Source organism: Paenibacillus tyrphae (assembly GCF_027925525.1).
Taxonomy (GTDB): Bacteria; Bacillota; Bacilli; order Paenibacillales; family NBRC-103111; genus Paenibacillus_G; species Paenibacillus_G tyrfis_B.
Window position 1 is genome coordinate 115,021 of sequence record NZ_BSDJ01000004.1, and the last position, 113,075, is coordinate 228,095.

Annotated in this window: 115 protein-coding genes, 1 tRNA gene, 1 pseudogene, 3 riboswitches and 1 other annotated feature (2 of these 121 only partly in view); of the genes and pseudogenes, 84 read left to right on the top strand and 33 right to left on the bottom strand. The window is 52.9% G+C overall.

What is annotated here, in order from left to right; all coding sequences use genetic code 11:
• Positions 1-883, bottom strand: partial view of a methyl-accepting chemotaxis protein gene (locus QMG93_RS05880; RefSeq protein WP_281934408.1) — the 5' end (the start) only. The gene continues 1,052 nt to the left of window position 1, outside the view; only the first 883 of its 1,935 coding nucleotides appear in the window; the start codon lies at positions 881-883; its stop codon lies off the left edge, out of view.
• Positions 884-1,094: 211 nt separating this feature from the next.
• Between QMG93_RS05880 and QMG93_RS05885 the strand changes: the two genes are divergently transcribed.
• From QMG93_RS05885 to QMG93_RS05940, 12 genes are all read left to right on the top strand, one after another.
• On the top strand, positions 1,095-2,024 hold the full coding sequence (locus tag QMG93_RS05885) for a phosphate ABC transporter substrate-binding protein (protein ID WP_281934409.1): 930 nt from the start codon (positions 1,095-1,097) through the stop codon (positions 2,022-2,024).
• Between the two features lie 194 nt (positions 2,025-2,218).
• Positions 2,219-3,157, top strand: a complete 939-nt coding sequence (gene pstC, locus QMG93_RS05890) for a phosphate ABC transporter permease subunit PstC (protein WP_281934411.1) — start codon at positions 2,219-2,221, stop codon at positions 3,155-3,157.
• Positions 3,154-4,011 (top strand): phosphate ABC transporter permease PstA, encoded by an 858-nt coding sequence (gene pstA / locus QMG93_RS05895; protein WP_281934413.1) that lies wholly within the window; start codon positions 3,154-3,156, stop codon positions 4,009-4,011. The genes pstC and pstA overlap by 4 nt, the downstream gene beginning before the upstream one ends.
• A gap of 2 nt (positions 4,012-4,013) precedes the next feature.
• Positions 4,014-4,802, top strand: coding sequence for a phosphate ABC transporter ATP-binding protein PstB (gene pstB / locus QMG93_RS05900; RefSeq protein ID WP_081890320.1), 789 nt, complete (start codon positions 4,014-4,016; stop codon positions 4,800-4,802).
• Between the two features lie 35 nt (positions 4,803-4,837).
• Positions 4,838-5,497, top strand: coding sequence for a phosphate signaling complex protein PhoU (gene phoU, locus QMG93_RS05905; protein WP_281934418.1), 660 nt, complete (start codon positions 4,838-4,840; stop codon positions 5,495-5,497).
• A 168-nt stretch (positions 5,498-5,665) separates the two neighbouring features.
• The gene (locus QMG93_RS05910; protein ID WP_281934420.1) at positions 5,666-6,622 is read left to right on the top strand and encodes an ABC transporter permease; all 957 of its coding nucleotides are present in this window, start codon (positions 5,666-5,668) and stop codon (positions 6,620-6,622) included.
• 15 nt (positions 6,623-6,637) lie between these two features.
• Entirely contained in the window at positions 6,638-7,507 is an 870-nt protein-coding gene (locus QMG93_RS05915; protein ID WP_281934422.1) for a carbohydrate ABC transporter permease, read from the top strand.
• Positions 7,508-7,652: 145 nt separating this feature from the next.
• Complete coding sequence (locus tag QMG93_RS05920; RefSeq protein ID WP_281934424.1) at positions 7,653-9,206, top strand: extracellular solute-binding protein; 1,554 nt, start codon at positions 7,653-7,655, stop codon at positions 9,204-9,206.
• 167 nt (positions 9,207-9,373) lie between these two features.
• Complete coding sequence (locus tag QMG93_RS05925) at positions 9,374-10,399, top strand: response regulator (protein WP_281934426.1); 1,026 nt, start codon at positions 9,374-9,376, stop codon at positions 10,397-10,399.
• Positions 10,396-12,222 (top strand): sensor histidine kinase, encoded by a 1,827-nt coding sequence (locus tag QMG93_RS05930; protein ID WP_281934428.1) that lies wholly within the window; start codon positions 10,396-10,398, stop codon positions 12,220-12,222. Before QMG93_RS05925 ends, QMG93_RS05930 begins: the two co-directional genes overlap by 4 nt.
• Before the next feature lie 44 nt (positions 12,223-12,266).
• Positions 12,267-13,289, top strand: coding sequence for a response regulator transcription factor (locus tag QMG93_RS05935; protein ID WP_281934430.1), 1,023 nt, complete (start codon positions 12,267-12,269; stop codon positions 13,287-13,289).
• 113 nt (positions 13,290-13,402) lie between these two features.
• Positions 13,403-15,211 carry a GGDEF domain-containing protein gene (locus tag QMG93_RS05940; protein ID WP_281934431.1) on the top strand — a complete coding sequence of 603 codons (1,809 nt, stop codon included), beginning with the start codon at positions 13,403-13,405 and terminating at the stop codon, positions 15,209-15,211.
• Here the strand turns inward: QMG93_RS05940 and QMG93_RS05945 are convergent.
• Positions 15,208-15,978 (bottom strand): HAD family hydrolase, encoded by a 771-nt coding sequence (locus QMG93_RS05945; protein WP_281934432.1) that lies wholly within the window; start codon positions 15,976-15,978, stop codon positions 15,208-15,210. The genes QMG93_RS05940 and QMG93_RS05945 overlap by 4 nt on opposite strands.
• Before the next feature lie 183 nt (positions 15,979-16,161).
• On the opposite strand from QMG93_RS05945, the gene polA reads away from it, so the two are divergent.
• From polA to QMG93_RS05970, 5 genes are all read left to right on the top strand, one after another.
• Positions 16,162-18,843, top strand: coding sequence for a DNA polymerase I (gene polA / locus QMG93_RS05950; protein ID WP_281934433.1), 2,682 nt, complete (start codon positions 16,162-16,164; stop codon positions 18,841-18,843).
• 44 nt (positions 18,844-18,887) lie between these two features.
• Positions 18,888-19,751, top strand: coding sequence for a DNA-formamidopyrimidine glycosylase (gene mutM, locus QMG93_RS05955; protein ID WP_281934435.1), 864 nt, complete (start codon positions 18,888-18,890; stop codon positions 19,749-19,751).
• An 86-nt stretch (positions 19,752-19,837) separates the two neighbouring features.
• The gene (gene ytaF, locus QMG93_RS05960; protein WP_281934437.1) at positions 19,838-20,521 is read left to right on the top strand and encodes a sporulation membrane protein YtaF; all 684 of its coding nucleotides are present in this window, start codon (positions 19,838-19,840) and stop codon (positions 20,519-20,521) included.
• A 41-nt stretch (positions 20,522-20,562) separates the two neighbouring features.
• Positions 20,563-21,159, top strand: coding sequence for a dephospho-CoA kinase (coaE, locus tag QMG93_RS05965; RefSeq protein ID WP_281934439.1), 597 nt, complete (start codon positions 20,563-20,565; stop codon positions 21,157-21,159).
• The gene (locus tag QMG93_RS05970; RefSeq protein ID WP_281934441.1) at positions 21,156-21,737 is read left to right on the top strand and encodes a lytic transglycosylase domain-containing protein; all 582 of its coding nucleotides are present in this window, start codon (positions 21,156-21,158) and stop codon (positions 21,735-21,737) included. Before coaE ends, QMG93_RS05970 begins: the two co-directional genes overlap by 4 nt.
• Positions 21,738-21,823: 86 nt before the next feature.
• Here the strand turns inward: QMG93_RS05970 and QMG93_RS05975 are convergent, their stop codons facing one another.
• Complete coding sequence (locus QMG93_RS05975; RefSeq protein WP_010496076.1) at positions 21,824-22,048, bottom strand: alpha/beta-type small acid-soluble spore protein; 225 nt, start codon at positions 22,046-22,048, stop codon at positions 21,824-21,826.
• A gap of 99 nt (positions 22,049-22,147) precedes the next feature.
• On the opposite strand from QMG93_RS05975, the gene nrdR reads away from it, so the two are divergent.
• On the top strand, positions 22,148-22,630 hold the full coding sequence (nrdR, locus tag QMG93_RS05980; RefSeq protein ID WP_063182171.1) for a transcriptional regulator NrdR: 483 nt from the start codon (positions 22,148-22,150) through the stop codon (positions 22,628-22,630).
• An 83-nt stretch (positions 22,631-22,713) separates the two neighbouring features.
• On the opposite strand, the gene QMG93_RS05985 is transcribed toward nrdR, so the two are convergent.
• A complete protein-coding gene (locus QMG93_RS05985; RefSeq protein WP_281934446.1) occupies positions 22,714-23,124 on the bottom strand; it encodes a hypothetical protein in 411 nt (136 codons plus the stop codon).
• 36 nt (positions 23,125-23,160) lie between these two features.
• On the bottom strand, positions 23,161-23,379 hold the full coding sequence (locus QMG93_RS05990) for a hypothetical protein (RefSeq protein WP_281934447.1): 219 nt from the start codon (positions 23,377-23,379) through the stop codon (positions 23,161-23,163).
• 323 nt (positions 23,380-23,702) lie between these two features.
• On the opposite strand from QMG93_RS05990, the gene QMG93_RS05995 reads away from it, so the two are divergent.
• Together QMG93_RS05995 and QMG93_RS06000 are read left to right on the top strand one after the other, a co-directional pair.
• A tRNA-Ala gene (locus QMG93_RS05995) sits at positions 23,703-23,775 on the top strand.
• Positions 23,776-24,053: 278 nt separating this feature from the next.
• The gene (locus QMG93_RS06000; protein WP_281934448.1) at positions 24,054-24,677 is read left to right on the top strand and encodes a cupin domain-containing protein; all 624 of its coding nucleotides are present in this window, start codon (positions 24,054-24,056) and stop codon (positions 24,675-24,677) included.
• A 91-nt stretch (positions 24,678-24,768) separates the two neighbouring features.
• On the opposite strand, the gene QMG93_RS06005 is transcribed toward QMG93_RS06000, so the two are convergent.
• Positions 24,769-25,392 (bottom strand): flavin reductase family protein, encoded by a 624-nt coding sequence (locus tag QMG93_RS06005; RefSeq protein WP_281934450.1) that lies wholly within the window; start codon positions 25,390-25,392, stop codon positions 24,769-24,771.
• A 189-nt stretch (positions 25,393-25,581) separates the two neighbouring features.
• Here QMG93_RS06005 and QMG93_RS06010 point away from each other — a divergent pair, with 189 nt between their 5' ends.
• Positions 25,582-26,235 carry a TetR/AcrR family transcriptional regulator gene (locus QMG93_RS06010; protein ID WP_281934852.1) on the top strand — a complete coding sequence of 218 codons (654 nt, stop codon included), beginning with the start codon at positions 25,582-25,584 and terminating at the stop codon, positions 26,233-26,235.
• A 54-nt stretch (positions 26,236-26,289) separates the two neighbouring features.
• Positions 26,290-26,934, top strand: coding sequence for a formylglycine-generating enzyme family protein (locus QMG93_RS06015; RefSeq protein ID WP_281934854.1), 645 nt, complete (start codon positions 26,290-26,292; stop codon positions 26,932-26,934).
• A gap of 117 nt (positions 26,935-27,051) precedes the next feature.
• On the opposite strand, the gene QMG93_RS06020 is transcribed toward QMG93_RS06015, so the two are convergent.
• Entirely contained in the window at positions 27,052-27,516 is a 465-nt protein-coding gene (locus QMG93_RS06020) for a DinB family protein (protein ID WP_281934452.1), read from the bottom strand.
• Positions 27,517-27,697: 181 nt separating this feature from the next.
• Between QMG93_RS06020 and QMG93_RS06025 the strand changes: the two genes are divergently transcribed.
• Together QMG93_RS06025 and QMG93_RS06030 are read left to right on the top strand one after the other, a co-directional pair.
• Entirely contained in the window at positions 27,698-28,609 is a 912-nt protein-coding gene (locus QMG93_RS06025) for a LysR family transcriptional regulator (protein ID WP_281934454.1), read from the top strand.
• A gap of 35 nt (positions 28,610-28,644) precedes the next feature.
• A complete protein-coding gene (locus QMG93_RS06030; RefSeq protein WP_281934456.1) occupies positions 28,645-29,634 on the top strand; it encodes a hypothetical protein in 990 nt (329 codons plus the stop codon).
• A gap of 146 nt (positions 29,635-29,780) precedes the next feature.
• Here the strand turns inward: QMG93_RS06030 and QMG93_RS06035 are convergent, their stop codons facing one another.
• The gene (locus QMG93_RS06035; RefSeq protein WP_281934458.1) at positions 29,781-30,656 is read right to left on the bottom strand and encodes a LysR family transcriptional regulator; all 876 of its coding nucleotides are present in this window, start codon (positions 30,654-30,656) and stop codon (positions 29,781-29,783) included.
• Positions 30,657-30,759: 103 nt separating this feature from the next.
• Here QMG93_RS06035 and QMG93_RS06040 point away from each other — a divergent pair, with 103 nt between their 5' ends.
• Positions 30,760-31,350: a DJ-1/PfpI family protein gene (locus QMG93_RS06040; protein ID WP_281934460.1), complete on the top strand. Its 591-nt coding sequence runs from the start codon at positions 30,760-30,762 to the stop codon at positions 31,348-31,350.
• Positions 31,351-31,414: 64 nt separating this feature from the next.
• Here QMG93_RS06040 and QMG93_RS06045 read toward each other — a convergent pair whose 3' ends face one another.
• Complete coding sequence (locus QMG93_RS06045; RefSeq protein WP_281934462.1) at positions 31,415-32,302, bottom strand: fructose bisphosphate aldolase; 888 nt, start codon at positions 32,300-32,302, stop codon at positions 31,415-31,417.
• A gap of 193 nt (positions 32,303-32,495) precedes the next feature.
• Here QMG93_RS06045 and QMG93_RS06050 point away from each other — a divergent pair, with 193 nt between their 5' ends.
• The 6 genes from QMG93_RS06050 to QMG93_RS06075 all read left to right on the top strand — a co-directional run bounded on the left by QMG93_RS06050 (position 32,496) and on the right by QMG93_RS06075 (position 40,372).
• Positions 32,496-35,165, top strand: coding sequence for a LuxR C-terminal-related transcriptional regulator (locus tag QMG93_RS06050; protein ID WP_281934856.1), 2,670 nt, complete (start codon positions 32,496-32,498; stop codon positions 35,163-35,165).
• Positions 35,166-35,319: 154 nt separating this feature from the next.
• Positions 35,320-35,913, top strand: coding sequence for a hypothetical protein (locus QMG93_RS06055; RefSeq protein ID WP_281934464.1), 594 nt, complete (start codon positions 35,320-35,322; stop codon positions 35,911-35,913).
• Between the two features lie 260 nt (positions 35,914-36,173).
• Positions 36,174-36,842: a FusB/FusC family EF-G-binding protein gene (locus QMG93_RS06060; RefSeq protein WP_281934466.1), complete on the top strand. Its 669-nt coding sequence runs from the start codon at positions 36,174-36,176 to the stop codon at positions 36,840-36,842.
• Positions 36,832-38,232, top strand: a complete 1,401-nt coding sequence (locus QMG93_RS06065) for an MDR family MFS transporter (RefSeq protein ID WP_281934468.1) — start codon at positions 36,832-36,834, stop codon at positions 38,230-38,232. Before QMG93_RS06060 ends, QMG93_RS06065 begins: the two co-directional genes overlap by 11 nt.
• Before the next feature lie 161 nt (positions 38,233-38,393).
• Complete coding sequence (locus tag QMG93_RS06070) at positions 38,394-38,819, top strand: MarR family winged helix-turn-helix transcriptional regulator (protein ID WP_281934470.1); 426 nt, start codon at positions 38,394-38,396, stop codon at positions 38,817-38,819.
• 176 nt (positions 38,820-38,995) lie between these two features.
• Entirely contained in the window at positions 38,996-40,372 is a 1,377-nt protein-coding gene (locus QMG93_RS06075; protein WP_281934472.1) for an MFS transporter, read from the top strand.
• Here the strand turns inward: QMG93_RS06075 and QMG93_RS06080 are convergent.
• Positions 40,369-41,400: a serine hydrolase domain-containing protein gene (locus tag QMG93_RS06080; RefSeq protein WP_281934858.1), complete on the bottom strand. Its 1,032-nt coding sequence runs from the start codon at positions 41,398-41,400 to the stop codon at positions 40,369-40,371. The genes QMG93_RS06075 and QMG93_RS06080 overlap by 4 nt on opposite strands.
• A gap of 496 nt (positions 41,401-41,896) precedes the next feature.
• On the opposite strand from QMG93_RS06080, the gene QMG93_RS06085 reads away from it, so the two are divergent.
• The 4 genes from QMG93_RS06085 to QMG93_RS06100 all read left to right on the top strand — a co-directional run bounded on the left by QMG93_RS06085 (position 41,897) and on the right by QMG93_RS06100 (position 45,314).
• Entirely contained in the window at positions 41,897-42,187 is a 291-nt protein-coding gene (locus tag QMG93_RS06085) for an ArsR/SmtB family transcription factor (protein ID WP_127458932.1), read from the top strand.
• A 79-nt stretch (positions 42,188-42,266) separates the two neighbouring features.
• On the top strand, positions 42,267-43,448 hold the full coding sequence (locus QMG93_RS06090) for an MFS transporter (protein WP_281934476.1): 1,182 nt from the start codon (positions 42,267-42,269) through the stop codon (positions 43,446-43,448).
• Between the two features lie 18 nt (positions 43,449-43,466).
• On the top strand, positions 43,467-44,702 hold the full coding sequence (locus QMG93_RS06095) for an ISL3 family transposase (RefSeq protein WP_281934477.1): 1,236 nt from the start codon (positions 43,467-43,469) through the stop codon (positions 44,700-44,702).
• Between the two features lie 75 nt (positions 44,703-44,777).
• Positions 44,778-45,314, top strand: a complete 537-nt coding sequence (locus tag QMG93_RS06100) for a DUF5991 domain-containing protein (RefSeq protein ID WP_281934479.1) — start codon at positions 44,778-44,780, stop codon at positions 45,312-45,314.
• 7 nt (positions 45,315-45,321) lie between these two features.
• On the opposite strand, the gene QMG93_RS06105 is transcribed toward QMG93_RS06100, so the two are convergent.
• Positions 45,322-46,224, bottom strand: coding sequence for a LysR family transcriptional regulator (locus QMG93_RS06105; protein WP_088834055.1), 903 nt, complete (start codon positions 46,222-46,224; stop codon positions 45,322-45,324).
• A 124-nt stretch (positions 46,225-46,348) separates the two neighbouring features.
• Here QMG93_RS06105 and QMG93_RS06110 point away from each other — a divergent pair.
• A pseudogene (locus tag QMG93_RS06110) lies at positions 46,349-47,097 on the top strand (O-methyltransferase).
• 132 nt (positions 47,098-47,229) lie between these two features.
• Positions 47,230-47,709 (top strand): VOC family protein, encoded by a 480-nt coding sequence (locus QMG93_RS06115; RefSeq protein ID WP_281934483.1) that lies wholly within the window; start codon positions 47,230-47,232, stop codon positions 47,707-47,709.
• 63 nt (positions 47,710-47,772) lie between these two features.
• Here the strand turns inward: QMG93_RS06115 and QMG93_RS06120 are convergent, their stop codons facing one another.
• A complete protein-coding gene (locus tag QMG93_RS06120) occupies positions 47,773-48,939 on the bottom strand; it encodes an MFS transporter (RefSeq protein ID WP_281934485.1) in 1,167 nt (388 codons plus the stop codon).
• Positions 48,940-49,135: 196 nt separating this feature from the next.
• Between QMG93_RS06120 and QMG93_RS06125 the strand changes: the two genes are divergently transcribed.
• Complete coding sequence (locus QMG93_RS06125) at positions 49,136-49,486, top strand: winged helix-turn-helix transcriptional regulator (RefSeq protein ID WP_281934487.1); 351 nt, start codon at positions 49,136-49,138, stop codon at positions 49,484-49,486.
• A 76-nt stretch (positions 49,487-49,562) separates the two neighbouring features.
• Here the strand turns inward: QMG93_RS06125 and QMG93_RS06130 are convergent, their stop codons facing one another.
• Positions 49,563-50,441, bottom strand: a complete 879-nt coding sequence (locus QMG93_RS06130; protein WP_281934489.1) for a LysR family transcriptional regulator — start codon at positions 50,439-50,441, stop codon at positions 49,563-49,565.
• Positions 50,442-50,537: 96 nt separating this feature from the next.
• Between QMG93_RS06130 and QMG93_RS06135 the strand changes: the two genes are divergently transcribed.
• From QMG93_RS06135 to htpG, 7 genes are all read left to right on the top strand, one after another.
• Positions 50,538-51,443: a DMT family transporter gene (locus QMG93_RS06135; protein ID WP_281934491.1), complete on the top strand. Its 906-nt coding sequence runs from the start codon at positions 50,538-50,540 to the stop codon at positions 51,441-51,443.
• Positions 51,444-51,582: 139 nt separating this feature from the next.
• Positions 51,583-51,984, top strand: a complete 402-nt coding sequence (locus QMG93_RS06140) for an Rrf2 family transcriptional regulator (RefSeq protein ID WP_216794746.1) — start codon at positions 51,583-51,585, stop codon at positions 51,982-51,984.
• An 82-nt stretch (positions 51,985-52,066) separates the two neighbouring features.
• A complete protein-coding gene (locus QMG93_RS06145; protein ID WP_281934494.1) occupies positions 52,067-53,179 on the top strand; it encodes an AbrB family transcriptional regulator in 1,113 nt (370 codons plus the stop codon).
• Positions 53,176-53,745 carry an isochorismatase family protein gene (locus QMG93_RS06150; RefSeq protein WP_281934496.1) on the top strand — a complete coding sequence of 190 codons (570 nt, stop codon included), beginning with the start codon at positions 53,176-53,178 and terminating at the stop codon, positions 53,743-53,745. The genes QMG93_RS06145 and QMG93_RS06150 overlap by 4 nt, the downstream gene beginning before the upstream one ends.
• A 48-nt stretch (positions 53,746-53,793) precedes the next feature.
• Positions 53,794-54,023, top strand: a binding site (T-box leader).
• 96 nt (positions 54,024-54,119) lie between these two features.
• The gene (locus QMG93_RS06155) at positions 54,120-55,658 is read left to right on the top strand and encodes a 2-isopropylmalate synthase (protein ID WP_281934498.1); all 1,539 of its coding nucleotides are present in this window, start codon (positions 54,120-54,122) and stop codon (positions 55,656-55,658) included.
• A gap of 38 nt (positions 55,659-55,696) precedes the next feature.
• The gene (locus QMG93_RS06160) at positions 55,697-56,182 is read left to right on the top strand and encodes a YbaK/EbsC family protein (RefSeq protein WP_281934500.1); all 486 of its coding nucleotides are present in this window, start codon (positions 55,697-55,699) and stop codon (positions 56,180-56,182) included.
• A 164-nt stretch (positions 56,183-56,346) separates the two neighbouring features.
• On the top strand, positions 56,347-58,227 hold the full coding sequence (gene htpG, locus QMG93_RS06165; RefSeq protein ID WP_281934502.1) for a molecular chaperone HtpG: 1,881 nt from the start codon (positions 56,347-56,349) through the stop codon (positions 58,225-58,227).
• Positions 58,228-58,538: 311 nt separating this feature from the next.
• Here the strand turns inward: htpG and QMG93_RS06170 are convergent, their stop codons facing one another.
• Positions 58,539-58,880: a hypothetical protein gene (locus QMG93_RS06170; RefSeq protein WP_281934503.1), complete on the bottom strand. Its 342-nt coding sequence runs from the start codon at positions 58,878-58,880 to the stop codon at positions 58,539-58,541.
• 469 nt (positions 58,881-59,349) lie between these two features.
• On the bottom strand, positions 59,350-59,544 hold the full coding sequence (locus QMG93_RS06175; protein WP_281934504.1) for a tautomerase family protein: 195 nt from the start codon (positions 59,542-59,544) through the stop codon (positions 59,350-59,352).
• A gap of 157 nt (positions 59,545-59,701) precedes the next feature.
• On the opposite strand from QMG93_RS06175, the gene QMG93_RS06180 reads away from it, so the two are divergent.
• From QMG93_RS06180 to QMG93_RS06200, 5 genes are all read left to right on the top strand, one after another.
• Positions 59,702-60,124 carry a hypothetical protein gene (locus QMG93_RS06180; RefSeq protein WP_281934507.1) on the top strand — a complete coding sequence of 141 codons (423 nt, stop codon included), beginning with the start codon at positions 59,702-59,704 and terminating at the stop codon, positions 60,122-60,124.
• The gene (locus QMG93_RS06185; protein ID WP_281934509.1) at positions 60,015-60,764 is read left to right on the top strand and encodes a transposase; all 750 of its coding nucleotides are present in this window, start codon (positions 60,015-60,017) and stop codon (positions 60,762-60,764) included. Before QMG93_RS06180 ends, QMG93_RS06185 begins: the two co-directional genes overlap by 110 nt.
• A gap of 811 nt (positions 60,765-61,575) precedes the next feature.
• Positions 61,576-61,878 (top strand): ArsR/SmtB family transcription factor, encoded by a 303-nt coding sequence (locus QMG93_RS06190; protein ID WP_281934511.1) that lies wholly within the window; start codon positions 61,576-61,578, stop codon positions 61,876-61,878.
• A gap of 85 nt (positions 61,879-61,963) precedes the next feature.
• Positions 61,964-62,434: an SRPBCC family protein gene (locus tag QMG93_RS06195; protein WP_281934513.1), complete on the top strand. Its 471-nt coding sequence runs from the start codon at positions 61,964-61,966 to the stop codon at positions 62,432-62,434.
• A 46-nt stretch (positions 62,435-62,480) separates the two neighbouring features.
• Positions 62,481-62,873 carry a DoxX family protein gene (locus QMG93_RS06200; RefSeq protein WP_281934515.1) on the top strand — a complete coding sequence of 131 codons (393 nt, stop codon included), beginning with the start codon at positions 62,481-62,483 and terminating at the stop codon, positions 62,871-62,873.
• Between the two features lie 41 nt (positions 62,874-62,914).
• Here QMG93_RS06200 and QMG93_RS06205 read toward each other — a convergent pair whose 3' ends face one another.
• A complete protein-coding gene (locus QMG93_RS06205; RefSeq protein ID WP_281934517.1) occupies positions 62,915-63,772 on the bottom strand; it encodes an NAD-dependent epimerase/dehydratase family protein in 858 nt (285 codons plus the stop codon).
• Positions 63,773-63,867: 95 nt separating this feature from the next.
• Positions 63,868-64,074 (bottom strand): helix-turn-helix domain-containing protein, encoded by a 207-nt coding sequence (locus QMG93_RS06210; protein WP_281934518.1) that lies wholly within the window; start codon positions 64,072-64,074, stop codon positions 63,868-63,870.
• Positions 64,075-64,316: 242 nt separating this feature from the next.
• Here QMG93_RS06210 and QMG93_RS06215 point away from each other — a divergent pair, with 242 nt between their 5' ends.
• Positions 64,317-64,508, top strand: a complete 192-nt coding sequence (locus QMG93_RS06215; RefSeq protein ID WP_281934520.1) for a hypothetical protein — start codon at positions 64,317-64,319, stop codon at positions 64,506-64,508.
• Positions 64,509-64,851: 343 nt separating this feature from the next.
• Here QMG93_RS06215 and QMG93_RS06220 read toward each other — a convergent pair whose 3' ends face one another.
• The 3 genes from QMG93_RS06220 to QMG93_RS06230 all read right to left on the bottom strand — a co-directional run bounded on the left by QMG93_RS06220 (position 64,852) and on the right by QMG93_RS06230 (position 66,705).
• On the bottom strand, positions 64,852-65,028 hold the full coding sequence (locus QMG93_RS06220) for a hypothetical protein (RefSeq protein WP_281934522.1): 177 nt from the start codon (positions 65,026-65,028) through the stop codon (positions 64,852-64,854).
• Between the two features lie 68 nt (positions 65,029-65,096).
• Positions 65,097-65,179: riboswitch (cyclic di-GMP riboswitch) on the bottom strand.
• A gap of 146 nt (positions 65,180-65,325) precedes the next feature.
• On the bottom strand, positions 65,326-66,093 hold the full coding sequence (locus tag QMG93_RS06225) for a CAP domain-containing protein (RefSeq protein WP_281934524.1): 768 nt from the start codon (positions 66,091-66,093) through the stop codon (positions 65,326-65,328).
• Positions 66,094-66,098: 5 nt separating this feature from the next.
• A riboswitch (cyclic di-AMP (ydaO/yuaA leader) is annotated at positions 66,099-66,233 on the bottom strand.
• Positions 66,234-66,357: 124 nt separating this feature from the next.
• A complete protein-coding gene (locus tag QMG93_RS06230) occupies positions 66,358-66,705 on the bottom strand; it encodes a hypothetical protein (RefSeq protein WP_281934526.1) in 348 nt (115 codons plus the stop codon).
• A 225-nt stretch (positions 66,706-66,930) separates the two neighbouring features.
• Here QMG93_RS06230 and QMG93_RS06235 point away from each other — a divergent pair, with 225 nt between their 5' ends.
• The 10 genes from QMG93_RS06235 to QMG93_RS06280 all read left to right on the top strand — a co-directional run bounded on the left by QMG93_RS06235 (position 66,931) and on the right by QMG93_RS06280 (position 75,879).
• Complete coding sequence (locus tag QMG93_RS06235; protein ID WP_281934528.1) at positions 66,931-67,980, top strand: FecCD family ABC transporter permease; 1,050 nt, start codon at positions 66,931-66,933, stop codon at positions 67,978-67,980.
• On the top strand, positions 67,977-68,777 hold the full coding sequence (locus QMG93_RS06240) for an ABC transporter ATP-binding protein (RefSeq protein WP_281934530.1): 801 nt from the start codon (positions 67,977-67,979) through the stop codon (positions 68,775-68,777). The genes QMG93_RS06235 and QMG93_RS06240 overlap by 4 nt, the downstream gene beginning before the upstream one ends.
• A 41-nt stretch (positions 68,778-68,818) precedes the next feature.
• Entirely contained in the window at positions 68,819-69,871 is a 1,053-nt protein-coding gene (locus QMG93_RS06245) for an ABC transporter substrate-binding protein (protein ID WP_281934533.1), read from the top strand.
• Entirely contained in the window at positions 69,868-70,821 is a 954-nt protein-coding gene (locus QMG93_RS06250) for a ferrochelatase (RefSeq protein WP_281934534.1), read from the top strand. Before QMG93_RS06245 ends, QMG93_RS06250 begins: the two co-directional genes overlap by 4 nt.
• Before the next feature lie 221 nt (positions 70,822-71,042).
• Positions 71,043-72,251 carry a GTP-binding protein gene (locus QMG93_RS06255; protein WP_413789269.1) on the top strand — a complete coding sequence of 403 codons (1,209 nt, stop codon included), beginning with the start codon at positions 71,043-71,045 and terminating at the stop codon, positions 72,249-72,251.
• Between the two features lie 32 nt (positions 72,252-72,283).
• Entirely contained in the window at positions 72,284-72,433 is a 150-nt protein-coding gene (gene rpmG / locus QMG93_RS06260) for a 50S ribosomal protein L33 (protein ID WP_010491717.1), read from the top strand.
• A 71-nt stretch (positions 72,434-72,504) separates the two neighbouring features.
• A riboswitch (cobalamin riboswitch) is annotated at positions 72,505-72,706 on the top strand.
• A 177-nt stretch (positions 72,707-72,883) separates the two neighbouring features.
• Entirely contained in the window at positions 72,884-73,261 is a 378-nt protein-coding gene (locus QMG93_RS06265; protein WP_281934538.1) for a (2Fe-2S) ferredoxin domain-containing protein, read from the top strand.
• 186 nt (positions 73,262-73,447) lie between these two features.
• Complete coding sequence (locus QMG93_RS06270) at positions 73,448-74,335, top strand: cation diffusion facilitator family transporter (RefSeq protein WP_281934862.1); 888 nt, start codon at positions 73,448-73,450, stop codon at positions 74,333-74,335.
• Between the two features lie 27 nt (positions 74,336-74,362).
• Entirely contained in the window at positions 74,363-75,145 is a 783-nt protein-coding gene (locus QMG93_RS06275; RefSeq protein ID WP_281934540.1) for an ATP-binding cassette domain-containing protein, read from the top strand.
• Positions 75,127-75,879 carry an ABC transporter permease gene (locus QMG93_RS06280; RefSeq protein WP_281934542.1) on the top strand — a complete coding sequence of 251 codons (753 nt, stop codon included), beginning with the start codon at positions 75,127-75,129 and terminating at the stop codon, positions 75,877-75,879. Before QMG93_RS06275 ends, QMG93_RS06280 begins: the two co-directional genes overlap by 19 nt.
• 61 nt (positions 75,880-75,940) lie before the next feature.
• On the opposite strand, the gene QMG93_RS06285 is transcribed toward QMG93_RS06280, so the two are convergent.
• Entirely contained in the window at positions 75,941-76,708 is a 768-nt protein-coding gene (locus QMG93_RS06285) for a hypothetical protein (RefSeq protein WP_281934544.1), read from the bottom strand.
• A gap of 246 nt (positions 76,709-76,954) precedes the next feature.
• On the opposite strand from QMG93_RS06285, the gene QMG93_RS06290 reads away from it, so the two are divergent.
• The 4 genes from QMG93_RS06290 (at position 76,955) to QMG93_RS06305 (ending at position 80,585) form a co-directional block, all read left to right on the top strand.
• On the top strand, positions 76,955-77,920 hold the full coding sequence (locus QMG93_RS06290) for a Gfo/Idh/MocA family protein (RefSeq protein WP_281934546.1): 966 nt from the start codon (positions 76,955-76,957) through the stop codon (positions 77,918-77,920).
• Positions 77,921-77,984: 64 nt separating this feature from the next.
• The gene (locus QMG93_RS06295) at positions 77,985-78,842 is read left to right on the top strand and encodes an amidohydrolase family protein (RefSeq protein ID WP_281934548.1); all 858 of its coding nucleotides are present in this window, start codon (positions 77,985-77,987) and stop codon (positions 78,840-78,842) included.
• A gap of 164 nt (positions 78,843-79,006) precedes the next feature.
• Positions 79,007-79,801, top strand: a complete 795-nt coding sequence (locus QMG93_RS06300; protein WP_281934550.1) for a sugar phosphate isomerase/epimerase family protein — start codon at positions 79,007-79,009, stop codon at positions 79,799-79,801.
• 121 nt (positions 79,802-79,922) lie between these two features.
• Entirely contained in the window at positions 79,923-80,585 is a 663-nt protein-coding gene (locus QMG93_RS06305) for a hypothetical protein (protein ID WP_281934553.1), read from the top strand.
• Positions 80,586-80,645: 60 nt separating this feature from the next.
• On the opposite strand, the gene QMG93_RS06310 is transcribed toward QMG93_RS06305, so the two are convergent.
• From QMG93_RS06310 to QMG93_RS06320, 3 genes are read right to left on the bottom strand one after another with little or no spacing between them, the layout of a single operon-like run.
• Positions 80,646-81,785, bottom strand: coding sequence for a glycoside hydrolase family 18 protein (locus QMG93_RS06310; protein WP_281934555.1), 1,140 nt, complete (start codon positions 81,783-81,785; stop codon positions 80,646-80,648).
• A 5-nt stretch (positions 81,786-81,790) separates the two neighbouring features.
• On the bottom strand, positions 81,791-82,891 hold the full coding sequence (locus QMG93_RS06315; protein WP_281934557.1) for an acyltransferase: 1,101 nt from the start codon (positions 82,889-82,891) through the stop codon (positions 81,791-81,793).
• A gap of 42 nt (positions 82,892-82,933) precedes the next feature.
• Positions 82,934-84,259: a glycosyltransferase family 2 protein gene (locus tag QMG93_RS06320; protein WP_281934559.1), complete on the bottom strand. Its 1,326-nt coding sequence runs from the start codon at positions 84,257-84,259 to the stop codon at positions 82,934-82,936.
• Between the two features lie 551 nt (positions 84,260-84,810).
• Between QMG93_RS06320 and QMG93_RS06325 the strand changes: the two genes are divergently transcribed.
• The gene (locus tag QMG93_RS06325) at positions 84,811-85,287 is read left to right on the top strand and encodes a hypothetical protein (RefSeq protein WP_281934561.1); all 477 of its coding nucleotides are present in this window, start codon (positions 84,811-84,813) and stop codon (positions 85,285-85,287) included.
• On the opposite strand, the gene QMG93_RS06330 is transcribed toward QMG93_RS06325, so the two are convergent.
• Positions 85,282-86,232, bottom strand: coding sequence for an SPL family radical SAM protein (locus QMG93_RS06330; protein WP_281934563.1), 951 nt, complete (start codon positions 86,230-86,232; stop codon positions 85,282-85,284). The two genes, QMG93_RS06325 and QMG93_RS06330, sit on opposite strands and share 6 nt — an antisense overlap.
• Positions 86,233-86,342: 110 nt before the next feature.
• On the opposite strand from QMG93_RS06330, the gene QMG93_RS06335 reads away from it, so the two are divergent.
• From QMG93_RS06335 to pflA, 6 genes are all read left to right on the top strand, one after another.
• Positions 86,343-86,621, top strand: a complete 279-nt coding sequence (locus QMG93_RS06335) for an alpha/beta-type small acid-soluble spore protein (protein ID WP_281934565.1) — start codon at positions 86,343-86,345, stop codon at positions 86,619-86,621.
• Positions 86,622-86,987: 366 nt separating this feature from the next.
• The gene (locus tag QMG93_RS06340; protein ID WP_281934566.1) at positions 86,988-87,518 is read left to right on the top strand and encodes a hemerythrin domain-containing protein; all 531 of its coding nucleotides are present in this window, start codon (positions 86,988-86,990) and stop codon (positions 87,516-87,518) included.
• A gap of 41 nt (positions 87,519-87,559) precedes the next feature.
• Entirely contained in the window at positions 87,560-87,694 is a 135-nt protein-coding gene (locus QMG93_RS06345) for a hypothetical protein (protein WP_281934882.1), read from the top strand.
• A 14-nt stretch (positions 87,695-87,708) separates the two neighbouring features.
• The gene (adhE, locus tag QMG93_RS06350; protein ID WP_281934864.1) at positions 87,709-90,333 is read left to right on the top strand and encodes a bifunctional acetaldehyde-CoA/alcohol dehydrogenase; all 2,625 of its coding nucleotides are present in this window, start codon (positions 87,709-87,711) and stop codon (positions 90,331-90,333) included.
• A gap of 33 nt (positions 90,334-90,366) precedes the next feature.
• Positions 90,367-92,640: a formate C-acetyltransferase gene (gene pflB / locus QMG93_RS06355; RefSeq protein WP_281934568.1), complete on the top strand. Its 2,274-nt coding sequence runs from the start codon at positions 90,367-90,369 to the stop codon at positions 92,638-92,640.
• Positions 92,637-93,362 (top strand): pyruvate formate-lyase-activating protein, encoded by a 726-nt coding sequence (gene pflA / locus QMG93_RS06360; protein ID WP_063179877.1) that lies wholly within the window; start codon positions 92,637-92,639, stop codon positions 93,360-93,362. The genes pflB and pflA overlap by 4 nt, the downstream gene beginning before the upstream one ends.
• 45 nt (positions 93,363-93,407) lie before the next feature.
• On the opposite strand, the gene QMG93_RS06365 is transcribed toward pflA, so the two are convergent.
• On the bottom strand, positions 93,408-93,536 hold the full coding sequence (locus QMG93_RS06365) for a DUF6254 family protein (protein WP_220389012.1): 129 nt from the start codon (positions 93,534-93,536) through the stop codon (positions 93,408-93,410).
• 199 nt (positions 93,537-93,735) lie between these two features.
• On the opposite strand from QMG93_RS06365, the gene QMG93_RS06370 reads away from it, so the two are divergent.
• Positions 93,736-95,322 carry a basic secretory protein-like protein gene (locus QMG93_RS06370; RefSeq protein WP_281934574.1) on the top strand — a complete coding sequence of 529 codons (1,587 nt, stop codon included), beginning with the start codon at positions 93,736-93,738 and terminating at the stop codon, positions 95,320-95,322.
• 162 nt (positions 95,323-95,484) lie between these two features.
• The gene (locus QMG93_RS06375) at positions 95,485-96,522 is read left to right on the top strand and encodes an HD-GYP domain-containing protein (protein WP_281934576.1); all 1,038 of its coding nucleotides are present in this window, start codon (positions 95,485-95,487) and stop codon (positions 96,520-96,522) included.
• 141 nt (positions 96,523-96,663) lie between these two features.
• Here QMG93_RS06375 and QMG93_RS06380 read toward each other — a convergent pair whose 3' ends face one another.
• The 4 genes from QMG93_RS06380 to QMG93_RS06395 all read right to left on the bottom strand — a co-directional run bounded on the left by QMG93_RS06380 (position 96,664) and on the right by QMG93_RS06395 (position 99,529).
• On the bottom strand, positions 96,664-97,920 hold the full coding sequence (locus tag QMG93_RS06380) for a CynX/NimT family MFS transporter (RefSeq protein WP_281934578.1): 1,257 nt from the start codon (positions 97,918-97,920) through the stop codon (positions 96,664-96,666).
• Complete coding sequence (locus QMG93_RS06385) at positions 97,917-98,621, bottom strand: FadR/GntR family transcriptional regulator (RefSeq protein ID WP_281934580.1); 705 nt, start codon at positions 98,619-98,621, stop codon at positions 97,917-97,919. The genes QMG93_RS06380 and QMG93_RS06385 overlap by 4 nt, the downstream gene beginning before the upstream one ends.
• Positions 98,622-98,803: 182 nt before the next feature.
• Positions 98,804-98,986, bottom strand: coding sequence for a hypothetical protein (locus QMG93_RS06390; protein ID WP_281934582.1), 183 nt, complete (start codon positions 98,984-98,986; stop codon positions 98,804-98,806).
• Between the two features lie 105 nt (positions 98,987-99,091).
• Positions 99,092-99,529, bottom strand: a complete 438-nt coding sequence (locus QMG93_RS06395; protein ID WP_216794707.1) for a MarR family winged helix-turn-helix transcriptional regulator — start codon at positions 99,527-99,529, stop codon at positions 99,092-99,094.
• Positions 99,530-99,744: 215 nt separating this feature from the next.
• Here QMG93_RS06395 and QMG93_RS06400 point away from each other — a divergent pair, with 215 nt between their 5' ends.
• The 10 genes from QMG93_RS06400 (at position 99,745) to QMG93_RS06445 (ending at position 109,743) form a co-directional block, all read left to right on the top strand.
• Positions 99,745-100,167, top strand: coding sequence for a MarR family winged helix-turn-helix transcriptional regulator (locus tag QMG93_RS06400; protein ID WP_281934584.1), 423 nt, complete (start codon positions 99,745-99,747; stop codon positions 100,165-100,167).
• A 48-nt stretch (positions 100,168-100,215) separates the two neighbouring features.
• The gene (locus QMG93_RS06405) at positions 100,216-100,869 is read left to right on the top strand and encodes an efflux RND transporter periplasmic adaptor subunit (RefSeq protein WP_281934586.1); all 654 of its coding nucleotides are present in this window, start codon (positions 100,216-100,218) and stop codon (positions 100,867-100,869) included.
• 33 nt (positions 100,870-100,902) lie between these two features.
• Positions 100,903-102,477, top strand: a complete 1,575-nt coding sequence (locus tag QMG93_RS06410) for a DHA2 family efflux MFS transporter permease subunit (RefSeq protein WP_281934588.1) — start codon at positions 100,903-100,905, stop codon at positions 102,475-102,477.
• 58 nt (positions 102,478-102,535) lie between these two features.
• Positions 102,536-103,774 carry an efflux RND transporter periplasmic adaptor subunit gene (locus QMG93_RS06415; protein ID WP_281934590.1) on the top strand — a complete coding sequence of 413 codons (1,239 nt, stop codon included), beginning with the start codon at positions 102,536-102,538 and terminating at the stop codon, positions 103,772-103,774.
• Positions 103,775-103,823: 49 nt separating this feature from the next.
• Positions 103,824-105,563 (top strand): hypothetical protein, encoded by a 1,740-nt coding sequence (locus QMG93_RS06420; RefSeq protein ID WP_281934592.1) that lies wholly within the window; start codon positions 103,824-103,826, stop codon positions 105,561-105,563.
• 218 nt (positions 105,564-105,781) lie between these two features.
• The gene (locus QMG93_RS06425; RefSeq protein WP_281934594.1) at positions 105,782-106,744 is read left to right on the top strand and encodes a D-2-hydroxyacid dehydrogenase; all 963 of its coding nucleotides are present in this window, start codon (positions 105,782-105,784) and stop codon (positions 106,742-106,744) included.
• A 39-nt stretch (positions 106,745-106,783) separates the two neighbouring features.
• Positions 106,784-107,044: a YciI family protein gene (locus QMG93_RS06430; RefSeq protein WP_281934596.1), complete on the top strand. Its 261-nt coding sequence runs from the start codon at positions 106,784-106,786 to the stop codon at positions 107,042-107,044.
• Positions 107,045-107,210: 166 nt separating this feature from the next.
• On the top strand, positions 107,211-108,020 hold the full coding sequence (locus QMG93_RS06435; protein WP_281934598.1) for a DeoR/GlpR family DNA-binding transcription regulator: 810 nt from the start codon (positions 107,211-107,213) through the stop codon (positions 108,018-108,020).
• A gap of 45 nt (positions 108,021-108,065) precedes the next feature.
• Positions 108,066-109,037 carry an ROK family protein gene (locus QMG93_RS06440; RefSeq protein ID WP_281934600.1) on the top strand — a complete coding sequence of 324 codons (972 nt, stop codon included), beginning with the start codon at positions 108,066-108,068 and terminating at the stop codon, positions 109,035-109,037.
• Positions 109,038-109,422: 385 nt separating this feature from the next.
• Positions 109,423-109,743 carry a hypothetical protein gene (locus tag QMG93_RS06445; protein ID WP_281934602.1) on the top strand — a complete coding sequence of 107 codons (321 nt, stop codon included), beginning with the start codon at positions 109,423-109,425 and terminating at the stop codon, positions 109,741-109,743.
• Between the two features lie 153 nt (positions 109,744-109,896).
• On the opposite strand, the gene QMG93_RS06450 is transcribed toward QMG93_RS06445, so the two are convergent.
• The 3 genes in view from QMG93_RS06450 to QMG93_RS06460 are tightly spaced (at most 47 nt apart) and all read right to left on the bottom strand, a layout consistent with a single transcriptional unit that may run on beyond the window.
• Complete coding sequence (locus QMG93_RS06450; protein WP_281934603.1) at positions 109,897-111,270, bottom strand: polysaccharide deacetylase family protein; 1,374 nt, start codon at positions 111,268-111,270, stop codon at positions 109,897-109,899.
• Positions 111,263-112,432: an MFS transporter gene (locus tag QMG93_RS06455; protein ID WP_309299654.1), complete on the bottom strand. Its 1,170-nt coding sequence runs from the start codon at positions 112,430-112,432 to the stop codon at positions 111,263-111,265. The genes QMG93_RS06450 and QMG93_RS06455 overlap by 8 nt, the downstream gene beginning before the upstream one ends.
• A gap of 47 nt (positions 112,433-112,479) precedes the next feature.
• Positions 112,480-113,075: the 3' portion of an MGDG synthase family glycosyltransferase gene (locus tag QMG93_RS06460; protein WP_281934605.1), read on the bottom strand. Its footprint extends 544 nt past the window's final position; 596 of the gene's 1,140 nt are visible here — the last part of the coding sequence; its start codon lies off the right edge, out of view; it ends in the stop codon at positions 112,480-112,482.

Consider the following 113,075-nt stretch of genomic DNA (forward strand, 5'->3'; position numbering starts at 1 on the left):
TGTCTTGATTGGCGGCCGCCGTCGACCCCGAAAATTCCCGGAACGAAAGCGAATGCCCGGCTAACGAAGAAGCGATCTGCTTCGTGCTGTGCAGCATGCCCCGCACTTGATCGACCATATGATCGAAGCTTTGGCTGAGCTGCCCGAGCTCGTCCCGGGAACGGCTTCCGATTTTGTGCCGCAGGTCTCCGTCCGCAATTCGCCCTACGGCATGCTGCAGCCGGCGAATCTGTCCGGTGAACGAGCGGATGACAAGGACGCCGACAGCGGTCACACATACCGCAACCAGGGCGAATGCGGTGATCATGACGGTAACGGTTCGGTCCAACCCGTCCTGCGTCGCCGTTACCGCAGCGGCGGCATCGCTCGCATACGAGACGTAGAAATGATCGACATACGTGAAAATTTCGCCCATAATCCGCTGCGACTCGTTATACAGGTACTCCATATTTTTTTCGACGTCCGTTTTCGTCAACGACTTGTCCTGTATGACCTTGGCCGCCACGTCGAACGTATTCGTATATTCGCCGGTGAGCAGAATCAGCTTGCTCCGCCAGACGGATTTCTCATCCGTATCGGCCGTTTCGCCGATTCGCCGGACCATTTGATCGTACAGCTTTCTTTTTTCATTATATCTGGGGATATAGTCCGGATTCTTCGAGATCTCCAAACCGGAGGCGATGATGTTGAGCTCCTGGACCATTTCCTTCAATTCAAGCGCCATCAGCTTGAGCTCCATCTTCTCGTTTTGAACGCCCAATTGGCTTTTGATCCGATGCATCTGGTTTACGTTAAACAACGCAACGCCCATAAACAAGACCACCATAGCCGACAAACCGGCGATCAGCTTCTGTCTAAGCGTCATAGCGCCTGCTAGTTTCATAGAAACCCTCCACTCATTCTTTCTAATTAATCCCGATTCTGATGCCAGTGTAGGACTAAAGTATTAATAGAAGAACGGAAGTTTGTAAAACGATTGTTAACTTTTAGCAGCTTTAAACTTTTACATTCCGTTTACGTTCCGATGGTTTTCACTTAACAATTGGTTGGTACGATGTCCTAGTAAACAAAAAACAAAGGGAGGACATGCTGAAATGTTGAAGCAGCTGTCAAAAAAAGGTTTAAGCGTGGCCATGGTTTCGATCTTAATGTTGGGGGTTCTTTCCGCTTGCGGTACGAAGACAGATCCGGCACCGAATAATTCGGCAGCAGGTGGAGACAAAACGGCAACAACGGGAGACAAAAAACCGGCGGACCAACCGGCTAAAACAGAAGAGATCACCGGTACGGTAACGGCTTCCGGCTCCAGCGCCCTGCTCCCGCTCGTTAAAGCGGCTGCGGACGAGTTCATGAAGAAAAACCCGAAAGTCACGATCAACCCGACCGCCGGCGGTTCCGGTACAGGTCTTAAAAACGTTGCGGACGGCACGTCCGATATCGGCAACTCCGACATCGAAGCCGGTCCGGAATATAAAGACAAAGGTCTTGTCGACCACATCGTAGCGATTGCGCCTTTTGCCATCATCGTGAACAAAGACGTTACGATCGACAACTTGACGAAAGCTCAAGCAGCGGACATTTTCTCCGGCAAAATCACGAACTGGAAAGAAGTTGGCGGCAAAGACCAAAAAATTACGATCGTTCACCGTCCGGACAGCTCCGGTTCCCGTGCGCTCGTGAAGAAAATCGTTCTGGACGGCAAAGACTTCACGAAAGACGGCGTAACGCAAGAATCCAGCGGCGCTATGGCTACAACCGTTGGTCAAACGACCGGCGCGATCGGTTATGTAGACACGCCTTATGTTAACGATAATTTGAAAGCTCTGAAATTCGAAGGCGTAGCTTTCAGCAAAGACGCGATCAAAGACGGCAAATACCCGCTCTACGGCATCGAGCATATGTACACGAAAGGCGAAGCTAAAGGCGCAGCCAAAGCATTCATCGACTACATCATGAGCCCGGAATTCCAAGACAAAAAAGTCGAGGAGCTCAAATTCCTTCCGGCCAACCTGTTGAAAAAATAATCGTCTAGTCATCCACGAGAGCAGCGGCATAAAGTCGCTGCTCTTTTTATGTCCTCATTTGCCGATTTGTCGAATCCCGCGCAATTTTTACATTACCTTAACAATTCTCATGTTCTGTTATTACATTCGTACTCTATGATGGTCTTGAGCTAAGGAATACGTGTGGAACTATTCGAACCAGGGGGTAATAGCTGATGAATTCATTTGCCGATCAGCTGACGGAAAGTGTGAAGGAAGAGCGGAAGGAGCATCGGATGAACCGCTGGACGAGAGCGCAGAACAGAAACGATCAAGTGATGAGATGGATATTTATAGGAAGCGCATCGCTCGTGGCATTCATCATCTTTTCCGTCATCGTCTTCGTCGGTTGGCAAGGAGTCAAAACGTTTTCGGGTGTGACGCCGGTCGAATTCTTTTTCTCGACCGAGTGGACCCCGTCGGAAAATAAATTCGGTGCGTTCTCGTTTCTGTACAGCACGCTGCTGCTGACCTTTTTGTCGGTGCTGCTGTCAGTGCCTCTCGCGCTGTCAGGTGCGGTCTTTATGGCCAAAATCGCGCCAAAGTGGGTGCGCGAAGTTCTTCGTCCGGCAACCGACCTGTTCGTCGGGATTCCGTCGGTCGTCTACGGCTTGATCGGACTTACGGTGATCGTTCCGTTTCTCGGCAAGTTCAATGAGGGCTTCGGGTACGGGATATTGCCGGCCGCCATCATCCTGGCGATCATGATTCTGCCAACGATTCTATCCATCTCCGAGGACGCGATCCGCGCGCTGCCAGGACGGTTGGAAGAAGCTTCGCTCGCGCTCGGCGCGACGCGATGGCAGACGATTTGGCGCGTGCTTATTCCTGCGGCCCGGCCCGGTATTCTGACCGGGATCATTCTCGGGATGGGACGAGCGATCGGAGAAACGATGGCCGTGTTCATGGTCATCGGCAACTCGCCGCAAATGCCGGATTCGCTGCTCAGCTCGGCTACGGTGCTGACGACGGCGATCGTCAAGGACATGGGGAACACCCATTACGGCAGCACGTGGAACAACGCTTTGTTCCTGATGGCACTTGTGCTGCTTCTGATCTCGCTGGCCATGATCCTGATCATCCGCATTGTCGCAAAGAGGAGTGAAGTGAAATGACAAGCAAAACGACCGACCGGATCGCCACTCTTTATTTTTGGGCAACGGGAGCTGTTATTATTCTAATTCTGGCCTGGTTTTTATTCCGGATCTTGGGCGACGGACTGCCGATGCTGAACTGGAATTTCATCACTGGCAAGCCTTCGGAGATTATGGCCGGCGGCGGCGTAGGCCCGCAGTTGTTCAACTCCTTCTATATTTTGTTCCTGTCATTGCTGTTCTCGTTGCCGATCGGTATCGGCGCTGGGGTATATCTGGCGATTTATGCGAAGAAGAACCGGTTTACGGACATCGTGCGCGTTTCGGTCGAAGCTTTGTCTTCCGTGCCGTCGATCGTCTTCGGCTTGTTCGGCTTCCTGTTGTTCGTCAACTGGATGGGGCTGAAATTTTCCATCATCGGCGGGGCGATCACTTTGTCGCTGCTCAATCTGCCCGTGCTTGTGCGGGTAACGGAAGAAGCGATCAAATCCGTTCCGGAATCGTATTGGGAAGCGTCGCTTGCGCTCGGCTCGACGCGCTGGCAGGCGATCCGCAAGGTGCTGCTCCCGGCTTCGCTGCCAAGCTTAATCACGGGGATTACGCTCGTTGCGGGCCGCGCCCTCGGGGAATCGGCCATTCTGATCTATACCGCGGGGCTGTCGGTATCGCGCTTCTTCCCGGACCTCAATCCGCTCAGCATGGGCGAGACGCTGTCCGTTCATCTGTGGTACGTCCAATCCGAAGCGATCGTGCCGGACGCCAAGGACATTGCCAAAGGCTCCGCCGCGCTGCTGTTGATCGTCGTGCTGATCTTTAACCTGTTAATCGGTATTCCAAGCCGTATGCTGCAGAAAAAATTGTCCGGAGGGAAATGACTATGGCGACAGCGAGTGCAATCGCGAACCCAAAGGTTGCGAATAAAATTAAAGTGGAGCAATTAAATTTATATTACGGTGAAAATCATGCGCTGCATAACATCGGGCTGACGATCGAGCAAAATTCCATCGTCGCGTTGATCGGCCCTTCCGGCTGCGGGAAATCGACTTTTCTGCGCACCCTGAACCGGATGAACGATCTGATCGACAACGTGCGCATCACCGGAGACATCTATGTAGACGGCCAAAATATTTACGGTCCGGAAACGGACGTCGTGTCCCTGCGCAAGAAGGTCGGCATGGTATTCCAGCGTCCGAACCCGTTCCCGATGAGCATTTACGACAATATCGCTTACGGCCCGCGGATTCACGGCACGAAGAAAAAAGCCGTGCTTGACGAAATCGTCGAACGCAGCTTGGTGCAGGCCGCGCTGTGGGACGAGGTCAAGGACCGCTTGAACAAGTCGGCGCTCGGTCTCTCCGGCGGTCAGCAGCAGCGCTTGTGCATTGCGCGTCTGCTTGCCGTCGAGCCGGATGTGCTGCTGATGGATGAGCCGACGTCCGCGCTCGACCCGATCTCGACGCTGAAGGTCGAAGAGCTGACGCAGGTATTGAAGGAGAAATATACGATCATCATCGTTACGCATAACATGCAGCAAGCGGCCCGGATTTCCGACTACACCTCGTTCTTCCTGAACGGCGTGCTTGTCGAGTCGGACAAAACGGACAAAATCTTTACCACGCCTTCCGACCAACGGACGGAAGATTACATTACCGGACGGTTCGGATAAGTTCCCGGCCGTTAGGACAAAGGAGCGCTTTATTCGTGGATAACCGGTTCAATTTCCATCAATCGCTGGATCTGCTTCAAAAAGACCTGCTTGACATGGGCAACAATGTGGCAAGGCTCATCCGCCAAGCCGTCGAATCGCTTGCGCGGTTGGATGAGAGCTTGGCCCGGCAAACGATCGAAGCGGACGATCAGATCGACGAGATGACAGCCAGAATCGAAGAAGATTCGCTGCGGCTCATCGCGCTGCAGCAGCCGATGGCCAGCGATCTGCGGATTATCAGCATGGCGCTGAAGATCGCCACCGATCTGGAACGCATTGCGGATCATGCCGTCGATATCGCCAAAATTTGCATCCGGTTGAACGGCCAAGAGCTGGTGAAGCCGCTCGAAGACATTCCGCGCATGGCGGAGCTGACCCAAAATATGCTGCAGGAGAGCCTCCTGGCATATACCGAACGCGACGTTCACCGGGCGGCGGCACTGGCCGAGAAGGACGACGAAGTCGACAAGCTGTACAGCGTCATCGTGAACGATATCATCATGTTGATGGGCACTGATTTTGCTAAAAACAGGCAATTATCCCAGCTCATGCTGGCCGCCCATTTCCTCGAACGCGTGGCCGACCATTCGACGAATATCGGAGAAGGCGTAATCTTTATGGTCACAGGCAAACGCAAAGATTTGAACGTATAGCGGATACCGAACGGCTCCGGCCGAAAGTCCCGTCGCGCGCTTACACCAAGGCGCAGGCGGGACTTTTTGCTTTTTGCCATCGTAAAAAAACACAGCTTCCGTGCAACTTTCTCCATTTGAAACGAATCCCCCTCATAGTAAGATCGAACCATAAAGGAGGAATGCAGCATGGAAGCCAAGCTGGAGAGGGCGGTACGTTCCGCAGTTAAACCGTCGCAGGCCCGGGAAACATGGAGGCTGATGAAGAAGTACAAGGCCATTTATTTCCTTTCGCTGCCCAGCATTTTATATTTCGTCGTATTCAAATACGTTCCCTTGATGGGCTCGGTCATGGCGTTTCAAAACTACAACATTTTTAAAGGCATTGCAGGGAGTCCGTGGATTGGGCTTGAAAATTTTCAGCGGATGTTCGCTTATGACGAATTTTTGCGTATTTTAAAAAACACGATTCTGATCGGATTTTACGATTTGATCTTCGCTTTTCCGTTTCCGATCGTGCTGGCGCTGCTTTTGAACGAAATGCGGCTGCTGATGTACAAGCGGATTATTCAGACGGTGGTTTACATGCCGCACTTCCTGTCGTGGGTCATCGTCGGCGGGATTGCGATCGGCATTTTGTCTCCGACGACGGGGGTCGTCAATCATGTGCTGGGCATGTTCGGGATCGAGCCGATTTATTTCCTGGGCGAAGATTCGTACATCCGCAGCATCCTGGTCGGCTCGGGCATGTGGAAGGATAGTGGCTGGGGAACCATCGTCTATTTGGCGGCACTGGCCGGGGTTAATCCGGAAATGTACGAGGCGGCCGTCATGGACGGCGCGAGCCGCTGGCGGCAGACGATATCGATCACGATTCCGACGATTATGCCGACCATCGTCATCTTGTTCCTGCTGCATATCGGCCATTTCCTCGACTTCGGGTTCGAGCGGGTCTACGTGTTCCTTAACTCGCTGAACGAAGGGTCGGGGGATATTATGGATACTTACATTTACCGTGTCGGCCTGGTGGGGCGACAATACAGCTTCACGACCGCGATCGGGCTGTTCAAGTCGGTCGTCGGGCTGGCGCTGATCATGCTCGGCAATGCGCTGAGCCGCAAAGCGACCGGACAAGGACTATATTAGGGCGGGTGAACGCAGATGAATCATATAACTCCGGCGGGCCGGGTATTCTCGGTATTGAACTATGTTGTGCTTACGATTCTTGCGGCGACGATGATCCTGCCGCTGCTTCACGTGGTTGCCCAGTCGCTCAGCGCCGACGCGGCGATCAACAGCGGGCAGGTGACGCTGTGGCCGGTACAATTTACGCTGGAAAATTACCAGCTGATCTTAAAAGACGCCTCCGTCTGGCGCTCCTTCTCGGTCAGCCTGTTCATTACCGTCGTCGGAACGGTCATCAATCTGATCGCTACCGCGGCGCTAGCTTATCCGTTGTCACGCCCTGAATATGCGGGCCGCACGTACGTGCTGCTTATGGTGCTGGTCACGTTGATTTTCCAGGCGCCGCTGATTCCGAACTATTTGCTGGTCAAAAACCTGTACCTGCTGGATACGGTATGGGCGTTAATTATCCCGAGCGCCATCAGCGCTTACAATTTGTTCGTCATGCGCTCCTTCTTCGTCAACCTGCCGAACGAGTTGATCGATTGCGGCCGGATGGACGGCTGCGGCGAAATGCGGATTGTGTGGAGCATCGTGCTTCCGTTGTCCAAGCCGGCGATGGCGACCATGGGCCTGTTTTATGCGGTATCGCACTGGAATACGTACTCCAATGCCTTGTATTATATTAATAACCGGGCGCTTTATCCGCTGCAGGTCCGCTTGCGCGAAATCGTCATTACCGACTTCTTCGGCTCGTCCGATCAGCTGTCGCAGTTTACGAATACGTCCCCCGAGGGTATCAAAATGGCGATTATTACGGTGGCGACGATTCCGATCATGATGATCTATCCGTTTCTTCAGCGCTATTTTGTCAAAGGGATGCTGATCGGCTCGATCAAATCGTGACCTTTCTTTCGGGCGGCAGAACTCGTCCCATCGTAAAAAAACACATCGTCATAATAAGTTAGCCAATTCTATGTTCGCTTTGAAATCGCTATCATTCGACTTAGGCAACATACACATACTTTTTAAGCGAAAGAAGGGGTTCGACTTGAAAAAGCTCATCAGCACGGTGCTTGTCGGTTCGCTGGCGGTCACGGCAGCCGGATGCGGAGGCGGCAAGAATGAAGGCGAAGCGCCGGGCGCCGACGGGAAGCAAGGGCCGACGAAGTTTACGATTTCGTTGAATACGAGCGGAAATGCGTATGCGGAAAGCTCGCCGAATATTAATGAAGACAAATGGGTGAAAAAGCTGGAGAAGCTGGGGAATGTGGACATGGATATCCGCTTCCTCCCGCTCAAGGAATTCGACCAGAAAATGGCCGTCATGTTCGCCGGCAACGACATCCCCGACGTGGTTCAAGGCAGCAGCGTCAACAGCAAGGCGATGTCCGGCTCGGTGGAGGCCGGGCTGTTCATGCCGCTGGACGATCTGCTGAAAGAGTATGCGCCGAATCTGATGAAGCAGGTGCCGAAGCAGGCTTGGGACGAGGTCAGCTACCAGGGTAAAATTTACGCCGTTCCGGCGTGGCTGTCCAACCCGTCGCGGCGCGCGCTGTTCATCCGCACGGACCTGCTGGAGAAAACGGGCCTGCCCGCGCCGAAGACGGTCGAGGACATGCTGAACGTGATGCGCGCGATGAAAAAGCTCGGCGTCGAGAATCCGTACCAGATCCGGGAAAAATTCAAGTATGCCGATACGATTTTCGGCTCCTACGACGTCATCGGTTCCCAATTCGAGCTGCAGGATGGACAGGTCGTTCCGAAATTTTTTGACGTAGAGAATATGACGAAGGCGCTTCAGGCCTACAAAACGATGTTCGACGAGGGCTTGATTCCGAAAGATTTTGCGACGGTGACGTCGACCGACTACGGTAAAAATATCGAGGCCGGCAAAGTTGGCATGTGGTCCGCCAACGCGGAAGGGATGGCCAACTACCGGACCAAGGTGAAGAAGGTCGTGCCCGAGGCCAAAATCGATATTATTCCGTCGCCGAAAGGCCCGGAAGGATACGGCGGTCATCTTCTGTACGGCTCCTTATCCACCGCTTTGTATATCAACAATAACGTAAAAAAGGAAACGGCGATCGGCATCATCAAATTTTTGGATTGGATGCAGACCGACGAAGCGGAGAAGTTTTTCAGCATCGGGGTGGAAGGCGAGAATTACACCGTCGAGAACGGGCAGATCAAGTACAAATCCCCGCAAACGAAAGAAGAAGTAGACGAAGAGGGCTTCCGCAGCAATCTGTGGTGGGCGCATGACATTACCATCAACAAGCTGCGTGCTTCCTTGTCCCAGGACGGCAAGGACTTGGCGAAGGCGTTCGATACGGTGCTGGCCAAAGAAGGACTCGGCACGATCGAATTTACGCCGACACTGAATGCGTTCGCCAAATACCCCGATCTGATGCCGACGACCGATACGGCGCCGAAGCTGATCATTGACCATATGGTCAAAATGATCTACGGCAAAGAGCCGATCTCCGATTGGCCGAAGGTCATCGAAGAATACAAAGCCAAAGGCGGCAACGAAGTCATTAAGGAAGCGACGGACCGCTACAACAAGAAGGAAGGCGTCATCGTCCGCAATAATGTGAAGTAACGGTGTGCGACCGGTTCGCCACCGTGTGTCCAAGCCAACTTCTCTCATTGCCGTGTGTCCCGAAAGCATAGTAAAATCATCATACAGATCACGGTAAAGTATCCGTTTCCGGCATGGTCCGGAGCGGATACTTTTCCCTTAGGCGGACCTAACAGGAGGGGTGTTCCATGCATTTGCTCATCGTGGACGACGAGCCGGTCATCCGCAGAGGCTTGGTCAAAATGGCGGAGCAGTACAGTCCCGCGTTCGCCGTCATCACTACCGCAGAGAACGGGATGAAGGCATTGGAGTTGATCCGTGCGCACGAGCCCGACATCGTGCTGACCGATATCCGGATGCCCAAGATGGACGGACTGGAGCTGTGCCGCAGCATTCACGAAGAATTCCCCGATATTCAAACGGTCGTCATTTCCGGGTTCAACGATTTCGAGTATGCGCAAAAATGTCTGGCTTACGGCGTGAAGCAATATTTGCTGAAGCCCGTGACGAAGCCCGAGCTGCATGAAGCGCTGGATACGGTGCTCAAGCGGAAAATGAAAGGCTACGTGCCGGTATCCAAATACGTCGAATGGGTAGGGAAGCTGGAGCAGTGCATTTGGGCCAACCAATCGGACGAGCTAACCCGGTACTTGGAGCAGTGGCGGGGCTACTGTCTCGACTCCGGCTTGTCCGCCGCGAAGCTTCGGGAACTGCTTGGCGATTGTATCCGCTTGCTTGTGCAGCGGCTGCAGGAGCGGAACGCTTTTTCGGTGTCCCCGGAGACGAAGGAGACGATTGCCGGTCATACGAAGGCCGAACTGCTGGACGATTTCGAGCAGACGCTGCTGGCGATATACCGGAGGCTGATCTCGGCGCGCCGCGGGCAATTCAAGGACCCGATGGAAGAAGCGAAGGCTTACATCGATCAGCGCTTGTCCGAGGAAGTCACCCTGGAGGAAGTGGCTGAGCTTGTCGGGCTGACCCCGACTTATTTCAGCGCGTTGTTCAAAAAAATGACCTCCGAAACGTTCGTCCAATACCGGATCAAGCGCCGGATGGAGAAAGCGCTTCAATTGATGGCCCAATCCCATATTCGCATTGTAGACGTGGCTTTGGAGGTCGGGTATGACGACTATCCGCATTTTACGAAAACGTTTAAAAAGATCGTCGGCATTTCGCCTTCGGAATACCGCAGCCAACTGGGGATCAAATGAAGAGGGCGAGCCTGTACCAGAAGCTGTTCCTTTACTTCTTGACCGTGATTATCGTCTCGCTGACGACGGTCGGCATCGTTACGTATTACGCCTCGTCTCAGGAGCTGGACCGAATGGTAGAGGGCCAGCTGTCCCAGATGGTCGGCAATGCGGCTTACCATACGGATCTGTATCTGAAATCGTATGAGCGATCCATGGTTTCACTGCTGACCAACAAGGAGGTCAAACGTTTTATCGACCTGCCGGCAGGGCTGGAGGGATACGAGTTTTATGAGATCCAAAAGCAGATCAAGGAATTCGTGATCGACCCGATCTTTATACGGAATCCCGAGATTACGGCCGTGTACTCGATCAGCTTCAATGGGAACGCCGTGTATTACTATAACGAAGTCACGGGATCGTCGTTTACGCCGGAGCAAATCAAGGAGCAGTTGACCTTCTTCAAGACGAATACGTCGGCCTACGGGAACCTCAGCGTGTTGAACCGCAGCATTATCGAAAGCCAGAATAACCGGACGATCACGCTCGTGCGCCAAATTCGCGGCTTAACGTCTTCAGAGCCGCAAGGCATCCTCGCGATCGAGCTACGTTCGGCCGAGCTTTCGGAGCTGTGGAAAGGCATCGAGCTCACGAGCACCGGCTTCTTCTTCATCGTCGACGAGCGGGGGCGGATCGTGTATCACCCCCAAAGGGAGCGGATTGGGGAAACCGTACAGCCTGAGCTGAAGCGCAGCATCGTCGAATCGGGCCTGCAGTCCTTCGTGGCGGAGGAAAACGGAGAGCGGCGCTTGTACCGGAGCCAGAAGTCTGCCTATTCGGGCTGGCATCTCGTCGTGTCCATGCCGATGGCCGAGCTGCGGAAGCCGGTGGATACGATTCGCGTCACTTCGATCGTCGTCGGTTTGTTTACGCTCGTGTTCGCGTTATGGCTGGCCTTCCGTTTCGGCAAGTCGATTACCGGGCCGATCCGGGCGCTGAAGGAAGGGATGCGGGAGACCGAGAAGGGCAACTGGGCGACCATTCCGCTTCCCGAGCAGCGGCAGCGAGACGAAATCGTAGAGCTGATGATCCGCTACAATCTGATGGTCAACCGATTGTCGGAGCTCGTGGACAAGGTGTATCAGGCGGAGCTGAAAAACCATGAAATCCAGATGGAGCGGCAAAAGGCGGAGTTCCAATCGCTGCAGCTTCAGATCAATCCGCACTTTTTATACAATACGCTGGAGACGATCGTGTGCTATGCCTTCGTTGAGGATTCGGACGAAATTTCGGAGATCGTGCGCGCGCTGGCTTACATGCTGCGTTATTCCGTGCAGACGAATCTGGAGAAAATTACGGTAGCCAACGAGCTGAAGCACGTGCTTAACTTTATGATCGTGCTGAAACACCGGGTCGGGCGGGAGTTTGAGATCGACGTCGCCGTGAAGCCGGAGCTGCTGCTTCACAAGATGGTCCGGCTGACGCTGCAGCCGCTTGTCGAAAACGTATTTCAGCACGCGTTCGAAGGCGGCGTGGAGGATTATCACTGCATCCGGATCGATGCGGGCGAAGGAGAAGGCACGTTCTGGGTCAGCGTCGAGGATAACGGGAACGGCATGCCGGAGGACCGTCTGGCTGAATTGCGGGAGAAGCTGGAAGCGAACCGTCTTGTCGACGGAGGGGACGATGCGGCTGGAAAGAAGGGCGGAATTGGCATTGTTAACGTGCACAGGCGCATTCAGATGGTGTTCGGCGAGCAATACGGCTTGCACATCGAGAGCCGACTTGACGAGGGAACAAAAGTCACGATGGTCATGCCTTCCACGGGCAGGCCGTCAGGCTGAAGGGTTACGGTTTGTGCTGATGCGGAGCGAAGGGAGGGATAAGGATGCATGTTGTCGTTGTCGAAGACGAGCCGATGATCCGGCTCGGGCTTGCCCGGATGGTCGAGCGGTATGGGGCGGGAAGGATTCGCGTTACCGCTTTGGCCAATGGCGAGGAGGCCGCCGCTTTGGTTCGGGAGACCCTGCCCGATCTGGTGCTCACGGATATTCGGATGCCTCGCATGGATGGGCTTGAGCTGTGCAGAATCGTCTCGGAAACCCGGCCCTCCGTCAAGACTGTCGTCATCTCCGGTTACGGGGAATTTGCATATGCGCAAAAATGTCTGACATACGGGGTCAAGGAATACTTGCTCAAGCCGGTGACACCTGGCGAGCTGTATTCGGTGCTGGACCGCGTTCTGAAACCGGCTCGGGCCGACGCGCCGTCCATTTCGGAATACGAGCATTGGCTCGATTCGCTGGAGGAAGCGGTCTGGAGTGCTGACCCGGACGCGGCTGCCGCCTGCTGGACGGAAGGGAAAGACCGGTATTTCGAGGAGCAAGCGTCTCCCGAGCGGTTGAGCGCAGCCGTGAACGACGTGCTCCGCTTGCTGGTGAAGCGGCTGAACGCCAGAGACATCTTCCTCTTTCCCGAGCCTCCCGAGCGGCGAAGTTTTTCTGCCCGTCCGGAAGCGCTTGCCTTTCTGGAAGAAGAGATTTTCAAGCTGTCCGGACTGCTGCAAACCTACCGCGGCGGCAACCTGAAGAACGTCTGGGAGGAAGCCAAAGCGTATATCGACGAGCATCTTGCGACGGATATCAGCCTGGAGGAGGTCGCCGGAAAAGTCGGGCTCGCGCCAACTTACTTCAGCCATCTGTTCAAAAAAACGGCGAATGAGACGTTCGTGCAGTACCGTATTCGTAAACGGATGGAGATGGCGAAGCGGCTGCTGGAAATTCCCCATTACAAAGTCATCGACATCTCCTTGGCCGTCGGCTATCAGAGCTACCCGCACTTCTCCATCCTGTTTAAAAAGGCGGTCGGCTGTTCCCCTTCCGAATACCGCCAATCGATTGGCATCAAGTAAGAGACAGCCGTCCCGAAAATATTTACAATCGTTTAACAAATTGGGACGTTCCGTGTTAACACTGGGATAAAATTCCCATGGTATAGTAGATCCAAAGACACGGAAAGTCAGGGATGGTCATGACGATAGAACGAATGACGGAGCCGCCGATCGACGGTTCGACGCTTCATAGCGAGCTGGAGCACATTTTACATCAACAAGCCGTAACTTCCGTTTATCAGCCGATTATTTCGCTGAAGGACGGCACCGTTTTCGGCTACGAGGCGTTGACCCGGGGACCGGAGGGCAGCCCGCTGCATTCTCCGCTCAGGCTGTTTGCGGCGGCGGAGTCCGAGGGATTGCTGTATCCGCTGGACCGGCTTGCAAGGGCCAAGGCGATTCAGGGCGCGTTGAGCCGGACGGAGGAGGAGATGCTGTTTCTGAACCTGTCCGCCGAAATTTTGAACGATCCGCAGTTCGAGCCGGGCCGGACGCTGGAGCTGCTGGAGCAGCGGGGGCTGACGCCGGGGAATGTCGTGTTCGAGATAACGGAACGCAGCTCGATCGAAGATTTCGATGCGGCCAAGACGATTCTGGACCATTATCGCCAGCAAGGTTACCGGATTGCGATCGACGATGCCGGAGCGGGGTATTCCTCGCTGCAAGCCATTGCCGAGCTGCAGCCCGATTTTATCAAAATCGATCGTTCGCTCATCAAGGACATTCACCGCCACAAAACGAAGGAATACATCCTTGAGACGATGCTGTCGTTCGCCGAGAAGCTGGGCATCCACCTGATTGCCGAGGGCATCGAATCGGCCGAGGAGCTGATGAAGCTTACACGCATGGGCGTCCATTTCGGCCAAGGTTTTTTGCTTGGCCGTCCCGGAACGGAGCAGGCCGCGCTGAAGCCGGAGCTGAAAAATCATATTTTGCTGCACCGTAAAATTGTCGAAACTGCGGGTAGCGTCTGGACGATCGGCGATCTGTCGATCCCGTATCAGTCCTTTGAAAACTCGACCCCCATCTCGGCGGTCGCCGGGTATTTCAAGAAAAATGCGAACGCGCTTGGCGCGGCGGTTGTTTCCGGCGGAGTGCCCATCGGCCTCATAATGCGGGACCGCTTGTTCCAGCAGCTTGCGGGACAGTACGGGTACTCGCTGTTCTGGAACCGTCCGATCGATCAGGTGATGGACCCGTCGCCTCTGATCGTGGACGAGCAGATGCCGGTCGAGGAGGTGTCCCAGCTCGCGACCTCGCGGGACATTCAAAATTTGTACGATCTCGTGATCATCACCTCCAAAGGGCGGATGTTGGGGATGTCTTCCATTAGGTCCATTCTCGAGTGCATTACGAATGCCCGCATGGAAAGCGCCAAGGTAGCCAATCCGCTCACGGGACTGCCGGGCAATCTGCAAATCTATCGGGAGCTGAGCAAGCGGCTGACAGATAAGAAGCCGTTCTCGGTTATCTATGCCGATCTCGATTATTTCAAATGGTTTAACGACCGGTACGGCTTTCAAAAAGGCGATCAGCTCATTCAATTTACCGCCGATTGCATTCAGCAGGCGATGGGCGTGTTGGGGCTGTCGTTCGATTTCGTCGGCCATATCGGCGGGGACGATTTTATTGCGATTACGGCGAGCGAGGAGCCGGAGAAGCTGTGCGGCGAAATTTTGCGGCGGTTCGATGCAGGGGTCAAAATGTTCTACGACGAGGATGACTGGACATATGTCGAGGATCGGCAGGGCACCCGGATCGATAGCGACGGCGTCACGCTGTCGCTGTCGCTTGTGATCTGCAAGGCGGCCGCCGCCGTAACGCCGGAGCAAATTTCCGAAACGGCGGCCAAGCTGAAGAAGCAGTCGAAAGCGCACCGCGGGAGCGTCTTCAGCAGCGATGCCGTTGGCGTTCCGGAGGACGGCGGACCGATTGAAATTTAACCGAAAAGCTGGTGAAGCTGATCCAACTGCTTGATCAGATACACCTTGCGTTTTCCCAGCCGCTGCTGGGAAATTTTTTTGTCTCCCGACTCGGCGGACGGACCGGCTGCTCCGGGATGAAGCCATACGGCATCCAGGCCGGCCTTGACGGCGCCGCATACGTCATGCTTCCACGAGTTTCCTACCATGAGCGCCTGCCTGGGCGCAAGCTGCATCGTTTGGAGCGCCGTTTTGAAGAGGTAAGGGGCAGGCTTCTTGTCCGCCGGTTTCTGCGCCGTAAAGACGCGTTCTTCTGGAAAATACGATTCCAGCCCGAACCGCTGCAGCATCATCAGCACTTCGCTGCGGGGGCTGTTGCTGATGATGGCGAGGCGGTATGTATGGGACAGCATCTCCAGCGTTTTTGCCGCCTGCGGCGCCATGGACTTAGCCGATACCTGCAAGCGGCGGATATCCTGCATGAAGCTTCGCAGGACGCCGGAGGAAGCGGGAATCCTCAGCGCCTCGAAGGCTTCCCGCAGACATTGCTGCTGCAGCTCGTCGAGCTGCTTGAACGTCGTCCGGCCTTTTTTGCGCTGCTGCCAACGGGTAATATACTGCTCCCAGAGCGAATCCGCCTTCGGGCGGTCCTCCGCCGCCCATCTGGCGGAATAATCGTTCCACACCTCCACGAAGCATTGCTCGAAGCTGAGTCCCTGCTGTACCAGCGTCTGATTAACATCGAAAAAAATCGCGCGTTTTCCGTTCAAACGAACCGTCTCTTTCATGAACCCAGCCTCCGATCTCCTTTCCGCTCGAAAGGCACCGTCAAGGATCAAAAGTTAGTTCATTTTATGCGGCAAAAACGGCGCACACCCCTTTTTCGAGAAAGCTTTCCAAAGGTTTTTTTCTTACGCTGTCCTATGCTATCATGTATAGAGTAGGAAGACTGCCTGAATGGGGTGTATCCATTGTCCAAGCTTATACTGATCGACGGGAACAGCATTGCTTACCGCGCTTTTTTTGCACTGCCGCTGCTGAGCAATTCCAAGGGACTGCACACGAACGCCGTCTACGGGTTCACCACCATGCTGCTCAAGCTGCTGGAGGAGCAGAAGCCGACGCACTTTCTGGTTGCATTCGACGCAGGGAAAGCGACGTTTCGACATAAAGATTACGCAGATTACAAAGGCGGCCGCGAAAAAACGCCGCCGGAGCTGTCCGAGCAGTTTCCGCTGCTCCGGGATCTGCTCGGCTCGTTCGGCATCCGCCAGTTCGAGCTGGACGGCTACGAGGCCGACGACATCATCGGCACGCTGACGCGCGTTGCGGACGAGAAAGGCGGCGTCGAGGTCGTCGTCGTCACCGGGGACAAGGACATGCTGCAGCTCGCGAGCGGGCAGGTGACCATTGCGCTGACGCGCAAGGGCATCAGCGAGGTCGAGCTGTTCGATCCGGCTCACATCGAAGAAACGTACGGCCTGAAGCCGCATCAGATCATCGATCTGAAAGGGCTGATGGGCGATACGTCCGACAACATTCCGGGCATCCCGGGAGTTGGGGAGAAGACGGCGCTTAAGCTGCTGCACGAATACGGCTCGGTCGAGAGCGTAGTGGAGAACGCCTCGCAGATTAAAGGCAAGCTGGGAGAGAAGGTCGCGGAGAACGCCGATAGCGCCCGGATGAGCAAGGAGCTTGCGACGATTTTCCGGGAGGTGCCGGTCGATTTTTCGTGGGACGAGCTGGCCTACCGCGGATATGAAGAATCGGAGCTTGCCGAGATGTTCCGCAAGCTGGAATTTAAATCGTTAATGGAGCGGCTGCAACTGCCCGCTCCCGGCGCTGGGGCGGCCGGGGCGGCGGAGGAAGCCGGTACGGAGCCGCCGGCGGTGCTGGTTACGGACGACAAGCTGGCCGAGCTGATCGCGGCGCTGCCGCATGTCCGCGCGCTTCATGTGGAAGCGGCGGGCGACAACCCGCATAACGCCGTGGTGATCGGCGTGTCCTTCTACAGTGAAGAAGCGGGCGCGGAGCCCGTATGCTTCTATGTGCCGGTGGAGCGGCTTGAGCAGGAAAACGCCGCTGCAGTACGGGAGTGGCTCGCTTCGGAAGACAAGCAGGAGGTATCCGTCTACGATCTGCACCGTGCCGTCATCGTGCTGTCTTGGCGCGGGATCGGGCTGGGCGGCATCGGCTTCGATGCGCTGCTCGCCGGCTATTTGCTCGATCCGACGGAATCGTCGCTGACGCTGGATGGCCTGACGTCCCGCTACGGACTGCGTCCGCTTCCGGCCGACGAGGAAGTATTCGGCAAGGGCGCGAAGTTCAAGGTGCCCGAGGAAGACGTGCTGACCGCCTATTTGTGCCGCAAAGCCGCCGCGGTCCATCGACTGACACCGAAGCTGAAGGAAGCGCTCGAAACGAGCGAAATGCATCAATTGTTTTACGAGCTGGAGCTTCCGCTGGCGCTCGTGCTGGCTTCGATGGAGCGCAAAGGGATCAAGGTGGACGCGGAGGAGCTCAAAGCCTACGGCGCGGAGCTTGGGAATCAGCTTGAAGGCATCATGCAATCGATCTACGATGCGGCTGGAATCGAGTTTAACATCAACTCGCCGAAGCAGCTGGGGGAAATTTTGTTCGAGAAGCTCGGTCTGCCGGTGATCAAGAAAACGAAAACCGGGTATTCGACCGACGCCGAAGTGCTGGAGAAGCTGGAGCCGTACCATCCGATGGTCGGTCATATTCTTCATTACCGGACGCTGGCGAAGCTGCAGTCGACTTACGTGGAAGGCCTGCTTAAGGAAGTGCGTCCTTCTACCGGGAAGGTGCATACGTACTACAAGCAGACGATCGCGGCGACCGGACGGCTCAGCAGCCAGTATCCGAACCTGCAGAACATTCCGATCCGGCTGGAGGAAGGCCGCAAAATCCGCAAGGTATTTTTCCCTTCCGAGCCCGGTTGGAAAATTCTGACCGCCGACTACTCGCAGATCGAGCTGCGCGTTCTGGCGCACATTTCGCAGGACGAGAAGCTGATTGAAGCGTTCCGCGAAAATATGGACGTCCATACGAAAACGGCCATGGACGTGTTCGGCGTATCCGAAGCGGAAGTCGATTCGAATATGCGACGTCAGGCCAAAGCGGTCAACTTCGGCATCGTATACGGCATCAGCGATTACGGATTGTCGCAGAACTTGAACATTACCCGTAAGGACGCGGCGAAGTTTATCGAGCAATATTTTGCCGTGTTCCAAGGGGTTCGCCAATACATGGACGATATCGTTAAAAAAGCCCGTCAGGACGGCTATGTCACGACGCTGCTGCAGCGCCGCCGCTACCTGCCGGAAATTACAGCCTCGAACTTCAACCTGCGTTCGTTCGCCGAGCGCACCGCGATGAATACGCCGATTCAAGGCACGGCCGCGGATATTATCAAGTTGGCAATGGTCCAATTGGACAAGCGGATGAAGGAAGAGGGCGTGCGCAGCCGCATGCTGCTGCAGGTACATGACGAACTGGTGTTCGAGGTTCCGGAGGACGAGATTGACTTGATGAAACGAATGGTCGCCGAAGTAATGGAATCGGCCCTGAAGCTCGACGTGCCGCTGAAGGTCGACGTCGATGCCGGGGACAACTGGTACGAGGCGAAGTAATCCGCCGGGCATCGTCCGGGCGGAATAGAGGAGGGGAAGACATCATGCCGGAATTGCCGGAGGTCGAAACGGTACGCCGTACGCTCAATCAATTGGTTATCGGCAAGAAGATCGAGCGCGTGTCCGTCCTGCTGCCCCGCATTATTCAGCATCCGGACGACATACAGGCGTTTGCGGTGATGCTTGAGGGAGAAACGATCTGCTCCGTCGAGCGGCGGGGGAAGTTTTTACGGTTTATGCTCGACCGGTATACGCTCGTCTCGCATCTGCGGATGGAGGGACGCTATGGGGTATACCGCTCGGACGAACCGACGGAGAAGCACACGCATGTCGTGTTTCATTTTACGGACGGCACGGAGCTGAGGTATAAGGACGTGCGGCAGTTCGGAACGATGCACGTTTATCCGAAGGATCGGGATTTACTGGAGGCGCCGCTCAAGAAGCTCGGTCTCGAGCCGCTGGACGAGGCGTTTACGGCGGAAGCTTTCCACGGGAAGATCGGAAAGCGCAAGACGAAGATCAAGCCGCTGCTGCTGAATCAGGAATACATTGTCGGCATCGGGAATATTTATGTGGATGAAGCGTTATTCCTGGCCGGTATTCATCCGGAGCGGGAAGCCCATACGCTGAGTGCGGCGGAAACGGCCAAGCTTCATGAAGCGATTGTAGAGACGCTCAAGGATGCCGTGGCGGCAGGCGGGTCGTCCATCAAGTCGTACGTCAACGGTCAAGGCGAGATCGGGATGTTTCAGCATCAGCTGAAAATGTACGGCCGTAAGGACGAGGCTTGTCTGACCTGCGGCACGGCGATTGTGAAGACGGTGGTAGCAGGGCGCGGCACCCATTATTGTCCGGTCTGCCAGCCGCTGAAGCGCAAGCGCGGGAAACGGGAAGCGCTCGAAGGCTAACGGGTTCTCCCGGAACGGCAATACGCACCCTCCGCCCAGCACAGCCATATAGTATGGTGTGCAGTTACTGGTGAGGAGGGAACGTCATGTTGTCTGTCGTCTCGTTGCTTCTGCTTGCGTTTGCCGTCAGCTTGGACGGTTTCGGGGTAGGCGTCACGTACGGTCTCCGCAAAATCAGGATTCCGCTCACTTCGATCGCGATCATCGCGGCTTGGTCGGGCGTTATCATTTACGCTTCGATGCAGATCGGCGTCTGGATGAGCCGGTTTGTCGACCCGGCCGTGGCGAAAGATATCGGCGCCGTCATTCTGATGGGGATCGGCTTGTGGGCGCTGGTTCAGCTGATCCAGCAAAGACGGCAGGAATCGCAAGCGGGGCCGGCGAACGAGCCGCATCCGCCAGTCCCCGTGCCGGGGCCGGCGACGGCTAAAGAAGTATTTTATCTTGAACTGAAACGGTTCGGTCTGGTCATTCAAATTCTGCGCACGCCGTCCATGGCGGATGTAGACCGTTCCGGCAACATATCGGCTTACGAAGCGACGCTGCTGGGCCTGGCGCTCTCGCTGGACGCCTTTGGGGCAGGGATCGGCGCCGCTCTGCTCGGCTTCACGCCGTGGTTGACGGCAGCGGTCATTGCGCTGGCCAGCGGCACGTTTCTGGGAATCGGTCTGCAAATCGGATTGCGCTATGCGGAGCTGAAATGGATTCGCAAGCTGTCCGTTTTGCCCGGATTTGTCTTGATCCTGATGGGCATCATGAAACTGTTCTGACCATACAACAACATCATCTTGGATATAATAGGGGAATGACCATGAACATCGGATTAACCGGGGGGATTGCGTGCGGCAAAAGCACAGTGGCCGAGATGCTCGTCCGGCGCGGCGCGCTGCTGATCGATGCGGATCGGATTGCAAGAGAGGTCGTGGAGCCGGGAACCCCCGTGCTGGCTGAAGTGATCCGGCGGTTCGGAGACGATCTGCTGCTGCCGGACGGCTCTCTTCATCGCAAAAAGCTGGGCGAGCGGGTCTTCGGCAATCGCGAGGCGCTTCGCGATCTGGAAAATCTGTTGCATCCGCCCATTCGCACATTAATACGCGAGAGAATGCAGGCCTACGCGACAGAGCAGCCGGACAAGCTGGTCGTCGTCGACGTGCCGCTTCTGTACGAATCGGGGCAGCAGGCTATGTATGAGCAGGTGATGGTCGTCTATGTGCCGCGCGAAGTGCAGCTTCAGCGTCTGATAGCCCGGGACGGAATCACGGCGGAGCAGGCGGAGAAACGTCTGTTGTCCCAGATGCCGATCGAGGAAAAGAAAGGGCTCGCCGATTGGGTTATCGATAATTCGGGTACCCTGGAGGCGACGGAAAAGCAGATTGAAGCTTTCTGGAACGAAAGGGGGCTATCATGAGCTTTTGGCGGAAAAAGCGGGTGTTCGCCTTGCTGCTGCTGACGTTTATTATCTTTTTGTTCTTAAGCAGCACCTATGTGGGACGCATGCTGTATCCGATCCGTTACGAACAGGAAATACGCCAAAACGCAGAAAAATACGATCTCGATCCTTTTCTTGTGGCCGCCGTCATTCGGGTGGAATCCAACTATTTGACGGAAACGGAGTCCAAGAAGGGCGCATACGGAATGATGCAGCTAATGCCGGATACGGCGAATTGGATTATCGACAAGGCGCGTTTTAGTGAAGAATTCAAAACCAGACTTAACGATCCGGCAGTCAGTATCGAGCTAGGCTCATGGTATCTTAATTGGTTAAATAAGCAGTTTAACGGAAATCGAATAGCGGTTCTTGCGGGCTATAATGCGGGGCATGGGAAAGTCAACCGCTGGCTCCAGGAGAACGAATGGGATGGAACGCTCCAGAATGCGGACCGTATTCCTTACGGCGAAACGAGACATTACATACAGCGTGTAATGTATTATTATAACAAGTATGTTAAATTGTATGGGGAAGAGTGGGGAGAGCGTGCCGCTTGACCTTACACGGTAAAGAAGTATCGGACAAGCTCCCTTGGACGGAAGCTTAAGCCCGATACTTCTTGCGTATTCTTCAAAACATGTTATTATTTGAATTGACCGGCAAGAGACTGTTCGGCGATTTGCACCAGGCGACGAGTGATGTGACCACCGATCGCACCAGTATCACGAGTAGCCATGTGACCGAAGTAACCGTCCTGAGGGATGGCGATACCCAGTTCCTGCGCTACTTCGTATTTCAGTTGATCCAACGCTGCATTCGCTTGAGGCACTACCAATTGATTGCTGCTGCGGGATTGACCTGCACCCATGTCTGTTCACCTCCTTGTCGTTGGTAGTCCTATTATGTGCGATTGCCCGGACTTCATGACAGGGAGCTATTGGGAAATAGGGGGAGGAAGAAACGATCGATGAAATGCCCATATTGCGATTATTCCGGCACGAAGGTATTGGATTCGCGTGCCGCCAACGAGAATAAATCGATCCGGCGCCGCCGCGAATGCGAGAAGTGTCAGAAGCGGTTCACGACCTTTGAAATGGTCGAGGAGACGCCGCTCATTGTCATTAAGAAGGACGGCAGCCGGGAGGAATTCAACCGGGAAAAAATGCTGCGGGGCTTGATCCGCGCCTGTGAGAAACGTCCGGTATCCGTCGAACGGCTGGAGATGATCGTGTCCGAGGTGGAGAAGCAAATCCGCACGACGGCCCATGCCGAAGTGGACAGCCGCGAGATCGGGGAGATTGTCATGAGCGAGCTGTATCCCGTTGACGAGGTCGCTTATATCCGGTTCGCATCGGTGTATCGTCAATTTAAAGACATCGATATGTTTATGAAAGAACTGACCGAGCTGCTGTCCAAGCATCAGGGCGGCGGGGATACGACTAAGCTGTAGTTATTATTTTTTCGCTGCTGAAATTAATGTTAGCCTAGACAAAGTAAGAGGCAGTGAGCCTCTTTTTTATTTGGGCAAATGAGCTATCTTCTTCCATTAGTTTTATAACCAACCAAATAAAATTCAGCGGTTGGAGTGTCATTCTTCAGATACAGTTCCACATTATCTTTTTTAACTCCAACATTACATAAACTAACGGTTATTTCAAAATACTTCGCCCCATGTAAAGCATCTGCACGAATGCTCCCCTTATCTTTACTTTTTACTGTTACCTTCTCGTTGATATTAGAGATTCGTTCACAATTAAAGGTAGCGTATTCTGTCATATAAATGTCTTTAAGTGAAGCAACTATAACTGAATGCAACTGTTGCAACAAAGCTTCCTCAAGGTTTTTTTCCCTAATTTCGGAATGAGCAGCTAATGTTGGCGTTGTTATATTTATTAAAAGCATGCATATAAGACTAAGATAGCAATAGCGGGTCTTAAAGTTCAAAAGGACTCGCTCCTTTTAATTTCGTAAAAATGGAGATCAGGGAAGCAGGCTGATTAATTCCTCGGCATTCCATTCAACTGAACTATGATTTTGTTGGATTTTAGACAAGAACAGTTGAAATGTCTCAAGAGTGGGTTTAATATTTTGCTGTTCGTCACTAACACTTGGCGAAAGTAATTCGTCCATTTTGTTCACTCTTTTTAGCTGAGGATTTTCGGACCACTTGACTAGCCGGTCAACCACTTGTCCGATCATTTTAGCACTACCTTTACTTTCAGTATTGCCCAATTATTGAATAATTCTACTTTTTTCTGCCGCTGCAATTTCCTCTACTGTGAGTTCGAATGCACATTCAAATTCATCAAAAACACTGAAAATCTTGCTTGACTTGCTGGTAACTAAATCAACGATTTTCTTATCTTGATTTTAGAGGGGGACTATTGGATCAAACGCTTAGACCATTTATTTTCAGAAAAATGCAACTTTAGTTCATTCGATTGACAAGTCCCTTAGGCTATGCTATTATCAATTTTGTCGCCGCTGAAATAATAAAGAGCGACAAAAGAAACAAATAGCGAGGGGCCTTAGCTCAGCTGGGAGAGCGCATCGCTGGCAGCGATGAGGTCAGGGGTTCGATCCCCCTAGGCTCCATACTCAAAAACCCTTGTAGAATCAAGGGTTTTTGTCATTTTTGCATAAATAAAAATTGGTGCCAAAAACAGAATTGGTGCCTTTTTGGCGTCTTAGTTTGTACGCTTACGTGACCAAGGTGGTGTACTGGGAGCAATTCAGCTAATTAATTGAGCCCCTCTTCGGGAGAAGGGGGGGCGTGTTTAGCTTCCAGTTATAGCGATTATTTGTTAAGCAAATAAATCGAAGTACGTTTTATAAATATAGGCATATGATGTCATTATAAAAATATGGAGGGAATGACAGAGGTGCATCATCTGCCTAAATCGTATTTTAATCCAATGTACGCATACCCTTACTGCGCTGGCATGAATACACCCGCTTATTATCCAAGCTATAGGCCTGGATATCATCAAAATAATTATCCTTCAAACCAAAATGCATTTTTACACTCTTATCCTGTTGCAGTTGATAATGCTCCACGATTTGAGTCTTTAGATGAGCGAGTAGTAAAGGATCATGGAGCCAGACCATATGTAGTCAATATTGATAAGGTTACTAAACAAAACAATACTTACCGAACCGCAATATGGACAGGGAAACACTTTCAAGTGACCGTAATGAGTATCAATGTTCGAGATGACATCGGCTTAGAAGTTCATCCGCATACTGATCAATTCATACGAATTGAAGAAGGCCAAGGACTTGTTCAAATGGGTGATACCAGGGATAGATTGACTTTTCAAGAAAAAGCCTATGATGGCTACGCAATTATGATACCTGCGGGAAAGTGGCATAATGTGATCAATACCGGAAATAAACCACTTAAAATTTACGTGATCTACGCGCCGCCTCATCATCCATTCGGGACAGTTCAACAAACAAAAGCAATGGCAATGACTCCTCATTCCAGGCTTTATTAGAAAGTGCTTACCACCCCAATTTACGTCCATGTGCATGATGAATGACGTAGAAAGCTGTATGGGAGCCTCGGGGCTCCTTTTTTTCGGTATTTTATTTTGCAGAACCTGGTCCGAAAACCGGTGCTAATTTGGATGCAGACAGTTGCTCGCTAAGGCCGAAATATTCGCAGAAATTCATAATCATCGGATTCCATTTCGAAGGATCGATATAGTTTGAGTTTGCATCCATTAGAAGATCTTCTTCAATATGCACTTTTTCGATGCGTACTTCAATTGCGACAAGGGAACTTGGTTCTTCGAACGGATGTAGTTTCACTAACTTGGCTTCCAGATGGACGGGGCATTCTTTGACGCGCGGTGCTTGAACAAGCTGTGCCGGAAGCGCGGTCAGCCCTGCGACACCAAATTTATCCGCTTCATGTTTGTAGCCCCTCATGGCTTTGGATTCGGGCACCGGATTTCTACCCGTTAACAAGGTCAACCGATCAATCGCGGGAATCAAGTCGATGGACGGGAGATTCAGTACACACTCGCGTTCACGGATCAAATTCTGAACGGTCTGAGCCTTGCTGCTTAAACCGAGCATACACGATTGATTGAGCCACCAGGCAGAGGACATAGGAGCCAAATTAGGCGTGCCGTCTTCGTTGATCGTACTTATAAGCACGACAGAGGTGCCAAAGTAAAGAATTTTAGGTTCGATTACCGTATGCATAGCTTATCCACATCTCCTTAGTGGCCGATTTTTCATGAATATATCACAAGTTTTTTGCGGGAGATATGGATATGGAGTAAAACAGCAAGATGTCAAAAGTTTTGGAATGATGGTTGACAGCGTGATCCATCCTTATGTACACTTTATTTATTCCGACTGGTCAGTATAAAAAAGGATAAGGTGAAATTCATGCCCAAATTAGGAATGGAACCAAAGCGCCGAGCCGATGTCATCAACGCTACGTTAACTTGTATCAGCCTTCACGGGATGGATGGCATGACGCTGGATAAGGTGGCCGAATATGCCGGCTGCTCCAAGGGAGTTGTCGCTTATTATTATAAGAATAAGGATCATCTGACGGTCGAAGCCTTCAAGTCGTTCTTGGCCTATTACAGTCTCAAGATAGAATCCGAGATTGAACGCACGATGACAGCCGGTGAAATGATTGACGTTACGTTGAAACATATTTTGCCCCCATACGGTGAGGATTCGGAAAAGAAGATTAACGTTTCGCAGCTGGATGGCATTGAAAAGATGTTCATCCCCTACGAGGATCAAGCAAGGCTCTTTCTGCAGTTTTTCTCCAAAGCCGTACTGGATCGCAATTTTCAGGAAGTCATATCCAAGAGCTATATGGCTGATCTTCATGGCATTGCCAAGATTTTTGATTACGGCAACATGAAGGGGCAAATGTCTGTAGAAGATTCCCAAAACGCCGCCTATGGGCTGTTAGCGATGGTCGTAGGTCTAAGCTTTTTTAGAGTAGCGAATATTCCGCCAGCCAATGGCGAAGATAACCGGTACATTTGCGAAGATTACGTGAGAAGGTTTACCGGCGGATGAGGAACGGGAGGAAAACAGGTGTCAAATGAACGGCATAGTTATGCGGAGTATCCGATGGTGACAATTCCCGCAGGTGGAGTTGAATTAAGGGACGATCGAGTAAAAACGGTATGGACGGCTCAGGTGAATTCTTTTTTGCTTGCACCGGTTCCTGTTACAAAGGCGTTATATTCCTCGATCGTGCATAAGACAGTCGGACCTCATGACGAACCGCGCGCTCCGGTTGCGGATGTCTCATGGAACGAGGCGATCTTATTTTGTAATCTGCTATCCCGGCATTCGGGTCTGCAGGAATGTTACTCAATAAGCGAGGACGATGAAAATGTCGTCTGGAACCGGGAGGCGGATGGGTATCGTCTTCCCACGGAAGCGGAATGGCAGTATGCGTGTAAAGCAGGGACGGGCGGTTACCGGTACGGAGAGCTTGATGATATCGCCTGGTATGATGAAAACTCCGGGGGCATGGTACATCAAGTAGGTCAAAAGCGGCCGAATGCATGGGGGCTCTATGATATGTTAGGAAACGTTTGGGAGTGGTGCTGGGATGTATACGATGCGAAAGTATACGGATCCTACAGAATTTTCCGCGGCGGCAGTTGGGCCGAAGAGGCTAGAGGCTGTGGGGCAACGTGCCGCCGCCGCAGTCACCCTACGTTTCGCATCGACGATCTCGGCTTTCGTCTTGCCAGGTCCCTGTGAGGTGGCGAAAAAATAAGAGGCGGCGCGGATCATTGAGATTCACTATACAGCTATAAGAAGTAACGCAGCCGATATCGGCTGCGTTTTTGTATGGGCGAAGATCGGATCTGTTGACTTTCACTGGATCGTTTTGAGCAGGCTTGTTATCGTGCCAAGGTGAATGGCTTCGTGAATCAGCGCGAAGTTGAATAATTCGCCGGCGATGCTAAATTGGAACGGTCCCATCACAAACGGTGCCTCAAGCGTACTATCCAGCATTTCAGGCGTCAGCTCCGAGAAGCGGGAAAGCTGCGCCGTTAATCCTTGGATCAGTTCATCTTTAGAGGGAGGTGTCATGGTCCAATCCGAAGGCTTGGTTCCCGAACCAAACAGCGTCTCGTAATGTTCAGGAATAGCGGGCGGTGAGCCGAAGCTAAGGGTAGAGTACTTATCCATCCAATAGATCATGTGACCGACATTCCAGCGGATCGTATTGTTGAAGCCTGCCGGTTGGACGTCGAATTGCGCCTCCGAAATTCCTTGAACCTGCCCGATGACGACTTGACGCAGAACTTGACTTGTGTGAATAATCGATTGAGTCATGATTTAAGTGCCTCCTCAAATTTAGGGTTGATGTGGTTCGCTTTCATAAACCAAGTGTAGCTTTTCATCCATGGCTCAACAATCACGTAATTCCGATGAAAATGATCACTTTGAATAATGACCTGCCTGTACGATATTTTTGATGCTCAAACGATGATTTTTACGAAGGAGTTGCGGAAGAATGGAATTCAGACAGCTTCAATACTTTGCTGCCATATGTAAGGAGATGCACTTCTCCAAAGCAGCCGAGTCGCTCTGCACCACGCAGTCGAATCTTAGCCAGCAGATCAAGTTTTTGGAGAACGAGCTGGGGCTTCCTTTATTCGACCGCATCGGCAAACGGATCGCGTTAACCGAAGCAGGCCAAATCCTTTTGGAGCAAAGTCAGCTGATCTTTGAGCGGATGGATTATATTCAAAGGGCGATCTCGGATCTGAAAAAGATGGAAGGCGGCAGGCTGGATATCGGGATACTTCCCGGCGATGGGGATTTGCTCTTTGACGCGTTGCTGGTCGATTTCCATCGGTCCTATCCCAAGCTTTCGCTTACCGTCACGGAATCGACGGAGGTGTATAAAGAGGTTGTCGCAGGCACGCGGGATCTTGGCGTAACAACGGTACCTGAGAATCCCGATGAACGTATTGTCATCGAACCGCTGTTTCACGAGGAATTTGCTTTGGCTATCCGATCGGATCACCCTCTGGCGAAGTCGAAGGCGATCCCGTTCGAACAAATCCAGCAATTGAAGCTGGTCATGTTCGGTCCCGAGCACCAGATTACGAAATTAATCCATTCTCATTGCCAGGAGAAAGGGGTAGTGTTGGACAATCCGATTGTGACCTCAACGTTATCGTCGCTGCTGTTGCTGGTTGAGCAGGGGATTGGGGCTTGTATTTTACCCCGAATGCTATTAGATTATCTAAATCGTGAGAACATCACCGCCGTGACCCTGCTGCATCCTACCCCGAGTCAGGACATTTGTATCATTTATCGCAAGGACAAATTTTTGGGGCCGGCGGCCCGATTGTTCATGGAAGTCCTGCAATCTTTCATTCAAAGTGTTGAGGATCGTACCAGCCGCTCGTTAGGGTGAGACAAATTTAGAATCCGGATGTGGAGGCGATGTATATGCGCCCAATCAACTTTTTTGAGCCGTATATGATCATTACAATCAATAAACCAAAAACAATGAAAGACCTAAAAAGACTATTGCTGGCATTAAAAAGGTGTGCAGAAGAAGATTCCAATTTTATGGTTTATTTAAATGAAACCAGTAAGCAAACGATCATTGCAGGTAACGGGGAAGAACATCTCCATAGCATTATTGACCGTTTATCAAGCGAGTTTCATTTGGATATAGATGTTCTAAAGCCACAAGTATTATACAAGGAAACCATAAGAAAAACCGTAAGATCTGAAGGGAGATTTGTAAGGCAATCATCAAGTATAGGCAGATACGGCCATTGTTGGATTGAACTTGAACCCAAATTGCGTGATACCGGTAATGAATTTGTAAATAACATTGTTGACGAAAATGTAATACCACGCGAGTATATTCCGTCTGTTCACGAAGGCATTCAGCGGGCTATGACTTGTGGGGTATTAGGTAATTTTCCGGTTGTGGATGTGAAAGTAACGTTATATAACGGGTCATTTCATGAATCTGATTCAAACCAAATGTCTTATAAAATTGCAGGATTAATGGCATTTAAGAATGGGATGAAACAAGCAGACCCCGTGATTTTAGAACCCATAATGAAATTAACGGTTGAAGCTGCAAAATGCAATTTACCTGATGTTATAAATGATATACCCTCGATCCGGGGAAGAAAAGAAGAAACTGAATCGAGAGACGGAATGTCGATCTGGATTGCAGATGTTCCGTTAAGGGAATTGACGAACTTTACCGAAACGTTGAATTTTAAAATCGGAGGAAGAGGGAACTGTTCTGCGGTATTTGGATATTACGACGCAGTTCCAGAAAATATGAAAGAAACGATAATACATGAATCAAGCTTACGGGATGCTTATTATCAAGATTTATTTTTCTGGAGTAAATGGGGGAAGGAAGAAGAGGAATACCATTTAAACAACTTTATCGAATCGTTTTGGGAATAGTACATGTGAACAACGGAGAAAGATCATGAAATATAATCATTACGATATTTTTAGAGCGGGTGGTTATATGTTTCAGGTTCAAAAATGGGGTAACAGCTTGGGCATTTTTGCCTTCCGAGGGTTCTTCGGAAGGCATTTTGGCTTGATCAGCTCTTAACCATCTCAATGAATTTCCAGTGAGCTTTTGACAACCATTTGTTTTTATGGTAGATGATTTGTGCGTAAAACATTAGATTTTCACAAGCGGATTCTATCACTTTCATTTTTTTGTCGCGCAGCAGCGCCTCCACGCTGATGGAAGGCATTAAGCTAATCCCTAACCCGCTTACAACACATTCTTTCATAGCCTCCATGCTGTTAAATTCCAAGTAATTACACGTATCTATTCCTTTCTGAATTAAGTACTCCTCAAAAAATCGCCTTAACGCACAATTTTTCTCGCTAAAAATGATACACTCGCTATGTGATTCTTCGATAGTCTTTAGGGAATGATTACTTTCTCCTACAAAGACTAACGGTTCCTCCGAGTACATTTCGGTGATGAGCTGCGGGTCGCATACCTGCGGTTCTAGAGTGATCGCAATGTCTAGCTCTCCAGAGTGGAGTCTCTGTCGTAAGGCGGAACAATGATCGTTGATAAGAGAGATTGTAACCTCAGGGTAATTCTTTTTATACTTTGAGAGCATGGGCCCTAGTTTGTATGCGGTTAAGGTTGCTGATGCGCCAATGCGGAGTTGGCCTTTGATCGTGGAGTCATCGGAAGAAATTTGTTTTATTTTGGAATATGCAGTTAGCAATTCCACTACATAATGATACAGTTCCTGTCCGACCATGGTGAGTTTAATTTGTTTTCCTAATCGGTCAAACAAGGGAACTCCGATTTCATGCTCGATCTGCTGAATATGAGAAGTAATGGTGGCCTGTGAATACTGAAGAGCATGAGCTGCTTTTGTAAAGCTATTCAATTCCGCAACGGCTTTAAAGGATTGAAATTGACGAATGTCGATTTTTATCCCCCCCATAGATGTGTATTGTTATCAGAAACTCTAAATATAAAGATTAGTTATTTCAATTTTACTAATGATTCATTGTATCATATGATTCTTACAAAAGGAGATGAATCATATGAAAAAAGTATGTTTACTTTTGCCGAATGGTTTTGAAGCCGTGGAAGCAAGCGTGTTTACAGATGTGATCGGATGGAATAAAGACGAGGGGGATGGATCGACGCAGCTCGTTACCGTCGGAACTCGAAACGAATTAAAGTGTACCTGGAATTTTACCATCATCCCCGAAAAGGTCATATCAGAGGTAACCGTTCAGGAATTCGATGCACTGGCGCTGCCTGGCGGCTTTGAAGAAGCCGGATTTTACGAGGATGCCTTTCGCCCCGATGTCCTTGAATTTATACGTGAATTCGACAGGCAGGGAAAAATCATTGCCTCGATTTGTGTCGGAGCTTTACCGCTTGGCAAAAGCGGCATTCTGCAAGGAAGACAGGCGACGACCTACAATCTGAATAACCGCAAGCGGCAGCTGCAGCTGGAGGCCATGGGAGCCCACGTGATTCCGGATCAACCCGTTGTAAGGGACGGAAATGTCATTACTTCTTTTAACCCATCGACCGCATTCGCCGTAGCCTTCGACCTTCTTGAATCGCTTACTTCGACGGAAAATGCCAACAACGTAAAAAGGCTCATGGGATTCCTCGCATAACTTCAGATTGGCGGATATAAGAAAAGACCCCGAGCTCGTCAAAAAGTTCGGGGTCGTGATATTTTTATTTAATGGAGGCTTCGTAAATATCTTGAACGGTTTTGGACAGCAGTGCGTTGAATTCCTCGTCGGATTGCCCGGCGGTGAGGTCCTGCGATAAAGCTCGCGAGAAGCTCGCGATCAATCCGTGATTTTGGGCCAGCTTTTCGTTGGCTTCCGCTTGCGAATAGCCGCCTGACAACGCTACGATCCGTACGACGTGCGGGTCCTTCATCAGATCGCTGTAGAAGTTGTTTTCCGTCGGTATGGAAAGCTTAAGCATGATTTTTGCGTCTTTGTCGAGGGCGGATAACTGAGCGGAAATTTCGTCCTTCAGCAGTTTTTCCGATGCTGCTTTATCTGCGCTGTAAATATCCACTTCCGGCTCGATGATCGGAACCAGTCCCATGTCCACGATTTGCTTCCCGATGGCAAACTGCTGCTCAACGACTTTTTTGATTCCGGCCGGATTGGCTTCTTTAATCAGGGAGCGCATTTTCGTCCCGAAAATGTTTCGTTCAACCGCCCGTTTCAGCAGGTCGTTTAAATCTGGCATCGGTTTCATGAGCTGAACCCCGTCTTCCAGATCGGCGAGCCCTTTGTCGACTTTCAGAAAAGGCACGATCCCTTTCTTCTCCCACAGATAATCGGCCGTCAACTGGCCGTCAATGGAGCGATCCATCGTGTTCTCAAATAAGATGGCGCCTAAGATGTACCGGGAATCAAAAGCGGGACTTTTGATAATTCTCGTTCTCATCTCATGTACCAGTGCATACATCTCTTCTTCGTTGGAATAGCTCGATTCTTGAACGCCGTACTGGGCTAGCGCTTTAGGGGTGCTGCCGCCGCTTTGGTCCAAGGCCGCGATAAAGCCTTTTCCGGTATGGATTCTCTCCAATTGTTTTGTATTCATGAATGCTTCTCCTTCCTTATTGTGGAACTGAATAACATCTTGAATTCTTTTATTATAGCACTTTTAGTTGCAAACATACATTGATGAAGATCACCGGGATTGTAAAGGGACGCAAAAGGGAAATCCAGTGAAACTGTCGAACATAATATGAAACGTAAGCGCCGCCATTGACTTCGTAGAAACGGTGATAATGATGTCTATCCCAATTGTGTCCACCAAGCTGTACATCCCTACTCCCCGGTCAAAAGCTGTCTCCCGTCTCCGCCTGATCGAGCGTCTGCATGAGGGGATGCACCGCAAATTAACCCTCATCTCCGCTTCGGCAGGATGTGGTAAAACCACGCTTGTCAGCGAATGGCTCGCGAGTTGTCCGCAACCTGCTGCGTGGCTGTCATTGGAAGAGGCGGATCGCGATCCGGCGCGCTTTCTGACTTACCTCTTTGCGGCTTTGCATACGATCGGGATTCATAGTGGGGAGGGCGTGATGGGGATGCTCCAAGCCCCCGGCCCTCTGCCGATGGAAACGATTTTGACGGCGCTGCTGAATAAAACCACCGCCATTCCGGGCCGTTTCATTCTCGTCCTTGACGATTACCATGTGATAGATTCCAGACCGATTGACGATGCCATCGCCTTTCTGCTGGAGCGCATGCCGGCACAAATGCATCTGGTCATCATCACCCGCGAGGACCCTGATCTGTCCTTGGCCCGTCTGCGCGTGCGGGACCAATTGGCCGAATTGCGTACCGCTGACTTGCGGTTTACATCCTCTGAAGCGGCGGAATTTCTGAGCTGGGTCATGGGTCTCAGCCTTTCGCAGGAAGATGTCGCTGTGCTTGAATCCCGCACGGAAGGGTGGATCGCCGGTCTGCAATTAGCCGCGCTTTCCATGCAGGGGCATAAAGACGCCTCCAGCTTGATACAATCTTTTTCCGGCAGCCATCATTTCGTACTGGACTATCTGGTTGAAGAAGTGCTGCAGCAGCAATCTGCAAGCATTCAGGCTTTTTTGCTACGTACGTCCATCCTCGACCGGTTGTGCGGCCCGCTGTGCGATGCCGTTCTCGGTGGGGAAACCGACGAACTTCTCTCCGGACAAGAAACCTTGCAATATCTCGAACGCGCCAACCTGTTCATCATTCCTTTGGACAATGAGAGGCGCTGGTACCGTTATCATCATCTGTTTGCGGATTTGCTGCGTCAGCGGTTGTACCAAACTACCGCCGGTTCGTCCAAAGGGGAAGCGAAGCGGGACGTGGCGGAACTGCATCTGCGTGCCAGCGAGTGGTACGAAGACTATGGCCTGGAGCTTGAAGCTTTCCACCATGCGGCAGCCGCCTATGATGTTGAACGCGCCGTACGTCTGATCGAGGGGGAAGGGATGCCTTTGCTCTTCCGCGGCGCGATAGCCCCTGTCCTGAATTGGCTGGATTCGATGCCGAAGGAGGAGCTGGACGCGAGGCCTGTGTTAAGCGTCATGCATGCCTCTGCCTTGCTCATGGCCGGTCAACCGGCCGACGTTGAACGGAAGCTGCAGGCTGCTGAAAAAGGGCTTCAAGGTGCTGCGCAGGACGACGATAAGACCCGGGATCTAAAAGGGCATATCGCCGCTATACGTGCCACGCTGGCTGTCAACACACACCAGGCGTACGCCATCATTGCCGAGTCGCGGCGCGCCTTGGAATATTTGCACCCGGACAACCTGCCTGTCCGTACGGCAACGACATGGACGCTGGGATATGCTTACCAGCTCCAGGGGGATCGTGCGGCGGCAAGCCGAGCCTATACCGAAGCTTTATCGATCAGCCGGACGATCGGGCATTATATGATCACGCTGATGGCTACACTCGGTCTGGGGAATATCCAGGAACTGGACAATCAGCTGTATGTGGCGGCTGAGACGTATCGGCACGCTTTGCACTTGGGTGGCGATCCGCCTCTCCCGGTTGTATGCGAAGCGCATCTGGGCCTGGCCCGTATTTTTTACGAATGGAACGATCTGGAGACCGCGATGCACCACGGGCAGCAAGCTGTCCAACTGACGCAGCAGTTGCAGCAGACGGACAGAGTCGTTGCAGGCGAGGTAGTTCTCGCCCGACTGAAGCTTGCACGGGGAGAGGTGACCGAAGCGGCCGCTTGTTTAGCGAAGGCCGACCATATCGCCAGCCGGCAAAATTTCGTGAAGCAGAGGCCTGATATCGCTGCCGCGCAGGTGCTTGTTTTGCTTCATCAGGGCCAGGTGGCGGCTGCTGCCCATCTGGCGCAGAAGCACGAGCTTCCCGTCAGCCAGGCGCGGGTTCATCTGGCACAGGGAGAGGCGTCCGCGGCGCTGGCGCTTTTGGAGCCGCTTCTAGAGCAGGCAGAGGCCAAGGGATGGGAGGATGAGCGGCTCAAAATCACGGTTCTGCAAGCCGTCGCTCTGCATGCGCAAGGTGAAAAGCTCAAAGCGGCGCAACTGCTGGTTGAAGCTATGACCATAGCCCAGTCCGGCGGTTGTATTCGGACCTTTGTCGACGAAGGCATTCCGATGAAAAAGCTGCTGCGCGAAGCGGTTACTCGTGAGAGGATGCCGGGGTATGCGGGCAAGCTGCTGGGTGATATGGAAGCGAAGCGATTGAACGGTGAAAGCAAATCCGGTTCGCGCCAGATTCTGGTGGTCAAGTCCCTGATCGAGCCCCTGAGCGGGCGAGAACTGGAAATTTTGCAGCTCATCGCCCAAGGACTCTCGAATCATGAGATTAGCGAGCGGCTTTTCCTCGCGTTAAGCACGGTGAAAGGGTATAACCGGAACATCTTCGACAAGCTGCAGGTAAAGCGGCGTACCGAAGCGGTGGCACGTGCCCGCGAGCTGGGGCTGTTGTAGATCAGCGCGCAGCAATGCCCGAAACGACACTTTAGTAGCTATATATTCATGTCGCCGGTCATAGATCGGCGCTACTCGTTAGGGGTGCGTAGCCATCAAGGTGGGGCATGATCGTGAATTGTGATGAAGCCATGTAAAAGGAGAGTGACAAACGATGGCCGACAACGAACTTCTGACACGGCAGCACGAGCTGCAAATGGAAGCGAAGGCTGTAGCGAAGGAATTGAAAATCGACGAATTGCTATCTTCGGCCGGCCAGCCGGTTCGAGTCGGCAGTGCTGCTCTCGGGCTGATGGTCTGGAGAGATTTGGATATTACCGTGGTGTGCTCCAAGCTCAACATCGATGTAGTAACTCGGATCGCTTCCGAACTGATGGTCAGTAAGGGGGTACGAGAGGTCAGGTTCCTGAATGACTCCGGCGTCTGGAATACGGATCCCGGCTATCCGGACGGGCTGTACCTTGGATTAAAGTATAAAGCGCTGAGCGGGATGGATTGGAAGCTCGATATCTGGTTCGTCGACGAACCGGATAAACAACCGGATCTTAGGCATATCCGGACCATGCCCGACCGGCTCACCCCGGAGCTGCGGGAATCGATTCTGACCATCAAAAATAGCTGGGCCACGCGAGCTGAATACGGGAAAGAAGTGAAGAGCTATGACATTTATACGGCCGTATTGGACGATAGCGTGCGAACACCGCTTCAATTTCAGGAGTGGTTAAACAACAAAAACGAAATTCGGTGAAGTTTCGTTATAATCAATTTTTGCAATTGTGATTAAAGCATATTTCTTTTATAATGGCGGATGAATGGAGGCGGTTGAAGTGGCAAATTATTTTGCCGGAACAAGAAGCAGCTCATGCAAAGCCTAGCATTAGGGCGATACTTTGCATGGGCCGGATGGTTATCTCGTTAACCTTGTTCGCCCGAGAAAGCTTGGATCGTTTCTAATCATGGGCTTTGCACCTATTTTTGTATTCATCAAAAATAAGGGGCTGAAAGCTAATGGTCACACCATTCCCATTCATTAGAAACCATCAATATAATTTCATCAAAAAGCAGGTCGAGCTGCTGGAGCGGGCCTGCCATTCCGTTACCGATCCGAAAGTGGTGGAATCGGTAAGATATAGCGTTCACTTCAATATTATGGAGGCATTCATGGATGCCACCGAGCTTCAAAGGCAAGTATTGGAAAAGATTTCCGCTTTGCGTGCGGAGGTAGAGTTCCGGGATTATTTGCATTCGTTGGAGCCTTATTTGGTGCAGTTTCCGGAAGTGACGGGAAAACAGCTTGCCAAGCTGTTCCCCAAAAACAAAAAGCTGAAGCATCCCGATTTAACCGCGATCGATTACCGTTATGTCACATATCTTGGCTGGGTGGACATCGCGACAAATAAATTGTTCATCGTGTACCGTCTGGACGGGCAACTCGTCGGCATCGAAGGAAGATATATCCCGGCGAATAAAAGCGTATGCTTTTTGTGCAACCGGCATGCGGAAGTTGCGTTGTTTACGGCGGTCACCAGATCGAAGCCGGCGAACGCTTCGCCCGATTACTATAAGGCGATAGGCAACTATTTGTGTGTGGACAGCGAGGTTTGCAATAAGAACATTACGAATGTCACCGCGCTTGAAAGGTTCGTTCGAGAGGTGGTGGGAACTCATGAATCGTAATTGGGTTCTCGTATCCATTCTCATCGTCATGTTCTTGAGCGCGATGGAAGCGACGATCGTCACTACGGCGATGAAATCCATCGTCGACGATTTGAAGGGCATGGAACTGATGAACATGACGTTCTCCGTTTACCTGCTCGTCACGGCCGTCACCGTGCCGATTTACGGTAAGCTCGCTGATCTATACGGCCGCAAGCGCATTCTTATGATCGCCATCGCCGTTTTTTTGCTCGGCTCCGTCCTCTGCGGGGCGGCGGCAACGATGCTGCAGCTTGTCATCTTTCGGGCCGTGCAGGCGCTGGGCGCCGGGGCGATCTTTCCGATCACGATGACCATTATTGGCGACATCTATACGCCGGAGGAACAGACGCGGCTGCAGGGGATTTTCAGCAGCGTATGGGCTCTGTCCAGCATCGTCGGCCCGCTGATCGGAGGGCTGATCGTCCAATTCGCCGACTGGCGATGGATTTTCTTCCTCAACCTGCCGCTCGGTCTGGCGTCGCTGCTGCTGCTCTCGTTCGCGTTCCGGGAGACATTCCGGCCGGTGGGCAGATCCATCGATTGGTTCGGGGCGATCTCGTTCCTGACGAGCATTTCGTCGCTGCTCATCGTGCTGCTATTCGGGGGAGAGAGCGGCTTCGTTTCGCCGGTCAATCTGCTGTTTGCAGCTATGTTCGTGCTGTTCGGCATCATTTTTGTGGCGGTCGAGCGGCGCGTATCCGAGCCGTTCATGCCGCTGGAGCTGTTTCGGAACAAGGTTATCCTGATTCCGAACCTGTTCAGTTTTCTGGCGTACGCCTTTCCTATCGCGACGACGGTCTATTTCCCGCTTTGGCTGCAATCGCTCATGCATCAGTCGCCGATCGTGTCGGGCTTCGCGGTCGCCATCGCGACGGTCGGATGGCCGCTCGGCGCCACAGTCGCGGGCAAGCTCATGCGACGGATTTCGCCCAAGCAGGTAGCCGTCCTCGGAGCAGGTCTGCTCGTCTTCAGCGGTCTGATGCTGGCAACGATTACGACGGCAACGCCGGTACCGGTGTTCTTCGTCATCATGCTTTTGGCGGGTTTCGGTCTCGGTGTTAGCCGAACCGTGCTCGCGATTCTGATGCAAAACGCGGTCGAGAATCGCCAGCGCGGCATTGCCATGTCGACGAGCGCACTCATGAACACGCTAGGTCAGACGGTGTTTATCGCGATTTTCGGCGTCGTGTTCAATGCATTCGCGTCCACTGGCGAAACCGCGGATCTGGCGCACGGCATCCACGTCGTCTTCGTCTGCGTCTCCGCTGTTACGGTGCTGGCTTTTCTGGTCTCACTGGGGCTTCCGGGCATTTCCAACCGGGAGCTGTTCGGCAGCGGAAAAGGCGCTGCGGTGCAAAAGAAAACGTAGATAAGAAAAAGGCAGTTTCAGGGGGGAGGGCAATGTCACCCCCGAGCTGCCTTTTTTGCTTTTTGATCAAAATAACCAATTTACGGATTGACATAGCCGGGTTCGGGAAAATATAATGGTCATAGCAACTATAATCATGTCGACTATGATGGAGGCTGCCATTGGAATTAGAAAAGTATATCGGCGTTATCGTACACCGCGCGGATTTGAAGCTTAACAATTATTATCAAAAGGTCGTTAACCCTTTCGATATTACCGTGGATCAATGGGAGATATTGGTCATTCTCTGGGAAAAGGAGGGGATCACCCAAAAAGAGCTTGCGGAAAGGCTGTATAAAGATCAGACGAACATTGCCCGGATGCTGTTCAAGCTGGAAAAGAAGGGCTTCGTTCATCGCGTAACCCATGAGACGGACCGCAGATCGCTGCGGGTATATTTAACGCCGAAAGGCAGAGAAATCAAAGCGGAAATACTCGCTCCGTCGATCGAAGCTTATAAGAAAACGGTCGAAGGTTTGTCCGAGGAAGAAGTCGAGACCTTTAGAAGAATACTTGCCGTTATGTATAATAACGTGAAGGATTTGTAGAGATTTGCCCGTTTTACTGTTTTGCGTTTTTTTAATCATATAGTTGCTATAGCAACTATAGACAAGACTATTTTTTGGGTTCTTTAATGCAGCTTAGGTGTTAACAGCTATAACTTTTTAGTTCTTATACTTGCTAAAGCAACTAATGTTCTAGCAATTAGATTGAGGGTGAGAGAATGGAAACAGGTGAGGTCAAGGCAGCTATTTTTGACTCGCGTTATCGGGCGTTGACCATCGGCATCATTTTGGCTGTGACTACCGTAGCGTTCGAAGGATTGGCGATTACGACCATCGCGCCGGATTTGGCGCAACATTTGAACGGCATTTCGTTATACGGCTGGATCTTCAGCGCATTTCTGTTGACGCAAATATTGGGCACGATGGTCATCGGCCAGCAAATCGGCAAAATCGGCGTGTATCGCTCTTTTTCTTTGTCTATCGTTATTTTTGTAGCCGGTATTTTGGTTGCCGCCACCTCCGCGAATATGCCGATGTTAATCACGGGGAGGGCGTTTCAAGGCTTTGGCGCAGGCGCTATTGTCACATGTGTGTACTACAGCATTACTTTAAGCTATCCCGATGCGCTCCGGACGAAAATTTTGGCCGTGTTTTCCAGCGCCTATATTTTGCCCGCGTTGATCGGTCCGTATATTGCGGGCCTGCTGGCCGAATATGTCTCGTGGAGATTTGTGTTCTGGATTGTATTGCCCTTGATCGCGGTGGCCGTCTTGCTGACGCTTCCTTCCTTTCGTAAGCTTCAAACGGCTAGCGCTCCGGTTCAAAAAAGCGGCCGCAAGGAAGGATACGCTGTATTGCTGACGGTAGGCACAGGGCTGCTGCTGAGCGGGTTGGGCTTTGCCTCCGATTGGAAGGGCATTGCGCTTGTACTTATCGGGTTGATCGTCATGGTCCGGCCACTGCAGCAACTGCTCCCTGCAGGAACGTTCACCGTCAAAAAAGGGCTGCCGGCCACCATTGTTTCAAGAGGGCTGTATGTCGCGTGCTATGTTGCCACCGAGAGCTATGTCGTCTTGGCGCTGACGGAAGTCAAAGGCTTGCCCGCAGACCTTACCGGATTGATCGTCGCCGCAGGTGCGTTAAGCTGGTCCGCCGCAGCGTGGCTGCAATCCAAACTGGACGAAAAGGATAGCGGACGCGGCAGAAAAAAACGGATTACAGCCGGTATCGGCTTAATGATCGTCGGCGTATCGCTGGTCATCACGGCTGTAGGACTGGAGAGCGGGGGAATTGGGTTTGCCGTCATCTCGCAAATCTTTACCGGCTTCAGCATTGGGTTGGCCAATCCGACGACAGGAGCGATTGCGCTGCAGCATGCCCGCTCAGGCGAGGAAGGCGAGATTTCCGCGTATCTTCAATTCGTCGACGCTTTTTGCCCGGGAGTGAGCATTGGTATAGGCGGAGCTTTAATCGCGGTAAGCGAGCATTTTAGCCAAGGCATCTTTATGGGGATCATGCTGGCTTTAGTGGTTCAACTGCTCTTCATCGTCCTGAGCTTTCTTATCTCTTTCCGTATTGCCAAGAGAGCCGATTAACCTTCCATAAACAGCTTCTTGGTCAGCATGGTGGCTAAATGATCGACAGACATCACTGGAATGCCAATCAGAGGCGCGATTTGACTCCAAATCGAAGAGCCGTGGTTTGACAAAATAACCAGCCCCATCTCTTTTTCGCGGTTAAACGTGATAAAGGAACTCGATCCATACGTTCCTCCGTTGTGCCAATGCGTAGTCGTGCCGTCCTTTTCTTTGTACCTCATCCAACCGAAACCGATACCGATCCCTCGGCCCGGCATCATAGCATAATGCTCCTCCAAGCATTCTGCAATCGCCGGGCCGAGGGGAGAGTCGAAATGGCTTAAATGCGCATCCAAATAGTTAAGCATATCGGTTATCGTCGAACGGACCGCCCCGGCGCCCCCCAGCGTATCAAAGAAGTCCCAATGCCGCATGGGCTTGCCTTTGGAATTAAACACAGGAAGAAGCTGTCCGGCCGGCTGTCGGCTCATGCCTGTCCCAGAATCCGTCATGCCAAGAGGATTAAATATATGTCCGGCCAGCGCTTCATTCAAGCTTATGCCCAACCGTCTGGACAGTAGCCAGCCAAGTAAGCCGAAGCCGTAATTGGAATAGCGGTGCTTGCTGTTCTTCTTGGGACTCTCCGACAAAACAGCTTCGATTAAGCGGGTATCGTCATAATTCGCGTAAGGATTCAACCGATCGGTGATGGCAGATCTAAAATTCCCCGGTACGTCAGGCAGGCCGGCGGTATGCGTAACAAGCTCCAACAGCGTGGTTTGATTGGCAAATGAGCTGGAAGACCATTCCGGAACGAAAGTCGAAAGCCGATCGGAGCGGCTCCACATCCCGTTCTGTTCTCCTATTGCGAGTAATAGACCGATCAAGGTTTTGGTAATTGAGCCGATCTCATAGATCGACTTCGGGCAGCCAACTTCTTCGGATTGTTGCCCAGTCCATATCGTTCGTGCGGATTTCCGGATCAAACCGACCGTTAAACGATGTGTCGGGAGATTCGCCCATCGGTGAATGCGTTTCTGAGACATGATATTTGCTATAGCGTTATCCAAGCTAACTCACCTCGATTAGCGTTTTTTATTTATGATATTGTTATGATATCACTATTAGAAGTTATTTACAATTAGTGCATAAAAAATATACGTCGTCCTTTCGGGGCGACCAAAGTGTTGAGAAAGTGGTCAAAAGGGATAATAGAGGTTACGAAGAGGTGGGGTATCCACTTCCGACCGCTGTTGTCCTCGGGAAATTTGATTGGAAGCCGCTTAACAGCGGACATTTCCCGAAGACAAAGGCGGCCGCTATCGCTTCTCCAGTGGATACCCCACTTCCGTATGCATCTCTATTTTTGTTAAAGTCCACTTTCTCAACAAGCTCGTCGTCCTTTCGGGGCGACGTATATTTTTTAGGGTATTCGGATTTTATAGTGGAGACAAACTAAAAACATTTCACTTATAAATCGGAGAATATGGTGGTATTTTGCTAAAGCCTTGATTTGGAGCAATATCGTAGTACAATGGTTTTATGACTACTCAAATAATGTTTAATGATGAGCAAAGGGTCAAAATATTTAAGGCATTAGCTGATGAAACAAGACTGGATATCATTCGAACTCTGTACACCAACAAGAAGGAGATGAATTGCGGAGAAGTAATGGACATTCGCGATACTTCGAAATCGAATACTTCGTATCATTTGCGCACATTAAGGGAGGCGAAATTGATCAAGGTACGAAAAGAAGCTCAAACGAAGTATATGAGTATCGATATAGAGACTTTTCAAACTTACTTGCCCGGATTTCTGGATACGCTGTAGAAAGAAATCTATTTTTTTGTTCATTAGTTCAATAGTTATTCAACTACAAAACTAATTGCGATAGGAGAAGGTAATAAGCATGAAAAAATTAACAGCATTATTTTTCCTCATCATGTTTGTGATCGGTACGGATACATTTTTGATTTCTCCACTCATCCCCACTCTTCAGAGCTTGTTTCATATCTCGACCGAGTATTCCGGTTGGATGGTGGGAGCCTATGCTTTAGGTTATGCCGTATTTGCACTGATTGCCGGGCCGCTTTCCGATGGATGGGATCGAAAAAAAGTGATGCTTTACGGCATGGTTTGCTTCTCGGTTTCAACCATATTATGCGGCTTTGCCACAGGCTTTTGGTCGATGTTTTTATTCCGTTTTTTAGCCGGAGTCAGCGCAGCATTTACAGCGCCTCAAGTCTGGGCCTCCATTTCTGCTCTGTTTCCTGCGCCCAAGATCGCCAAAGTATCAGGAATCGTAATGGCAGGCTTGGCTGCTTCCCAAGCGTTCGGGACACCTATTGGAAGCCTGCTTGCTACAACCCATTGGTCTTATCCTTTTTTTACAATCGGTGTATGCTCGTTGTTGGTGGCGATATGTATTTTTTATGCTTTGCCCGAAATGAAACCGAAGCAAGACCAAAGATCCAAGATTCCAATATTTAAAAGATACGTCCCACTATTGACAAGCCGAATAGCGAGAAGGTCTTTCCTGGCTCATTTCTTCTTTCAATGTGGATTTTTTGCTGCCTTTTCTTTCATTGGAAAATGGATGACGGACCGCTTTCACCTTTCGATTGATCAAGTGGGGTACGTGATGTTTTTTCTTGGTCTTGGAAATATGGTCGGGAGCATTAGCGGTGCTTATGTGATCAAAAGGTTGAACCGATTGAATACAATGGTAGTGGGTTTTCTTGTTTCGATTGCATGCTTTATTGCTTTGCCTCACCTGTCGTCGGTTGCGGCTTTTGAAGGTGTATACTTTTTAATTTTTGTTAATATGGGAATCGCATTTCCGCTGATTTTGGGACTGCTGAATTCGTTAAATCCGACAATCCGCGGCACGATCTCAAGCTTGGCCAATTCGATCATGTACGCTGCGACAACACTCGGCTCTTGGGTCGCAGGCTTGATTTATGCGACTTTTAACGGTTTTTCCGCCGTAGGCATATTTGCGGCTATTTGCTTTGCCGGTTCATTGTTATCTTTTATATTCAGTGGTATTTTGACTACTCACTCGAAAACGAAAAAGGAACTTGCATCTTAAATGCATAGAAGAATTCAAATGGACGATATTCTAAATCTTCCAAAATTCAACATACTAAGTATTCGTGAGAATCAATTTGATTTTCTAATACAAGTGGTGGCGAGTTCTCCACCTTTAGCTTGCCCTCATTGTGGATGCAATGCGAACCTCTATAAGCACGATAACAGGGAACAGGTTTGTATGGATTTGCCTATCCACGGAAAGTGTGTAGGACTTCTTATAAAGCGTCAGAGGTATCGTTGTTGTGAATGTTCTCAAACCTTCTGGGAACATTTAGACCACACCATTGACGAAAGACGGAACTGCACCAAGCGATTGTTGACTTACATTGAGAAGCAGAGTCTTAAACGAACATTCGTCAGTATTTCAGAAGACGTAGGGCTTAGCGAAAAGACGATACGCAATATTTTTCGTGATTATATTAACCGTCTGAAAGAAACGTTACGATTTGAAACCCCTAATTGGCTTGGTATAGACGAAATTCACATGATGAAACCAAGATGCGTTTTGACCAACATCGAGGAACGTACTTTGTTAGACGTTCTGCCCAATCGGAGCAAGGAAACGGTTGTAGGCTACCTCTCACGCCTTCCAAACAGAGGACGAGTACAGTACGTTGCTATGAATATGTGGCAACCGTACAAGGACGCTGTAAAGACTGTATTGCCCAAGGCGACTATCATTATTGATAAATGTCACGTTGTCCGTATGGCGAATCAAGCGTTAGAAACCATCCGCAAACAGCTTCGAGAGGGCTTAAAACCGAAGGAACGTCGGGGGCTTATGCACGACCGTTTTATCCTTCTGAAACGCCACAAAGAGCTCACGGAGATGGAAAAGATAACGCTTGACCTGTGGACTGAGAATCACCCCTCTCTCGGTATTGCGTATGAATTAAAGGAGTCCTTTTTCGATATTTGGGAAAGCGATACAAGACAAAAGGCATTCCTCAAATACCACGTTTGGAAATCTAAAATACCCAAAGAGCTCCAATCCGCTTTTGAGCCTCTTACAAAGGCTATGGCAAACTGGGAAGAAGAGATATTCGCCTACTTCGACCATCGTATTACAAACGCCTATACGGAGTCTCTGAACAGCCTTGTCCATGTCATTAACCGTTTGGGGAGAGGCTACTCATTTGAAGCCCTACGAGCCAAAGTTCTCTTTACAGAAGGACTTACAAAGGAGCGTGGAGAACTTCTTGGTATCGACATTTCAACCATGATAGAGAAATTGGAGAAGGGCGAATTATAAGCCCTTTTCCACTATAAAAAGGGGAGGAAACGATTGGAAGGACCGATGTAAGTGAATGACAAGGAGAATCCATATATGATAAATAAAGTGATAGCGAGATCCATAGGGAGCGCAATCCTTGCCCTCATCATGGCTTCAATGATTGGATGCGGCACGAGTACTCCATCTTCGGCGTTAAACGATAACGTTCAGCATGCGCCTTCGGGAAATAAGCCGGAAGAAGTGAAAACGACCATAGCTTCTTCGCCATTGGAATCGTGGGTCGGGGAGTATGAATTTTCGGAATACGCCCCTCCGGATCAAAATATGTTTTATCGAATTAATATATATAAAGAGAGTAAAAGCTACTACGCGACAATTGACATCGATGGCTTTCAAACGATGGAACGACTTCAGGCGAAAGTGGAGGGAGACGGCAAAGCGATAAAAATCATTTTTGACAAGTATTTGCCCGATAACTTAGGGGAGCCATATAGTCCCGGAGACGTCTTATTACGTTTGGAAAAAAAGGAATCGGTTTTGAACACATTTTGGGAGAAAGTCCAACCCATGCTTAAGGATGACGGCGAATCCGGCAAGACTTACTTTGAGGCGGCGGCTCGCTCAAGCTGAGACTTGTCTATTGCGCCGCATCCTCCCCGGATTGGCGAATAATTCGTACGAGATTTGCAGCAGCGGCGGACAAAGGCTCGTTTTTGCGGGTACAGATGGCAATTGTATTTTGCAGCCGGACACCCTCAACGTAAACCCGGCATAGCTCGCCGCGCTGCACATATTCCCGCACGACCAACGAAGAAACGAAATTGGCGCCATAGCCGGCAATAACGGCCATGATCGCTTCATGCAATCCGTTGAATTGCAGCGTGATTCGGGGTTTGGATACGCTGTAGGTCCGGCATAAAGCCAGCAATCTTTCCCGTGTTGAGCTTCCTTCCTCCCGCATGACGAAAGGCTCCTTCATCATTTCGCCCAGCGAAACTTGCTGATTCGCATATTTGTGATTCGGCGCTACCACGAACCACAGCTCGTCGCGAAACAACTCTTCCGTTTGAATCGCATCGGGGTATTCTTCCGCCAGCCCTCCATAAACCGCAAGGTCCACTTCCATCTGTAAAAGCTGCTTGAGTGCATCGCTTGAATTGGTCGTTGTAATTGTCATTTCGACCTGTTCGTACTGCTGTTTAAACTTCGCGATCCAGGCGGGGATCAAAAACTGGGCCGGTAAATAGGTCGCAGCCAATCGAATATGTCCGTTCGTGCCGTTGCGGTATTCGTGACAAAATTGATCGATCTGCTGTTCTACCGCGAACAGTCTCTTTGCGAGCAGAGCTATTTTTTCACCGGCATCCGTCAGGGCAATCCCTCTTCCACTAGGCTTCAATAAAGAAATGGAAAGCTCCTTTTCGAATTTCTTGATCTGGGCCGTGATGGCCGGTTGGCTAATATTCAACAGTTCGGAGGCGCGGGTTACATTTCCCGTGGAAGCGATCGTATGAAACAGTCGCAGGGCATGAAGATTCATGGCAAGTCTCCTTAGTTCTATATACAAAATATATGGAATCAATAAAACAATATATTATATTTATGGTTTCGAATCAATTAAAATCAATGTTGAAGTCAAATACAAACCGAGGAGCTGGGATAAAATGAATACATTGGACATGTGGAGCCGGGTCGATCAGTATATTACGGAGAAGCTCATACCTCATGACACCGTGCTGGAGCAGGCTTTGTCCGCAAACCGGCAAGCGGGCTTGCCGCCGTATGACGTCTCTGCAGCCCAAGGAAAGCTGCTGCAATTATTTGTCCGGATGCAAAACGCCAAGCGGGCTTGCCGCCGTATGACGTCTCTGCAGCCCAAGGAAAGCTGCTGCAATTATTTGTCCGGATGCAAAACGCCAAGCGTATTCTTGAAATCGGAACGTTGGGAGGCTACAGCACCATTTGGATGGCAAGGGCGCTGCCGGCAGATGGACGTCTCGTTACCCTGGAGCTCGATCCGCGGCATGCGGAGGTAGCGCAGGCGAATGTATCCCTTGCTCAGGTGGAGGGAGTTGTGGAAATCCGGGTAGGGGACGCGCTTGAGCAGTTGGCTAAGCTGGAAGAGGAAGGAGCCGCGCCTTTTGATCTCGTATTCATTGATGCGGATAAGCCGAATAACCCCGCATATTTGAAATGGGCGCTTCGCTTGTCCCGCCCCGGGACAATCATTATTGGGGACAATGTCATTCGCCGCGGCGAGATTATGAACGAAGCCAGCACAGATCCCCGTGTCAATGGAGTCAGGGAGTTTTATGACCTGCTAGCGGAAGAAGCCCGAATATCCGCTACGGCGATTCAAACTGTGGGCAGTAAGGGATACGACGGGTTCGTCCTAGGGGTCGTAAACGGATAATTCGGCGAAAGCCATGCGCGGGGCAGAACAGCAATCCGCAAGAAACCGCATCCCCTTTTGTATGCTAAGATGGAGCTGTAAGGTCAGGCGAGAGGACATTCATTCCAATCGAGTGCAAAAGGAGCGATTTCGTTGCAAAAAATTACCCCTTTCTTGTGGTTTGACGGCAAAGCGGAAGAAGCGATGAATTTTTATACCTCCATCTTTGCAGATTCGAAGATCGAAAGCGTCACACGCTACGGAGAAGGTGGACGCGGCCCGAAGGGAACGGTCATGTCAGGAACGTTCCAGCTTAACGGGCAATCGTTTATGGCCTTAAACGGCGGTCCGCAGTTCAGCTTTTCCCCGGCCGTCTCGTTCTTCGTGAACTGCGAGACGCAGCAGGAGATCGACGAGCTGTGGGAGAAGCTCTCCGAAGGCGGGGAGCCAGGAAGATGCGGCTGGCTCACGGATAAGTTTGGGCTTTCGTGGCAGATCGTTCCCAAGATTTTGGGCGAGCTGCTGGAGGACAAGGATGCCGAGAAATCGGCGAGGGTGATGCAGGCCATGCTTCAAATGGATAAAATGGACATCGAAGCTTTAAAGCGGGCTTACGAGAGATCGCTCGACTAACGCGCCAATCCGGGCCGTACTCTCTTTTGAAGAGGGGTACGGCCTTCTTTTTATTTTTATCGTTTAGGCGGGCTTGACCGAAATCTTCTTCCCCCTCGTGAAGCTGACCAAGGCAGCCGCCAGTCCGATCACCAAGATGAAGCTTGCGGCCCAAGGGTTATACTGTAGGGTGGAAGCGGCGTTAACCATGAATCCCCCTGTCCCGGCTCCCGCCGCCAATCCCAAATGCACGATCGATGTATTCAGGCTAAGAACGAAATTCGACGATTCTGGCGCTTGTTGAATGAAATAGCTTTGGATTGCCGGGCCGTTTGCAAACATGGTAAATATGATGACGGCCAGCAGCGTCAACCCGATCCCGGGCACATCCGAAACGAAAGGCAGCACAGCCAGTGCCGCGATATGAACGGCAATGCTGAACGTAATGACCCGGGCCGCTCCCCATCGATCGACGCCGTAGCCGCCCAGTCGGGAGCCGATGGCGCCAAAAATGCCGAAAGCCAGCATAATGATGCTAATGTTCGAGGCTTGGACATGAAGGATGCCTTGAAGATACGGCGTCAAATAAGTAAACACGATCGAATTTCCCGACTCCCGGAAAAACGTGAGCAGCAGGCCGCTTACGACAACGACGCTTCCCAGCACTTTGAATTGCTGCCGGAATGAAACCGGCGCATCCCCTTCGATATCCGGGAGAAGACGCCAGATGACGATGCTAATTCCTAAGCTGAATAAGCCGAGAATCAGGAAGATGGATTGCCAGTTCAGCCAATTCGTTATGATTATCCCGATCGGGACGCCCAAGATCATGGCGCTGCTAAAGCCTAGAATGATGGTGCCGATGGCGCTGCCCAATTTTTCGCGGGGGACCAGTTTGGCGGCCATGCCCAGCGCTACGACAAGATAGACGCCGGCGCTTACCCCCAATATGACGCGTGAGGCCATCAGGATAACGATATTCGAGCTACCGAACGAGATCAAGCAGCCCACAATAAAAAGCGCCAGTGAGCCTAGCAATACTTTTCTGCGTCTCAAGCGGGCGGTGACGGATACGACAGCCGGGGTGCCAATGGCGAAGGCAAGGGAGTAGGTGGTAATCAATTGCCCGGCAAGGGCAAGGGAAATATTTAAGCTTTCGGCAAGGACATTAAGAATGCCGGATACGACGAGCTCGGAGGTTGCCGTTAAAAACACGCCAAGCGCAAGGGTGTAAATAGACATGCGATGCATTGGAATCATTCCTTTCCGCTGTCCGGGACAGCAGCCGAAATCGGGTCATGGCCGGCGCATGCCGATTCGGCAATTGGGATTGCGAGATCTCTTGGTTGTATTATAATAAGGGTACGTATTTTACGTAAGAAGGCAAAATATTTGGATATTATCCAATTGTTTTGATTAACTAAATAAAAGTAAGTAGGTGGAGAGCATGGAGCCTGCAAAGGAAGAGGAGAAAGGGTTCTCGAATATCTGCTCGGTGCTGCAAATTTTGGGAGCGAAATGGGCTTTCTTAGTCATTGCCGAGCTGTCCAAGGGGCCCAAACGGTTCAAGCAGCTTCACCGGGATGTGGCGGTCGTCAGAACGCAATCTTTAACGGATGTACTGCGGCATTTGGAGAACAGCGGGATTGTCCGCCGCGAAGTTTTTCCTACGGTCCCCGTAACCGTACAGTATTCGTTGACGGAAAAGGGTTTGGATTTTCAAGCTGCGCTTAAGGAAATGGAGAGATGGGCCGCCAAGTGGGGGAAGCCGGAGGACGGGAATCTGCCGGAGAACTAGGGGCTAGCCTAATAAAAGAACCGCGACCCGTTGATCGGGATTCGCGGTTCTTGCACGTTGCCGGAGCACGCGGCTTTTAAGGTTTTGCAAACAAATCCCGTGCGGTCTGGATAAACAGCTTGACAGCGATGGAAGCTTCTTGCAGGGAAGATACCGCCAGATTAATTTCTCTGTAAGGGTGAGGGGTTAAAGCATGCATTTGAACGTTAGGAGGCAAGGTTGACAGGGCAATCGAGATGTTCGACATGATCGCCACGCCGAGTCCTTCCTGGATCATGTTCAACGAGGTGTTCACGTTGTGAACGATATATTTGACTTGAAGACGGGCTCCGGCTTCCCGGAATCGCTCAAAGATCGGGATTTCGTAGCCCCCGTTGCAGATGATCATCGCCTCGTCGCTCAATTCTTGTAAATGAATGGTCGAACGATCTGCCAGAGGATGGTCGTCCCGGATGAACAGAAACATCTCTTCTTTTAGCAAGGGGGTAACTTCAAATTCATCATGCGGCGGAATGAGAAAGGCGACATCGATCATTCTGGAGGCCAGCCGTTCTCTGAGGTCGTCGATGGTGCCTTCGTACAGATCGAATTGAATGCGGGGATATTTCTCCCCGATGACTCTGAAAATTTTGGGCAGAAAATAAGCGGAAGCCGAGGGGAAAGAGCCGATCCGAATCGTCCCGACTTCGAAGCCTTTTTCGGCCATCACTTCCTGCTCCACCTTCTCGAAGCCCTGCAAAATATCCCGGAACACAACCAAGAGGCGTTCGCCGATATCCGTCAAAATAATCCCGTTCCTTCGGTCGCGGATCAGGAGGGTCACGCCGAGCTCAGCTTCCAGTGTGGAGACGGCGCGGCTGACGGCAGGCTGTGTCATATTCAATTCATGACCGGCTTTGGTGAAGCTCCCGGTTTCGGCGATTTTGACGAACAGCTGAATTTGGGAATGGGTCATAACACTTATGATATGCTCCTTATAATAAACATTCATTTTATTTATTTCGTTAGTTATTGTATCATGAGAAAACATTGACAACAAGGAGTGTTCATCGTGTTGCAGCTCTCACGCTCGCGGGCGGCTTTGTACCTCGCCTTTCTCGTCATCGTCTGGGGAATCAACTGGCCGCTGTCCAAATATACGCTTTCCTTTTCGCCGCCTTTATTATTTGCAGGCTTGAGGACGTGCATTGGGGGATTGATTCTCATCTGCGTTGCCTTGCCCGGCTACAAGAAGCTCAATTGGAAGCAGACGTGGCCCGTTTATGTGATTTCGTCCGTGCTGAACATCATTCTCTTTTACGGCCTTCAGACGATCGGACTGAACTATTTGCCGGCCGGTCTCTTTTCGGCCATCGTTTTCCTGCAGCCCGTGCTGCTGGGGATTTTATCGTGGCTTTGGCTGGGGGAAGAGATGTTCAGCTTGAAATGGATCGGGCTTGTGCTCGGGTTCCTCGGTGTATTCGAGATCAGCGCAAGCAGTCTGGCCGGACATCTGTCCGTTACCGGAATCGTGCTCGCTCTCGGCTGCGCGGTCAGTTGGGCCTTGGGTACCATGTATACGAAGAAAATGTCGGCGCGGGTCGATATGGTTTGGGCCGTGGCGCTTCAATTGATGATCGGCGGCATTTTGCTATTAGGCTCGGGCTCTGTCCTGGAAAAATGGACGGATATCGTCTGGAACGTTCCGTTCGTATCGAGTCTGCTGTTTATTTCGGTTTTCGTTATTGCGCTAGGCTGGCTCGCTTACTTCAAGCTTGTCGGCTCCGGCGAAGCCGGCAAGGTCGGAGCGTTCACGTTTCTGATCCCGCTGATTGCGATTACTTGCAGCGTCCTGTTTCTGGGCGAGCGAATATCCATAAATTTGGTGGCGGGACTCGTGCTCATCGTCGGCAGCATTCTGCTGGTCAACGCAAGGTCGATATTCCTGGTGAAAAAGCCGACAGGATTGCAGAGGTAAAATTCAATCGAAAGATGACCCCCAACGCTTGTGTTTGGCTGGAAGGACTGGCGCGAGCGCGAGGGGTTGTTTTTCGTTCTAAAATGTGCTAAATTAAGCACATTAAAAGCTGTAGCCGGAGGAGGCTGTTCAAGGCAACATGGCACAAATCAGGCGGTTCGGCTTCGGGCTCCAAGCCTTAATTGTATTGGCTTTAACTTCGGAGCAGCGTTCAAGCGCCGAAATCGCGGAAGAGATCCGCTGCGAGCCGACAGCGCTCCGCAAAATTTTAGCTCAATTGGCGGAAGCCGGCATCGTGGAAGTGAAGCAGGGTAGAGCGGGGGGTTACCAGTTGACCCGAAAGCCCGGGGAGATTACGCTGTCCGAGATCTACAACGCTTTGCACGAAGAAGAGCCTTTATGGAACCAGATGCTGGATACGACAGGAAATCATCTGTTTGGAAAAAAGGTTAACGAATCGTTTCAGAAAATCATGACAGACATCATTGTGCAGGTTGACCATGTGCTGGGCACCTATACGATTGCCGATCTGCTCGAGTGACCTCTTTTTTTTACTCTAATATGTGCATAAAAATGCACATATTATTCAAAATAACTCTATAGAAAGATAGGGAGGGAGAGTTATGGATAAACGAAAAGCCCCGACCCGCTCCGCCGGGATCGCGTGCTCTCTGACTGCGGCTGTCATCGGCGGCATCGCGTTCAAGCTGCTGCATTTGCCGATCCCCTGGCTGCTGGGTCCGATGTTCGCCGTTTTGATCGGATCGAATGTGTTCAAGGGACGTTTCGCATGGCCCGGGCAGTTCAGAAACACGGGCATGATCATCGTCGGATACACGATCGGGCTGGCCATGACGGCGGCGGCGCTGAAGGAGATGTCGTACCAACTGCCGTGGATGCTGCTCATGACGCTGCTCTTGCTGCTTTGGTGCGCGGGCATCGCCTATCCCGTCTCCAGACTGGCGGAGATCGATTACAAATCCTCGCTGTTGGGAAGCATACCCGGAGGGCTGACGCAGGTTCTTGTGTTGGCGGAGGAAACTGACGGGGTCAATCTCACAGTCGTCACCGTCACGCAGGTGATCCGGCTGATCCTGATCATCACGTGCGTGCCCTTGCTGGTAACGAGCCCGCTCTTCGGGCAAGCGCACGAGGGTTCGGGGGCCGGTGCTCCGTTGTCCGCCGTTTCGGCGGGTTGGGACAGCGGGATGATTCCGAACCTGCTCGTTTATGCGCTGGTCAGCGTGGGATGCGCCCTTCTGGGGAACAAGATCAAATTTCCGACCGCTTTTTTGTTGGGTCCGGCAATCGGAACGGCAATTCTTCAATGGACCGGCTTCTCGGGACCGGCGCTTCCAACCTTTGTCCTGAACGCGGCGCAGCTCTTGATTGGCGTTCATGTAGGGCTGATGCTGAAGCCGGGCCGGTTGACGCATAAGGTGCGGACGATCTCGCTGGCCGTCGGCAGCGGACTGCTGCTGATGCTGGGGGCTATGGGCTTGAGTGTGCTGCTGACCAAGCTCCAGCCCGTATCCGCCTCCACGGGGCTATTAAGCCTCGCTCCCGGAGGGATGGATCAAATGGGCATTATCGCCCATGAGATTCATGCGGATTTGTCGATGGTGGCCGGCTATCAGCTGTTTCGTACCTTTTTTATCTTTTTCGCGGTGCCGCCTTTGTTGAAGGCGATGTTCCGATATAACAGCAAATTAACCAAACGGAGGGAAACACAATGATGCCATTAGACGTAAATTTTCAAAAAACGGCTTTGGTCCTTATCGATCTGCAGAAGGGAATCGTCGCCACCGCGAACGGGCAAGAGATTGTTGAGAAGGCTGCCCGGCTTGTCCGGCTGTTCCGTGAGAAGGGCGGATTTATCGCGTTCGTCAATGTCGATTTCCACGATGGGCAGGACAGATTAAAGCCGGCAACGGATCAGCCGGTTCCGACCGTTCAGCCTCCTCAAGATTGGGCAGAGTTCGTCCCGGAGCTGGGCGTCCGCCCGGACGATTACGTGGTCACGAAGCGGCAGTGGGGCGCTTTTTTCGGTACGGATCTGGATCTTCAGCTTCGCCGGAGAGGGATCGATACGATCGTCTTGTGCGGAATTGCCACCAATATCGGGGTGGAAAGCACGGCGAGAGAAGCATTCCAGTTTGGCTACCACCAAATCTTCATCACGGATGCGATGAAGACCTTCAGCAAGGAGGAGCATGAAGCTTCCTGCAACTACATTTTCCCGCGAATCGGCAAGGTCAGAAGCGCCGGGCAATTTCTGGCGGAAGCGGGCGGCGCAGAATAGGTTTGACAAATCGGTCGGGTTACCCTATAATAACCAATAATTCCATATTCAAATGTGAGGATTAGAAATAGTAGAAGTGCAATGACTTTTCAGAGAGCCGTTGGTCGGTGCGAAACGGTAACGTCGTTCATTTTGAACTCGTCTATGAACAGCTGCCTGATATGTAGGGTAAGCCGGAGTTCCACCGTTACAGGGATAGATGGTGATGGCCATCGAATTGAGCTCATTTCTCAGGAAATGAATTAGAGTGGTACCGCGGGTTCAACCTCGTCTCTATACGTAGAGACGGGGTTTTTTTGTTGGTTAAATTCCGGGTTTAACCAACACCGCTTCACATATAGATATAAAGAAATGCGAATTTGGGAGGAATAAGGATGAAACGTAAAATTATGGTGTTCGATACTACGCTGCGCGACGGCGAACAAGTTCCGGGCGCAAAATTAAATCTTCATCAAAAAATAGAGATTGCCCAGCAGTTAAAGCGGCTTAATGTAGATATTATCGAAGCAGGCTTTCCTGCCTCGTCCGCGGGAGATTTTCAAGCGGTCCAAGAAATTGCCCGCAGCGTAGGCAACAGCGTCTCGATCACAGCCTTGGCCCGGGCGGTCAAAAGCGATATCGACGCGGTTTACGAAAGCATCAAGCTGGCGCAGAATCCGCTTATTCATATTGTGCTCGGCACCTCGAACATCCACGTGGAGAAGAAGTTCAGCCGCTCCAAGGAAGCCGTCCTGCAAATGGGTGTTGACGCGGTCAAGTATGCCAAGACGCTGCTTCCGCAAGTGCAGTATTCCACGGAGGACGCATCAAGGTCGGATTTCGAATACTTGTGGAAGACGATCGAGGCTGTCGTGAAAGCGGGAGCGACTATGATTAACGTGCCGGATACGGTGGGTTATGCCGTTCCGGAGGAATTCGGCGAGCTGATCCGCAAAATCAACGAACGGCTCAAAAATTTGGACGACCGCGTGATTCTTAGCGTGCACTGTCACAACGACCTGGGTCTGGCAACGGCCAATACGCTGAGCGCGATCAAGAACGGGGCGGAAAAGGTCGAATGCACCATCAACGGCTTGGGCGAGCGGGCAGGCAACGCTTCGTTGGAGGAAGTCGTGATGGGGCTTAAGGTCAGGGAGTCCCATTTTAACGCCTTTACCGATATCAATACGACGGAGCTGCACAGAACCTCCAGGCTAGTCAGCCATTTGACGGGGCTCGATGTGCAGGTCAACAAAGCGATTACCGGCGAGAATGCCTTCGCGCACTCCTCCGGCATCCATCAAGACGGCTTGTTGAAAGACAAACAGGTATACGAAATCATGTCGCCCGAAGAGGTCGGTGCGGACAGCATGGAGCTGATCCTGACTGCCCGTTCCGGACGACACGCCTTCAAGAATACCGTCGCGAGAATGGGCTTCGATACGAGCGATGCCGAAGATTTCGAGCAATTGTTCGCGAAGTTCCTTGCCTTGGCCGATGCGAAGAAAGAAGTGTACGATCATGACGTATTCTATCTCGTCACGAATCACCGGACCGTCGAGCAGAGCAGCAAACAATTATACGAGCTGGAATCCTTCCAGGTGGTGAGCAACGATCAGAACCCGACGGCTGCTGTCAAATTGAACAAGGGCTCGGAGTCGATGAAAGGCAGCGCCGTGGGCGACGGTCCGATCGATGCCTTGTACAGCGCGATCAAAACGTTGGTTGGTCTGGATATCCAGCTCAAGGACTATAAAATCAACAGCTTGTCCCGAGGCATGGAGGCTGTCGGCCGGGTCAATATCCGTATTGAGCATCAAGGCAAAATCTACTCCGGACGGGCGATGGACACGGACATTATCAAGGCCAGTGCGAATGCTTTCCTGAACGGGATTAACGGTATCCTGCTGGACCTTGTGAAAGACGAAAAATAGGCCGGATCGACAGTCCGGACCTATCGGAGGGAAACGTTTTGAGCAGTCAGTTAAAGGAAAGCGCGCAGCGCGTGCAGGACAAATTAGCGGGGTTGGGATATCCGAACCGGGTTGTGGAGCTGCCGGACAGCGCGCGAACCGCCCAGGAAGCGGCGGACGCCATAGGCTGTGAGGTGGCGCAAATCGCCAAATCGATCATTTTCCGGCTTAAGCCGTCGAACACGCCGCTTCTGGTTGTCGCGAGCGGCGTGAACCGGGTAGATGAGAAGCTCATCTCCAGCCGCATTGACGATAAGCTTGTCAAGGCCGATGCGGATTTCGTGCGGGAGCATACGGGCTTTGTCATCGGGGGCGTTGCGCCGATCGGACATCCGGAGCCGATTCTGACGATGATCGACGAAGACCTGTTTCAATACCCGACCTTATGGGCGGCGGCGGGACATCCGAAAGCCGTATTTGAGTTGACTCCCGATGAGCTGGCCGTCATGACGCGCGGGCAAGTAACGTCCGTCAAAAAGGAATAAAACGCTAGACGCTTGGGCTTCCAGGCGTTTTTTCTTTTGGGTTGACATTAAAAAGGAGGAATGTTATAAAAAATAAAGAATGGCACTCGAAGATAGAGAGTGCTAACAACGAGGTCATTTGCAGCCATTGTTACCCTTTATTGTCCAAAAAGGAGAGATTTCGAATGGAAAAGAAGCAGTTTCAAGCCGAGTCCAAGCGACTATTGGAAATGATGATCAATTCGATTTATACGCAAAAAGAAATCTTTCTTCGCGAATTGATATCGAATGCCAGCGATGCCATCGACAAGATTTACTACAAGGCGTTAACTGACGATCAGCTTGTATTTGACAAAGACAGCTACTACATTAAAGTGATTCCGGACAAGGACAGCAGAACATTGACGATCCTCGATACCGGGATCGGGATGACCAAGGAAGAGCTGGAGACGAACCTCGGCGTGATCGCCAAGAGCGGCTCGCTCGCTTTCAAGAAGGAAAACGAACTCAAGGACGGCCACGATATCATCGGCCAATTCGGTGTGGGCTTTTATTCGGCCTTTATGGTCGCCGACGTGGTAACGGTGATCAGCAAAGCCTTGGGCAGCGACACCGCGTACAAGTGGGAATCGGCGGGCGCGGAAGGCTACACGATCGAGCCTTGCGATAAAGAAACGGTCGGCACGGAAATTATTCTGAAGATCAAAGAGAACACCGAGGACGAGAGCTACGAGGAGTTTTTGGAAGTATACCGTCTGAAGGGAATCATTAAGAAATATTCGGATTTCATCCGCTATCCGATTAAGATGGACGTTACCTCCAAGCGGTTGAAGGAAGGCAGCGACAACGAATTTGAGGATTACACGGAAGAGCAGCGCATTAACAGCATGGTCCCGATCTGGAGAAAAAACAAAAGCGAGCTGACGGCCGAGGATTACGAGAAGTTCTATGCGGAGAAGCATTACGGCTTCGACAAGCCGCTCAAGCATATTCATATCAGCGCTGACGGAGCTGTCGTGTACCAGGCCATCCTCTTTATCCCGGAAAACATTCCTTTCGATTACTACTCGAAGGAATACGAGAAGGGGCTGGAGCTGTATTCCAACGGCGTGCTGATCATGAACAAATGCTCCGATCTGCTGCCGGACTATTTCAGCTTCGTCAAAGGGATGGTCGATTCGGAGAGCCTGTCGCTCAACATTTCCAGGGAAATGCTGCAGCACGACCGCCAATTGAAGCTGATCGCCAAAAATATCGAAAGCAAAATCAAAAGCCAACTGCTAAGCCTGCTGAAGGATGAAAGAGAGAAGTACGAGCAGTTCTACAAATCGTTCGGCAGACAACTGAAATTCGGGGTGTACAGCGATTACGGCAGCCATAAAGAGGTGCTGCAGGATCTGGTCATGTTCTACTCCTCCAAGGAGAAGAAGCTGGTTACGCTGGAAGAATACGTATCGAGAATGCCGGAGGACCAAAAGTATATTTACTATGCTTCCGGACCGTCGAACGAACGAATCGAGAAGCTTCCACAGACCGAGCTCGTTGCCGAGAAAGGCTACGAAATCTTGTACTTCACCGACGATATCGACGAGTTCGCTGTCAAGATGCTGATGAAATACAAGGACAAGGAATTCAAGTCCGTCTCCAGCGGCGATCTGGGCTTTGAAGCGGAAGACAACAAGGACAACGACGATGCCGACAAAAACGATCACAAAGAGCTGTTCGACTACATGAAAGGTCTGCTGGAAGGAAAAGTAACCAGCGTCAGAGCCTCGAAGCGGTTGAAGTCTCACCCCGTATGTCTGTCTACGGAGGGTGACGTCAGTATTGAGATGGAGAAAATATTGAACGCCATGCCGAATAATCCAAGTGTCAAAGCGGATAAGGTGCTGGAAATCAACATCCATCACGAGGTATTCCAATCGCTGCAGACGTCGTATGAGCAGGATAAAGAGAAGCTGAACCTGTATACGGCACTCTTGTACAACCAAGCGCTGTTGATCGAAGGACTGCCGATTGAAGACCCGGTTGAATTTACGAACGATATTTGTAAAATTATGGTGTAATATAGGCTCGCGTACAAAAAAACCGGCCCTGGAAGGGGTCGGTGAACTTGGTGAGAAACCCGCTTCGCGTAGAAAATTCTCTGCATAAGCAGTGGGGTATATCCCTCCAGCCGCTGCCCTTCCCCAGAAAGTGAAGTAATACTTGGAAGCTTATTCCGATTACTTTCCGGGGACCCCTATCCACCCGTGAATTGGATTAGAATTAGCGGTATTTTCACGGGCTTCAAAGGCGGACGTAAACTCTTACGGGATATACCCCACCTCTATTTCTCTGAGATTTTTCTACTTTTAGGGCTTCTCTATTCCCGAAATCATTTCAAATCACCATAAGATTCTTCCTTATCGGCATGCTCAATGAAGTAGCAAATATGTCCGAACCATTTATTTAGCAGTTCAAGAATGCGCTTGGCCAAATGTTCTGTTCTTGATACACTTTGACTCTTTTCATGTAAAAAATGAAATTCAAACATGGAATTATCCGTGTCATTAATCAATATTTTCAAACAAGCACTTTTGATTGGAGAATTATCGTGTTCCTCTTCGTTTGAGGGATTTGTCCAAAAATCAGCACCTAAGCCAGAAAGATTTCTTTCAATTAAGGTTTTTCCTTGAGAATTAGTTCTGAGCTTGCTTTTAGTTTTCAGGCCATTCACAGTTACTGCTACGCATCAATATTTTTTTGCTTTGCTCTGTATTCGGGAGTAAGCTTTGCAAACATATTTAAAAAAATTGCACCCACTAATGCAACAGTGCCGTACCAGCCGCTAAATTTTATTTTGTTAAAGAAAAATTATCCATAATACAATCGCTAAAATAATGAAAGCAAAAGAAAGAGCTTCGTCGCTATACTTACCTTCTGACCCCGCTTCAGATGTTGAAACAGCGGTCAAGCGCTCTACTTGACGGCTGTTTCAACATCTGAAAATCTCTTAAAGGCGGAAGGGTTTATGAAACTAACATTTTGCAATGTACCCACCCAGTAGAGCGAAGAGCCAAGAAAGATAATAAGATACTCTATGTACAAATAATGTTGAGATGTATGACTTGTCCTATGCAACAAAATTCCCTTCAAACCAACTTGCTCTAAGTAATTTCGAGCGGCAAGATCTGCTTCTTTTGCTTTTATTGCTTTCTAAAATCATCAGTCAAAATTCCTGAAAACCCCCAGTTTTCATCCTTAATTTCTTCGATGACAATATGAATATGTTCTGGTTTTTTGTCAAGAACCCGAACCAGAGTCTCTGTAAACTCTTTAACAACTTGGGCTTTCTGATCACGAGAAGCGCCCTTTGTTATTTGAAGATTAATATAAGGCATAGTTCTTCCCTCCATATATAGGTTACTGTTGATACTTAAAGATATAGTTGATCACGCCTGTTGATTAACCAAAATAAGGTATCCAAAAGTTGAAAAAAGGCCACTCTTTCGATAAAATCGATTCCACCACAGAACCCGAATTGAAAGAGGAGACCTCATGAAAAAGTCTACCACGTTTACAAACTTTGTTCAAATTCTTCTTAAAGAAGAAGATGTGATCAGCATACTGAAAGAGTTGAACTACAAAGATACAGCACGCAAATTTACAGCACATCAGTTACTGATATTCTTTATGCACGCAGCTTTGGGACAATGGGATGGTTATCGCTCCGGTGTCGTAAAAGCCAAAATCTGTGGACTTCAAACCGTTTGCTTTTCTACCTTCTCATCCAAAGCTAGCGAAGTACCGTATGAGCTTTTCAAGCGCCTGTTTCATTTGTTGATTTTTGCACCTACCCAACGATCTGTTATTGGTAGACTCGACAACGATCACGGTAGGAAAAACACGTCTGCCTTGGGCGCTGTTTCATGGAGAACGCACAGGAATCAAGCTGCATGTTGCATTCGCTGCGGCTACTGAGCAACCCGTTCAGGTCATTGAAACGATCGGTACGGTTCATGATGGCCCTATCGGTGAGAAGCTTGCGGACAAGGATTACATCTTAGTAAATGACCGAGCTTATGGGAAGATCAAGCGTTTTGATCAATATGTCGCGGAGAACAGGAAAGTGGAAACCTCGAACGTCATACGGGATATGACTTGTTATCTCGGAACACCTCAGTGCCAGTCGGAGCTTCGACATCGCGTCGTGACCTTTCAAGATAACAACGGCAATGAAATTCGGGTCGCAACCAATCTTGTGCATCTATCAGCCGAAGAAATTGCTGATACCTACAAGGCACGCTGGGGTATTGAAGTTTTCTTCAGATGGATAAAACAGAACCTAAATGTACCTGTTTTGTTTGGCACAACAATGAATGCCGTGTTCAATCAGCTTTTTGCCGCGTTAATGACTTACGTTATCTTGAAATGGTTATATGATCACTCAAAATCATTTGTCATCCCTTGCAAGAGAATGCCCTTGATCCGCTTCACGGAACAAATTCAGCACGATCAACTACAAATTGAATGGATCATCGCGCCACTACCAAAGTGTTGGAAAAACATGTCTATTTGTCAAACCTCAAAAAACCAGTTTCTGGTTAATCAACAGGCGTGAAATAATGTATTCTCTCTGATTTCATTTTCATTTATTAAAGCTAAGCTTCTCTCTGTATCTATTCTCATAAATTTGCCATTAACCTCATAAAGTATTTTATTAACGATCATCCATCTGATGCAATTTGCGTGAGTATGTTTTGCTAGGCAACCATTATTCTTCGAAGAACGTGCCACTATAAATTGTTATATATAATAGCCGCCACAATTGCAATTATGATGTGAAGAGCAGAATTTCCTGAAAGTCGAACCCACTTATTAGTACTCTTTCCCGTCCATGCCCCATATGTAAATGCGACAACAAGATAAATTATTACAATTAATACTGGAATTGATATCATGTTGATCTCCCTTTGCCTCTTTATTCTTTCATGAGCAATCTAAATTTACTTGTGATGGATTTGCCAACATTTCCATAAAAGTAGCTTTGCACTCTCACTTCCAAGAGATATAGTAATCAATTGTTAGCTTCCCCTTTTCAAAAAAGCTTAGAGTCTTTTATTCTAATCGCGATTAATGTTGTTCGATAAATCCAAATTGGGTATATTGTACCACACTAAAAGAGACTTTTGGAATAATATCCAGAAGTCTACAACGTCAGTCGCTTTAACGCCTTGTTCTCTTCTTCATCCGTCGCCGCATCTCTGCAACTTCCTGCGCATGTCCTGTACATCTATCCATCTATCTTAAGCGAACCTGCTACATCTTATTTTCGAACCATCAATATGACCGACTCCACATGGGTGGGGGAGCTAAAAAAACATCTTAAATATTCCTTGACGGGAATATTCCTTATAAGGTATATTTAGATCATGAATTCGACCTTTCGAACTCTTGCCGAGCCGAATCGGCTGCGCGTGGTTGAGCTCTTGCGGGAAGGCCCTTTAACCGTAGGGGAAATTGCCGATCGGCTTGGGCTCAGTCAGCCGCAAGCTTCCAAGCATCTTCGCACGTTAAGCGCCGCAGGGCTTGTCGAGGTGCAGGCGATCGCCAACCGGCGGATCTGCAAGCTTAGGCCCCAACCGCTGCTGGAGCTGGGGGCATGGCTGGAATCTTTTTGCCACAGCTGGGATGAGAAGCTCGACCGCTTGGGTAATTACATGCAGGAGCTGTAAAGGAAGGGAAGGAAGTGAGCGGTGGCGATCTGCAGTCGTCCTGCAAGCAGCTTTAAACAACAATATGATATGGAGGAATGAAATCATGACACAAAACAGCACCGTGACGTCCGTCGAAGGCCGGGAGCTTACGGTTAAACGCGTCTTTCAAGCATCCCGCGAACTGGTGTACAAGACATGGACGGACCCTGTACATTTGCCGCAATGGTGGGGGCCGAAAGGGTTTACGATTACGGTTCAAGAAATCGACGTGCGATCGGGCGGCGTATGGCACTATATTATGCATGGTCCCGACGGCACCGATTATGACAATCACATCCGTTATATCGAAGTGACAAGCCCGGAGCGGCTCGTCTACGCCCATGGCGGAGACGGAGAAGACGATTTTCACGTGACCGTTACGTTTGAAGAGCGGGATGGCGTTACCGAATTGACGATGAGAACGCTCTTTAAGTCGGCGGCGGAGCTGGAGCGGGTGGCCAAGGAGTACGGCGCGATCGAAGCCGCAAAATCAACACTCGATCGTCTCGCAGAGCAACTGGCGAAGCTTAAGTAAATCGGATGAGAATAACACGACTCCTAACAAAGGAAGAGGAATGAGAATGAAGAAGATCGTAACTATTTATTGGATTTTTACAGGATTGCTGGCGGCGTTGATGGCTTTCGGTTCGATTCCGGATATATTGTCGGTACCCGAAGCTGTGGCTTTATTCGATCATCTCGGGTATCCCGCTTATCTCCTTCCGTTTATCGGCACGGCAAAATTATTAGGAGTTATCGCGCTCCTGGTTCCGGGATTTCCCAGATTGAAGGAATGGGCTTATGCGGGTTTTACGATTGATTTGGCAGGGGCGATGTATTCGAGCATTGCCGTAGGCGACCCAGCCAGCGGCTGGCTTGTATTCTTCATCGGCTTCGGATTAATTGCCGTCTCGTATATTTTTCATCACCGCAAGCTGCAAGGGCAAGCAACGAAAAGTCATTCAATGTTATAGAAACGGCGTAAAGGGCTGTCGGGATGATAGCCCTTTTTCGTCTACATTTGCAAGCTTGCCGGGAAACCTTCGCGCCAAGTCGGATAGAGCGGCTTCCAGCCATAATCTTTTCGCGCCTTGGCATTGGCTGCCCCGCGTTCGCCACGGTTGCTGCCTTCCTGGATATCCGGCTCGGGCGCGCCGATTGTCGCGGCGTAGAAGGGCAGCCACTCCGTTCCTGGAGCGGGTTCGTCGTCCACGACGTTCACCGGCCCGTTCGGCCATTCCAGCGCAGCGGCCGCTGCCCGCGCCGCATCTTCGACATGCAGAAAGGAAGTTACGCCTTCCGTCGCTTTCAGTTCCTTGCGCCGCACCTTTTCGGCTATTAGCCCGCCCCGGTCGTACCAAGTTCCGGGACCGTAGAGCAGACCGTATCGAAGAATGACGTATTCCGGCATTTCGGCGACCGCCTGCTCCAGAGCCAACACTCCGTCAACGGTCCTTTTTCGCGGCTGCGGCGCTTCCACATCCAAAGATTCCTCTTCCGTCGCAGGATGATTTCCCGGTTCGTAGGTCCACGATATGCTTTGCGCGATCATGCGTCTCACCCCGACCGCTTGCGAGGCGTCAACCAGATTGCGGGTTCCGATCGTTCGGATTCGCGCATTATCCTCCAAATTGTAACTGCTTAAAGAAGTGAGCTGATGGATGACGACTTCCGGACGCGCCTCCCGAAGTGCGGCGATCACGGACTCCCGGTCTATAGCATCTGCAACCAGAGGGGACGCCCCCATTTCCGAAATGACGCTTTTCGAGGCTTCAGTACGTATCATGCCAATCACTTCATGGCCTTCTCGTACCAGAATAGGCAGCAGCGAACGTCCGATGACGCCGGTTGCTCCGGCAACTAAAATTTTCATACACCTTGCCTCCCGTTGAACGGCAATTCAAATGCCTTGTATTTTGATTCATTATACAAGACAGCGACGGGCGCAATTTTGTGACACGGAAAGAATTATCGATCCTTCTTATGCTCCATGATATCGTTCGGCTGGACGTCGAAATGCGTACAAATCTTATCGATGATTTCCAGCGAGACGTACTCGTCCTTCCCTAATTTGGCAAGAGTTGCAGTGGACAAGCCCAAGCTTTCCCGAAATTCGGTTTTCGTCAATTCTTGATCGACAAGTAATTTCCATAATGGTTTATAGGAAAAAGGCATAGTTATACCCCTTAAATGGTTATCTGATATATAAAATTAAATGTTTAATAAAGCAAATATAATATTTGACTTATTGTTCGATAAAGCATATAATATATTTGCAAAGTAAAACAAACGACGGGGGCTGGATAGAACTAAATACAATGTAATCTAGCAGAGAATTTTCCCTAATCTTAACACAAAATGTTTACAAAATCACGAGAGTGCCAATGAGTTAAAAGCATAAAGGGGGGGGATGGGGGTTGGTCGAAGAGCTGAATAAGCTGCTTGAAGACTTTCGGAAGCTCGAACATATTTGGAGCGACGAAGCGAAAAATCCAAAAGATGAATCTGGAAAAATGTATGCTATAGGAGTAAGTAACGGATTCAGGCACGCTGCCATAGCTTTAAATTCAATTGTAAAAAACTACGGTAAAATTCAATTAAACAGGTGATGACGAGCGGCTATATATTGCCCAAATCGTTTAGTAATGTTGGTCGCGTTCATCTTGCCCCTGTCTGTTTTTAATATGTACACGGTCTTGGGTAATTATTTAAACGGTCCCGATTGGATGCGCGAAGCGAAAGTGATATCGTCATTTTGCTGGCTGCAGTCTGATTCGCCGGGAGACGCCTCATGATGGGACAAATCTCCCGGAGTGACGAACGCGGGGATGTGGAGAACCGGGATGCCCCCTTCCTTGGGAAACGGCGATCCTGGCTGATGGGGAAAGTGCTGCTTATTAAGGGGAAAAATGCTCAGCTTTCCGGCTCTTTGGTGGTTGAATGTAGCTGCAGTCAAATTTCGGGAGACGGACGCAGCGAAGCTTCAAAATAATTGGTCGTCCCGTTCATGGCGATTTCATGGGGTTCAGTGTTCATATGTTTAAGCTGTTCTTTTTTCCACGCTTCGAATTTTTCCAGCGGGATCTCTAACTGTTCGATGAGAAGTTGACAATCTATCGGTTGTTTCATTTAGGATACCCCCTAGTTAAGAAAAAAATGATTGAAAAACAAAAACCACCTTTCCTAGCGACGGCTAAGAAAGATGGTCCGGTTGCACTACTAGCTCCTTCGAATCCAAGTGCCCATATACAGATTCGAACTCATTGCCTACCTAGCTCTCATGATACCAGTAAACAATTGAATATGTCTGTATCGTTTCATACGGAATTTTCTAAAAAAAATTTTAGAAATGCCCATTTTTCGAAAAAAACAAAATCGATCCCCAGTAGGGGGACCGATATCCGATATCTGTATGAGAATAGGCGATTAGTTCGCGATAAACTCTTGAACCCATTCGCCGTTGTAGTAAGCAACGCCGATTTTCGTAAAGTTCGGGCTCAAAATATTTTGGCGGTGACCTTCGCTATTCATCCACGCATTCATAACCTCTTGTGGGGAACGTTGGCCTTTTGCGATATTTTCACCGGCATACGAATATTGAATGCCGAAAGATCTCATCATATCGAATGGAGAGCCGTACGTCGGAGACGTGTGATCGAAGTAATTGTTATTATACATGTCTTTTGCTTTGGCCAATGCCATAGAGGTCAAGGCGCTGTCGGAAGCAAGCGGCTTCAGGCCGGCTTTCGCGCGTTCTTGGTTCACGAGATTCACCACTTGGCTGGCAAAAGCGGATTGATCCGTCCCTTGCTGGGAGTCGGTATCCGGTTGTTGTTGCGCCGGAGTCGTCGGCTGCGGCTTGGCCGGCGTTGTCGGCTGAGGCTCCACCGGTGTCGTCGGTTGCGGCTTAGCAGGAACCGGTTGCGGTTTCGCCGGAGTCGTCGGCTGCTGCCATCCGTTACCGAATCCCGGAATATTGATGACCATTCCTTTCCAAATAACATTCGGGTTGGAAAGCTGCGGATTCGAATTCAGCAGCGAGGACAGATCAATGCCGTATTTTTGAGAAATTGTCGACAACGTATCGTTATCGGTAACGACGCATGGTGCGGCCGAAGCAGATGCCATACCAGCTCCGAACACCGAAGTAAGGGCCAAAACACTCACCAAAGCAGCTTTCTTCATGCGATTCAAAAAAGATCCTCTCCTTTTTCGGCCTGCGAGGTTAGCTGACGGGTTCGGGTCAAAGAGCAATCACCCGGCCATAGCATATGGCTTCACCCCAAAGGATGGGTTCCCCCGCGCTTCCAAAGAAGCTTCGGCCTTGAATGTAGTTGTCTTCTCGACAGAACCGGTTAAGTCGAACGTCTCGTCCCACCCGGTCTCTCAAGGACCCTTACAGTCTATCACGAGGATCGCTAGATTTCACCCCACAAAGTATTCCAACCTTAGCGCCGCTTACTTCCACTTCATCAGTACAAACCCGCCGACGATAATGAGAAGTCCGACCCACGTTTTCCACGTAGGCATCTCCTGCATGAACATATATCCCATAAGCAGACATACCAGAAGCTCGACGATTTTGGCCGACACGAGAGCCGTTGTCAGTTGACCGAAGCTTTGTTGTACCCAGCGGACGCCGTATCCGATCAACAGATTCGCCGGAAGAAACAAAGGGAGCATCTTCAATTGAAAAATAAACGTCGATCCGAAGGCGGGATCGATGTGCTTGCTTTGATAAGAGTAGACGGCATTGACGATCACGAGACCGACGAAAAGACACGCAAAGCCGAGAACAGCGGACATATATCGAAGGACCTCCTCCATAGTCGAAAAACAAGTGAAGAGCCATCGGGCTCTCTTGAATGTTTCCCTGAAATAACAAATTTTATTGACTATAAGAAAATTTCCTTATAGAATAAATTTTGCATTAGGTAAAAATATTTGTACATAGACAAATGTTTCATTTGCCGCCCGGCGCCGAACATCTCGGTAAGCGGGCGTATATCGAAGTGATAAGGAGGATTCCTGTTGTTTAAGCGTTGGCATCTTTTGTTTTCCTCCCCGTTCTTTGTTTTTGGACTGCTTTTCGCGCTTCTCCTAGCCAGTATCGTGATGGCCGCGGGTTTCGGGCCCGTGTCCGTTCCGTTTAAACAAACGTTTGCCCTGCTGCTGGAAAAAGTGTCCTTTCCTGTGGACATCACAGCGGGGGAGCGGGAGCGGCTGGTAATAGAGCAGGTACGTCTGCCGCGCGTGCTGGTCGGCGCGCTTGTGGGCGCGGCGCTCGGCATCTCGGGCGCTTCGATGCAAGGATTGTTTCGCAATCCGCTCGTTGAGCCGGGCTATGTCGGCGTATCCAGCGGAGCCGCTGCCGGGGCCGTGTGCGCTTTGTATTTCGGCTTGACGCATCTGGGGGTATGGCTGCTGCCGGCTGCCGCTTTTACCGGAGCGCTGCTTGCTGTGTGCGTCATTCTTGCGGTCTGGCGGTGGAGCAGCCGTTCTACGGTGACAACGCTTTTGCTGCTCGGGATCGGCCTAAATGCTTTGCTGTCCGCCGTCATCAACATTCTGGTCGCCAGCTCGCGGAACGAACAGGAGCTGCGGAGTATTATTTTCTGGCTTCAAGGCGGGTTGGAAGCTCGGACTTGGGGACACGTGCAGTTGATAGCCGTGCCGGTTCTTATCTCTTGTGTGCTGCTTTGCACCTTTGCCCGGGATTTGAACTTGCTGCTGCTTGGTGACGAGCATGCCCAAAGCAGCGGCATGAAGGTACGCACGGTGCGTTATCTGATTCTGGGCCTCGCTTCGCTCATGACCGGCTCGGCCGTTGCGGTAAGCGGGATCATCGGGTTCGTCGGTTTGGTCGTTCCGCATATGATCCGCTTATGGACCGGACCGGATCACCGGGTGCTGCTGCCGGCCAGCGCGCTTGGAGGAGCTATATTTTTAGTTGTTGCGGATCTGATATCCCGGATGGTTCTCCAGCCGGTGACGCTGCAGGTCGGCGTTGTCTGCGCTTTGATTGGGGCGCCGTTGTTTCTGGGCATGGTATTGAAATCCGGAAAAGGGGCGGTGGCATGAGTACGGTTATTGCGATACGGCAGCTGTGGCAGCGAGCCGAATCGAAGACGATCCTGCATGACGTCAATTTGGAGATGCGGCCCGGACGCTTCATCGGCTTGATCGGTCCGAACGGCAGCGGCAAATCAACGCTGCTTCGCGCCATGGGTGGCTTGCGCCGGCCCGCTGCCGGAGAAGTGCTGTTGGAGGGGGCCTGCTTGCACCGAATGAAGCCCAAGGCGGTCGCTCGCCATATCGCGTATGTGCCGCAGGATTTGAGCACGGAGCTTGATTTTACAGTGGAAGAAATCGTGATGCTGGGGCGTTATGCCCATCGGGGACGGTTTGCTTCCGCCTCTGCGACAGACCGCGAAGCGGTGCGGGAGGCGATGCGCACAACAGGGATTGATTTACTTGCGGACCGCAGGGTGACGGAGCTGTCCGGCGGACAGCGGCAGATGGTGTTCATCGCCAAGGCGCTAGCCCAGCAGCCGCGGATTTTGCTGCTCGACGAACCGATTTCGGCGCTGGATATCCGGCACCAGCTGCGTGTCATGAAGCTGCTCCAGGAAAGAACGAATGACGGGCTGCTTGTCGTTGCCGCTTTGCACGATTTGAATTTGGCGGCGCGGTTTTGCGACGAGCTGATCCTGCTTCGGGACGGACATGTGCTGGCTTCCGGGGCGCCGGAGTGCGTCATGACAACCGAGCGGCTCCGGCACGCTTACGGGGTGGAAGCCTCAATCCGCCGCGACGAACGGACTGGCAAGCCCGCGGTTACCGCCTTGGACGAAGTCCGGATGCAGGCGGCTTATTAAGGCTTACAAACTACATAGAAAAAACGGAAAAGGTGAGAGTTATGCTGCATCGGGATCAAATGAAACATAAAAGATCGGGTTTCAAGCCTTGGCGGCTCGGAGGAACGATCGTGCTGCTGCTGCTTGCGACGGCGTGCGGTTCCCAAGCGGCGCCTGCCGGACCGGTCGACGGACAGAAGGGGAAGGCTCCGGCCGGAGCCTATCCGAGAACGATTGTGACAAGCGGGAAGCACGAGGTGGTCGTTCCGGCCAAGCCCGAGCGTATCGCCGCGCTGTCGCTGGATACGGCCGAGATGGCGCTGGAGCTGGCCGATCCTTCCCGCTTCGTCGTGGCGCCCCGCAGCTTGGACAACGAGCAGTTGTCAGTTCATGCCGAGCAAGGCAAGCTGATCAGCACCAAAATAACGGGCGCGACGAAGCTCGACCCGGAGCAGGTACTGTCCTACAAGCCTGATCTGGTGCTGATGACGACGATTCATGACGGGGAGAAGGACGCCGATCCGATTTTGAAGCAGGCGGGCATCCCCGTGTTGACCTTTAAGGAATGGGGCACCGTTCGGCAAATCATGGACCAATTGAGCCTGATCGGGCAGGCGCTCGGCGAAGAGGAGAAGGCCAAAGCCGTGACGGACCGGATGAAGAGCAAGCTGGAGGCTGTCCGGAACAAACTCGAGGAACGTAAAGCGGTTTCCAAACCGACGGTGCTCGTGCTTTCGCCGGTAGGTCCGAATACGGGACCGTATATGATGGGACCGGACAATATATCGAGCGATCTGGTGCAGCTGGCAGGCGGGGTGCCCGCTGCTGAAGCGACGGGGCTGCCCCGCACGACGAAAGCGACGATCGAGCAGATTATTCAGGCGGACCCGGATTGCATCTTGCTTTCCGACTGGGAAGGGAAGCAGGAACAGGCATTCCGGGAGCTGACCGGGAATCCGGGCTGGAGTACTCTGAAGGCGGTGAAAGAAGGCCGGGTCCGGGTCATGGCGGCGAAGCAGCTTGTGAACGCCAATCCGGCCGTCGTTGATTCGATCGCAGAGATTGCCGATGTATTGGAGTCGGCTTCCGGCGTGAAAAAGGAGGCCGGAGCATGATCGGGATACTGCTGCCGGTGTACGGGCTGGTCCGGTCTGTCGACGAGATTGAGGCGTTCTATACGCATATCTTCCACGGGCAACCTCCGGGTGAAGAGCGGCTGAAGGATGCGATCTGGCGATACCGGCAGCTTGGCACTTGCGATCCGCTCGCCTCCGTCACGCTAAGACAAGCGGAAGCGCTGGAGCGAAGGATCGGAGCGCTGCTTTTGGACGAAGTTAGAGTCTACGTCGGCTGCAAGCATACGCCGCCTTTTGTTCCCGACGCGGTGGAGCAAATGATCCGGGACGGCGTACGTCGCGTGGCGACACTTCCGGTAACGCCGCTGTATACGCGGTCCGGCACGGGTGCGTACCGCAAGCAGGTTCGGGACGCGCTTCAGCGAATCGGCGTGGACCTCCCGGTTGTCGATATCGAGGGCTGGTGGGCCGAGTCGCGGTTCGTCGACCTGTTGGGGCGGCGTCTTCGCTCGGCGGTAAACTGGTTGTCCGCAGAAGGGCGGAGCGATTTCGTCGTGCTCTTCACCGCACACAGCCAGCCGGGGCTGCCGCAAGCGAACGAGCGGTTCTGCACGGAGTTTGAAGCTTTGGCGGCAAGCGTCGCCAGGGCGGCGGGCGGCTATCCGTGGAGGCTGGCGTACCGCAGCGGGGGACCGGCGCCGCAAGTTTGGCTGGGCCCGGATGTGCGGGAGGTCATCGAGGCGGAAGCCGCAGCTAGACGCAAAGCCGTCGTCGTATGCGAGCTGATGTCGATGACCGAGAATGTGGAGGTGCTGTACGACGCGGGCATTGACTGCTGGGAGACGGCCACGAGGCACGGGATGGAGTTTGCGCGCACGGAGTTTCTAAACGATGCGTACGAGTTTATGGATATGCTGAGCCGTTACGCGGCCCGCCGCATCAGGTGCAAGGACGATGCATACGGCACGGCGAGCGTGCTTGGAACTTGAGATGAATAAAGTGAGGACCTGCTTCCGGCTATCGTTGATGCTGGGCGGCGGGTCTTTTTTGTATAAAAATGATGAACGTCAGTCGTTCCGACAAAGGCAAGGCGGGTACTTACTGCGGGCTGAAATTTGATCGTTGACAAACGATGGGCACCTCAGTACAATGAATTTTATTAGTAATAATTACGTTTAAGAAAGGTTTGCTGATGATGGATCACAATACAATGAAAATACCGGTAACGGTGCTGAGCGGTTATTTAGGGGCCGGGAAGACGACTATTTTAAATTATGTGCTGAATCACCGCCATGGGTTGAAGGTGGCGGTCATCGTCAACGATCTCAGCGAAGTGAACGTCGATGCGGCGCTGATTCAAGACGGGGGCGGACTGTCCCGCACGGAGGAAAAGCTTGTGGAAATGTCCAACGGCTGCATCTGCTGTACGCTGCGGGAAGACCTGCTGCGCGAGGTGGAGCGGCTGGCGCTCGAAGGCCGGTTCGATTATATCCTGATCGAATCGACTGGGGTGGGCGAGCCGGTGCCGGTAGCGCAGACGTTCACCTATATCGACGAAGAGCACGGCATCGATCTGTCGCGGTGGTGCCGGTTGGACTGTATGGTCACGGTAGTCGACGCTTACCGGTTCTGGCACGACTATTCCTCCGGCGAGTCGCTGCTGGAGAGGCAGCAGGCCGTAGGCGCGGACGATACGCGTGATGTGGTCGACCTGCTGATCAGCCAGATCGAGTTCTGCGACGTGCTTATTTTGAACAAGTGCGATCTGGTCGAAGAGGAAGAGCTGAACGAGCTGGAGGGCGTGCTGAGAAAGCTTCAGCCGCGGGCGAAGCTGATGCGTACCGAGCGGGGACAGGTGAACCCGGAGGAGATTTTGAACACCGGCTTGTTCGATTTCGAAGCTGCAAGCACCTCGGCGGGCTGGATGCAGGAGCTGATGAACGACCATCATACGCCAGAGACGGAAGAGTATGGCATTTCCTCGTTCGTCTATGAGCGCCGCCGTCCGTTCCATCCCGAACGGCTTACGGCATGGATGTCGGACTGGCCGGAGGCCATCGTCCGCGCGAAGGGGACGGTGTGGCTGGCGAGCCGTAACGCACTTGCGCAAAGCTTGAGTCAGGCCGGCCCATCGATTCAATTCGGCCCGGCCGGTTACTGGGTGGCCGCGCTCCCGGAAGCGGAGCGTCAGGCCATATTGGCCGAGGAGCCGGAGCTGGCGCAGCATTGGGACCCCGTCTTCGGGGACCGGACGACGAAGCTGGTCCTGATCGGGATCGCGCCGGATAGGCGACAGATCACGGCCGAGCTGGACGCATGCCTGCTCACGGATGAGGAAATGGCCGGGGACTGGAGCCTGCTGTCCGACAGGCTTCCGAACGTGTCAACAGAGCAGTTGGAAGCGTCATTGCTGCACTAAATGGCGATTAGGCTGGAAAGGAGGTGTCCCTTATGCGCGTCATCGTTACTTTAGCCTGCACGGAATGCGGCGACCGGAATTATACGACAACCAAGAACAAGAAAACTCACCCGGGACGGCTCGAGCTTCGCAAATATTGCCCCCGGCTCAAGAAGGTTACTCTGCACCGGGAAACGCGGTAGGACGCAGCAATTGCGCGGCAGGAACATATTGACAATGCCTCCTCCCCTCGGGTATCGTTAGGTTCATAACAACCGAATACCGGGAATTAGGTGCTTCGGACCTCGTCCGAAGCTTAAAAGGGAAGACGGTGCAAATCCGTCGCGGTCCCGCCACTGTGAAGGGTGCTTGATTCAAGCTATCGCTCGGCAGCACGCCACTGAAGACACGTCTTCGGGAAGGCGCCGAGCGGGATGCCCTAAGCCAGGATACCTGCCTGATCCGATAACACGGCTGGCCCCTACGGAGCATAGGGGGTGTTAGGATACGAAGAACGGATATGCCGATGCGCGGAGCTGCTGTCTTACGGACAGAGCATTCGGGCATGCAGATACGGGTCTGAAGGGAGTATTTCTAACCGACAGGGTTGGAATGCTCCTTTTCTTTTTTTCGAAGAGGAGGAGGCGGGAATCATGACTACATGGAATTTATCCGGTACGCGCCACCATGTGCTGATTTGCAATGGCGGGAGCTGTATGAGGCAGCAAGGCGAGGAGGTAACCAAGGCGATCCGGGAGGAGATTGCCAGGCAGCAGGCGGACGCGGTCGTTCACACGACAAGAACGCGGTGCAACGGACGGTGCGAAGACGGTTGTATCGTCATCGTCTATCCGGAAGGCGTTTGGTACAAGGAAATGACCCCCGACCTGGGCCGGGAGCTGGTGCAGGAGCATTTGCTCGGCGGGCGTCCGATACGGGAGCAGGTCCTGTATACGTATCAGGAAGGATTCGTCGGGACGACTCGCGGGTCAGAAGGAACGCCGAAACCGCAGCCTTCGGATGGCCGATGAGCAGCGGTTTTGCAACCAACCGGATTCCGTGCTATAATGTTCGAATGGTATTTTTTTGAGCGTGGTGATAGTTATGAGTTTGCGTAGGACTGATTTTCGTCATAAAAAAGCTTTTCCAACCCTTGGCCGGACGGCCAGGGGTTTTTTGTTTCCTATGGGAAAAAGTTCTGGCGGGGGTCATAAATGATGGGTAAAGGGAACAATGCTTCCATTGCGGCGGTATGGATCAGCCTGATCAGCAATATCGTGCTGACGCTGCTCAAGCTGGCCGTCGGCTTTCTATCCGGCAGCCAAGTGCTGCTTGCGGACGGCGTGCACAATGCAGGCGACGTCATTGCGACGGCCGCGGCACTAAGCTCGATGCGGATTTCCAAACGTCCGGCAGACGAGGACCACCCGTATGGACACGGCAAAGCCGAGGTGCTCGGCTCCGCTTTCGTAGCCATTGTACTGGCGCTCGCCGCCTTGTTTATCGGCTATCACGCCGCTACCGCGCTGTTCGAGGAACCGGCGGAAGCCAGCGTACTGGCGCTGACCGCGGCCTTGGTTTCTTTGGCCTGGAAGCAGGCCTTGTATATGTACACGATCCGCATCGGCAGACAGACGAACAGCAAAGGGCTGATCGCCACGGCTTATGACCATCTGGCCGACGTGTACGCGTCGCTTGCGGCCGTCATAGGCATCGCGCTTGCGATGCTCGGCGAGGCGTGGAGCATCCCGTACTTGGCCTATGGCGACCCGCTCGCCGGGATTATCGTTTCGATTCTCGTGCTGAAACTGGCTTATTCGATGGGGCAGGAAGCGTTCGACGTGCTGATGGAAAAAGCGGTGAAACCGGAAAAGCTGGGCGAATACGCGGCTCTCATCCAAACGATTCCGCAGGTGAAGCGAATCGACCGGCTTCGGGCACGAGAGCATGGGCATTATATTTTGGTCGATCTGCGGGTCAGCATTCCGGGCGAGCTTACGGTTCAGGAAGGACACGACATTTCCCGGCAAATCAAGCGTGCCATCATGGAGCGGCATGCCGATGTCGATGAGGTGCTCATCCACTTGAATCCATGGTACGAATAAGCTTTTTGCAAAAGGGGGCGCTCGCGATTGGCATCGGTATTATCGATGGAAAAACTTGCGAAATACAGGCAGCGGGGCGGTGAAGGAAGCGCTGCGCTATTCAGCGGCATAACGGCCGAGCTGGAGGAAGGCGCCAGGATCGCGTTGCTCGGTGCTTCCGGGCAGGGCAAAAGCACGCTGCTGCGCATCCTCGCGTGGCTGGACGCCGCAGATGAGGGAGAGCTGCGGCTGGGCGACAAGCCGGCTTCCGCATGGAAGCCGCAGGAGTGGCGGACGAAGGTAGCTTACGTCGCTCAGCAGGCCGTCATGCTGCCGGGAACCGTCGAGGACAATCTGAGTACGGTCAGCCGCCTGCACCGCCGTCCGTTTGACCGTGCGCTCGCCGCCCGCTGTATGGAAGCGCTCGGCCTCGGCGGTATGGCTTGGAGCAAGCCTGCGGGCGAGCTGTCCGGCGGCGAAAAGCAGCGGCTCGCCCTGGTTCGCTCGCTCCTGCTTCGGCCGGACGTTCTGCTACTTGACGAAGTTACCGCATCCTTGGACCCGCACAGCCGGACGGCGGCCGAGCGGCTGCTGCGGGAATGGAACGAGCGGGAAGGGACCGCGCAGCTGTGGGTCACGCACGATCTGGAACAGGCGCGAAGCGTCAGCCGGCGCGTGTGGTTTATGGCCGAGGGGACGCTGCTGGAGAACCGGGAGACGCAGGCATTTTTTCTTGCCCCGGACACGGAGCCTGGGCGCCGGTTCGCGGCAGCGTTATCCGCTGCGGCCCCCTCCGGGAAGGAGGAGGCGGAATGTCCAACCTGGCGCTAATCAGTACGTTGGTGTTCGTCGTCGTGACCATGCTCGTCTCTGTTTGGCAGAAGCTTGGCCTGGAGAAAGACGTGGCCATCGGCACCATCCGATCTGCGGTACAGCTGCTGCTCGTCGGGTATGTACTCCAGTTCGTTTTCCATACGGACAATCCTTGGTTCATGGTGCTGATCGTCGGCATGATGATTGCAGTCGCTTCGTGGAACGCCGGGCAGCGTGCCAAGGGCGTCGCCGGCATCCGGCTGCGCATTGCCGTCGCGATTACGGCCACGGAAGCGATCACGATGACGCTGCTGCTTGGCTTCGGCATCATTGAGCCGACACCACAGTACATCATCCCGATCAGCGGCATTACGATCGGCAGCGCGATGATCGTCTCGGGCTTGCTGCTGAACCAGATGAAGCGGGAGCTGGAATCCTCCCGCGGCGAGATCGAAGCCTTGCTGGCGCTCGGCGCGACGCTGCGGCAAGCGATTCAGCAGTCGCTCAAGCGCTCGATCAAGTCCAGCATGATCCCGACGATTGACGGGATGAAGACGGTCGGTCTCGTTCAGCTTCCGGGCATGATGACCGGGATGATCGTAGCGGGAGCGAATCCGGTCGAAGCGGTGCGGTACCAGATTTTGATCATGTTCGTGCTTTCCTCCTCGGCAGCGATTACGGGAATGCTGCTGGGGCTGATCAGCTATAAGCTGTGGTTTACCCCCGACGGCCGCTTGCGGCCGGGCGGTTAGGATGCGCCAAAATACCCTTCAAATCCGCTCGTAACGCAGAGATGAAGGGTATTTTGACTTGTCACGATTCTTGTTTTTGAATTTTAGACGGATTGTTGATTTTGTACGGCACGGGATGCCGCGTAAGCTTCTTGGCTATGATCTTTGCCTCAAAGGTAATCGCGTCGCCGATTTCAAGTTCCAGCTTCTTTATCGTGGCGCTGTTGCTGGACCAGGCTTCGCCGATTTCGGTCGCCGGTTCGGCGATGGAAACCGCCTCGTAAATAATCACTTCATCGTCATTGTCGGAAAAATTGTTCGGTACGGTTGTAAATTGTTTTACCGTGGCGGTCATTTTAACTTTTTCTTCCGGAAGCTGCAGTTTCGGCGTTTTCGCTTTCTTGGTCTTCCCTTTTGTCGGCTGTTCTGCGATCTCAGGCTCTTCGGCCTGAGGCTTCTTAGCCTCGGGGGCTTCAAGTTCCGGGATTTCCTTCGCAGGAGGCTCTAACGACGTTTCGGTTGCCGTAACCGCTGGAACGGCGCGCTCCGATTCCACTGCATCCTCTGCACCGACGGCAGACTTCTGCCCGTAAGTTGAAGCCTGCATCTCCTTCAGGTAGGACGGGTGGATGCAGTGCAGTCGCTTATCTTCCAATTCGATGACAGCCGTCATTTTATCGACATAGCCGATCAACCGGCAGGCCAGCGTAAGTCCGTTCCTCTTGTAGAAAAAGGTTTTGGCTTTGGTCGCTTTCTCCGAAAGCAAATTCCATTCTTTGCATTGCTCAATGAGTGCCGCCTCGTCGTTAAAAGCGGTATAAGCCGCAGGCTCGATAAGGAATAGTTGCACCTGATCTTCTCTCCATTTCGTTTATACTGCCGCGTTTGTCGTTCCAACTAGAGTATACAGCATCTGCAAGGGAATATAAATGTAGGCCTAAATTGCTTGTTTTCAGCGGAGCCGATCAACACCCTGCACATTATTGCGCGGCTTTGTCGGATCTTGATCTATACATTTCAAAAACGTTGCGTTAGAATGGGAATCAATTTAGCGGATGATTCGCGAATAATCTCAGAAGCGGAGGTTCGTCAGCCTATGAAAGCGCTGTTGGCGGGTTTGGGAGTCGCCGGGTTCGGCATGTACAAAAAGCTATGGCAGCACGAGGGGTTGGAAGTGGCGGTCGTCGAGCCCAATCCTGCGATGAAGGAGAAGCTCGGTGCGGACGATACGCCTTTTTATACTTCGCTGGAGGAAGCGCTTGCAGCGGAGAAGCCGGATATTTTCGTCAATGTGACGCCGCCCCATGTGCATAGCGCCATCAACAACCGGGTGTTCGATCTCGGGCTGCCGGTACTGTGCGAGAAGCCCATCGCTTTTGATTACAACGAATCGATTCAGATCGTGGAACGGTCCGTGAAAGAGCGGATTCCGTTCATGATCGCGGAAAACTACCGCCGCTTCCCGTACATGCGGAAGCTGAAAGCACTGCTCGACGCCGGAACGATCGGTACGGTGTCGACCATCGACGTTCAATTTTACCGGTATCACCATACACAGCGCAACTATACCGTCAGCTTGCTGGACGATATCGCGGTGCACCATTTCGATCTGATGCGCTATTTGACCGGGAAGGAGGGCGTCCGGATTTTTGCCCGGAATTTCAATCCGGTCGGCAGTTGGAGTGCGGAGCCGGCGAACATAAACCTGTACGCGTTTCTGGAGATGGAGGACGGGATCGCGGTAAGCTATACAGGCTCGATTACGTCCCGGGGCGAACAAACCGAATGGGGCGGGAATTGGCGAATCGAAGGGACGACGGGCGTCATCGAAGTGAAAAATAAGGAGCTGCTCGTGTACAAGGACGGCGCCGTCACTCGCTTCGATGATTACAGCGACGTTGTGGCAACGGATACGCTCACCGAGTTCCTCGATTCGTTGCGCGAAGGCCGGGAAAGCGAGTCAAGCGGACGCGATTACCTTCGGACGCAAGGGCTGGTGTATTATGCGGCCGAATCGAGCCGCGAAGGCCGGGCTCTGGATATTCATCTGCACGACATATAAAATAGGAACGAAAATGAGCATTTTTCTCTTCAGAAGATGACGGCATGCATAAGGAGGAACTAAGGTGAGAATCGATGCGCACCAGCATTACTGGAAGCTGGAACGAGGAGATTATGATTGGATTACGCCGGAGATGAGCGTATTATATCGGGATTATGAGCCGCACGATTTGGAAGCTCATCTGGCGGCGAGCCGGATCGACCGGACGATTGTCGTTCAAGCGGCGCCTACGCTGTCGGACACGGATTATATGCTGGAGCTGGCCAGGCGATCCGAACGCATTGCCGGGGTCGTCGGCTGGATCGATCTGGAGCGCCCGGATTACCGGGAGCAGTACCGGAATTTGAAGCGGCATCCGGCGTTCGTCGGCTTTCGGACCATGATTCAAGAGATGGAGCGGGCGGAAGACATGCTCCGGCCGCACATCGTCGAAGCGATGCGATTTTTTGCGGAAGAAGATTTTCCGGTGGACCTGCTGTTGAAATCGCACCAACTGCCGGCGGTGCTCAAGCTGCTGGAACAGACACCGAACCTGCGGGCGGTGATCGACCATATCGCGAAGCCGCAAATCGCCGCAGGCGAATGGGAGCCTTGGAGCACTCAATTGGCGGAGGCCGCAGCGTCCAACCCGCGTCTGTACTGCAAACTGTCGGGAATGGTCACGGAAGCCGATCACCGGAATTGGAAGCCAGAGCAGATCGTCCGGTATGTGCGGCATGTGGTGTCCGTTTTTGGCGCGGATCGGGTCATGTTCGGCAGCGATTGGCCCGTCTGCCTGTTGGCGGCAGGCTACGATCAGGTCGTGGAGCTGCTGGACAACGCGCTTCCCGACGGGCTAGGGGAATCGGAGCGGGAAGCTGTCTTTGGCGGGAATGCCCTTCGATTTTACAAGCTGGAGCATTTGCTGTTAAGCGGATCGTAAAAACGCAGGTGTTGCATAGAAGAGGCACGCGTCCTATGGCGCGGTCTCTTTTTTTTGCAAAACGGTCAGCTATTTCCCGCAGCGGGGGATAGCATTCTTGACGAAAGCTTCGGCATGGGCTATGCTTCCTTGAAGATATTTTGATGCGGGAGGGACTGGCTTGGATGGCACAATCTTACGAGAACAAGCTGTATATCGGCACGATTTTGCTGGAACGGAACCGGTGGACGGCGGAGCGCAAACCATCCTATGCGGTCAGCGATTGGCAGGAACAGTTTCGCGACGACGGCTTCGACGGCATGGAGCTGTGGGAAAATCACGCGTTTCTTGCGGACGAACGGGAGCAAGCGGCGCTGGAGGCTTCAGGCCACGTAGCGATCGTTAATTCGTATATCGGATTCGAGGATGGCGATGAGGCGGAGAGGAAGCGTGTGGCGGCAGCGGCTCTGGTGAAACGGCTGCGCGCGCCCGCGGTGAAATTCAATCTCGGTGCCGATCCGGCCCAGCTTTCGGTTTACATCGCCAACGTCAAGCGCTGGGCAGAGTTGCTGCCGTCAGACTGCCGAATACTGTGCGAGTGTCACCCGGGAACGGTAGTGGAGCATCCCGATGCCGCCGCGGAAATGCTGCGCCGGTTCGGGGACGGGCCATTCCAAGCGATCGTGCATCCGTTCAACTGCATGGGAGAACTCGAAGATTGGTTCAAAAAGCTGGGGTCCGCGATTACTCATGCACACGTGCAGCTTCGTGACGGGGACAACCAATTCATCCGCTTAAGCCGACAGCCGGAGCTCGTTAAAGACCGGCTGGTCTTGATGAGACGCATGGGCTTCCGCGGCTCGTTTACGCTGGAATTCACCGAGGGAATCCGCGTGAATGAAGACCGGGAAGCATTGTACGAATCGGCGCTCGAAGATTTGCAAATTTTGCGTAACATTTGGAGCGGAAATCCGTCTTAAAGATTGGAGGGAGGCTGGATGCTGCCAGCGGCCCTCTTATATCCCGACGGCTGTCGAAAGGAGAGGAGTGATCCGCAGCTATTTTGAACAAAAGACATGAGGATAGCGGGGAGGAGAGTACATGGAATTTGCCATTTCCATAGCGCTTTCCACATTAGAGACGGTTACCATATTTATAATGATCTTCGTGTTGTTCCGGTACAAGAAATCGTATCGTCTTTGGGCTGTGGCCGGTCTTGGCATTGGTCTTGCCGCATGGTCTTTATTTATACGGAAGGTTTTTTTGCTGGCGACGCTGGATTTGATAATTCAATTGCTTGCCATGTACATATTTTTAAAATTCGTTTACCGTATTCGCTGGTTTTACGCAATGATCATGTTGTTTTTTGCTTACGGGCTTTATCTGCTGCTTCAAGGCTTGATTTTGCTTCTAATCATCTATGGTACCGATTACGGGATAAACGATTATAACGATATTACGACGAACCCCATATTCATGCTGCAGTTGGTATCGTTTCTGCTCGGGCTCGGCGTAGCATGGCTGGTGAAAAAGAAAAACTGGGGCTTCACCTTCATCTCCTCTCACCGGCTGCGGAAGGAAAACTGGACCGGGCTCAATCGAAGTATTCTCGGAAGTCTGATCGGTATTGGCATGCTTATTCCCGTCGGGGTGTTCGCCGTAGTGTATGGGTATAATAACGTATACTCCATGATCATGTTGTGTATTTTCTTTATTTGGGTTTATTTGCTTTTGTTGTTTTTTCAAAAAGATTACTCCGAATAAATCGGTTTTATTGATGCGCACCTTATCGTATTTGCGATAAGGTGCGCTTGCTGCTATCCTCTACATTTGCAGCTGCTCAGACAAAAACCTCACCAATCCGTGCTCCGCATCCTGGGAATATTCCCATACCATCGCTCCGGCCAAATCCTTTTGCTGAATGTAAGCAATTTTGGCCTTCAAAGCTTCCTTGTCCTCGTACGAAATGAACGTCTTGCCGTCGTACAGGTAAGCGGCCTTGGCGTGATCGTCGTAGTAACGCTTAAAGCCGTTCTTGCCAATGTACTTCGTTTCAATCGTTTTGTAGCTCAAGTCCACCTTGTCGATGTCGATCGGCTTGCCCTCCGCAAATAATCCGTCGCCTTCGCTCTTGACCTCTTCCCAGCCGTAGGAATAAGCCGGAATGCCCATCAGGAGCTTCCGCGGATCGATCCCGTGCTCCAGATACATCGTGATGATCGCGTCGACGCTATGCGCCGTTTTGCTCCCCGCATCGGCGTACAGATTGGAGTTGTAACCCGTTGTTTGCGACCAGCGTCCGGTTAGGTCGTAGCTCATGACATTGATGAAATCGACATATTTCTCGACCTTCTTGACTTCGACATTCCGGAAATACCAGTCCTGGGTCCCCGAAGCGAAGGTCAGCAAGTATTTTTTTTGTTTCTTATGCGGCAGCCGGTTCAGCTTCTCCCGGAGCTCCTTCATGAGGGAAGTGAAGTTTTGCGTATCCTCGGGCCGGGATTTCTGCGTATTCCATGCATCCGAAGCCGGGTACTCCCAGTCGATGTCGATGCCGTCCAGGTCCAGCTCTTTCACCATAGCGACAATATTGTCCGTAAATTGCCCGCGGTTCTCCGCCAAGCTCGCGTCCGAGAAGCCGTCGGCCCCATAGCCGCCTACGCCCAGCACAAGCTTCGTTTGACGGTTATTCGCTCGGAGCGTCTTGATATTGTCTTTGATTTCGGCATCGGCGGCAGGGTCTGTATGGAAATAAAGTCGTTTTTTATCGATCTTTGCAAAAGCGATAAAGGCGATATCGATACGCGGGTTCGACAGGTTGATCCGATCAATGCCGCCGCCGCTCGGAACGATATAGACCGAAGTGATTTTACGATCGCTTGTTTGCTGCTGGACGTAGAAATATACCCCCATTCCTGCGATCAACAGGAAGATAAAGAGCTTGGTGTAGATGCTGATTTTCATGTGCATTAGCCTCTTCCGCCGAATAGTACGTGCGTCACGAATTTATTGAGATTCAGTATTTTTACGACGATGTAGCTGACGACGAACACCATGCCCAGATTAAGCAGCAGCGTGAAGACGGTTTCCGGGGCGGCGCCTTCGCTTTCTATCCTGCGCGAAATCGTCAGTTCAACTAAAAGATGGATCAAATAAATGCTGAAGCTCGCCTTGGCTACGGAGCCGATCAGCCTCTGAAGCTTGTAATTCAACTTTTCGCTCAATAAAGTGTTTTTCTCTTGAAAGTACAGAAACAGCCCGACTGCCATGAAAAAGGTCGTTATCGAATAATTGCCGTAGAACATTTCGTCCAGAACCCCGCTATAGAAGGAGGCAAAATAAGTCGCAACCGGCGTCACGAAAAAAGAGACGACTCCGATGTTAAACAGCAGCGACTTCACCTTCGCAGGCAGCTCGTAATGGAAGAGATAGTATCCGAGGATAAAATAACCGAGATATCCCATAAACAAAGGGATATTCAGGATCGGGACATAGATGCTTTCGGAGGCGACCCGGAACACCATATCCGATATGAAACGGTAGACGATGCTTATCGCGAACCAGAGGGTCAAATAATACCGCAGTTCCTTTTCCGAGCAAGCTTTGACGAGCCGGCTGACCAAGGGCACCGTAACATAGATGGCGATGATCGCATACAGGAACCACAGGTGTATATAATTGCGGTCGACGATAAGCCGATAAGCGAAATCGCTAAAAAACTGAAGGATCGTCAAGTTGCTTTTGAGAATAAAATATTGGTTGTAGGCATCGTATATAAGCGACCAGCTTACGAGCGGGATGGCCAACGGCACGATGCGCTTCTTATAAAATTCTTTGTAGGAGGTAACTTCGGTCCGCAAAATCATGGCCCCGCTAATCATGAAAAAGACGGGAACCGCGAATCGGGCGATCGAATTCAGCACATTGCTGATCCACCAGGCTATCGTATTGAAATCATTCGTCCGGGTCAGCAAATCCGCAGTAATATGAAGGATGATAACGGCGAGAATGGAGATGATCCGCAGAATGTCGATGTAGATGATGCGGTTGTTTTTCATTAGGTTGTCCATAACATCCTCCTACCGAGTCTATCGTCAAAGAATTGCAGGGGTTCAGCTAATGGAAGCGACGCCTTTTCGCTCCACGTATCCCCAGCCTTCGTCGTTGTCGAAATATTTGAGCGTTCCGACAATATTGATATACAGTACGACGTTTCGGTACGTGAGCAGCTCCGCCTGGCTGAACAGGAACATGCGGATGTAATCTTTCATCGTGTAGGTGCTTCCGAATTTTTTGCATAGGTAAAAGGCGATGATCATCTGCACCGCATTGACTGCTACCGTGATGGCGAAAAGGATCAGCGCATGCCCCAAGCTTTGACGGCTTATCAGCAATTGAACGATATAAATCAAACTGGTGAAGGCGGTAATCGTGCCGAGAACAAATCCGTCGATGGCAAAAAACAGACTGACGCCACTGCTGAAGCGATGCGAGAGCTTGGACCAATAAAGGAGGATGCAGTCGATGAACGCTTTTTGCCAACGAATCCGCTGCTTGTAGAAATTGGCCATATTTTCCGGGCATTCGGTATAGCAGACCGCTTCCGGCGCGTAGACGAGCTTTTTGGCCAACCGGTTCGCTTTCATATATTCATGAATCTTCAATGTAATATCGATATCTTCGCCGACCGTGCTGCGAAAGCCGTTCACCTTGACTAAAATATCCTTGTAAAACGCGCCGAACGCACCGGAGATGACGACGATGGAATTAAAGACGGATTGCGTCAGTTTCCGAACGTAGAAGCCATGGATATAGTTGATGGTTTGGCTCTTGATGATTCCTTTTCCCGTAAATTTCTCAACGATGAGGCCATTCTTTTTCTCCGCGCCTTGTACGATCTTCACCGTACCGCCCAAGGCGATGACGTCCGGGTCATGGAAATATTGACTCACATACTGAAGGGAACGGGCCTCAAGCATACTGTCGGCATCGAGCGTAATCACGATGTCGGAAACGGCGTAATCAATGCCCGCGTTCAGCGAGTCGGCTTTGCCGCCGTTATGCTTGTCGATAACGAAAATATGAGGGTACCTCGCCGATTGATAGAAGCCTTTGATCGGCTTGTAGACAAGCTGTCCGCCGGGCTCCCGATGCCGGGACTCCAGAACTAACAGCTCATGCAGCTTCGACAGCGTATCGTCCTTGGAACCGTCGTTGACGATAATCACCTCGTGGTTGCGGTAGTTCAGGCCGTTCATCGCATCGATGCAATTTTTGATCGTCAGCTCTTCGTTGTAGGCGGGGACCAATACTGAAATGGACTTCTCGGGCAGGCTTTCGTCCAGCTTCTTCACCTTGCCGAACAGCAAGGGAATAACCGTGTACAACAGCTGAAAGACAAGGAACACGATCGTTGTGACATATAAAACGTACTGCATCTCCTACTCCCTCTACTTTCTCTTTATCTGTATTTTGCAGTGAAGCGGCTGCCTGCTTGGCTTAGGACTAGGTTTTTCCTGTAAAAATTAGTCCTTTTTAACTATCATAGTAGACGATCCAATTCGTGTAAAACTGCTACAAATTTCAATAAAACGAATACATTGCTATTTTTCTGCGGGAATCTCCTAATACATCCATTTTCTGCATGGATCATGCTCACAAGATTTGTTAGTTTAGTTTATTTTTTCTTGACTATTCTGGGGGCAGTTTGCTTGGGAATCTTGTTGCAGGAACATGGATGATAGGGAAGGAAAGCTGCTGCGCTCTAACGGCTGGGTAATTAGTCTCATGACGTTATTGGGGGAAGGAACGGCCTGGTGCGGCAAAAAGGGAGAGAGCGGATACGGAGCAGAAGCGGATCAACGCCGAAGAGCCGGGTCGCACTATGCGGACAGCGTTGTTTATGCGTCTTTGTTTGACCCATCATGCATAGCCGCCATCCTTCGGACGGATACTTTACCTATCGCTGCCTGAACGAAGGAGGTGTGGCATGAAAAAGTTGTTGCTGTCATTATGGATCGTTCTTCTATGCGCGTTGTCCACCCCGGCGAGCGCGCAGGCTGGGCATCTGCCGATTCCTTATAGTCAGGAAGATATCGATATGCTTGGCAGTCCCCAGGGCAGTTACCAGACGGAAGCTTACCGCTCGGGACGCGGGGGCTACTCCAGCGGTCGAAGGGGGTACACGCCATCGCCGGGCACAAGGACGCCGGTAGGCAATGTCCGCACAACCCCTGCGACTCCGGCCCCGGGAACGGCCCCGCCTCCTGTCCGTAGCGGATTGGGCGGCATCCTTGGGGGCTTTGCGGCCGGCGCGCTTTTCAGCAGCATCCTGAACCCATTCGGTTTGTTCGGAGGAGGGGTCGCGCCAGTACATGGGGGGTTCTCGATTCTCGGCATCCTTTTTTGGGGCGTGGTCTTGTTCTTTTTGTACCGCTTGTGGAAAGGGTTCCGAAAATCCTCATAGATCAAGCGCAAAAGCAAGCTGCACCGGCTTGTCGTCTTCGGGGCTTTCCGCTTGAGTCGGCTTGGTTCCGATCTCGGGCAGGTACGCAGGAATGCCAACCCGTTCAAGAAGGCGGGCAAGCTGTGAGCGGATGTGCTCCCGGTATGCTTTGGGGGCGGTCGGGGAATGTCCGTACCAATCGGCATACGAGCCGATCAAGCGAGGATATGCTTGCCGGAGCGTTCCGAAAAACCACGATTTCACTTCGGCGGTGTTCAAGCGGAGCACCGATCCCATCACGAAGCACGATTTGGCTTCGGCGGCTTGCTCCACGACCTGCTCCATTTCTTCCGGTCGGTCGGTCAGGAAGGGGAGAATCGGAGCCATAAAAATTCCGGCTTCGATTCCTTCCTGCCTTAACCCTTGAAGCGCCTTGATCCGCTGGGCCGGAGAAGGAGACATCGGCTCGAAGCTGCGCCAAATGCGCTTATCAAGCGTATTCAGGCTGATGTTGACCGAGCTTCCGGGCAGCTTCCGGAGCAAATCGATATCGCGCAAAATCAAGGGAGAGCGCGTCGTTATGCTGACCGGCAGCCGGTAGGCGGCCAGCACTTCGAGACATTGGCGGGTGAGCTTCAAGCGGCCTTCGAGCGGCTGGTAAGGGTCCGTAGCGGTGCCGATCGCGATTCGGCCCAGCCTGCTTCGTCCGCCCTTGGCGCGCAGCATGCGTTCGACTTGCGCTTGCAGCGCTTCCGGCGCATTGTCTTTGTACAGAATGTGGTGCTGAAACGTATCGTCGGCTTCCATTCCAAGGAAGGCATGGGTCGAACGGGCATAGCAGAAGCTGCAGCCGTGCTGGCAGCCGCGGTACGGATTGATCGACCAATCGAACGGCATGGACGGGGCTTTAACGGGATTCAGCAGTTGCTTGGCGCGGACGGGCTCGTATCGGGTTTGCAGCGGCAAGGCGAAACACCTCCATATTTTAAAATACACGAATATACGTTCTGTTTATTAGGTTAAAGTATACATGGGAACAAACGTTCCTGCAACTGGGAAACAAAGGAGGAATTGTGATGGCAAGAAGACGCAGCCGCACGCCGGTCGTACCCGGAGCGAATCAGGCGCTGGACCAGTTGAAGTCGGAGGTTATGCGCCGGCAAGGCTATGCCGTCGATCCGAACCGTCCGGATTTGGTGAAATACGAGGTGGCGAAGACGCTCGGTATTCCGCTGAGCCCCGGAAATAACGGACAGCTCTCGACCGAACAAGCGGGCAAGATCGGTGGGCCGATCGGCGGAAGCATGGTGCGCGAGATGATTCGGCTCGCCCAAGAACAATTGGCTAAACGGTAACCCGCAGAACAACGGCATGAAATAAAGTTCCACCCGAAAGGGCCGGTTTATAGAGACCGGGCCCTTTTTTTGCTGTGCTGAAAATTAGGCTGATTTCGAAGAAGATGTCCGGTGCGATAACGTTTTTTCAATTTTCATAAGATTGTCGAATGATATCGAAATAGATTGAAACGAGTAAAAAGGAAATTGCAGAAACAAGCGGATTTTGCCGTGTTTATCGGGTTTCAATGGGCAAAATTAAGGCGAGTTTTTGTCGGATTTTGTTGTCGTAATATGTCCCTTTTGTGACTAGTGATTTTTTTCACAGTGTATTTCTTCCATCGCGGTTACAATGAAGGCAATCCCAATACGAGGAGGATTGTTTCAATGAGTACGATAACGGAAGCCAGCGTTCAAAGCGCGCGTCCGACCCGGTTTATGGACGCGGTGGACCGTCTCAAGGAAGAGCATGACGCCTTAAAAGTCCGACTGTCCGCGGTTCAGGCCAAGGCTCAATCGGTCGGAAAGATGAAAACTGTTCCGGAAGCGATGGCGCTTCTCCAGCAACTGCGGGAGGAAATTACGGATTTCCGCACCGAATTGGACCGGCATGCGACCTGGGAGGAGCGGGAGCTGTTCCCTTTACTCTGTAGTTATTTCAATAAATATTCCGGTCCGTCCATGATGCCGTCCTTTTGGGTAATGGAAAAAGATCACGAGCTTGCGGAAACGTTCATCGATTCTTTCATCGAATCGGTAGACCGACTTACCTTGCCAACCCGGGAAGCCATCCGGGAAACGAGCTCGCATCTGATTCAGGCTTGCCTCATTCTGAACGAGCACCTGAATCTGGAGGAGGACGTCGTCTACCCGATGGCCGATCAGATCCTTGACGATATCGATAGTTTATTTTCTTAATATACAGCATAGATTCAAAACATTAGGAGGGGGGGATGCCGATGAATATCATCACCTGTGAGCAATGCGGCAAGACGAAGGGCGATGGCCCGGCGGGTACTTCATGGATTTGCAGCGACTGCCGCGTTGTTCCGCCGTCCAATCCGGACAAACCGGTGCGGAACCAACCACAATAACGCAAGCGACACGAATGGAGGAAGAGTCAATGGCCGTTAAAGAAGTAAAAGCCGACGCAAAAGCAGCTGCGCTCGAGGAAGTGAACAAGCTCGTAGCCCGGGCAAAAAAAGCGCAAGAAGCATATCTGAAGCTGGACCAATCCCAAGTGGATGACATTGTGCAGCATATGGCGCTTGCCGGGCTTGACCGACACATGGTATTGGCGAAGATGGCGGTAGAAGAAACCGGCCGCGGGGTATACGAAGACAAAATCACCAAAAACATCTTCGCGACGGAGTACATCTACCACAGCATCAAGCATAACAAGACGGTCGGCGTGATCGATAACAATCCGTACGAGCATTACAAGACGGTGGCTGAGCCGGTTGGGGTCATCGCCGGGGTTACGCCGGTCACGAACCCGACGTCGACGACGATGTTCAAGTCGCTGATCGCGGCCAAAACGCGCAACCCGATCATCTTCGCGTTCCATCCGTCGGCGCAGCGCTCCAGTGTCGCAGCTGCCTCTACGCTGCTGGAAGCGGCCGTGAAGCACGGAGCGCCGGAGCACGCCATTCAGTGGGTAGAGAATCCATCCGTCGAGGCGACCCAGCTTCTGATGAATCATCCGGACGTAGCACTGGTGCTCGCAACGGGCGGTTCCTCCATGGTGAAGGCGGCTTACAGCACCGGCAAGCCGGCGCTTGGCGTAGGGCCGGGCAACGTACCTTGCTTCATCGAGAAGACGGCTGATCTGCCGCAGGCGGTAACGGACCTGATTCTTTCCAAAACATTCGACAACGGGATGATTTGCGCCTCCGAGCAAGCGGTCATTCTGGATGAGCCGATTTACGAGCAAGCCAAAAAGCTGATGAAGGAGCTAGGCTGCTACTTCCTGAACGCCGAAGAAACCGAAGCGGTATCGAAGCTGGTCATCAACCCCGAGAAATGCGCGGTTAACGCGGTCATCGTCGGCCAACCGGCCGTCAAGATAGCAGCCATGGCCGGCCTTACGGTACCAAGCGATACGAAGGTACTCGTAGCCGAGCTGAAGGGTGTAGGCGACGCCTACCCGCTGTCTGCGGAGAAGCTGAGCCCGGTGCTCGCTTGCTATAAAGTGAAAAATGCGGCGCAAGGCATTGAACGCGCGGCAGAAATCGTCGCCTTCGGCGGCATGGGGCATTCCTCGGTCATCCATTCCAAGAACGAGGAAATCATTCAGGCATTCGCGGCTCGACTGCAAACCGGACGCGTCATCGTCAATGCGCCGTCGACTCATGGGGCGATCGGAGACATCTACAACACGAACCTGCCTTCGCTGACGCTCGGCTGCGGCTCCTACGGGCATAACTCGACGACCGCCAACGTGTCCGCCGTCAACCTGCTCAACCTGAAGCGTGTCGCCGAAAGGACGGTCAATATGCAGTGGTTCAAGGTGCCGCCGAAAGTATATTTTGAGAAAGGCTCGACGCAATATCTGGAGAAAATGCCTGATATTACACGGGTGATGATCGTCACTGACGCAATGATGGTGAAGCTCGGCTACGTGGAGCGCTTAGAGTACTATCTGCGCAAGCGGAAGCAGCCCGTTGCTATCGAAGTGTTCTCCGAGGTTGAGCCTGATCCTTCCGTCGATACGGTAGACCGTGGTACGGCCCGTATGGCTGCATTCAAGCCGGACTGCATTATTGCACTGGGCGGCGGATCGCCGATGGACGCGGCCAAAGCGATGTGGCTGTTCTACGAATATCCGGACACGAGTTTCGATTCGCTCAAACAGAAGTTTCTCGACATCCGCAAACGGGTGTACAAATATCCGCGCCTCGGTCAGAAAGCGAAGTTTGTCGCGATTCCAACGACATCGGGTACCGGGTCGGAAGTAACTTCCTTTGCTGTCATTACCGATAATCATAAAGGCAACACCAAGTACCCGCTTGCCGATTACGAGCTGACGCCGGACGTGGCGATTATCGATCCGGAATTCGTCTACAGCTTGCCGAAAACGGCTGTCGCGGATACGGGGATGGACGTGCTTACGCATGCGATTGAAGCGTACGTCTCGGTGATGGCGAACGATTATACGGACGGACTCGCGATGAAAGCCATTCAGCTCGTATTCGAGCATCTGGAAAATTCCTTCCACACCGGCGACCCGGTGGCACGGGAAAAAATGCATAACGCTTCGACGATTGCTGGTATGGCCTTCGCCAATGCCTTCCTAGGCATCAACCACAGCTTGGCGCACAAATGGGGCGGCGAATACCATACGGCGCACGGCCGCACGAATGCGATTCTGATGCCGCACGTCATCCGGTACAACGCGCAGAAGCCGACCAAGTTCGCATCGTTCCCGAAATACAATCATTTCATCGCGGACAAACGGTACGCCGAAATTGCCCGGGTGCTGGGCCTGCCTGCGAAGACGACGGAAGAAGGCGTGAACAGCCTGATCACCGCGGTGCGCAAGCTGAATCAATCGCTGGGCATTCCGGAAAGATTCCAGGATCTCGGCTTCGATCCGGCAGACTTCGAAGCGAAGGTCGATGGGCTCGCGGACCGCGCGTTCGAGGACCAATGTACGACAGCGAATCCGCGGTTGCCGCTCGTGACGGAGCTGGCGGACGTTTACCGCAATGCGTTCTACGGGAAATTCGAATAAACAGAGACGACTTCTTGGAGAGGAGACCCAACTATGAGCTTGAAAGAAACGGAATTGAATCGGAATCCCGAACCATCGGAAGCTTGGCGTCAGTTCGTGTCGGGCAAGTGGCAGCATCGGATCGACGTGAAAGATTTTATTGATCGGAATATTTCCCCTTATACAGGGGGCTCGGAATTCCTGGCCGGACCGACGGAAGCAACGACGGATCTGTGGCAGCAGCTTAGCGTACTGATGCGCAAGGAACGGGAAAACGGAGGGGTGCTGGACATTGACCTCCACACCGTCTCCACCATTACTTCGCATGCGCCGGGGTACATTGATAAAGCGAAAGAACGGATCGTCGGTCTCCAGACCGACGCCCCGCTCAAACGTTCCGTCCAGCCGTTCGGCGGCATCCGCATGGTGGTCGACGCCTGCAAGGCTTACGGCTTCGAGCTGCCGCAAGAGCTGGTGCAACTGTTCACCGACATCCGGAAAACACATAACCAAGGCGTATTCGACGCTTATACGACTGACATGAAGACCGCAAGAAAGGCCGGGATCATCACCGGGCTGCCGGACGCCTACGGCCGAGGCCGAATCATCGGCGACTACCGCCGCGTAGCGCTTTACGGTACGGACCGGTTGATCGCGGACAAGAAGAACGATCTGCTTCAGCTGGAAACCGATGCGATCACGGAAGACATCATCCGCGCCAGAGAAGAGCTGTCGGAGCAAATCCGCAGCTTGGACGAACTGAAGCGGATGGCACAATCGTACGGCTACGACATCTCGGTCCCGGCCACGAATGCGCAGGAAGCGGTACAGTGGCTGTACTTTGCTTACCTCGGCGCGATTAAGGAACAGAACGGCGCCGCAATGAGCTTGGGCCGCGTCTCCAGCTTCCTTGACATCTACATCGAACGGGATTTGCAAAACGGTACGCTGACGGAGGAAGAAGCGCAGGAGCTGATCGACCAGTTCGTCATGAAGCTGCGTATCGTGAAATTTTTGCGCACGCCGGACTACAACGAGCTGTTCAGCGGCGACCCGACTTGGGTGACGGAATCCGTCGGCGGCATGGGAATGAACGGCGTGACGCGGGTAACGAAGAACTCCTTCCGCTTCCTGCACACGCTCTATAACCTGGGCCCGGCGCCGGAGCCGAACTTGACCGTGCTGTGGTCGGCCGATCTGCCGGATGCCTTTAAGCAATATTGCGCCAAAGTGTCGATCGAGACGAGCTCGATTCAATACGAGAACGACGATTTGATGCGGATGGAGTACGGCGACGACTACGGGATCGCCTGCTGCGTATCCGCGATGCGGATCGGCAAGCAGATGCAGTTCTTCGGGGCACGCGCGAACCTTGCCAAAGCGCTGCTGTATGCGATCAACGGGGGCGTCGACGAGAAGCTTGGCATCCAGGTCGGACCGGAGTCGGTGCCGATTACGTCGGATGAGCTTTCGTACGACGAAGTCATGAGCAAATACGACAAAATGTTGGATTGGCTCGCGAAGCTCTACATGAACACACTCAACGTCATTCATTATATGCACGACAAGTACAGCTACGAGCGGCTGGAGATGGCGCTGCACGACCGGGAGATTTTGCGGACGATGGCTTGCGGCATCGCGGGCTTGTCCGTCGTGGCGGACAGCTTGAGCGCCATCCGTTACGCCAAGGTGAAGCCGATCCGCAACGAAAAAGGCATCGCCGTCGATTTCGAGATTACCGGCGAATATCCGCAGTACGGCAACAACGACGAACGGGTCGACCGGATCGCCGTGGAGCTGGCCGAGTCCTTTATGAACAAGCTGCGCAAGCATAAGACATACCGCAACGCGCTGCCTACGATGTCCGTGCTGACGATCACATCGAACGTCGTCTACGGCAAGAAGACCGGCAGCACGCCGGACGGACGCAAAGCCGGCGAGCCGTTCGCACCAGGTGCGAACCCGATGCACGGCCGCGACCGCAAAGGCGCGCTCGCTTCGCTGGCATCGGTAGCCAAGCTGCCTTATGAGCACTGCCTCGACGGCATTTCGAACACGTTCTCCATCGTGCCGAAGGCGCTCGGCCGGGAGACCGACGTGAGATCGCAAAATCTCGTCGCAATGCTGGACGGCTACGCGACAAGCGGCGGCCATCACTTGAACGTGAACGTGTTCAACCGCGAGCAGTTGCTCGATGCCATGGAGCATCCGGAGGAATATCCGCAGCTGACGATCCGTGTATCGGGCTATGCCGTCAACTTTATCAAGCTGACCCGGGAGCAGCAGCTTGACGTCATCAACCGGACGTTCCACGGATCCATCGGATGAGAGGACGCATCCATTCGCTCGATACGTTCGGCACGGTAGACGGGCCGGGCATCCGCTTCGTGCTCTTCATGCAGGGCTGCGCCCTGCAGTGCGGGTTCTGCCATAATCCCGATACATGGGAGACGGCCACAGGCCGTGTGGTAGAAGTCGCATCCGTGCTGGACGAGATCGAGCCGTTTCTTCCGTATTACCGCAGCTCGAACGGCGGATTGACCGTGACCGGCGGCGAACCTACGCTTCAGGCTCCCTTTGTGGCCGCGCTGTTTCGGGAAGCGAAGAAACGATGGAATTTGCATACCGCGCTGGACTCGTCAGGCTTCTGCGAGCCGGAGCATGCAGGGGAACTGATGGACGTGACGGATCTCGTCCTGCTGGACCTCAAGCATATCCGAAGCGACAAGCATCAGGCGCTGACAAGCCAGCCGAACGAACGAATTCTCCGGTTTGCCCGTTGGTTATCGGACCGCGGACAGCCGGTCTGGATCCGCCATGTGCTCATCCCCGGCGTCACGGACGACGCGGCGGACTTGCTGGAGCTCGGCCGCTTCATCGGGTCGCTGGGCAACGTGCATAAATTGGAAGTGCTGCCTTACCACCGGATGGGTGTCTACAAATGGGAGCAGCTCGGAAAAGCCTATCCGCTGGAGCATGTGCCGACGCCAAGCGACCGGGAGCTGGAGCGGGCGAAACGTTTGATTGACCAGGGAAGAGAGCAAGCCTAGAAGGAAGACCCCGCGGACATGCCGTCCGCGGGGTTTTTCGCGTGTTTAGCGGCCTGACTGCTGCGCGTCGTACTCGTCCGAATACGCAGCCAAGGACTTGATTTTACCGTGCGGCTGCTGGGTTTGCTTGCGGATTTTCCATTGGTTTTCCTTGCGGCGTTTCGAATGGCTCATCGCAATTCAGCTCCTTTAGGGCATGGTAAAAATCGGCCTTGCCTCCTTAGGATGCCGGGCGGGCGGTTGTTTCATGTATTGGAACAATATGCTAATATATTATAGTCTTGCTTATGCATAAAGGAGGGTAGCTCGATCAACGTTTCATAAGCTGTCTGCGGCAAATCAAGCCGTGTAAACGCTAAGGAGGAATTTTAGGATGAAGAAGAGTCGAATTTTTTTGTTAGCCGCTATGATGCTTGCAGGTGGGACCACGTCGGTCTTTGCCGATGCTATCGAGCAAGCCGCCGCCTTTCCCATCGAGAGAACGCAAGGCGGTACGGTGACGTCCAACGGCCAAAGCCCGGCCGATCAGGAGAAAGAGGAAGCGTTCGATAATCTGTTAAAGACCAAGTGGCTGACCTTCCAAAGGTCAGGGTGGCTGCAGTATGCTTTTCCGAACCAAAGCTCTTATGTGATCACTTCTTACTCAATTACCTCTGCAAACGATTTCCCGGAGCGGGACCCGAAGGATTGGACCTTGAAAGGCTCCAACAACGGAACGGACTGGACCGTGCTGGATACCCGCCAAAATGAAAGCTTCGATAGTCGATTCCAGACGAAGACGTACAATTTCTCGAATCAAACGGCGTATTCGTATTATCGGCTCGAATTAAGCAACCATAGCGGAGGGATTCTTCAGCTTGCGGAGGTGAAGCTATTCGATGCCCAACAGTGGCCCGAACCGGCCAAGGTGGTAGAGATTACGGCTAGCGGCGAAAAACTGCCGAACGAAGGTAAGGACAAGCTGAACGACGGGTCGAGCCTGACCAAATGGTTCACCTCCCAGAAGTCCGGCTGGGTCACTTATCGTTTCGACCGGCCGATGGCCATCGGCGGTTATGTTTTGACTTCGGCGAACGACGTTCCGGAACGCGATCCGGCCGAATGGACGCTTCAGGCGTCGAACGATGGGAAGCAGTGGGTCACGCTGGATACCCGCAAGGGAGAGCAATTCCGGTACCGCTATCAGCGGACGAGCTACAGCGTTCGTTCCGACGCAAAATACAGCTATTATAAACTAAATATGAAAGCCAGTGAAGGCAACAAGCTGCAGCTTGCGGAAATTGAGTTCATCCCGAAGGACAGCCCGCTCCAAAGCATTCTGCCCAGCATTGAAATCCGCAATCTGGATGCCCAAGGAAACGGCAAGCTGTTCGATCAAGCTCTTCCGGATGCCCAAGAGCAAATCAAGCTGATTATTTTGAAACTAAATGAAATCTTGTACGGACACCCGAATCGGATGGATGTGGGCCCCAAGAAGGTCGTTATTTTCATCAAAGACGAGGGTGGGGTCGCTTGGGCCGGCGGGACCCCTGTGGAGGGGCAGGTCACCATCAGCTCGCGGCATCTGAAAAACGTCAGCAATTCCAGCACGCCGCTGCGGCATGAGATTTTGGGCATGTTGTATCATGAGCTGACGCATCTATATCAATTGGACGACAACCGCTACGGCCAGATTGGGTATATGATCGAAGGCATGGCTGATGCGATTCGCTTCAAAGTCGGCTATCACGACCGTCTTGCAGTGAGAAAAGGGGGCACCTGGAAGGACGGCTACGGGGTGACGGGTAATTTCTTCGTTTGGATCGACGAGCATAAGCGGCCCGGATTTTTGCGGGAGCTGAATCAGAGCTTATCGCCGTTTGACGGTGTGGAATGGAACGAGAGCGTAATCCAGAAGCTGACGGGTTCCGATGTCCTCTCCCTTTGGAACGAATACCAGCGTTCCTTGCCGAATCCGTAAGCGGTTGATCCGGTCTCCGTCGTATTCTTTCGTCCCGCACCTGAGACTTTCGTCGCGGAACTGTCGTTGACAAGGCCCATCCCGGGGTGTACGCTTAGGGTAATGTAGGTCGAATTACCCGGTTCTGCCAATCCATACTACGGGAGGGGAACGATAGTGAAGATGGAATGGATCAGATCCGAATCCGGGACGGATGCCATGGAGTTCGAGGAACTGTGGCATACGGGGATTCGGATCGGCGGCAATACGTATTTTTGTCCGGTATCGCTGGGAAGGAAAATTAGCTACGGGCTGTGGCTGGTTATGTTCGTCAGCCTGCTCGCCGCGGTCTGGATCAATACGAATGTCCAGTCGCCTGCGCTGCTCGGGTTATATGCGGTTCCCGTACTCATATTTGCTTTATTCGTGTTTAACGTTTATTTGGTCGGCGCATTTTCGGCGGGGGTAACGGCGCTGTGGGTGTATTTTACGGGGACAGGATGGCCCGGTCTTGCCGGAGCGGGGGGATTGCTGCTGCTCGCTTTGCTCGTGCAGCGGGTCGTCGTTGTGTCCCGGCGCAACTTCCGGCAGCGCGAAGAGTACGAGGAGCTGTTCATGAACACGATTCTCTCGTTCTCCAAAAGCATCGACGCGCGCGACCCGTACACGGCGTTCCATTCGAAGAACGTGGCCGACTACGCCCGGGAAATCGCCATAGAGCTCGGTTTGTCCAAGCAGGAGACGGAGGCCGTTCACCTGGCCGGACTCATTCACGACATCGGCAAAATCGGCACGCCGGAATCGATACTCAAGAAGGAGAGCCGGCTCACCGAAGAGGAATACGACATCATGAAGCGGCATGCGGAGGACGGCTACCAAATTGTCAAAGGCATCAAACGGCTGCAGGAGCTCGGAGTAACCGCGATGGTCCGGCACCATCATGAACGGATGGACGGCAAAGGCTATCCTATGGGCTTAAAAGGCGAAGACATCCCGCTCGGTGCGCGCATACTTGCGGCCAGCGACTCCTTCGACGCGATGACGACGAACCGGTCCTACCGGGCGAAGCTGTCGACGGAGACGGCCGCCGAAGAGCTGCGGCGGCACAGCGGAACGCAGTTCGACCCGGAGGTCGCTCATGCACTGCTAAGGGTTCTTGTCCGTCAAGGCAAGCTGCCGGCGGCGGAGCCGCAAACCGCAGGGCAGGTGCAGCCAGCTTGACCAAGACGAATATACGGCGTTATCGCCCGATACCGATCGTTCCCGATCGATCGTATCGGGCTTTTTTTGCGCATGCCGGAGAATAACGTGAAAAAAACGCGAGAAGCCCTTCCCGGACTTCCCGCGTTTTGACGTGTCAGCTCAGCGATTCCCCTTGGCAGCGTCCGTTTCCTTGTTGGCTTCTGCCGTCACGTACCCATATTTCCCGGCCTTCAGACCGGCTAACAGCAAGCCGCCTGCAGCGACGAGAAGCAAGATCAGGGGAATGGTCCAGCCGCCTGTCGAGTCGTGAATGAAGCCGAAGAGCGTCGGACCGACCGCAGCCAGCAAATACCCGAACGATTGGGCCATGCCGGACATTTCCGCCGATTGACGAACCGACTTCGTGCGCAGGGCGAAGAACATGACGGCCAGGCCGAAGCCGGACCCTGCGCCGATGCCGACGAGAACGACCCAGAGCGGAACGAGCCAGGCCGTATCGGTAACCAGCAGCCCGAGATATCCGACTAAAAATAAGGAAGCGACGCCGACGGCCAAGCCCCGCTGATCGGCACGCCGCCCGGCAAGGATCGGCATAAAGAACGTCGCTGGTAGGCTGGCGAACTGCATGATCGAAATCATCCAACCGGCGGACACCGCGCTCATGCCGCGATCCTGCAATATGGCAGGGAACCAGGAAATATTGACATAGAAGAACAGCGACTGCAGTCCCATGAACAGCGTAATTTGCCAAGCGAGCGGAGAGCGCCAGAGCGAATCGCTTTTGTGGGCGTCGGCACTTGCTTGTACCGCTTGCGGACGCTGGCGCGAACGAAGCATTGGCAGCCAGGCAGCGAGGGAGACGATGGCCAGAAGCGCCCAACTGCCGAGCGCCCCTCGCCATCCCAAGCCCAGCCCCTGCGAAATCGGGATGCTGACCCCCGAAGCGATAGCGGCGCACAGATTCATGGAAACGGAATAAATGCCGGTCATCGTTCCGACGTTGTTCGGGAACTCCCGCTTGATCAAGGCCGGCACCAGCACGTTGCTGACGGCAATGGCGACACCGATGAGCGCCGTGCCTGCGAACAGCGCCGCGACCGAAGACAGCGAGCGCAGCAAAATGCCTGCCAGCAGGACGATCAGACCGGCGAACAGCGTATGCTCCATGCCCAGCCGCCGGGCGATCCGTGGCGAGAGCGGCGAGAGGAGCGCGAAAGCAAGCAGCGGCAAGGTGGTCATCATGCCCGCCCACGTATTGGAAATTCCCGTTTCCCCGCGAATTTCTCCGATAATCGGCCCGACGGCCGTTAACGGGGCGCGCAGGTTGGCGGCAATCAGGACGATGCCGATAATAAGCAGGCTTAGACCGGTACGGGTCTGTACTCTGGAGCTGACGGCATCTTGAGCCGGAATCATAAGGAACCCTCCTTGCGCACATCTTCTTGCAGTAGATTCAGCGATTCCCGAATATAGCGGCGTACGGCTTCGGCGGCCGCAACCGGGTCTTGGGCGGCGATGGCATCGACCATTTGGCAGTGCGAGCGAGAGGCTCCGTCAACGATGACCGACAGGTCGAGGGTCTGGTCGATAGACGATTCCAGGGCATCGGTCATATGCTCGTACAGGTCGATCAAGACGCTATTGCCGGTTGCCCGGACGATCGCATGATGCAGCTTCAGGTCCGCTTCGATGTAGCCTTCGATGTCCTGCGCCGCCGCGGCGGCATCGCATGCCGACAGCAGGGAGCGGAACATCCCGATGTCCTCCGACGTACGCCGCATGGCAGCCAGCCTTGCCGCCTCCTGCTCGAGCGCGCAGCGCACCTCCAGCGTCTCCGTGGCGTTCGAGCGGCGAAGGCGGCGCACGAGAGCGGGGCCGAGGCTGCTCGAAGAGCGCACGTAAGTGCCGTCGCCTTGGCGTGCCGTCAGAAGTCCGGCGTGAATGAGAGCCCTGACTCCTTCGCGAACGGTGTTCCGGCTGACGCCCAGCTGCTTGACCAGTTCAGGCTCGACCGGGATGCGCGATCCGACCGGCCATTGACCGGACTCGATAAGCGATTCCATCTGGGAAACGACCTGTTCCACCAGGGTGGAACGCGTGGTTTGTTTCAATTCCATCTTCTAAACCTCCAAACATCGGATGATTGGGATATTGGATAATATAGCACGTATTCGTTCCCCGGGCAAGAGAGGTGCGAACTCGGGACATCGTGCGGCTTTTTCCGCCGCGAAAGAAGCGCGTTATAAAAACAAGAGCTCCTGAGCGATATTGCCGCCCGGGAGCCTCTGTCCGATGCCTGTTATTTTTCTTCTTTTCGTCCGTCCAGGTGCAAATCCTCCAGCGTATACTTATGATTCCACAAAAATTCCATATCGTAATCCGTCGTATCGCGCAGAACAAACTCCATTAGCGCAGCCATAAAAGCGACAATGATCATGAAGAGCAGCATTAGGCACATGAGAAACGAGATCGTATGAACCAAAGTGATCGCATCCTTTCCTGCCGTATGCTACCAGTTTATGAACGTTTCGCGAAAAAATGATAGAAAAGCAAAACGAAGGCTTCCCGACCGGGTTGCCTTCGCCGCTTATACGTTTACTTCTTGCGTTTCAGTCAATATCGCTTTGCAGATGCGGGTCAAATGCTTAATGTCCTCGTCGGGCAGTTTTCCGAAATATTCCTCGACCACTCGCTGGCGGTGCAGGTGAAGCTCCTCGATAATTTCTCTTCCCTTGTCGGTAATCTCCATATAGACCACTCTCCGGTCTTCCTCAGAGCGGGTTCTTTCGGCGAATCCGCCGGAAATCAGCTTATCGGAAAGCGATGTCACCGCGCCCGACGTGATCCAGAGCGCGTCGGCGATTTGTGAGACCTTCAGCGGACCTTCGTTTTGCAATTTTTCCAGAATAACCGCTTGCGAGGCGGAGACACCGTGCGCTTCAAAGCGGGTCCAACTGGCTTTCACTTTGCGAAACATTAAGCGGAACGCTTCCTCCAGCTCATATAAATCTTGTCGGTGTACCATAATAGCCCCCTTAAATTGTTACCGGTAAAGATAGAGTTCGACAAAATAATAAGTAATACGCAGATCAAGCCTTTTGGTTTCAAAAAGTTTTCCGCATTCCGGTTTGCCATGAAAAATTTTGATTGACGTTAAAAAATTTCCGTGCTAATTTATTTAATGTTAAATCATTGCACTATAAAATTATTTTAGTCTAAAAATATAAGAGGAGGGAAGCCTTGCGTAATTTAGAGCAAAAGCTGACGGAGCTGGAAGGACTGATTGCCGTCGCCGTACGCCATGCCCGCCGCTGGTCGCCGCCCGACGCAGACTTGTCGAAGCAGCAAATCCAGCTGCTGCATGCCTTGTGCGGTAAGCAGCGGGTGACCGTAACCGCGCTGGCCGAGGAACTGCAGCTATCGGCAAGCGCGACGACGATCGCGTTGAACCGATTGGAGCAAGCCGGCTTTGTAAAGCGGAGCCGGGATGAAACGGACCGCCGCGTCGTTTGGCTTGAGCCGTCCGATGAGGCGGTCAACCATATGAAGGAATTTCGGCTGTTTAAACAAAAGCTGCTGATGCAAATGTTCGGCGGCTTGACGGAGGAAGAGACGGAGCAGTTTATCGCATTGGTCCGCAAAATGATCTCCACGCTGGCTTGAGCATGCACAGACACCGACAGGGGACCTTAGGAAAGGAGCTTCATCCGAATGAAGAAAAAGATCATTATGCTGACCGTACTGGCTTTGGTGCTGGTGGGGGGAGGGACCGCCGGTGCGTACTACTACAATATCGCGAGCAAGTACATAACGACGGAGGATGCGAAAGTGCAGGGCGATCTTCGAGCTATCGGCTCGTTGGCTGCCGGGAAACTGATCGAGTGGCGCTATAAGGAAGGCGACTCGTTTAGCAAAGGCGACGTGCTCGGCATCGTGGAAACGTCGCCGGCCAAAGGAACGACCCCGGCCACGACGACGGAAATTATTGCGGCAGATGCCGGAACGATCATCCAATCGAACGCGGTGAAGGATCAGACGGTTGCGCCGGGCGGGACGCTTGCTTTGAGCGCCGACCTGAATCAGCTGTACATTACGGCCAATTTACAGGAAACGGAAATCACGAGCGTCCAAGTGGGCAACAAAGTGACGATCCGGATTGACGCGTTCAAGGATACGGACTTTACGGGACGGGTGGAGCGGATCGGGCTCGGGACCAATTCTTCTTTTTCCCTGCTTCCTTCCTCTAACGCCAGCGGCAATTATACGAAGGTGATTCAACGGATTCCGGTCAAAATCGCACTGGACGATACCCACGGGAAACGGCTCATTCCGGGCTTGAATGCAACCGTCAAAATCGAGAAATAGGGGCATCCGGGAACGGAAGGAGGAATACTCGGAATGAACGACCAAGCCACAGATCAGGCCAAAGCCTCTTCCAAAGGGTCCGGACTCGCCATGCTGGCCATTATTCTCGGCGTCTTCATGGCTATTCTCGATACGAGCATCGTCAACGTGGCGATCCCTAAAATGATGAACGTCTTCGGCGTCAGCCAATCGCAGATCGAATGGGTCGTCACGGCTTATTCGCTCGTCAGCGGGGCGCTCGTGCCGGCGACGGGATATTTGGGCGACCGGTTCGGCTATAAGCGGATGTATGTCATTTCGCTGATCATTTTTACGATCGGCTCCGGACTGTGCGGCATCGCCTGGAGCAACGAAAGCATGATTGTATTCCGGATCATTCAGGCCATCGGCGGCGGCGCGATGATGCCGATCAGCATGTCGATGATCTTCCGTATGTTCCCGGTCGAGAAACGGGGCATGGCGATGGGCTTGTTCGGGATCGCGATCATGTTCGCTCCGGCTACCGGCCCGACGCTGAGCGGCTACATCGTCGAATATTTGGACTGGCGGCTTATTTTTACGATCAACGTGCCGATCGGGATTGTAGACATTTTCCTGTCCATGGCCGTGCTGAAGGAATTTAAGATGGAGGCCAAGAAGCGATTCGACGTCTTGGGATTTCTCACGTCCAGCACCGGGCTGGCCACGCTGCTTTACGGCATCGGCAAAGTGTCGGAGAAGGGCTGGGGCGACAGCGAGGTCGTCATATTTCTTACGATAGGGATCGTGTTCCTGGTAACCTTCGTCATTTTGGAGCTGACCGTGAAGGACCCGATGCTCGATTTAAGTCTGTTGAAAAATGGCATGTACACGTTGTCGCTGCTCGTTTCGAGCCTCGTGACCGTCATCATGATGGGGATGCTGTTTTTGCTCCCGATTTTCCTGCAGAACATCTCGGGCTTGTCTGCGGTCGAGACCGGCTTGATCTTGCTGCCGCAAGCGATCGCTTCCGGCATTATGATGCCGATCGCCGGCGGGCTGTTCGATAAATTCGGGGCGCGCCCCTTGGCGGTCATCGGACTGCTGATTACGGCGGCGGCGCTGTTTCTGACCTCGAATCTGAGCATGGAAACCTCGCGCGCGACCATCATTTTCTGGTTGACGCTTCGTGCGGTCGGCATGGGGCTCATGATGATGCCGGTACAGACCGTAGGCATGAATACCGTGCCGATGGAGAAGGTCGGTCAAGGGACCGCGCTTTCCAATACGATCCGGCAGGTGAGCGGCGCGTTCGGCATCGCTTGGCTGTCGCTACTATTCGGGGACCGGAAAGATTTTCATACGGCTTATTTGTCCGATCAGCTGAATATGGTATCGACAACGGTGATCGACCAGGTGACGAAAATTCAAAATCAGTTTATCGCGATGGGCCAGTCGGCCGCGCAGGCCAAAATAAGCGCCCTGAATTATATCGGAGGACAGGTGCAGATTCAATCGACGATCATTGCGCTGGACGACGTCTTTTATTTGACCGCCGGACTTTCGCTGCTTGCCGTTGTTTTTAGCTTGTTTCTCAAAGGCGCAAAAGCCAAAGGCGGGGCCGGCGGCGTGCATATGATGGGCGAATAAACATAACAGGACGAACGGACGGCTGAACGTTCGGCAAAGCAAAGGAGCGGGGAATTCCATGACCTATAATAATAAAGAAACCGTCGGCTGGAAGCGGAGCGCGCTGGCCGGGCTGGCTATTTTGCTGACCGCCGCCACAGCCGCGGGCTGCTCGACGGCGAACGCGGGGGAGAGCGGGCCCAAGCCCGTGAAGGTGGCCGCCGTCTCGAAGATGCAACTGGACGGTTCGTCGGAGCAGGACGCCGATGCGGTTCCGTCCTCGCAGGCGAATGTCGTCGTCAAAGCGAATGGCGACGTGGCGGAGCTGCTCAAAAAACGCGGGGACGCGGTCGCGGCGGGCGAAGTGCTGTTCCGGCTCGATTCCACGGATGCCGTTCGCAATAAGGAGAAAAACCGGTTGTCCCGGCAAAATCTCGAATCGCAATTGGACAAAACAAGCAAGGATATTGCCACCAATAAAGCTGTCCTGAACAATACGATCGAGAAGCTGGAGCTGCAAATCGCGGATCTCGAAAAAGCGTACAATAACGCGCGCAACGACTACGATGCGGGCACGGCTCCCAAATCGCAGGTGGACAAAGCGGAGAGCCAGTTGAAAACGGCCCGTCTCGATCTGGACACGTCGAAGAAGCAGCTGGCGAATCTGGAAGCGACCGATCCGCTCGTTCCGCTGCAACTCCAGATCGAGAGCACGGATCTGGCAATGCAGGATATCGAGAAAAATTTGTCCGACTTCGACGTGAAGGCGCCGATTGGCGGTCTGTTGACGGACCTATATCCTGAACAAGGCGTGACGGTCGCCCCCGGGTATGTCGCGGGCGTCGTTCAGCAGATCGATCCGATCAAGCTGCATGCCGACGTGACCGAAACGACGGCGAAGCTGGTTCGCGGCAAAAAGGATATTCCGTTCGTCATCCAGGACACGGGCGAGAAAATGACGGGGACTGTCGCTTATATGGCCGATGTGATGAGCGCGCAAAGCAAAACCTATGTGCTGGAGCTGACCGCGCCTAACCCGGACCGGAAGCTGAAGCCGGGCATGCGGGTGAAGCTGCAGCTCGGCGGCGATGCGAAGCAGGAGGCGTTGACCGTGCCGACTTCGGGCATCGTGAAGGAAGGGAACAACAGCTTCGTTTTCGTCCTCGCTGGCGACCACGCGGAGAAGCGCCAAGTAACGCTCGGGCGTGAGAGCGGACCGAACCGGGAAGTGCTCGGCGGGGTGAAGGAAGGCGAGCAGGTGATCGTATCCGGGCAGCGGGAGCTGAAAGATCAAGACAAGGCGGTTGTCCGCAACTGAGGCTTCGCCGCCGACAGACGAACGACTTACGAATAATGGAGGACATCCTATGAATACATGGAAAAGAGTAGTTTCAACGGCGCTGATTGTGTCCTTGGCCTTGTCTTTTCAAGGGGCCGTACGGGCGGAAAATCCGCAGCCGGCCATCGATGTGCGGTATCCGGCCGTGCTGTCCGGTCCGGTGCAGGTGAAGGTGAAGAGCCTGCTCAGCGAACGGGCGAACGGCGGCGCGCGCATCGCAGTCGTTGTGAAAATGTATAACGTCTGGGCGAGTGCGGCCCGCGTGCCGGATTACGAGCTGCGCGTCGTCACATCGGCGGGCACCAGCTATGTGCTCAAGCCAAGCGCAGACAATCCCGGTTCCGTACCTGCGTCCTCTTCGGTCGAGCTTAGCTATATGGCGCAAATCGATCGTACCGATGCCGTGCAGCCGACCGATCTCGTATGGGTGGACGTGAACAAAGACGTCTATCCGAAGGTGGAGACCTCCATGCTGAAGCTGCCGGTAAGCAGCTTGGTCTGGTACGGGGACGCGGCGGATAACGGTTCGATTCCCGTCAAAGCATGGGGGACGCCGTTTGCCATCCCGGGAATCGAATCTTCCTTGGAGTATACGCCGGTCGGCATGACCAAACAATTCAAGGACGGGGCGCCGGTCGAGCTGCTTCAGCTGCTGGTAACTAATAACGGTACCCAGACCGAGACGGTTCCGGCGTTTTCGGTGGACGGCAAGGCGGCAGGTCAAATTTACAAAGGGTCTCACCAGGAGCAAGCGGCCGTCAGCGTCGATCCGAAAGAGAAAAAGTACTTATACATTTCGATTCCTTACGAAGCCGACAAGCCGCTCGAAAGCTTGACTGTGGAGACGCCGGAAAGCTACAAAATTCCGAACCGGACGGATGCGGCGGCAGCCGTCAGCTATTCCGTCGGCCGGCTGCGCATAGCGCTTCCCGAGACACAGCCCGGCAGCCCAAGTGCGCTTCCTACGGTAGAAGGCTTCGGCACGCGGCTCGCGTTTGATCCGCTGAACAGTGCGGTGCATCCCGATCTCGCCGTATCGGTAGTCGACTTCCGGCTGTACGAAAACAAAGGGCAGAGCTATCAGACGGGCGTCGTGAAGCTGAAGCTGGATAACCGCAGCGACAAGCCGCTGCCGGTGCCTCAACTGGCAGCGGAGCTGATCGGCGCGAGCGGCTCCTCGTACACGGGCAGCCAGCAGAAGACGGCTGCGCAGGAGGTGCTGCCCGGAACGGCATATGTGATGAACTACACCTTCATGCTGCCGCTTGCCGGTGACGGGGACCATTTTACACTGAAGTTCAGCGATAGCAAAACCGCCGCACCGTACAAAACGGCAATCGGACAGGTTGGTTTGAACGTGAATCAGACGAAGAATGAGGAAGGGGCGGTTGATTTTTATCCTTATGCGCTTAAGGTAAAAGACTGGTGGCTGGCTTATACGACCGGTACGAACCCAACGACAAAGTCTTACACCTATACGTACAAGCTGAAGTGGAACGTCGATCTGAAGACGACCGAACCGGTCATCGTGGACGCCGGTTATTCCAAGCTGCAACTGGTGATCGAGGGCAGCGATACCCGCGAAGTCGCCAGACAGACGCTCAGCTTGACGGGCGAGGGGCGCGTGGAGAACGGCGAGCAATCGATTTACTTTACCGATACGCCGTCGGATCAATTCGATCATCCGCTGACGATGCGTGTATACGAAGTCATTGACACTCCGTATGGCCCGGCCCGCCGGCTCATTGGGACGTTGCAGCAGCCGTAACCGGACATGGCTTCAGGCTTGACTTAAAGTTCCGCTTGCGAGGTCTTAAGAAGACTTTGCGGGCGGGACTTTTTTCGTTGAAGAATGAAGCGGAGAACGGGGGCGCTTTCAATTTACGCCTCACGGAAAAAGCGGTATGATGGAGATAATTGGGTCAAGCTTCGTCCTGTCGGTTGACATGGCGGAACAGGACTCTAGAGCTAACATGGAGGGCTGGAATGGAGCAGATTGTCGTACTTGACGGCTATACGCTGAATCCCGGCGATCTGAGCTGGGAAGGGCTGGAACGATTGGGATCGGTTGCTCTGTACGACCGTACGCCGGTCGAGGAGATTGTAGATCGGGCGCGGGATGCCGGTATCGTGCTGACGAACAAAACGCCGCTGTCGGCGGATACGATTGCGCGGCTGCCGAACCTTCGTTACATCGGGGTGCTGGCGACGGGATACAACATTATCGATACCGAAGCGGCGGCGGCGCGCGGCATTGTCGTAACCAACGTGCCGGCTTACGGCACACACGGGGTGGCGCAGTTCGTATTCGCCCTGCTGCTGGAGCTGTGCCAGCACGTCGGGCGGCACGCCGAAGCGGTAAAATCCGGGGAATGGAGCGCTTCCCCGGATTTTACCTTCACGAAGACGCCGCTCGTGGAGCTGGCGGGGAAAACGATGGGCCTGATCGGGCTCGGCCGCATCGGGCGGCAAACCGCGCGCATCGCCGAAGCGTTCGGCATGCGCGTCATCGCCGTCGGCAGCGGACGCACCCAGCCCACCCCCGTGGAGGGGGTGGAATGGGTGACGCTGCCGGAGCTGCTGCAGCAGGCTGACGTCATCAGCCTGCACTGCCCGCTCACGCCCGCGACGCATGGGCTGATCAACCAAGACCGCATCGCCCTCATGAAGCCTTCGGCGATGCTGATCAACACCGCCCGCGGCCCGCTCGTCGTCGAGAGCGACCTGGCCGCGGCGCTGCGCGAAGGCCGCCTTGGGGGCGCGGGTCTGGACGTGCTGTCGGCGGAGCCGCCGCACCCGGACAACCCGCTGCTCGCGGCCCCGAACTGCATCGTCACCCCGCATATCGCTTGGGCGACGAAGGAAGCGCGGGCCCGCCTGATGGACACGGCGTGCGCGAACGTCCGGGCTTTCCTCGAAGGAAAGCCCGTTCATACGGTGCCGGAATAATCGGCCCGTCACTATAATACAGAAACGGGGTATTCCAGAATGAAGCATTTTGTTGTGTTTTTGCCGATGTTGGATGAAGCGAAGAGCGCGACCTATCGGCCCGAGCATTTGGCTTATTTGGAGGCTCAGCGCGGTCAAGGGCGCATTTTCGCCAGCGGACGGTTTACGGACGGTGCCGGCGGCATGGTCATATACAAGGCCGAATCGCTGGAAGAGGCGACCGCCTGGGCGGAGAACGACCCGTACGTGCTCCACGGTGCCCGCCGTTATGAGATTCACGAGTGGGACATGGTGCAATAAGCGGGTCTCAACGCGCTCGCCGCTCCCTGGAACAGCTCAGCAACGTTCGTTCACAAAGGGATAGCTCCCTTCTTCCCGTTTGATTGAAATTGATTGATATCGTCAAAAAAAAGATTTATTATTTCATTAGATTGTCAAACGGATGGGAACGACAGGAGGGGACGCCATGAGCGGAAAGATGCTCAGCAAAGGCGACCGGCGGCGCGAGCAGATTATGAACCTGCTGAAACGCCAAGGAAAAATTACGATTCAAGAGATCATTGACAAGTTCGCCTGCTCGGAAGCGACCGCCCGGCGCGACTTGGACCTGCTGGAGAAGCAGGGCGGGCTGATCCGCAGTCTGGGCGGCGCACAGCTGGATACGCCGTCTCCGTCTGCCGGCAGGGAAGTCCCCTTTAACGAGAAGAAGGAGCTGCTGTGGCTGGAAAAGGAAGCCATTGCGGCCAAGGCCGCTTCGCTGGTGGAGGAAGGCGACGTCATCGGGCTGAGCGGGGGCACGACGACGTTTCTCATCGCCCGGGAGCTCAAGCTGCGAAGGGGCATTACCGTCGTCACTAACGCTGTGAACATCGCGATGGAGCTGTCCGAGAGCGACGGCATTCAGGTGGTGCTGACCGGCGGAGTGATGCGGAGCAACAGCTTCGAGCTGTGCGGCCCGCTTGCGGAGAAAATTGTGGACAGCGTCAACATCGGCATGATGTTTCTGGGCGTGGACGGCGTTACCGAGGAGCAGGGCTTGACCACCTTCTCCGAGCAGGAAGCCGACATCGCCCGGCTGATGCTGAAGCGCTCACGCCGGACGGTGGCCGTCTTCGATCATACGAAGGTCGGCCGGACTTCGCTGTTCAGCATCGCACCGCTGACAGCCGTGCAGGGCTGCATTACGAACCAGCCGACCGACGAGAAGCTGAAGCGGCATTTGGAAGAGCAGGGGATCGCGCTGTACTTGGCGGAGCCGGCGGCTCCCGTCCTCTGATGGGGAAATGACTAGTAGCGAAACGCATAGAAAAGAGGAGATCCGGTGAAACATTACGTAGGAATCGATATCGGCGGTACCAATATGGTTTGCGGTTTGACAGACGAGACGGGGCGGACGCTGCGCATGACGAAGGTCGCGACCGAGGCGCAGCGGGGCAGCGAGGACGTGATCGAACGGCTGGGGAAAGCTGTGAACGGCTTGATCGCGGAAGCCGGCGTATCGCCGGAGGCGGTCGGTATCGGCATTCCCGGGTTCGTCGACCATGTGAACGGCGTGTCGGTGCTCGCCGTCAACCTCGGCTGGAAAAACGTCCCGATAACGTCGGAGCTGAGCAAGCATCTCGGCGGACTGCCCGTTTATCTCAACCACGATGTACGGATGTATGTGTACGGCGAGGCGGTCGCCGGGGCCGGACAAGGTTATAAGCACGTACTCGGCCTGACGGTCGGGACGGGCCTCGCGGCGGCGATGGTGAACGAAGGCAGGCTGTATTACGGCAGCGGCGGACGTGCCGGCGAATTCGGACACATCCCGGTTCCGGGCCTTGAATACCATTGCAACTGCGGGATGACCGGGTGCCTGGAGACGGCCGTTTCGGCAACAGGGATTGCGCGCCAAGCGAGGGAAGCGGTACAGCGGGGCGAATCGACGATATTGGCTGAGCGTTTCTCCGGGGACAATCTCCAGCAATTGACGGCTGCGGACGTATCCCGCGCATACGACGAAGGAGACCCTGCGGCGATTGCCGTGATGGAGCGTACGGGGACCCTGCTTGGCCGGGGCTTGGCGGCGGCGATTCCGCTGTTCAGCCCGGAGGCGATCGTGATCGGCGGCGGCGGTTCGCTGGCGGGCGAGAGATTGTTCGCGCCGATGCGCAAAGAAATCGAGCGGTCCACGCTTTCGTTCTACTTGGACGATCTCGTCATCAAGCCTGCGGAACGGATTGAAGATGCGGGTGTCGTCGGCAGCGCATTGTATGCGAAGCATCGTCTGAACGGAACCGATATTGTATAGCAATAAAAAATGGAACCGTCACTGTCCGGGGGCAGCGTGCGGTTCCATTTCTTTTTGTGCTTATCCATTAAGCGTCTTTGTTTCTCGTGCAGCGTCGGGGTCGTCCGTTCGACGGGAACGACACCGTACCAGCTTCCGCGGCTCAGCTCTGGATTGCGAGAGCCTTCGCGCTCCAGCTTCCGCCGTTTTTTCCATGCTTGACTTTTGGCCATGTCGGCACCTCCTGATTGGTGATCCATTCTATTATACGCTTCTTGAGGGACGATGACCAGACGGCGGGAGTTTGACAGTTTTGCGGCGAACCGTGTAACCGGTTGTACCGCTTCTTCTTTCATGGTAACCTTGGAAGGGATACACATGCGATGGAACAGGAGTGGGACTTGCCTTGACATACGATGCGATTTATTGGCTCATGCTGGGAGCCGGATTTGTATTAACGGGTCTTGTTGGGATTCTTATGATGTGGAAGACGGAAAAGCTGCTGCTTTCGTTTCTGGCGGCAACGGCGGTCAACATTGTGCTGACAGCGGGTGCGGTCTGGTGGTGGTCGTCGGCTTTTGCGGGCTCCGAACAGCAGTTTTCCCGGATGTTCGGTCTGTTCGGCTTGGGCGTTTCGTTCGCGAATAATGAGGTGCTGCTGTTTTTCGCTCAACTGATCATGAAGAAAAAGATCGGCGGCGACCCGGCCCCAGACGCAGACGCCTAGTTACAACAATCATTCAAATGTAACAAAACTGTAATCTGAATTTCATCCTGCGTTAACGTTCCTTGCCTATAATAACAATCGACCCCCTTTTTAATATATAAATTCCTTGACAGCCTGCAATCTTCCCGATTGCAGGCTCTTTGTTTTTGACGTTTACATCCCTTGATACATGCTTTCGTCGTAGCCTCTTCCGGCCGTCAGCGGGTTCGAGGACAGCTCCGGATTGTGGAAGCTGCTCGACGGGTATCTCCGGCGTACCTCGTTTGCGGAGATCGCGATCATTTTTGGCGTCAGCAGCGCGGTCTTCGTGTCCAGTCGCCGCTTGCCCTGCGGGTGGATGACGTACAGCAGCCACCGTAAATAAAGCTTGGAACAAAATAAAAAGATGCCCTTGGGCAGATCCGAGACGGTAAATCCGAGCTGGGAAGCGCCGCGATGGATGATCGAGACGCCATATAAGCCTTTCACGTCACGGAGCGTCGGGTCGCTTGCCAGCCGTTCGGATACGAGCGGCAAACACCGCTCCATCGCGCGGATCAATTGCACGGCCAGCTGCATCGTTGATCTGGTCTTCATCCCAAAGTCGAGCAGCGTCGCATTGTCGAGGTGAAGCTCCATGACACAATCGCCCGGTTCGATGAATTGACCGTCATTCAGCGGAATCCGTTTGCCATGATACCGGCACACCCGAAACTGGAGCAGTGCGTTAAACGGATCGATCGGCCGTACCTGAAGCAGCCATTGAAAGAGCCGCTCCCATTGGAGCCAGAGTGCGGCGATCCACCGTTTACGCTTCGGCCGGTCCGGAGGCAGGCGATCCTCCGTCTCGTTCAGCGGAAACCGCTCGTCGATGCGGACGAACGTAAAGCCGCGGCGCGCCGTTTCCGTCAAAAATTCATCAAGCGCGGCGATCATGAGCTTCGGCGCATCCGGGTCCGCCCCGAGCGTATCGCCGCTGTCATGAAGCACGATCACCGAACCGCTCTGAAGCTGAGCGAACAAGCGCTGCTTGATTTTATCCTTACCCGTTCGGTTGAGCCAATCTCCGACGATAAGCGACCAGAGCACGATGCGAAAACGCCGGGACAGGAAAAAGTCAAAGATGTTCACAACGCCCCAGGGCGGACGATAAAATTGAGGGGACTTACCCGTAATCTTTTCGATCACCTCGGCGGTCCGGTTAATTTGTTTTCTGACCTTCCAAGGCATCATCAAGGCATTAGTGCGGTGTACATAGTTGTGAACCCCGATCAGGTGGCCCTCGTTGTGCATGCGCAGAATCAATTCGGGGTAACGCTCAGCTTTGGACCCGAGCACGAAAAAGGTCGCTTTGACACCATGCCGCGCAAGCAGGTCGAGCAGAATCGGCGTATATTTCGGGTCCGGACCGTCATCGAAGGTAAGCGCAATGCCGTGCTCGGTGTTTTCTTTCGGGTACGCGCCAAGCGAGAAGACGCGCATGAGAAATGTAGGGATCAGCGTGTATAAAGTAAGGACGATAACGAGAATCGTGATTGATTCAGCCATGTTCCATCACTCTTTCTACAGGAACGAAACAATAAAACAAAGCAATCCCCCCTAGCAGAGCTGCACTTGTCAATACGGCGGCCGGTTCATGAAACGCGGCAGCCAGCCATCCGCCGATTACCGGGCCGATAGCGACACCGATCCCTTCCACGCTCGAAAACAATCCCCATCCGAGGCCCTGCTGGTTTTTCGGCACATAGTCCGCCAGAAGGGCGTTCCACGCGGGAAGGACGGCTGAATAGGCAAAGCCGAGGACCGCGGCGATCAAGACGGCGGTAGGCAGCGTTGTAACCCGGGTCAGTAGGAAGAGAGCGGTGGCCATGGCCCCGAAGCCGAAGATGAGAAACCATTTGCGTCCCAGGCGGTCGGACCATTTTCCCATCGGGATCAGGAACAGGACCGTTAAAGCGCCACCGGCCATCAGGACGAGCGAGTAGCCGCTGTGACTGATACCCAGCGTATTGGCGGCAAAGCCCGGCAAGATCGGAACGAGCATACCGGCGGCCGCCGTTTGCAGAATCATGCCCGGGAGCAGCCGCTTCATCGTTTTCATTCGTTCCCACAGCAGCTCCGCCTGGCGTTTTAGCGGGATATAGGTCTGCTTGGAGGAGACTTCGTTTTTCATCCGCAGCGCCAGCAGCCATCCGAGAGCCCACAAGCCGACCATGAGCCAGAAGGAGAGCTGGTATCCTTTATCGATCAAAAAGTTGATAACGACCGGCCCGGACCCTAAGCCGACGAGCCATATCGTATAAAGGATGCCCATTTGGGACGCCCGATTCTCCTCTTTAATTTTACTGAGGCAGACAAGCCATACCGGAGAGACGCCGATGCCAAATACGGCGGCGGCTACAATAAGCACCCATGCCTGATGGAAGTAATACATGGCGAGCAGGCCGAGCAGCGAAACGAACAGCCCGGAATGAAGAATAAGCCGGAGCGAAAAGCGGTCGAGCAAATAACCGGCCAGGCATTTGATCGCCGTATCCGAGACGTAATGGACGGACACGGCGGCGCCGACAACGGCCACGGAAAGACCAAGGATACCCGTCGCATAAGTCGGCAAAAAGGAGACCAGATAGGCGCCCCGAACGAATTCGACCAAAAACAAAATGAGCGCAAGCGGTAATACGTCTTTGTCCATTGCGATTTTTCGCAGCACCTGACCTATACACCTCCTCGATGGCAAGCCAAAGCCGAGCTCCCGCTCTAGCCGAAAATTCCGGTTTTGATGCGGGAGAGACCTTCAAGCATATCCGAGACGACGGACTCCGCCGCATTTCCGCTGTACAATTCCTCCATGACGGCCTTCATTCGTTCCGCTTGTTCGGGGAGCGAGATGATCCGCTTCACGAGCGAAGTCAACTCTTCGGGGCGCTGCGCAATTTCGACTGCTCCTTGCTGCGCCAGGAAGCGGGCATTTTCTTTTTCCTGGCCCGGGAGGGGACGGAAAACGATAACCGGCAAGCGCATGGCCAAAGCTTCCGAGAGCGTAATGCCTCCGGCTTTCGTAATTAAGCACGACGAGATCGCCATAAGCTCGTGAATGTGCTCCACATAACCGAGAATGCGGACGCGGGGATGGCCTGCAAACGACGCTTCGATCTGCTCCTTGAGCGGTTTGTTTCTGCCGCATACAAAGACTAGCTCGATTTCGTCCAAGTGGAACAGCGCATGCCCCATCTGGCTGATGTGCTTCAAGACGCCGTAGGCTCCGGCCATCAGGCAAACGACGGGCTTGGAAGGCTCGATACCATATTTCCGGCAGACGTCCTGCCGCCGGATCGGCTCGCTGAACGCGCTGC

What these genes read in the sequence shown, in the direction of transcription:
- QMG93_RS05885 (WP_281934409.1), top strand. Translation starts at nt 1,095, where the DNA reads ATGTTGAAGCAGCTGTCAAAAAAAGGTTTAAGCGTGGCCATGGTTTCG.
- pstC (WP_281934411.1), top strand. Translation starts at nt 2,219, where the DNA reads ATGAATTCATTTGCCGATCAGCTGACGGAAAGTGTGAAGGAAGAGCGG.
- pstA (WP_281934413.1), top strand. Translation starts at nt 3,154, where the DNA reads ATGACAAGCAAAACGACCGACCGGATCGCCACTCTTTATTTTTGGGCA.
- pstB (WP_081890320.1), top strand. Translation starts at nt 4,014, where the DNA reads ATGGCGACAGCGAGTGCAATCGCGAACCCAAAGGTTGCGAATAAAATT.
- QMG93_RS05910 (WP_281934420.1), top strand. Translation starts at nt 5,666, where the DNA reads ATGGAAGCCAAGCTGGAGAGGGCGGTACGTTCCGCAGTTAAACCGTCG.
- QMG93_RS05915 (WP_281934422.1), top strand. Translation starts at nt 6,638, where the DNA reads ATGAATCATATAACTCCGGCGGGCCGGGTATTCTCGGTATTGAACTAT.
- QMG93_RS05925 (WP_281934426.1), top strand. Translation starts at nt 9,374, where the DNA reads ATGCATTTGCTCATCGTGGACGACGAGCCGGTCATCCGCAGAGGCTTG.
- QMG93_RS05930 (WP_281934428.1), top strand. Translation starts at nt 10,396, where the DNA reads ATGAAGAGGGCGAGCCTGTACCAGAAGCTGTTCCTTTACTTCTTGACC.
- QMG93_RS05935 (WP_281934430.1), top strand. Translation starts at nt 12,267, where the DNA reads ATGCATGTTGTCGTTGTCGAAGACGAGCCGATGATCCGGCTCGGGCTT.
- QMG93_RS05940 (WP_281934431.1), top strand. Translation starts at nt 13,403, where the DNA reads ATGGTCATGACGATAGAACGAATGACGGAGCCGCCGATCGACGGTTCG.
- QMG93_RS05945 (WP_281934432.1), bottom strand. Translation starts at nt 15,978, where the DNA reads ATGAAAGAGACGGTTCGTTTGAACGGAAAACGCGCGATTTTTTTCGAT.
- mutM (WP_281934435.1), top strand. Translation starts at nt 18,888, where the DNA reads ATGCCGGAATTGCCGGAGGTCGAAACGGTACGCCGTACGCTCAATCAA.
- ytaF (WP_281934437.1), top strand. Translation starts at nt 19,838, where the DNA reads ATGTTGTCTGTCGTCTCGTTGCTTCTGCTTGCGTTTGCCGTCAGCTTG.
- coaE (WP_281934439.1), top strand. Translation starts at nt 20,563, where the DNA reads ATGAACATCGGATTAACCGGGGGGATTGCGTGCGGCAAAAGCACAGTG.
- QMG93_RS05970 (WP_281934441.1), top strand. Translation starts at nt 21,156, where the DNA reads ATGAGCTTTTGGCGGAAAAAGCGGGTGTTCGCCTTGCTGCTGCTGACG.
- QMG93_RS05975 (WP_010496076.1), bottom strand. Translation starts at nt 22,048, where the DNA reads ATGGGTGCAGGTCAATCCCGCAGCAGCAATCAATTGGTAGTGCCTCAA.
- nrdR (WP_063182171.1), top strand. Translation starts at nt 22,148, where the DNA reads ATGAAATGCCCATATTGCGATTATTCCGGCACGAAGGTATTGGATTCG.
- QMG93_RS05990 (WP_281934447.1), bottom strand. Translation starts at nt 23,379, where the DNA reads ATGATCGGACAAGTGGTTGACCGGCTAGTCAAGTGGTCCGAAAATCCT.
- QMG93_RS06000 (WP_281934448.1), top strand. Translation starts at nt 24,054, where the DNA reads ATGACAGAGGTGCATCATCTGCCTAAATCGTATTTTAATCCAATGTAC.
- QMG93_RS06005 (WP_281934450.1), bottom strand. Translation starts at nt 25,392, where the DNA reads ATGCATACGGTAATCGAACCTAAAATTCTTTACTTTGGCACCTCTGTC.
- QMG93_RS06010 (WP_281934852.1), top strand. Translation starts at nt 25,582, where the DNA reads ATGCCCAAATTAGGAATGGAACCAAAGCGCCGAGCCGATGTCATCAAC.
- QMG93_RS06015 (WP_281934854.1), top strand. Translation starts at nt 26,290, where the DNA reads ATGGTGACAATTCCCGCAGGTGGAGTTGAATTAAGGGACGATCGAGTA.
- QMG93_RS06020 (WP_281934452.1), bottom strand. Translation starts at nt 27,516, where the DNA reads ATGACTCAATCGATTATTCACACAAGTCAAGTTCTGCGTCAAGTCGTC.
- QMG93_RS06025 (WP_281934454.1), top strand. Translation starts at nt 27,698, where the DNA reads ATGGAATTCAGACAGCTTCAATACTTTGCTGCCATATGTAAGGAGATG.
- QMG93_RS06030 (WP_281934456.1), top strand. Translation starts at nt 28,645, where the DNA reads ATGCGCCCAATCAACTTTTTTGAGCCGTATATGATCATTACAATCAAT.
- QMG93_RS06035 (WP_281934458.1), bottom strand. Translation starts at nt 30,656, where the DNA reads ATGGGGGGGATAAAAATCGACATTCGTCAATTTCAATCCTTTAAAGCC.
- QMG93_RS06040 (WP_281934460.1), top strand. Translation starts at nt 30,760, where the DNA reads ATGAAAAAAGTATGTTTACTTTTGCCGAATGGTTTTGAAGCCGTGGAA.
- QMG93_RS06045 (WP_281934462.1), bottom strand. Translation starts at nt 32,302, where the DNA reads ATGAATACAAAACAATTGGAGAGAATCCATACCGGAAAAGGCTTTATC.
- QMG93_RS06050 (WP_281934856.1), top strand. Translation starts at nt 32,496, where the DNA reads ATGTCTATCCCAATTGTGTCCACCAAGCTGTACATCCCTACTCCCCGG.
- QMG93_RS06055 (WP_281934464.1), top strand. Translation starts at nt 35,320, where the DNA reads ATGGCCGACAACGAACTTCTGACACGGCAGCACGAGCTGCAAATGGAA.
- QMG93_RS06060 (WP_281934466.1), top strand. Translation starts at nt 36,174, where the DNA reads ATGGTCACACCATTCCCATTCATTAGAAACCATCAATATAATTTCATC.
- QMG93_RS06065 (WP_281934468.1), top strand. Translation starts at nt 36,832, where the DNA reads ATGAATCGTAATTGGGTTCTCGTATCCATTCTCATCGTCATGTTCTTG.
- QMG93_RS06075 (WP_281934472.1), top strand. Translation starts at nt 38,996, where the DNA reads ATGGAAACAGGTGAGGTCAAGGCAGCTATTTTTGACTCGCGTTATCGG.
- QMG93_RS06080 (WP_281934858.1), bottom strand. Translation starts at nt 41,400, where the DNA reads ATGTCTCAGAAACGCATTCACCGATGGGCGAATCTCCCGACACATCGT.
- QMG93_RS06085 (WP_127458932.1), top strand. Translation starts at nt 41,897, where the DNA reads ATGACTACTCAAATAATGTTTAATGATGAGCAAAGGGTCAAAATATTT.
- QMG93_RS06090 (WP_281934476.1), top strand. Translation starts at nt 42,267, where the DNA reads ATGAAAAAATTAACAGCATTATTTTTCCTCATCATGTTTGTGATCGGT.
- QMG93_RS06095 (WP_281934477.1), top strand. Translation starts at nt 43,467, where the DNA reads ATGGACGATATTCTAAATCTTCCAAAATTCAACATACTAAGTATTCGT.
- QMG93_RS06100 (WP_281934479.1), top strand. Translation starts at nt 44,778, where the DNA reads ATGATAAATAAAGTGATAGCGAGATCCATAGGGAGCGCAATCCTTGCC.
- QMG93_RS06105 (WP_088834055.1), bottom strand. Translation starts at nt 46,224, where the DNA reads ATGAATCTTCATGCCCTGCGACTGTTTCATACGATCGCTTCCACGGGA.
- QMG93_RS06120 (WP_281934485.1), bottom strand. Translation starts at nt 48,939, where the DNA reads ATGCATCGCATGTCTATTTACACCCTTGCGCTTGGCGTGTTTTTAACG.
- QMG93_RS06125 (WP_281934487.1), top strand. Translation starts at nt 49,136, where the DNA reads ATGGAGCCTGCAAAGGAAGAGGAGAAAGGGTTCTCGAATATCTGCTCG.
- QMG93_RS06130 (WP_281934489.1), bottom strand. Translation starts at nt 50,441, where the DNA reads ATGACCCATTCCCAAATTCAGCTGTTCGTCAAAATCGCCGAAACCGGG.
- QMG93_RS06140 (WP_216794746.1), top strand. Translation starts at nt 51,583, where the DNA reads ATGGCACAAATCAGGCGGTTCGGCTTCGGGCTCCAAGCCTTAATTGTA.
- QMG93_RS06145 (WP_281934494.1), top strand. Translation starts at nt 52,067, where the DNA reads ATGGATAAACGAAAAGCCCCGACCCGCTCCGCCGGGATCGCGTGCTCT.
- QMG93_RS06150 (WP_281934496.1), top strand. Translation starts at nt 53,176, where the DNA reads ATGATGCCATTAGACGTAAATTTTCAAAAAACGGCTTTGGTCCTTATC.
- QMG93_RS06155 (WP_281934498.1), top strand. Translation starts at nt 54,120, where the DNA reads ATGAAACGTAAAATTATGGTGTTCGATACTACGCTGCGCGACGGCGAA.
- htpG (WP_281934502.1), top strand. Translation starts at nt 56,347, where the DNA reads ATGGAAAAGAAGCAGTTTCAAGCCGAGTCCAAGCGACTATTGGAAATG.
- QMG93_RS06175 (WP_281934504.1), bottom strand. Translation starts at nt 59,544, where the DNA reads ATGCCTTATATTAATCTTCAAATAACAAAGGGCGCTTCTCGTGATCAG.
- QMG93_RS06180 (WP_281934507.1), top strand. Translation starts at nt 59,702, where the DNA reads ATGAAAAAGTCTACCACGTTTACAAACTTTGTTCAAATTCTTCTTAAA.
- QMG93_RS06190 (WP_281934511.1), top strand. Translation starts at nt 61,576, where the DNA reads ATGAATTCGACCTTTCGAACTCTTGCCGAGCCGAATCGGCTGCGCGTG.
- QMG93_RS06195 (WP_281934513.1), top strand. Translation starts at nt 61,964, where the DNA reads ATGACACAAAACAGCACCGTGACGTCCGTCGAAGGCCGGGAGCTTACG.
- QMG93_RS06200 (WP_281934515.1), top strand. Translation starts at nt 62,481, where the DNA reads ATGAAGAAGATCGTAACTATTTATTGGATTTTTACAGGATTGCTGGCG.
- QMG93_RS06205 (WP_281934517.1), bottom strand. Translation starts at nt 63,772, where the DNA reads ATGAAAATTTTAGTTGCCGGAGCAACCGGCGTCATCGGACGTTCGCTG.
- QMG93_RS06210 (WP_281934518.1), bottom strand. Translation starts at nt 64,074, where the DNA reads ATGCCTTTTTCCTATAAACCATTATGGAAATTACTTGTCGATCAAGAA.
- QMG93_RS06220 (WP_281934522.1), bottom strand. Translation starts at nt 65,028, where the DNA reads ATGAAACAACCGATAGATTGTCAACTTCTCATCGAACAGTTAGAGATC.
- QMG93_RS06230 (WP_281934526.1), bottom strand. Translation starts at nt 66,705, where the DNA reads ATGTCCGCTGTTCTCGGCTTTGCGTGTCTTTTCGTCGGTCTCGTGATC.
- QMG93_RS06240 (WP_281934530.1), top strand. Translation starts at nt 67,977, where the DNA reads ATGAGTACGGTTATTGCGATACGGCAGCTGTGGCAGCGAGCCGAATCG.
- QMG93_RS06245 (WP_281934533.1), top strand. Translation starts at nt 68,819, where the DNA reads ATGCTGCATCGGGATCAAATGAAACATAAAAGATCGGGTTTCAAGCCT.
- QMG93_RS06250 (WP_281934534.1), top strand. Translation starts at nt 69,868, where the DNA reads ATGATCGGGATACTGCTGCCGGTGTACGGGCTGGTCCGGTCTGTCGAC.
- QMG93_RS06255 (WP_413789269.1), top strand. Translation starts at nt 71,043, where the DNA reads ATGAAAATACCGGTAACGGTGCTGAGCGGTTATTTAGGGGCCGGGAAG.
- rpmG (WP_010491717.1), top strand. Translation starts at nt 72,284, where the DNA reads ATGCGCGTCATCGTTACTTTAGCCTGCACGGAATGCGGCGACCGGAAT.
- QMG93_RS06265 (WP_281934538.1), top strand. Translation starts at nt 72,884, where the DNA reads ATGACTACATGGAATTTATCCGGTACGCGCCACCATGTGCTGATTTGC.
- QMG93_RS06270 (WP_281934862.1), top strand. Translation starts at nt 73,448, where the DNA reads ATGGGTAAAGGGAACAATGCTTCCATTGCGGCGGTATGGATCAGCCTG.
- QMG93_RS06280 (WP_281934542.1), top strand. Translation starts at nt 75,127, where the DNA reads ATGTCCAACCTGGCGCTAATCAGTACGTTGGTGTTCGTCGTCGTGACC.
- QMG93_RS06290 (WP_281934546.1), top strand. Translation starts at nt 76,955, where the DNA reads ATGAAAGCGCTGTTGGCGGGTTTGGGAGTCGCCGGGTTCGGCATGTAC.
- QMG93_RS06300 (WP_281934550.1), top strand. Translation starts at nt 79,007, where the DNA reads ATGGCACAATCTTACGAGAACAAGCTGTATATCGGCACGATTTTGCTG.
- QMG93_RS06305 (WP_281934553.1), top strand. Translation starts at nt 79,923, where the DNA reads ATGGAATTTGCCATTTCCATAGCGCTTTCCACATTAGAGACGGTTACC.
- QMG93_RS06310 (WP_281934555.1), bottom strand. Translation starts at nt 81,785, where the DNA reads ATGAAAATCAGCATCTACACCAAGCTCTTTATCTTCCTGTTGATCGCA.
- QMG93_RS06315 (WP_281934557.1), bottom strand. Translation starts at nt 82,891, where the DNA reads ATGGACAACCTAATGAAAAACAACCGCATCATCTACATCGACATTCTG.
- QMG93_RS06320 (WP_281934559.1), bottom strand. Translation starts at nt 84,259, where the DNA reads ATGCAGTACGTTTTATATGTCACAACGATCGTGTTCCTTGTCTTTCAG.
- QMG93_RS06325 (WP_281934561.1), top strand. Translation starts at nt 84,811, where the DNA reads ATGAAAAAGTTGTTGCTGTCATTATGGATCGTTCTTCTATGCGCGTTG.
- QMG93_RS06335 (WP_281934565.1), top strand. Translation starts at nt 86,343, where the DNA reads ATGGCAAGAAGACGCAGCCGCACGCCGGTCGTACCCGGAGCGAATCAG.
- QMG93_RS06340 (WP_281934566.1), top strand. Translation starts at nt 86,988, where the DNA reads ATGAGTACGATAACGGAAGCCAGCGTTCAAAGCGCGCGTCCGACCCGG.
- QMG93_RS06345 (WP_281934882.1), top strand. Translation starts at nt 87,560, where the DNA reads ATGAATATCATCACCTGTGAGCAATGCGGCAAGACGAAGGGCGATGGC.
- adhE (WP_281934864.1), top strand. Translation starts at nt 87,709, where the DNA reads ATGGAGGAAGAGTCAATGGCCGTTAAAGAAGTAAAAGCCGACGCAAAA.
- pflB (WP_281934568.1), top strand. Translation starts at nt 90,367, where the DNA reads ATGAGCTTGAAAGAAACGGAATTGAATCGGAATCCCGAACCATCGGAA.
- pflA (WP_063179877.1), top strand. Translation starts at nt 92,637, where the DNA reads ATGAGAGGACGCATCCATTCGCTCGATACGTTCGGCACGGTAGACGGG.
- QMG93_RS06365 (WP_220389012.1), bottom strand. Translation starts at nt 93,536, where the DNA reads ATGAGCCATTCGAAACGCCGCAAGGAAAACCAATGGAAAATCCGCAAG.
- QMG93_RS06370 (WP_281934574.1), top strand. Translation starts at nt 93,736, where the DNA reads ATGAAGAAGAGTCGAATTTTTTTGTTAGCCGCTATGATGCTTGCAGGT.
- QMG93_RS06375 (WP_281934576.1), top strand. Translation starts at nt 95,485, where the DNA reads ATGGAATGGATCAGATCCGAATCCGGGACGGATGCCATGGAGTTCGAG.
- QMG93_RS06380 (WP_281934578.1), bottom strand. Translation starts at nt 97,920, where the DNA reads ATGATTCCGGCTCAAGATGCCGTCAGCTCCAGAGTACAGACCCGTACC.
- QMG93_RS06385 (WP_281934580.1), bottom strand. Translation starts at nt 98,621, where the DNA reads ATGGAATTGAAACAAACCACGCGTTCCACCCTGGTGGAACAGGTCGTT.
- QMG93_RS06395 (WP_216794707.1), bottom strand. Translation starts at nt 99,529, where the DNA reads ATGGTACACCGACAAGATTTATATGAGCTGGAGGAAGCGTTCCGCTTA.
- QMG93_RS06405 (WP_281934586.1), top strand. Translation starts at nt 100,216, where the DNA reads ATGAAGAAAAAGATCATTATGCTGACCGTACTGGCTTTGGTGCTGGTG.
- QMG93_RS06410 (WP_281934588.1), top strand. Translation starts at nt 100,903, where the DNA reads ATGAACGACCAAGCCACAGATCAGGCCAAAGCCTCTTCCAAAGGGTCC.
- QMG93_RS06415 (WP_281934590.1), top strand. Translation starts at nt 102,536, where the DNA reads ATGACCTATAATAATAAAGAAACCGTCGGCTGGAAGCGGAGCGCGCTG.
- QMG93_RS06420 (WP_281934592.1), top strand. Translation starts at nt 103,824, where the DNA reads ATGAATACATGGAAAAGAGTAGTTTCAACGGCGCTGATTGTGTCCTTG.
- QMG93_RS06425 (WP_281934594.1), top strand. Translation starts at nt 105,782, where the DNA reads ATGGAGCAGATTGTCGTACTTGACGGCTATACGCTGAATCCCGGCGAT.
- QMG93_RS06430 (WP_281934596.1), top strand. Translation starts at nt 106,784, where the DNA reads ATGAAGCATTTTGTTGTGTTTTTGCCGATGTTGGATGAAGCGAAGAGC.
- QMG93_RS06435 (WP_281934598.1), top strand. Translation starts at nt 107,211, where the DNA reads ATGAGCGGAAAGATGCTCAGCAAAGGCGACCGGCGGCGCGAGCAGATT.
- QMG93_RS06450 (WP_281934603.1), bottom strand. Translation starts at nt 111,270, where the DNA reads ATGGCTGAATCAATCACGATTCTCGTTATCGTCCTTACTTTATACACG.